The following is a 113,583-nucleotide window of genomic DNA, read 5'->3' on the forward strand; positions in this document are numbered from 1 at the left end:
TGGACCCGGCCGAGCCGGTAGTAGAGCGTCTGCCGGTGGATGCACAGCTGGGCGGCCGCGCGCTGCGGGCTGCCCGCGCAGTCCAGCCACGCCTCGACGGTGCCGGTGAGCACCGGGTCGGCCAGCAGCGCGGCCAGGGCGGGGTCCGGGCCGGGCAGCGCCGCGACCTGGCGCCACGCGCCGAGCTCGGGCCAGGACGCCGCCGGGGCCAGCCGGGGGTCGACGGCGGCGACCCGGGCCGCCGTCCGGGCCTCGTGCCACTGGGCGGGCAGGTCACCGCAGCCGGTCCGGGCGGCGGCGACCCCGGCCGTGCTGCCGGCCGGCAGGTGCCCGAGCGCGGCGCCGCTGAGCGCCCCGGCCGGGCGCGGGTCGCCACCGCCGGGCAGGGGCAGCAGCACCGCCACCTCCGCACCGCCGGCCAGCACCGCGGGCACCGCGCCGGCGCCGGGCGGCGTCCAGCCGGCCGGGAGCCCCGGGGCGGCGGGCAGCAGGGCGACCAGCGTGACCGGCGTGGCCGCGCCGAGCGCGTCGGTGAGCGCCCGCACCGCCCGCGGCGACGGCGGGTCGGTCAGCACGGTGCACAGGGCCGTCGACAGGTCGCCGGTGCCCGGCCGCCCCTCGGCCAGCAGCCGGCCGGCCTCCGCCGCGAGCGCCACGGCCGCGCCGAGCCCGGGGGCGGCGGGGTCGGCGACGTCGGTGCGGCCCTCGTCGAGCAGCCACAGCCAGCCGTACAGCCGGCCTCCGGCCCGGACCGGCAGGCACAACCGGGTGAGGATGCCGGCGGCCGGGTCGGCGGGGACCCGCACCGGGGCGGTCGCCGCGGTGATGCCGTGGCTCTCGAACCAGGCCCGGACCTCGGCGGTGGAGCTGCGGCCGAGGATGGAGCGGGCCCGGACGGTGTCCATCGTCGCGCCGGGGGTGGCCGGTCCGGTGCCGTCGTGGGCGCAGAAGGCCAGCAGGGTGAAGTCGCGGTCCTCCAGCGTCGCCGGGGCGCCGAGCACCGCGGACACCTCGTCCACCAGGTCCTGCAGGTCGTCGCGCACCGGGTCCCCTCCCGTCGTTCAGACGATCGTACGAGGAGCGTGCGGCGATTCCGGACATCTGTCGGTGGTGGACCGCGGTCGCCGTCCCTACCGTTCGGGGCGTGCCCGTCCTGCAGCAGGCCCTGCTCGCCGCCTCCCGCCGTCCCGGGCTGCGCCGGGTGGTCACCGGGACGCCGGTGACCCGCCGCGTGGTCGACCGGTTCGTCGCCGGGGAGACGCTGCCCGAGGCGCTGGACGTCGTCCGCGCGCTGGCCGCCGACGGCATCGCGGTCACCCTGGACCACCTCGGCGAGGACGTCACCGACCGCAGCGAGGCCCGCCGCACCCGGGACGCCTACCTCGCCGCCCTCGACGGGCTCGCGCCGCTGCAGCTGGGCCGGCGCGCCGAGGTGTCGGTGAAGCTGTCGGCCTTCGGCCAGGCGCTGCCGGTCGGCGGGGACGACGTGGCGCTGGAGCTCGTGCGGCCGGTGGTCGAGGCGGCGACGGCGCTGGGCACCACGGTCACCCTGGACATGGAGGACAGCGGCACCGTCGACTCGACGCTGGGCGTGCTGGCCGAGCTGCGCCGCGACCACCCGGGCACCGGCGCCGTCCTGCAGGCGATGCTGCACCGCACCGAGGACGACGCCCGCGCCCTCGCCGTCCCCGGGTCGCGGGTGCGGCTGGTGAAGGGCGCCTACCGCGAGCCGGCCGCCGTCGCGTACCAGGACAAGGCCGACGTGGACGCCGCCTACGCGCGCTGCCTGGAGGTGCTGGTGCGTGGCGGCGGGTACCCGATGGCCGGCACCCACGACCCGGCGATGGTCGAGCGGCTGCTGTCCCTGGTCGCCGAGACCGGCCGCACCCCGGACAGCTACGAGTTCCAGCTGCTCTACGGCATCCGCCCCGACGAGCAGGTCCGGCTGGCCGCCGCCGGGCACACCGTGCGCGCCTACGTGCCCTACGGCGCCGACTGGTACGGCTACTTCATGCGCCGGCTGGCCGAGCGCCCCGCCAACCTGCAGTTCTTCCTCCGCTCCCTCGCCACCCGTTCCTGAAGAAGGACCACCCTTCCCCCCACGACTCGCAGGCTCGCCGCGGGCTCCTGAAGGGTGGCCGCCCCGTAAGTCACAAGAGGAGCACCCCATGGACGCCGTCACCCAGGTCCCCGCGCCGCGCAACGAGACGGTCAAGGACTACGCCCCCGGCTCGCCCGAGCGCGCCGAGCTGCAGCAGCGGCTCACCGAGATCGCCGGCTCGCCGTTCGAGCTGACCGCCACCATCGGCGGGCAGCAGCGGATGCCGTCTGGTCCCTCGTTCGACGTCGTCGCCCCGCACCGGCACGCCCAGGTGCTCGGGACGTCGGCGCACTCGACCGCCGCCGACGCCGGGGCCGCCGTGCGCGCTGCGAAGGAGGCCGCACCGGGCTGGGCGGAGCTCTCCTTCGACGACCGGGCCGCGGTGTTCCTCAAGGCCGCCGACCTGCTGGCCGGGCCGTGGCGGCAGACGCTCAACGCGGCCACCATGCTCGGCCAGAGCAAGACCGCCTACCAGGCCGAGATCGACGCCGCCTGCGAGCTCGTCGACTTCTGGCGCTGGAACGTGCACTTCGCCCGCCAGGTGCTCGCCGAGCAGCCGGTGTCCTCCCCGGGCGTGTGGAACCGGGTCGACCACCGCCCGCTCGAGGGCGTCGTCTACGCGATCACGCCGTTCAACTTCACCGCGATCGCCGGCAACCTGCCCACCGCGCCGGCGCTGATGGGCAACACGGTGGTCTGGAAGCCCTCGCCTACCCAGCAGGTCGCCGCGCACCTGACCATGCGGCTGCTCGAGGCGGCCGGGCTGCCCGCGGGCGTGGTCAACATGCTCCCCGGGGACGGGGTCGCCGTCTCCGACGTCGTGCTGGCCGACCGCGACCTGGCCGGCATCCACTTCACCGGCTCGACCCGGGTCTTCCAGCACCTGTGGCGCACGGTGGGGGAGAACATCTCGTCCTACCGCGGCTACCCGCGGATCGTCGGCGAGACCGGCGGCAAGGACTTCATCGTCGCCCACCCCTCGGCTGACCCGGCCGTGCTGCGGACGGCGATGATCCGCGGCGCGTTCGAGTACCAGGGGCAGAAGTGCTCGGCGGCGTCCCGCGCCTACGTGCCGCGCAGCGTCTGGGCGAAGGTCCGCGACGACCTGGTGGGGATCACCGAGGACATCCCGATGGGCGACGTCACCGACTTCTCGAACTTCATGGGCGCGGTGATCGACGAGCGGTCCTTCGGCCGGCTGTCGAAGGTCCTGGAGGCTGCGCGGGACGACGACGCGCTCAGCGTGATCGCCGGCGGGACGGCGGACGACAGCGAGGGCTTCTTCGTCCGGCCGACCGTCGTCGAGGGCACCGACCCCGGGCACGAGGTGTTCACCACCGAGTACTTCGGCCCGGTGCTGGCCGTGCACGTCTACGACGACGCCGACTACGACACCGTGCTGCGGCAGATGGAGTCGGCGGCACCATACGCCCTCACCGGCTCGGTCATCGCCCAGGACCGGACGGCCATCGCGCACGCCCAGCGCGCCCTGCGCAACGCGGCCGGCAACTTCTACGTCAACGACAAGCCGACCGGCGCCGTCGTCGGCCAGCAGCCCTTCGGCGGCGGACGCGCGTCGGGGACCAACGACAAGGCCGGCGCCGCGCAGAACCTGCTCCGCTGGACGTCGACCCGGTCGATCAAGGAGACCTTCGTCCCCGCCACCGACCACCGCTACCCGCACATGGGCTGACCCCGCCGTCCGCCCGCCGTCCGCCCGTCGCCGTTCCCCCGGGATCAGGTGACCTGGTCGTCGGTGCTCCTGGCTCACCGCAGGACGTGAGCCAGGAGCACGCGCGGTGAGCTCACCTGATCGAACGCCGAGGGGGAGGGCGGCAGGGGAGGGGCGGGCCGGTGCCGGTGCGGACCCGGGTGGAGGCGCAGCGTGACGACGTGCACGTCCGCGCGCACCGCCGGCCGGTCCGAGGCCCCGGCCACCGCCGGAACGGTTGACGGCGGGGCTCCGGGCGGGCGAGCGTGCCCGGCATTCCGGCCTGGCGGGTACCGCCACGGGGGCTGAACGGGCAGGGAGGCGCTGTCGTGGCCGATCGACGTCACGCCCGGGGGTGGCGACGGCGCCGCGCGCGGTGGCCGGAGCTCGGGGCGACCCTGCTGCTGAGCGTGCTGGTGCTCGTGGCCACCGGGCCACCCGCCGGCGCGGCGCCCGCCGAGGACGGCGGGGAGCTGGTCAGCGGGGTCGAGGGGGCCAAGGCCGCGCTGGTGCGGATCGAGGTCTCGGCCATCGCCGACATCGCCCACATCGACCACTCCACCGGTGACGTCAACGTCATGATGGGCGAGTACGAGGTGCCGATCCGCAGCGGCACCGGGGTGTTCACCTCCAAGGACGGCGTCGTCGCGACCACCGGATCCACGCTGCTGGTGACCGAGGACCAGGTCGTCGTGCACGCGGCCAACCGCCTGTTCACCGAGCAGATGGGCACCGCGCTGACCGGCAACGACGGCGACCTCTCCCGCCGCGCGCAGGCCGTGGACCCCTACTGGGCGCCGCACCTGCAGCACTGCTACGAGCGGGTGGAGCACTGCATCCTCTTCTTCCGGCCGGTGTACGAGGTGCTCCCGTACACCGCGGAGCCGACCAGCGCGCCGGCCGAGCTGGTGCACCCGCCGGCGACCGCCGCCGACGTGGGCCTGCTCCGCATCGGCGGCGGCGGAGGCACGCCCACGGCCGAGCTCGCCCCGGCCGGGCAGGCGCTCCCCGGGACGGCGCTCCTCGTCGCCTTCACCCAGCCGCCGGACCCCACCGTCCCACCGAGCACGATGACGGTCGGGGTCGACCCGGGCTCCGGGGCGCTCTCCTCCGAGCAGGACCTCGCCGCCGCGCTGGCCACCGGTGGGACGAGCGGGCCGGTCCTGGACCCCGCCACCGGCCAGGTCGCCGGGCTCGCGGCGACCGTCGACGGGCAGCCGACCGTCGTGCCGACCCAGCGGCTGCGGGAGGTGCTGGACGCTGCCGGCACACCGCCCGAGGGCTCGGCGTTCGACGCGGTGTTCCGGCAGGGCATCGACCACCTGACGAGCGGGCACACCAGCGGGCCCGCGGCCAGCTCCTTCCGCGAGTCGATGACCTACTACGAGTCCGCGCTGGCCGCGCAGTACGTCTCGATGACCGCCGGTGCCGCCGACGAGCCGGCGGACCCGACGGCCGCCGCCGGGCAGGACGACGGCGGGGACGGCGTCCCCTGGCCCTGGCTCGGAGGCGGCGCCGCCGTGGCGCTCCTGCTCCTCGCGCTGGCCCTGCTGGCGCGGCGCCGGCGGGCCGGTCGGTCCGACCCGGACCCGGACTCCGCCGACGGGCTGCCGGTGACCGTCCGGTCCGCACCGCCGGAACCGTCCCCGGACCGGACGCCCACGGTCCGCGCACCACCGGCACCGGTCGGCGCGGTGGCCCGGCCGGCGCCCGGGCCCGGACAGCAGGCGCCCGGAGCGCCGTCCCCGGTGGCCCCGCCGGGTGCCCCCGCCGCCCGTGACCACACCCGGCTGCAGCGCTCACCGGCCCCGCTGCCGACCGCCGGTCAGTCCGCGACCTACTGCTGGCAGTGCGGGGCGGCGGTCCGGGCCGGCGCCCGCTTCTGCGCCGGGTGCGGCTCCCCGGTCGGCTGATGGTGCGCTCGCAGCAGCCCTTCCTCGAGCCGGGGACCGCCTTCGCCGACTACGAGGTGCAGGCGGTGATCGGCCGCGGTGGCATGGGCGTCGTCTACCAGGCCCGCGACGTCCGCCTGGACCGCCGGGTGGCGCTCAAGCTGCTGGCCCCGGAGTTCACCGCGCACGAGAACTTCCGGGCCCGGTTCCTCCGTGAGTCACGGCTGGCCGCCGCCGTCGACCACCCCAACATCATCCCGATCTACGAGGCCGGTGACGCCGACGGCCAGCTGTTCATCGCCATGCGCTACGTGCCCGGTGTCGACCTGCGGCGCGAGCTGGACGAGCGGAGCCGGCTCGAGCGCGCCGAGGCGCTGGCCCTGCTGCAGCAGCTGGCCGACGCCCTCGACGCCGCCCACGAGGCCGGCCTCGTCCACCGCGACGTCAAGCCGGCCAACGTGCTGCTCGCCGACCGGTCCGGACACGGCCGCCGGCACGCGTACCTGACCGACTTCGGCCTCACCCGGCGGTCCGCGTCGATCTCCGGCCTCACCACCACCGGTCACTTCCTGGGCACCCTGGACTACGTCGCGCCGGAGCAGATCCGCGGGGAGACGGTCGACGGCCGGGCCGACGTCTACTCCTTCGCCTGCCTGGCCTACGCCACCCTCGTCGGGCGGCCGCCGTTCGACCAGGAGGACGACGTCGCGCTGATGTGGGCGCACCTCTCGCTGGCGCCGCCCCGGGCGGCCGAGCTGCGGCCGGAGCTGGCCGGGGCCGTCGACGACGCCCTGGCCGCGGGGCTGGCGAAGTCGGCCGCGGACCGCCCGGACAGCTGCGGTGAGCTCGTCGCACTGATGGACGGCAGACGGCAGCCGCGGCCGGCGGCTCCGGCACCGGGCGTCGTCCCGGTGCCGACCACCCGGCTCTCGGTGCCACCACCGGGCACGTCCGCACCGGGCGGCGGGCCGGCCGCCGACGGGTGGTCGCGGCCGGACGAGCCGCTCACCGAGCTGGTGCACGTGCCGGCCGGCGCGACCGCGCGGGGTGGCCGGACGCGCCGCCGCCGGGCCTGGCCGCTGGTCGCCGTCGCCCTCACCGCGGTGGCGGCGGTCCTGGCCGGCTGGCTGCTGTCCCGGGACGGCGAGGAGCCGTGGACGACGTTCGCCGGGGACGGCGTGCCGTACACCCTCGAGGTGCCCGCGGACTGGGAGGTCCACCGCCACGAGGCAGGGGACAGCACCGTCACCGTGCTCTCGCCGACCGACCTCCGGGGCCTGTTCGGCGACGACCCCCAGGGGCCGGTGACGGCTGCGGCCGCCGTCCGGTCCGACCCGCAGGCCGTCGTCGGCGTGGCCGTCTACCACCGGCCCCGCCTGGAGGGGGACTCGGCGGAGGCCCAGCTGCAGGCGTCCCAGGCGCTCCTGCCCGGCCAGGGCGGGCAGCTGCGGCCCGGGACCAGGGTCCGGGCCGGCGACCTCGAGGCGACCGCGATGACCGGCGACCTGGTGCTCGCCGGCGACGTCTCGCTGCAGCTGCGGGTGCTGGTCGTGGACTCGACGCCGCGCCAGCTGCTGGTGTTCTTCGCCCCGCCCGCGGCGGCCACCGAGCTGGCCGACACCGTCGACCGGGTCGCGGCGTCGCTGACCACCCCGGGCTGAGGGTGGGTCGATCACCACCCCAGGGGTCCTGGAGGGAGGAGGCCGGGCGCCGGAGGCTCGTGCCATCGGGGAAACGCCCCGGAGCTCTCCTGAGAGGACGACCGACATGGCCCGCACCGCTCGCACCCTGGTCCGATCCGCCGCCACCGTCACCGGCGCGGTGGCCGCCGTCGCCGGCGTCACGCTGGCCGGCATGCCCGCCGCCAGCGCCTCCACCAGCGCCTCCACCAGCGCCTCCACCAGCGCGGCCCAGCCGTTCTACATGTACGACGTCAACCGCGACGGCTGGATCGACGGGTCCGCGTACGACACCTACGGCAACGGCATCCTGGACACGAACGTGGTCATCGCCAACGGCGCGCTGCTGTGGCTCTACGACAACAACGAGAACGGCCGGCCCGACAACTACGGCTCGGACAACAACGGCGACGGCTACGCCGACCTGTGGGGCTACGACCCGAACGAGGACTTCGTCGTCGACAGCTGGACCTACGACACGGCGGTCTTCTCGTACCGGCCCACGACCTTCGTGGTCAGCGTGACCGTCCTGCTGCAGAGCCAGCCGTACTACTGAGCCGGCCCCGACCCACCCGCCGCCCCGACGCGCACCGCGCGCGTCGGGGCGGACGGCTGTCCGCAGCAGCTCAGAGGTCGCGGTCCCGGACGACGCCGCTCTGCAGGGCGCGTTCCACCAGCCGCAGCCGCTTCTGGTTGTGCGGGAGCTCGCCGACCCCGAACTTGGCGAACAGCGCCCGCAGGTGGGTCTTCACGGCGTCCTCGCTGAGGTAGAGCTCGGCCCCGATCTGCTGGTTGGTCGTCGGCACCGCGTAGGCGCTGCCGTGCTTGAACGGCCGGCACAGCGCGAGCAGCACGGCCCGCTGCGAGTCGGTGAGGGCGCTCAGGGTGGGCACGTCGGCGGCCACCCGGGTCGACTCGTCCCGGCGGGGGCCGTACTCGCGGTAGGCCAGCAGCGTCCCGCCGACCCGGACGGCGTCACCCGCGTGCAGCCGCCGACGGCCGGTGATCCGCTCGCCGTTGAGGTACGTGCCGTTGCGGGACAGGCCGTCGTCGGTGACCGTCCAGGCGCCGCCGATCCACTCGACGACGGCGTGCACCCGGGAGACCTCGGCGTCCCAGGTGAGGGCGACGTCGTTGGCCGGCGCGCGCCCCACGGTGACCCGGGTGACCGTGCCGGTGAGCAGGAACTCCGCGGAGCGGCCCTCGGCGTCGTCGTACCGCAGGAGCGGGCAGCTCGCTGCGTCGCCGGCCACGCCGCACATCATGCGGCCGGGGTCACCGGAACGGCAACGACCGGGGCGGCGTCCGGCCACCGCAGGGGGTGGGGGCAGGCCGCCCAGGGTGGCGCGATGCCCACCCCACGGGTCCTGGAGGGCGGGGCCGGGTCGTCCGACGCTCGTCCTGTCGCACCGCCCGCCACTCCGAAGGGACCCCGTCATGACCCGCTCCCGCTCCACCACCCCCGCCACCGGTCAGCGGCGCACCCTGCACCGCTCCCTCGTCGCCGCCGGGCTCGCCGCGGTCGCCGGCGCCGGCGTCGTCGCGTCGTCGGGGACCGCCCTGGCCGGCGGCGAGCCGGCCACCGGCTCCGCGGCGACGGACCTGGAGAGGTCGATCGTGCAGATCGGCACCGAGTGGACCGGCTACGTGCAGTACCCCACGCGGACCGGGCCGGTCTGGTCCGACGCCGTGCACGTCGAGTTCTCCTGCACCGGCTGGTTCGCCAGCGACGAGGGCCACATCGTCACCGCCGGCCACTGCGTCGACCCGGCGGACCCCCGCATCCGCGAGGCTCTCCTCGAGCAGTTCCTGGCCGAGCGGGGCGCGTCGGACCGGGCGGCGGAGGCCGCCGACTGGCCGGTCGAGGGCCTGGAGTCGGTGCTGCCCGACCGCAGCGCCGTCTGGGCGGTCCAGCCGTTCGAGGTCGAGGGGTCGACCCTGCACGAGGAGACGGTCGTGCAGGTCCTGGACTACCGGTCCTTCGAGGACGGCGACGTGGCGCTGTTGCAGGCCAGCGGGCTGGGGGAGCCGACCCCGCCGCTGGTCGTCGCCGACGAGCTGCCCGCCACCGGTGACCCGGTCACCGCCATCGGCTACCCGGTCAACGTCGGCAGCGTCTCGGACGCCGACCGGCTGCGGCCGTCCTTCAAGAGCGGCACGGTCAGCTCGACCCAGGTGTCGCGGACCGGCGTGCCCGGCATCGAGGTGAACGCGGACCTCTCCGGCGGCATGTCGGGTGGGCCGACCGTGGACGCGGACGGCGCCGTCATCGGCGTCAACAGCTCGACCTTCGTCGACCAGAGCTTCAACTTCGTCACCGACACCGTGGCCCTGGAGAGCTTCCTCGACCAGCAGGGCATCGACCTGCCGGGCGGGACCAGCGGCACCGCGGGGGTGACCGGCTCCGGCCTCGGGGAGATCGGGGAGCTGGCCTCTGCGTCGGCCCCGGCCACCGGGACGGCGGGCGACTGGGCGTTCGCCGCCGGCGGGGCCGCTCTCCTGCTGGGCGCCGGCGGTGCCTACCAGCGGTCGCGGCGGCGCCCGGTCCCGGCGTCCCGGCCGGCGCTGCCCGGCCGCCCGGACGCCACCCGGCTGATCGCCCGGCCCGTGACCGGCCCGGTCACCGGTCCCGTCTCCGGGCCCGTCGCCGGTCGGGTCGTCCGCGGCCGCTGACCGTCCCACCCCGGGGGAGCCCCGGTGCACCGGACTCGGTGCACCGGGGCCCTGCCGCGTGTCCGCCCCTCGCGTCCGGCCGCCGTCCCGCTGCCGTCCCCCGGGATCAGGTCACCTGGTCGTCGGTGCTCCTGGCTCACCGCAGGACGTGAGCCAGGAGCACGCGCGGTGAGCTCACCTGATCAATGCCAGGGAAGCGGGTCAGTCCTGGAGCTGGCGTTCCTCGCGGAGGTCGCGCAGGACGGCGGCCACCGTCTCGTCCAGCGGGCCGTCGCCGGCGATGACGTCGCCGGGCTCGTCCTCGCCCAGCCGCTCCAGGGTGGCCAGCTGGCTGTCCAGCAGGGACGGCGGCATGTAGTGCCCCTTCCGCTGCGCCAGCCGCTCGACCAGCACCTCGCGGGCCACGTCCACGTGGGCGAACCACACCGACGGGTGGCCCTCGCGCAGCAGGTCGCGGTAGCTGCGCTTGAGCGCGGAGCAGGTGATGACCAGCGACGTCCCGGCCGCCTCGTGCTCGCCGACCACCTCGGCGATCCGCCGGAGCCAGGGCCAGCGATCCTCGTCGTCGAGCGGGGTGCCGGCGGCCATCTTGGCCACGTTGGCCTCCGGGTGCAGGTCGTCGCCCTCGATGAACTCCCACCCCAGCTGCCGGGTGAGCTCACGGGCCGCGCTCGTCTTGCCGGAGCCGGAGACCCCCATGACGACGATCGACGTGGTCGCCGGGATGCTGGGCGCAGAGTCCATGCGCTGACCGTAGGGGTCCGCGCGGTGCGAGCGGGGGACAGGTCGTGACGACGGCGCAGCCACGGGCCTCGCTGTGGCGCCTGCCGGCGGTCCGCGCGCTCGCCGCGACCAACCTGCTGGGGTTCCTGAGCTACTCGCTGCTGCTGTCGGCACTGCCGGCCCACGCCGCCTCCCTCGGCTACGGGCTGACCGCGGCCGGCTCGGTCACCACGGTCTTCCTGGTGGTGACCGTGCTGGTGCAGGGCACGGTGCCGGCCCTGGTGCGGCGGTTCGGTCTGGGCCCGGTGCTGTCCGCCGGGTTGCTCACGCTGGGGCTGCCCGCGCCGCTCTACCTCGTCGCCGACGGGCTGCCCGGGCTGCTCGCCGTCTCCGCGGTGCGGGGCACCGGCTTCGCGGTGCTGACCGTGCTCGGCTCGACGATCGCCGCCCAGGCGGTGCCGCCCGAACGGCGCGGGGAGTCGATCGGCATCTACGGGTTGGCGGTCGCCCTGCCCACCCTGGCCGCGGTGCCCGGCGGGGCGGCCCTGACCCTGGCCGGGCGGTTCTCCTGGGTGGCGCTCCTGGCCGCCGGCACGGTCCTGGCGCTCGGCTGCGTGCCCGGGCTGGTGCGGGCGGTCGGGACGACGACCGAGGCGCCCGCCGCAGGAGGCTCCCGTGCGGCGGTGCGGGCCGCTGCAGTGCCCTGCGTGCTCCTGCTGCTGGTCACGCTGGCCGGTGGCGGGCTGGTGACCTTCCTGCCGATCGAGCGGCCCGACGGCTCGCTGGCCGCGGTGGCGCTGCTGCTGTTCGGCCTGGCCACGGCGGCGTCCCGCTGGCGCGCCGGGGTGCTCGTCGACCGGCTCGGCGCCCGGGTGCTGCTGCCCGCTACGCTCGGCGCCGGGGCCGCCGGCCTCGCGCTGGTCGCGCTGGGCCTGCACACCGGCGGGACGGCGGAGCCCGTGCTGGTGCTCGTCGGGGCGCTGGGGCTGGGGGTCGGCTACGGCGCGGTGCAGAACCTCACGCTCGTCCTCGCCTTCGCCCGGGCGGGGGAGGGGCACGCGGCCACGGTGAGCGCGGTGTGGAACGCGTGCTTCGACAGCGGTACCGCGATCGGCGCGCTCGCGGTCGGGGTGGTCGCCGCCTCGCTCGGGCTGCCGTGGACCTACGTGGTCGTCGCCGTCGCGCTGGCCGCCGTCCTGCCCCTGGCGGTCAGCCTGCCGCGCGCGCTCCGGTCAGCGGGCTGACGGCTCGCCCAGCCGCAGCCGGGCCGCCTCGGCCAGCCGGGTCACCGTCCGCACCTCCTCGGCGGCCTCGCGGAGCCAGTCGTGCAGGGCGGCGACGTCGCGGCCGCGGCGGCTGCGGTCGCGCAGCTGACCGAGGAGCACCTGCCGGCTGCTGGCCTGGGCGCGCATGGCGGTCGGCAGGGTCCGGCCGGTGCGCCGCGCCGAGGCGGTGAAGGCGGCGCCCACGAACACCAGCTCGCGGACGTCGGTCAGCCCGGTCAGCAGCGCGTCGGCCTCCTCGGGGCGGCCGGCCTCGAGCAGCTCCAGGTACGCGGTGGCGCGGCGGGCGCCGGTCTCGGCGGGGGACTCGAACGGTGCGGTCACCCCTCCACTGTCCCTCAGCGCCCGCTCCAGCGCGGGGGCCGCTCCGCCGGGAAGGCGGCGAGGCCCGCCCGGCGGTCCTCGCTGAGGTCGGGGGTCGGGCCGACGTCCGGCCGCAGCGGCCGGGACGCGTGGTCCACCAGCCCCCACCGGGAGGCGCCGCCCTCACCGGTCACGTGCTCACCGGGCCCGACGGCACCGGCACCCGCCGGGCACCGCGTAGGTTCGTGCCGTCGCCGCGTCCGCGTGGCGGCGCGGCCCGTCATACAGCGGCGGCCAGCGCGCGGGGCCCCAGCTCGGGGCTCCTGCCGAGGTCCTCACCCCGGTGTCAAACCCGGAGTGTCGCCATGACCGTGCCCGAGAACACGCCGCCTGCTGCCGTCGTCGCGGCGCTGGAGCAGCTGGCGCGGCTGAGCCTGCGCGAGCACACGCTGGAGTCGGTGCTGCAGACCGTCGTCGACCTGGCCGAGCGCGTGCTCCCCGGCGACCTGGGGACGTCGGTCACCCTGGTGGTCGACGGCCGTCCGTCGACCCCGTCGTCCTCCAGCCCCCTGGCCCTGACCCTGGACCGGGAGCAGTACCGCCGCGGCCAGGGACCGTGCCTGCACGCGGCCGTGACCGGTGAGCTCGTGGAGATCGCCGAGACGGCCACGGAGCAGCGGTGGGCCGGCTGGTGCCGGGCCGCCGAGGGCCACGGCGTCGGCAGCTCGCTGTCGGTGCCCCTGTCGATCAGCGAGCGGGTCGCCGCCGGGCTGAACGTGTATTCGCGGGAGACGTACGCCTTCGGCACGCGGGCGCAGTCCGCCGCCCTGCAGTTCGCGCCCTTCGCGTCCGTCGCCGTCGCGAACGTGCACGCCCACCAGGACCTCCAGGCCATGGCCGGGAACCTGCAACTGGCGCTGGGGTCCCGGGCCGTGATCGACCAGGCCAAGGGGATCCTGATCGAGCGGCACCGGCTCACCGCCGACCAGGCCTTCGCGGCGCTCACGGCCGTCTCGATGCGCACGAACACCAAGCTGCGCGACGTCGCCGAGCGCCTCGTGCGCACCGGGGTCATCGACCTCGAGGCACCCGGACCCGGCTGACCCCGCGGCGCCGCCCGGTTGGGGGACGGTGCTGCGGGGCACAGTGGGGAGACGGGCCAGCTGCTCGCCGGCAGGCAGCGGGTTCCAGGCTCGGTGGTCGAGAAGACGGCCACCGGGCTGCCCGACCGCCGGCTCAGCTCCCGTACTGGCAGGCCTCGCACAGCCCGGTGTCGTCGGGCACGTCCTCGACGGCCACCACCCGGACCCAGGCTCCGCAGAGAGCCTGCACCTCGGCGGAGCGCGCGGCGGCGGCCCGCCCGGCGGTGCCCTCCACCGCGTGCAGCGGGCCCACCCGGTCCTCCCGGCCCCCGCCCGTGTCGCCGTCCACACCCGGTCGCCGGACCGCCAGCCCGATCACGTTCGCCACGGCACCAGCCTGCGCCGCCTCGCGGGCGGCGGTGCAGCCGGGTGGTCCGTGCCCGGTCCCGCCGCGGTCCGGAGGGCAGCTCCCCGGTGCCCACCGGGTCCTTCGCGACGTCACGGAGCTCCCGGTTCGTCGCCATCGACGCGCGGCCGGGCCCACCGGGTCAGGCCGGACCGGGACGACGAAGCGGCCCCGTCCCGGGGGACGGAGCCGCTGGTCGATCCTGGTGCGCCATCAGGGACTCGAACCCCGAACCCGCTGATTAAGAGTCAGCTGCTCTGCCAATTGAGCTAATGGCGCGTGTCGTCCGGTGCAGCCGGGCAACAGGGGAGAACTGTACACGTCGACACCGCACCGCCGTCCGCAGGGCCTGCGCGGGACGGTCCGCGCGCGTGCCGGCCGACCGGCCGCCACAGCGTGGACACTGGGGTCGGTGCAGCGTCCGCCGGGAGGGCCCCGGCACGGGCGCGCACGGGTACAGGGGGCAGGTCTTCGTGGGGACACAGCAGGCGCGACGCGTCGCCGCAGTGCTCATCGCCGCATCGCTGGCGCTGCTGGTGGGCTGCACCGGCTCGTCGTCCGACGACGCCGCGGGCGGCACGGGCACGCCGGAGCCGTCGGCGGCGCCGGCCCAGCTGGCGGTGAGCCTGCCCGACGGTGCCGTCGACGTCCCGCCGGCCACGCCGCTGGAGGTCACGGTCACCGGGGGTGAGCTCGCCGACGTCGCGGTCGCCGACGGCGCCGGCACGGACGTGCCCGGCAGCGTCGCGCCCGCCGCGGACGACCCGTCCCGGGCGGTGTGGACGCCGGAGACCCCGCTGGCCTACGCGGCCAGCTACTCGGTCACGGCCACCGCCACCAACGCCGACGACGCCGAGACGACGACCACGTCGGGCTTCACCACGGTCACCCCCGCGGCGCTGTCCACCCCGAGCATCGGCCCGCTCGACGGCACCACCGTCGGCGTGGGCATGCCGCTGCGGGTGTTCTTCGACGACCCGGTCGCCGACAAGGCCGCCGTCGAGAGCCACCTGCTGGTGACCACCTCCACGCCGACCGACGGGGTGTGGAACTGGGTCGGTGACGCCGAGGCGCACTTCCGCCCCTCCACCTACTGGCCGGCCGGCACCCAGGTCACCCTGGACGCCGACCTGTACGGCGTCTCGTTCGGCGAGGGGGTCTGGGGTGAGAAGGACCGCACCGTGTCCTTCACCATCGGCCGCAAGCACGTCTCGGTCGCCGACGCCGCCGCCCACACGCTCACCGTCTACGACGGCGACCAGCTGGTGCAGACCTTCCCGATGAGCGCGGGCAGCAGCGAGAACCCGACCCACAACGGCGCGCACGTCGTGCTGGAGAAGTTCGACGCCATCACGATGGACTCCTCGACCTTCGGGTTGGCGGTCGACGCGCCCGGCGGCTACCGCACGGACGTGCAGTACGCCACCCGCATCTCCAACAACGGCGAGTTCGTGCACGCCGCGCCGTGGTCGCTGGCCTCGCAGGGGTCGGCCAACGTGTCGCACGGCTGCATCAACCTCTCCACCGAGCGGGCCCAGTGGTTCTACGACTTCTCCCAGCCCGGGGACGTCGTCGAGGTCGTCGGCTCGCAGGGCGGCACGCTGTCCGCCGCGGACGGCGACATCTACGACTGGGCGATCCCGTGGGAGGAGTGGAAGGCCGGCAGCGCGCTGAGCTGACCGCCCCGACACACCCTTCAGCGGGGGTCCGGCCCCCGAGGGGGAGCGTGCTCCCGCCCACGGCGTCTACGATCGACCCCAGACGGCTCGCGACCCGGGGCCCTGACCCCTGTGGTCGGCCAGCCCGGGTGCCGCGTCAGCCACCTCCACCAGCGGCCTCTCCGCCAGCACCCCGGTGCCGAGCGATGCCGGACGGCGTTCCCAGGAGAGACGACACACATGAGCATCACCGACGTCGAGGTCGACCCCGCTGCCGCGCAGCTGCCGCAGGTGACCAGCACCGCCGACGTCGTGGGCACCGCAGCCCCGGCGGAGGAGGAGGAGACCACCGAGGTCGCCGAGGCGACCGACGGCGATCCCGCGCAGGCGGCCACCGAGTGGGACGACGACACCGACTCCCTCGCCCTGCAGAAGGCCCGCAAGGACGCCGAGACCACGGCCTCGGCCGACCCGGTCCGCGCCTACCTCAAGCTCATCGGCCGGGTGAAGCTGCTCACCGCCGAGGAGGAGGTCGACCTGGCCCGGCGGATCGAGGCCGGGCTGTACGCCGAGCACAAGCTGCAGGCTGCCGCCGGCGGCGGCGAGGCCGTCCCGGTGGGCGTCCGCCGCGAGCTGCACTGGGTCGCCCGGGACGGCGAGCGCGCCAAGGACCACCTGCTGGAGGCCAACCTCCGGCTGGTCGTGTCGCTGGCCAAGCGCTACACCGGCCGCGGCATGGCCTTCCTGGACCTGATCCAGGAGGGCAACCTGGGCCTGATCCGGGCGGTCGAGAAGTTCGACTACACCAAGGGCTTCAAGTTCTCGACCTACGCGACGTGGTGGATCCGGCAGGCGATCACCCGGGCGATGGCCGACCAGGCCCGCACCATCCGGATCCCGGTGCACATGGTCGAGGTCATCAACAAGCTGCGCCGCATCCAGCGGGAGATGCTCCAGGAGCTCGGGCGGGAGCCCACCCCGGAGGAGCTGGCCAAGGAGCTGGACATCACCCCGGAGAAGGTGCTGGAGATCCAGCAGTACGCCCGGGAGCCGATCAGCCTCGACCAGACCATCGGCGACGAGGGCGACAGCCAGCTCGGTGACTTCATCGAGGACTCCGAGGCCGTCGTCGCCGTCGACGCGATCAGCTTCAGCATGATGCAGGAGCAGCTGTCCGGCGTGCTCCAGACGCTCACCGAGCGCGAGGCCGGCGTCGTCCGGATGCGCTTCGGGCTCAGCGACGGCCAGCCGCGCACGCTGGACGAGATCGGCCGCGTCTACGGGGTCACCCGGGAGCGGATCCGGCAGATCGAGTCCAAGACGATGTCCAAGCTGCGCCACCCCAGCCGCTCCCAGGTGCTGCGCGACTACCTCGACTGAGGAAGGACCCCTCTCCTCCCCACACCTCGCAAGCTCGGCGCGGGCCCCTGGAGAGGGGCCGGGACGAGCGTCGACGGGGCCGTTCCAGCCCGTCGCGTCAGGGCCGAGGAGCGCGCGGCGGGCCGGTGTGGGTGCGGTGGGTGACGATCACCCGACCACAGGTGAGCCCATACCGTGCTGGGCCGGTCGCTGGTCCGGCCGGACGTCACGGTGCGTGAAATCTAACCTCGCCTCCTCGTAGGGTCCCGTCCGCTTCCACCTCCTCCGAGGACGGGCAGGGCGAGATGCGCGACGAACACGGGGTCGACAGGTCAGCTGCCTCCACCGCACCGTTGCGGGTGCTGCTGGTCGAGGACTTCCACCGGCACGACGACTCCTGGGTGCACCCGGGGCTGCACGCGCTGTGGGTCTACCGGTTCGGGCACTGGGGGCTCGACCGCCCGCCGCTGGTCCGCGCGGCCGTGAAGGTGCTGCACCGGCTGGTCAACCGGCTGGTCGTGCAGAACCTCTACGGCACCGAGGTCTGCGACGAGGCCTTCATCGGCCGGCGGGTCCGGCTCGGCCACCACCAGGCCGTCCAGATCCCCGGCTTCAGCGTGATCGGCGACGAGTCGGTCATCCGCAACGGCGTGACGCTCGGGTTCACCGGCACCCGCAGCGCCCGCGAGGACGTACCCCGGCTGGGCCGGCGGGTCGAGGTCGGGGTGGGCGCGTGCCTGCTCGGGCCGATCACCGTGGGCGACGACGCCAAGATCGGGCCGCACGCGATCGTCACCGTCGACGTCCCGGCCGGGGCGACGGCCTTCAGCCCGCCGGCGCGGATCCTGCGGCCGCAGCCGGCCGAGGTCGCGCCGGCCGGTCCGGACGGCGCCGCCGACGCGACCGGTCGCCAGGCCGCGCCGACGGTGGGGGCGGCATGACCACCGACCAGCTGGCGGCCCCGGTCGCGGAGCCCACCGCCGAGGAAGCGGTCGCCGAGGCCCGGGCCCGGGTCTCCCGCCAGCCGGTGCCCGAGCTGCGGGCCTGCCTGGACCTGGCCCGGGCGTACGAGCGGGCCGGTGACCCGGCCCGGGCGGTGCAGTGGGCGTTCGCCGCGATCGACGCCGGGGAGGACCTCGCCGGCTGGATGGCTGCGGCCCGCGTCGTGGACCGCTGCCGGTCGCGGCTGCCGGCCCGCAGCCGGTCGGCGCGGGTGGCCGTGCTCGGCAGCTACACGACCTCCCAGCTGGCGGCGCTGCTCCCGGTGGCCGCCGCCCGGGCCGGCGTCGACGTCGAGGTCTACGAGAGCGGCTACGGGCAGTACCGGCTCGACCTGCTCGACCCGGGCAGCGCCCTGCACGCGTTCGCCCCGGACGTCGTCGTGCTCGCGGTGGACGAGGGCGAGGTGCACCTGCCCCCGCACAGCGACGACCCGGCGGCCGCGGTGGCCCAGGAGCTCGCCCGCTGGACCGGCCTCTGGGACCTGGTGGAGCAGCGGCTGGGCGCCCGGGTCGTGCAGCACACGTTCGCGGTGCCGCCGGAGGAGAGCCTGGGGAACTTCGCCGCGCGGGTCCCCGGCGCGCGCCGGACCATGCTGCACCGGCTCGACGAGCGGCTCGCGGAGGCGGCGGGGGACCGGGTCGGGCTGGTCGACTGCGAGTGGCTCTCCGGGGTGGCCGGCAAGGAGGCGTGGTTCGACGCCCGGTACCGACACCTGGCCAAGCAGGCGGTCGGCCTGGGGTGCGTCCCGCGGCTGGCCCGGCACACCGCCGCCGTCCTGGCCGCCCAGCTGGGGCTCAGCCGCAAGGTTCTGGTGCTCGACCTGGACGGCACGCTGTGGGGCGGCGTCCTCGGCGAGGTGGGGCTGCACGGCATCACCCTGGGCGCCGGCCCGGCGGGCGAGGCGTACAGCGACTTCCAGCGGTACGTGCTCGAGCTCCGGCAGCGGGGCGTCGTCCTGGCGGTGTCGTCGAAGAACGACGAGCCCGACGTCCGCGAGGTCTTCACCCGGCACCCGGACATGCTGGTGCGGCTCGAGGACGTCGCGGTGCTGCTGGCCGGCTGGGGCGACAAGCCCAGCGCGCTGCGGCGGATCGCGGCCACCCTCGGGGTCGGGCTGGACTCGCTGGTCTTCGTCGACGACAACCCGGCCGAGCGCGCGGCCGTGCAGGAGCTGCTCCCCGAGGTCGACGTGGTGCCGCTGCCCGTCGACCCGGCCGGCTACGTCCGGGCGCTGGCCCGCTACCCGTTCTTCGAGCCGGCCGCCCTGACCGCCGAGGACGCCGCGCGCACCGCGCAGTACCGGGCCCGTGCCCAGGCCGCGGAGGAGCAGGCGGCAGCCGGGTCGCTGGAGGAGTTCCTGGCCGGCCTGGGCATGTGCGCCACCGTCGACGTGCTCGGTCCGGCGAACCTGCCGCGGGTGGCCCAGCTGGTCGGCAAGACCAACCAGTTCAACCTCACCGCCCGGCGGCACCCGCCGGACGCCCTCGCGGCGATGGCCACCGACCCGTGCACGGTGTCGCAGGTGGTGCGGCTGCGGGACCGCTTCGCCGACCACGGCGTCGTCGGGGTGCTGCTGGCGACCCACCGGGACGACGTGCTGACCGTGCACACCTGGCTGCTGTCGTGCCGGGTGATCGGCCGCACGCTGGAGGACGAGATGTTCGCCGAGCTGGTCGGCACCGCCGCACGCCGGGGGTGCCGCCGGGTCGTCGGGCTGTACACGCCGACGGCCCGGAACGGCCAGGTGGCTGAGTTGTACGCCCGGCTGGGCTTCACCCGCACCGGCCGGGACGACGGCACCGGGACCACCGTCTGGGAGCTCGGGCTGCCCGCGCACCCGGTCCGGCCCGGGCACGTGGCCGTCGAGGCGCGGCCGGCGGTCCCGGTCGTGGAGCTCGACGCGGCGGCACCCCGGTGAGCGTCGAGGAGCGCGTCCACCAGGTGATCCGCGACGTCCTGGCCGACGACGAGGTGGTGCTCACCGACGCGACCACGGCCGCCGAGGTGGAGGGCTGGGACTCCCTCGCGCACATCAACATCATGTTCGCGCTGGAGTCCGAGTTCGACGTCCAGTTCACCGACGACCAGCTGAGCTCCTTCCGCGACCTCGGCGAACTGCGGCGCTTCCTCGCCGGGGCCGACGCCGACGTCCGCGGGCGGTGAGCGGGACCCCGGCGGCCTGGTGACCGGCGGCGTGGTGACCGGCGGCACGGCGACCGGTGCGGGGGTCGCCGGGCGGCGCGGGGGACCGCTGACCCGGATGGCCGGACGGGCCGGGCTCAACCTGGTCGACCAGGCGCTGTCCGCGCTGACCAACGTGGTGCTGGCGTTCCTGGTCGCCCGGGCGGTGACCGCCGGCGGGTTCGGCGCCTTCGCGGTCGCGTTCCTGGTCTTCAGCCTGCTCATCGGCTTCGAGCGGTCGCTGGTGGGGCAGCCGATGAGCATCCGGTTCAGCGCCGCGGAGGGGGTGCAGCGGCAGCAGGCGGCCAGCGCCGGCATCGCGACCACGGTGGCGGTGACGCTCCTGGCCGGTGCGGTGGTGGCCGTCGCCGGCGTCCTGCTCGGCGGGGTGCTCGGGGTGACGCTGCTGGCGCTGGCGCCCGTGCTGCCGGGGCTGGTGGTGCAGGACGCCTGCCGGCTCGTCTTCTTCGCGCAGCGCCGGCCGCACCTCGCCGTGGTCAACGACGTGGTCTGGGCGGCCGTGCAGTTCCCGGTGATGGGCGTGCTCGCCGCGTCCGGGGTCGACGAGCCGTGGCCCTACGTGCTGGCCTGGGGCGGAGCGGCGACCGTCGCCGCCGCGCTCGGGGTGGTGCAGCTGCACGCCCGGCCGCGGGTGGACCAGGTGGCGCACTGGGTGCGGGCCCACATCGACATCACCGGGTACCTGATGCTCGAGTACGTCATCGGCGCCGGCAGCGCGCAGGGCAGCATCCTGCTCGTCGGCGCCGTGGGCTCGCTGGACGACGTCGGCTCGCTGCGGGCCGCCCAGACGCTGCTCGGGCCGCTCGGCATCGTGACCGCCGCGATCCGCAGCTTCCTGCTGCCCGAGGTGTCCCGGCGCACCGACCTCGCTGCGCGCACCCGGTGGCGGCTGGCTGCCGCGGTGTCCGCCGTGGTGGTGGCCGGGTCGCTGGTCTTCGCCGGGCTGCTGCAGCTCGTCCCGGACGGCCTGGGCACCGAGCTGTTGGGGGACACCTGGCCGGGTGCGAGCAGCGTCCTGCTGCCGTTGTCGCTGGCGTCGGCGGCGGCCGGTGCGTGCATGGGCCCGGCGATCGTCATCTACGCGATGGGGCAGGCGCGGCGGACCTTCCTGCTGCACGCCTTCGAGGCGCCCCTGGTCATCGCCTGCACGGGCGGCGGCGTGCACCTCGGCGGCACGGTCGGCGCCGCCTGGGGCATGGCGCTCAGCATGACCGTGATGGTGCCGCTGTGGGCCTGGCAGCTGCGGGTGCTGCTGACCACCCCCGCCGCCCCGGACGAGCGGCCCCGGGACGGGCGAGGCCCCGGTCAGCGGACTGACCAGGGCCTCGGTGGGGTGAGTGACGGGACTTGAACCCGCGACATCCAGGATCACAACCTGGCGCTCTACCAGCTGAGCTACACCCACCATGCACACCGGGCGGCTGGCGAGAGCCGGCCCGGTGGACGCGCCAACGATACCGGAGGGGGTCAGCCCTCCGACGAGGCCGGGGTCGCGAGGGGTCCCGCGCCGTCCGGGCCGGTCGCCAGCATCGGGGCGAAGGCGGCGACCACGGCGCCGGACGCCGCCTGGGCCTGCGCGTTGTCCGGCCCGGGCGCGGGGACGAACAGGGTCTGCCGGTAGTAGGCCAGCTCCCGGATCGACTCCAGGATGTCGGCCAGCGCGCGGTGCGCCAGGCCCTTCGGCGGCTGGGCGAAGTAGACCCGCGGGAACCAGCGGCGGGCCAGCTCCTTGATCGAGGAGACGTCGATCATCCGGTAGTGCAGGTGGTCGTCGAGCTCGGGCATGTCCCGGGCCAGGAACCCGCGGTCGGTGCCGATCGAGTTCCCGCACAGCGGGGCGGTGCGCCGCTCGGGCACGAACTGCTTGACGTAGGCCAGCACCTGGGCCGAGGCCTCCTCCAGGGTGACCGCGGAGGCACGCACCTCCTCGGTGAGCCCGGAGCGGGCGTGCATCTCGGTGACCACCTCGACCATGCCCGCCAGGTCGGCGTCCTCGGCGTGGATCACCACGTCGAGGCCCGGGTGGAGCACGTTGAGCTGGGAGTCGGTGACCACCACCGCGACCTCGATGAGCTTGTCGGTGGCCAGGTCGAGCCCGGTCATCTCGCAGTCGATCCAGACCAGGTTGTTGGTTGCGCTGTCCGCCACGTCCCGGGACCCTACGCACCGCCGGTCGGCGGCGCTGGGCCGTCCGCCGCCGGCGGGGCGCCGCCGGTCGCAGCGCCCCGCCCGGGCGGACGTCAGGGCCGGTGCGGCGGACGGGCGCCGCGCAGGTGCAGCAGCGGCCGGCGGGGGGGCGCGGTGCCGGCCGCGGGTCCGCGGGCGGGAGGTGGGCGTGGTCGACGGCTCGGGGGCCGCGGGCGTCGTCATGCACCGACCGTGGACCGGCCCCCTTGCCGTGCACTGGCCGTGCGCTGACCGGGCGCTTGCCGCGGAGCTCGTCACCGTCGTCGGGAGCCGTCGCCGAGAGGGCAGACGCGGGCGCGCGCGGCCGGTAACTTCACCGCCCGGCACGGGGAGTCGATCACAGGCAGCGGAGACGGTCATGCGGTTCGGAGTGCTCGGCCCCCTGTCCGTCGTCGACGGGGACCGGGTGGTGGAGCTCGGCCCACCGCAGCAGCGCGCCCTGCTCGCCGCCCTGCTGGTCGACGCCGACCGGGTCGTCGACGTCGGGGTGCTCGTCGACCGGCTGTGGGGCGACCAGCCCACCAGCTCCGGCCTCACGTCGCTGCACGCGTCGATGTCGCGGCTGCGCAAACGGCTGACCCCCGTCGGCGGCCGGTCGCCGATCGTCACCCAGCACCCCGGCTACCGGCTGGTGGTGCCCCGGGCGGACGTCGACGCGCTGCACTTCACCGACCTGGTCGCCGCGGCCCGGCGGCTCACCGCCGGCGGGGCGGTGGCGGAGGCGCGGGAACGGGTCGAGGCCGCGCTGGCCCTGTGGCGGGGCGCCCCCTACGAGGACGTCCGGGCCGAGGTGGTCGGCAACGAGGTGACCCGGCTGCGCGACCAGTGGCTGGCCGCGACCGAGATGGCCGCCGAGCTCGACCTGGCGCTGGGCCGCTGCGCCGAGCTCGCCGAACGGCTGCCCGCCGTCCTCGCCGAGCACCCGCTCCGGGAGGGGCTGGTCGGGACCCTGATGACCGCCCTCTACCGGCTGGGCCGGCAGGCCGAGGCGCTCGACGTCTTCGCCCGCACCCGCGCGGAGCTCGCCGACCAGCTGGGCATCGACCCCTCGCCGGAGCTGCAGCGGGTGCACGGGCTGGTGCTGCGCCAGGACCCGTCGCTCGACCCGGCGCCGCGGCCGCCGGCGCCCGCCGCGCCCCGGCCGACGGTGCCGGACACCCCCCGGCGGCCGGTGCGGGCGCGGGAGGCCATGGTCGGCCGGGACGCCGAGCTCGACCGGTGCGTGGCGGCGCTCACCCGGGCGTTCTCCGGCGTGCCGACCACCACCGCGGTGTACGGGGAGGCCGGCATCGGCAAGACCCGGCTCGCCGAGGAGGTGGCGGCTCGCGCGGCCGCCCTGGGCGCCGACGTGGTCTGGGGCCGGGCGCTGGACCGGGGTGGCAGCCCGGCCTTCTGGCCGTGGGCGCAGGCGCTCACCGGGCTGGCCACCGCCCGCGGGCCCGAGGCGCTGACCAGGGCGCTGGCCGGCCGCGGCGCCGCGGCCGGTGTGCTGCTCCCGCCGCACCTGGCCGCCGCGGCGCATCCGGTCGACGACGTCGCCCCGGAGGCCGCCCGGCTGCGGCTGTTCGACGCGGTGACCGCCGTCCTGGAGGTGCTGGCCGCCGACCGGCCGGTCTGCGTCGTCCTGGAGGACCTGCACTGGGCCGACGGCGAGACCGGGGACCTCACCGAGTACGTGGCGTCCACCGCGCGCGGCGCACCGCTGGCGCTGCTGCTCACCGTGCGGGACCCGACGGAGGGCGAGACCGAGCAGGGGCGCCGGCTGCTCGGGGCGACGTCGCGGCAGCCGGGGGTGGAGCAGGTCCGCCTGCAGGGGCTCGACGTCCCGACCGTCCAGCGGTACGCCTCGGTGCAGCTGGGCCGGGACGTCGACGAGGCGGTGGCCGGCCGCCTGCACGAGCGGACGAACGGGAACCCGTTCTTCATCGCCGAGCTCGTCCGGCTCCTCGCCGACGAGCGGCAGGTGCACGGCCGCGCCCAGGTGGCCGTGCCGACCAGCGTCCGGGCGGTCCTCGAACGCAGGTTCCAGCACCTGGAGCCATCGGTGCGCACGATGCTGTCGGCGGCCGCGGTGATCGGCCGGGTCTTCGACGTCCGGGTGCTCGGCGACGTGCTCGGCACGTCCGCGGCGCACCTCGCCGACGGCCTGGACGCCGCCACCGCGGCCGGGGTGCTGGTGCCCGAGCCCGGCCGGCCGGGCACGTACTCCTTCCAGCACGCGCTGGTGCAGGAGGCGCTGCTCGTGGCCACCGGGCCGATGCGCCGGGCCGCCCTGCACGCCCAGGTCGCCGAGTCGCTGGAGCGGCGGCACCACGGCGACCTCGCCGAGGTGGCCGCGGTGCTCGCCCAGCACCACGTGGCCGCCGGCGCCGTGGGCGACCCGGAGAAGACCGTCACCCTGCTGCTCCTCGCCGCCGACACCGCCCAGCGCCAGTCCGCCCACCGCGAGGCCGAGCGGCTGCTGCGGCTGGCGCTGGAGACGGTCGCGGCCACCCCGGGCACGGCCGCGCTGACCGCGGAGCTCGAGGTGCGGGTGCGGCTGGGCTCGCTGCTGACGATGACGCTGGGCTACAACGCCCCGGAGGTGGTCGTCGAGCGGCGGCGGGCCCGGCAGCTGGCGGCCGAGGTGGGATCGGTCGACCACCTGCTCTCCGCGCTGTGGGGGTCCTGGGGCATCGCGCTGGTGTCCGGTGACCTGGCCGGCGCCGACGAGCTCGCCGAGGAGATGGGCCGGGCCGCGGCGCGGCGGGACGAGCCGACGCTGCTGCTCGCCCACCACCAGGCGCTCGGTCAGGTGCGCTACCACCAGGGCCGGCTGGCCGACGCCGCCGAGCACCTGGAACGGGCCGCGGAGCTGGCCGAGGAGCACGCGGAGCGGGTGCGGCTGGAGATCTTCCTGCAGGACCCGGGGTCGGTGAGCCGGGCGTGGCTGGCCACGGTGCTCGCCCTGATGGGCGAGGTGGCGGCGTCCGACGAGCAGGCGGCCCGGGCGCTGCGGATGGCCGAGGCGCTGGGGCACCGCTACACCGAGGTCTACCTGCGGATCCTCGAGGCGTGGCGGGCCATGTTCCTGCGCCGGGTCGGGGACGCGGTGACGATGGCCGGCGCCGGACTGGCGGTCGCGGAGGCCCAGGGGTTCGACCAGCTGGTCGCGTTCTGCCGCCAGCCGCTGGGCTGGGGGCTGGCGCACCAGGGGGCGCACGCCGAGGGCGTCGCCGAGCTGACCCGGGGGCGGGAGTTCTTCACCGCGCTGGCCGACGGGCACATGTTCAGCCACGTGATGCTCGGCGCCCTCGCCGAGGCCCACGAGCTGGCCGGCGACGACGCGGCGGCCACGGCGATGGCGGGCCGGTCGGTCGCGGAGTCCCGGCGCACCGGGGAGGCGTTCTACCTGCCGGCCGTGCACCTGCTGCGGGCCCGGCTGGCCGCCCGCGCCGGCCGGCCGGCCGAGGCGGTGGCCGAGCTCGAGACGGGGCTGGCGATCGCCCGCGCGCAGCGGGCCGGGCTGCTGGAACGCCGGCTGTCCGCCGAGCTGGCGGGGCTCGCCGCGGCCGGTGCCGACGGGGCGCCCGGTCGACACGCCGGGCAGGCGGCGCGTCCGCCCGGGGAGCCGGGGGTGCAGGGGGCGATGACGTAACGTCGGGCTGGTCCGCCGCCCGAGCCGCAGCGGCGCCGCCGTGGTCGGCGACCCCGCCCCGGGCACCGCCGGACCCGCCGCAGCCGCCGCCCCGTCCCTGGAGACCCGTTGCTGATCCTCACGCCGACGCCGTCGCAGACGGCCGCCGAGCGTGCGCTCTACGCCGAGCTCGCCAGCTGGGACACCGGCAGCGGTGTGCGCGGCGCGGTGATGGCCGCGCTGCCGCTGGTCGAGGGCCCGATGGAGCGGCGGCAGTCCGACGCGGTGCTGTTCGTGCCCGAGGGCGTGGCCGTCGTCCGGGTGGTCGAGGTGGAGCGGCAGACCGGCGTGGTCACCGCGAGCCCGGAGGGTGCCTGGACCATCGGCCCCGGCGACGGACCGGGCGACGTCCTGCAGCTCGACGGCGGCGGCTCCACCCCGCTCGAGGGCCTGATGCGGGCCGGCATGCACGTGGCCGTGACGCTGCGGAAGGCCGGCCTGGAGCCGGGCCGGATCGCCCGGCTCACCGTGCTCACCGGCACCGCGACCGGGCTGCTGCCCGCCGACGGCGACCTCGGCGAGGGCGACCAGGTGGCCCTGGTCGACTCCCGCTCGCTGCTGCTCGGCATCGGCCGGGCCAGCCGGTACGCCGGCACCGACAACCCCCGGCTCTGGACGACGGCCGACGTGCGTGCCGCGGTCGAGGCGCTGGGCGTCGCCGGCCGCAACCCGTCGGTCGAGGAGCTCAACGGCGAGGGGTTCCCGTACTCGCCGTACGTGCTGCGCCGTCCCGACCTGCTCACCCCGGCCGCGCTCAACGCCTCGCCGACCCGCACCACCGCCGCGCCGGCGTCCGGGCTCAGCACCTCCCCGCACCGGGTCTCGCCGGGGGGCCCGCTGGTCGACCCCGCGGCCGCCGCCCGGGTCGCCGCCGCCGCCGTCCAGGCGCAGGAGGAGGCCGAGCGGGCCGCCCCCGCCGCCCCCGCCGCCCCGGCCGCTGCGGTCGCCCACCAGCAGGCTCCCGCACCGGCTCCCGCGCCGGCCCCGGTCACCCGGCAGGCGGCGGTGCCGGTGGAGCTCCGGTCCGGCTCCTCCGGCGACACCCTCGCGCTCACCGGCGAGCCGGCCCCCCGTCCCGCACCCGAGGACACCGGCGGCATCGGCGGCCTCTTCAGCGCCGGCCCGGGCGAGGCGGCGGCACCCCCGCCGCGCGAGCTGCCCCCCGAGCTGCACCCCCGCCCGCTGGTGCACGCCACCCCGCCGCCGGAGCGCGACCCGGAGGCGGGCACCCCGCGCCGGAAGGTCGTGCTGCTGGCCGTCGTCGCGCTGGTGGCCGTGCTGCTCGCGGTGGGCCTGGGCACCTGGATGCTGACCCGCGGCGCCGACGACGACGGAGCCGGCGAGCAGGCCGCGCCGACCACCAGCGCGCCCCCGACCCCGACCGCGCCGGACACCCTCGCCGTCGGGGACACCACGGTGGTCGGCGGCACCACGTTCACCCTGCAGGCGCTGGAGTCCGCCGACACCTGCCAGGGCAACGCCTACAACGCGGTGGCCGACTTCTTCGCCAGCTCCGACTGCACCGGGCTGGAGCGGTCGCTGTGGTCGGCCGACGTCGGCGGCCTGCCCGCCGTCGTCTCGGTCTCCGAGGTGACCATGCCCGACGTCGGCAACGCCCAGGCGCTGCGGGCGCTGGCCGACACCGACGGCAGCGGCAACGTCAACGACCTGCTCCGCGAGGGCGTCCGCTTCCAGGGCGGCCCCGACCGGCTGTCCGGCGCCCAGTACGCCAGCGGGCAGTCCGGCACCACGGTCACCATCGTGGAGACCGCCTGGTCGGCCGACGAGGGCGCCTCCTCGGCGCTGGACGGGCTGGCCAGCACCGCCCTCTCGCTCACCGAGGCCACCGGCTCCGGCTGAGGGAGGTCCCGCCGTCCGCACCCGCGGACCGGGACGGGACCGACGTCAGACGGTCGCGGCCGCGACCGCCATCTCGGCCAGCAGCTGGGCCATCGCCGGGCGGGCGAGCCGCCCGGCGCTGTGCGGGGTGGAGTTGATCAGCCCGAAGACCGCGTGCGCGCGGGCCCGGCAGGCCGCGGTCGGGGTGTCGGGGTGCAGCCGGGCCAGCACCCCGACCCACTCCTCGACGTAGCGCCGCTGCAGCTGGCGCACCCGGCGGGCGTCGGGCTCGCTCAGCGCACCCAGGTCGCGGTCCTGCACGGTGATCAGGGCCGGGTTGTCCAGCGCGAAGTCGACCTGGAAGTCGACCAGCGCGCGCAGCTGGTCGGCGGGGGAGTCGCCGGCCGCGGCGATCCGCTCGGTCGCGCCGGCGAGCAGCCGCTCGCTGATCCGCAGCAGCATCTCGGCGAGCATCGCGTCCTTGCTCGCGAAGTGCCGGTAGATCGCCGGCCCGGTGACGCCGACGGCCGCGCCGACGTCGTCGACGCCCACCGCCCGGGAGCCGCGCTCGGCGAACAGTTGCGCCGCCGCCCGCAGGATCTGCTCCCGGCGGGACGGGTTGGCCGCGTCGCTGTGCAGCGCACTGTCCGGTTGCGAGCTCACCCGCAGAGGTTAACGACCGTTCACGCTGGACCGACAGTGTGAACGGTGGTTAACCTCACCCCGTGGACGCACCGGTGCTCCCCAGCGCCCCGCCGACCGACCCGGCGGGGGCCGCGCGCAACGCCGCTCGGCACAGCGAACTGGTCGCCGAGCTGGCGGGCGAGCTGGCCCGGGTGGCGCTCGGCGGTGGCGAGCGCGCCCGGCAGCGGCACGTGGACCGCGGCAAGCTGCTGCCCCGCGAGCGGGTCGACGCGCTGCTCGACCCGGGCAGCCCCTTCCTGGAGCTCTCGCCGATGGCCGCCCACGGGCTCTACGACGACGAGGCGCCGGCCGCCGGGATCATCACCGGCGTCGGCCGGGTGTCCGGCCGGGAGGTCGTCGTGGTCGCCAACGACGCCACCGTCAAGGGCGGCACCTACTACCCGATGACGGTCAAGAAGCACCTGCGCGCGCAGGAGGTGGCCCTGCAGAACCGGCTGCCCTGCGTCTACCTCGTCGACTCCGGCGGGGCCTTCCTGCCGCTGCAGGACGAGGTCTTCCCCGACCGCGACCACTTCGGCCGGATCTTCTACAACCAGGCCAACCTGTCCAAGGCCGGCATCGCCCAGGTCGCCGCGGTCCTCGGCTCGTGCACCGCCGGCGGCGCCTACGTGCCGGCGATGAGCGACGAGGCGGTGATCGTCCGCGGCCAGGGCACGATCTTCCTGGGCGGCCCGCCGCTGGTGAAGGCCGCGACCGGCGAGGAGGTCACCGCCGAGGACCTCGGCGGCGGCGACCTGCACTCCCGGGTCAGCGGGGTCACCGACCACCTGGCCGAGGACGACGCGCACGCGCTGCAGGTCGTCCGGCAGATCGTCGGCACGCTCGGCCCGCGGGAGACGCGGCCCTGGGACGTCGAGCCGGTCGAGGAGCCGCAGTACCCGGCGGAGAGCCTCTACGACGTCGTCCCGGTCGACACCCGCACGCCCTACGACGTCCGCGAGGTCATCGCCCGGCTGGTCGACGGCAGCCGGTTCGCCGAGTTCAAGCCGCTGTACGGGCCGACGCTGGTCACCGGCTTCGCCCGGCTGCACGGCCACCCGGTCGGGATCATCGCCAACAACGGCGTGCTGTTCAGCGAGTCCGCGCTCAAGGGCGCCCACTTCATCGAGCTGTGCGACCGCCGGAAGATCCCGCTGCTGTTCCTGCAGAACATCTCCGGGTTCATGGTCGGCCGCGACTACGAGGCCGGCGGGATCGCCAAGCACGGCGCCAAGATGGTCACCGCGGTCGCCTGCGCCCGGGTGCCCAAGCTGACCGTCGTCATCGGCGGCTCGTTCGGCGCCGGCAACTACTCGATGTGCGGCCGGGCGTACTCGCCGCGCTTCCTGTTCACCTGGCCCAACGCGCGGATCTCGGTGATGGGCGGGGAGCAGGCGGCCAGCGTGCTGGCGACCGTCCGCCGCGACGGCCTCGAGGCCCGCGGCGAGGACTGGCCGGCCGAGGAGGAGGAGGCGTTCAAGGCGCCGATCCGCGAGCAGTACGAGGAGCAGGGCCACCCGTTCCACGCCACCGCCCGGCTCTGGGACGACGGGGTCATCGACCCGGCCCAGACCCGCACCGTGCTCGGGCTCGCGCTCTCCGCGTGCGCCAACGCCCCCCTGGAGGAGGTCGGCTATGGCGTCTTCCGGATGTGAGCGCGAGCCCCGCGCCGGAGACGACAGGGAGCGAGCATCGCAGGGAGCGCCAGCGACCGAGGAGCGCAACGACCGCGGAGTCGAGCCGCCCCCCGGCTCAGACGCCGGCGATGCGGGGAGCGGTGGGGTCGGCGCCCTCGGGCAGCGTCTCCCGCTTCACGTAGTCCTCGATCTGCTCCACGTCGTGCGCCGAGCGGCGGACGACGGCCAGCAGGTCGCTCATCTTGCTGACCTCCTCGACCTGCTCCTTGATGAACCACTGCATGAACTGGTCGGAGGAGTAGTCGTTCTCCCGCCGGGCGATGCCGATCAGCTCGTTGATCTGCTGGGTGACCCGCTTCTCCTGCTCCAGGGCGAGGGTCACCGGGGCGACGACGTCGTCGAAGGTGGTCACCGGGCCGACGACGCCGGGGATGGACACGCGGGCGTCGGCGTCGAGCAGGTAGCGCACCATCATCATCGCGTGGTTGCGCTCCTCGACCGCCTGGTCGAAGAAGAGCTGCGCCATCTGCGGCATGGTCAGCTCGTCGAAGTAGACGGCGATCGCGATGTACTGGTGGTGCGCCGCGAACTCGTGGCCGATCTGCTGGTTGAGCTTCTCGATGAAGGCATCGGCGGCCATGGGTGCTCCTCGTTGCGGTGGGACGACGTCCTCCGAACGGTAGCGGGCGACACGCCCGGCGCGTGGACGGGTGGGGAAGGCATGGCTAACCTCACCTCGTGGGGAAGCCGGCCAAGATGCCCAAGAAGAAGTGCTGCGTCGACAAGCCGCGGTGCGGACGGTGCCCGTTGCGTGCCCTCGCGGAGGGCACCCTCCCGCCCGGGTACACGGTCAAGAAGCGCCGGCTGGTCAAGGCGGCCTGACCGCACCACCGCCCCCCGCGGGGGGTGCTGACGGTGTTCCGGACCGTCCTGGTGGCCAACCGCGGGGAGATCGCCGTCCGGGTGCTGCGCACCCTGCGGACGATGGGCATCCGCTCGGTCGCCGTGTACAGCGAGGCCGACGCCGGCGCGCTGCACACCCGGCTGGCCGACGTCGCCGTCCCCATCGGGCCGGCGCCGGCCGCGCAGAGCTACCTGTCGGTCGAGCGGGTGCTGGACGCGGCCCGGCGCACCGGTGCGGAGGCGGTGCACCCCGGCTACGGCTTCCTGTCCGAGAACGTCGACTTCGCCCGGGCCTGCGCGGCCGCCGGCATCGTCTTCATCGGCCCGCCGGTCGCGGCCATCGAGGCGATGGGCGACAAGATCCGCGCCAAGCAGACCGTCGCCGCGGCCGGTGTCCCGGTCGTCCCCGGCCGCACCGAGCCGGGCATGGACGACGACGCGGTCGCTCTCGCCGCGGTCGAGATCGGCTTCCCGGTGTTGCTCAAGCCCAGCGCCGGCGGCGGGGGCAAGGGCATGCGGGTGGTGCGCGACCCGGCCGAGCTGCCCGAGCAGATCGCCGGCGCCCGCCGCGAGGCCCGCAGCTCCTTCGGCGACGACACCCTGCTCGTCGAGCGGTACCTGGGCCACTCCCGGCACATCGAGGTGCAGGTGTTCGGCGACACCCACGGCCACGTCGTCCACCTGGGCGAGCGCGAGTGCAGCCTGCAGCGCCGGCACCAGAAGGTGGTCGAGGAGGCACCGTCGCCGTTCCTGGGCCCGGCGACGCGGGCCGCGATGGGCAGCGCCGCCGTCGACGCCGCCCGGGCGGTGGGCTACACCGGCGCCGGCACTGTCGAGTTCATCGTCGACGCCGACAGCCCGCGCGACTTCTTCTTCCTGGAGATGAACACCCGGCTGCAGGTCGAGCACCCGGTCACCGAGTGCATCACCGGGCTGGACCTGGTCGAGCTGCAGCTGCGGGTGGCCGCCGGCGAGCGGCTGCCGATCGAGCAGAGCGACGTCTCCCTCGACGGGCACGCCATCGAGGCGCGGGTGTACGCCGAGGACCCGGCGCGCGGCTTCCTCCCGCAGGCCGGTGAGGTGGTGGGGCTGCTCGAGCCGTACGGCCCCGGCATCCGGGTGGACAGCTCGCTGCGGGTGGGCAGCACCGTGGGCACCGACTACGACCCGATGCTGGCCAAGGTCGTCGCCTGGGGCCCGGACCGGGAGACCGCCCGCGCCCGGCTGGTCACCGCCCTCGGCGACACCGCCGTGCTGGGCGTGGTCACCAACACCACCTTCCTGCGCGACCTGCTCGGCGACCCCGACGTGGTCGCCGGCCGGCTGGACACCGGGCTGATCGAGCGCCGCGGGGCCGCGCTGACGCACGCCGAGCCGCCCCCGCCGCACGTCTACGCCGCCGCGGCGATGGCCCTGCTGCTGGAGGCCGAGCCGGCCGGCGCCGTGGTCGACCCGTGGGACCTGCCCGCGGGCTGGCGGCTCGGCGAGCCGGCCTGGACCGTGCGCCGCCTGCAGTCGCAGCGCGACGAGCCGGTGGAGGTCCGGGTGCGCGGGCGGTCCGGCGCCGCCCAGGTGCGCGTGGGCGGGGGCGAGCCGATGAGCGCGCGGGCCGACCGGGAGGGCGACCTGCTGAGCGTGACGCTGGACGACGTCACGACCCGGTTCACCGTGGTGCACGCCGCCGGCACCGTCTGGCTCGCCGTCGACGGCCACGTCGCCGCCCTGCGCGAGCAGGGGCGGCTGGCGTCCGCGGCCGGTGCGGTGGCCTCCGACGGCGCGGTGACCGCGCCGATGCCCGGCACCGTGACCGTGGTGCAGGTGTCCCTCGGCGACCAGGTGGAGGCGGGGACCCCGCTCCTGGTCGTCGAGGCGATGAAGATGGAGCACGTGCTGACCGCCCCGGTCTCGGGGACGGTCACCGAGCTCCCGGTGACCGCCGGCCACCAGGTCCGGCTGGACGAGCGGGTGGCCGTGGTGACCCCACCGCCGCCCGGCGAGGGGGAGTGACCGTGCTGGACTACCGGCTCGACGAGGAGACCGAGGCGCTGCGGAAGGTGGTCCGCGAGTTCGCCGTCGAGGTGATCGCCCCGCAGATCGGCGGGTTCTACGAACGCGACGAGTTCCCCACCGAGATCGTCCGGCAGATGGGCGAGCTCGGGCTGTTCGGCCTGCCGTTCCCGGAGGAGTACGGCGGCTCGGGCGGGGACTACTTCACCCTCTGCGTGGCGCTGGAGGAGCTGGCCCGGGTGGACAGCTCGGTGGCCATCACGCTGGAGGCCGGCGTCTCGCTGGGGGCCATGCCGATCTTCCGGTTCGGCACGGAGGAGCAGAAGCAGCAGTGGCTGCCCCGGCTGTGCGCCGGTGAGGCGCTGGGCGCCTTCGGGCTGACCGAGGCCGGCGGCGGCTCGGACGCCGGTGCCACGAAGACGACCGCCCGGCTCGAGGGCGACGAGTGGGTGCTCAACGGGTCCAAGGCGTTCATCACCAACGCCGGCACCGGGATGACCGACCTGGTCACCGTCACCGCGGTGACCGGCGCCCGTCCGGACGGCGGCAAGGAGATCTCGGCGATCGTCGTCCCGTCGGGCACGCCCGGGTTCACCGTCGGGAAGCGCTACGCCAAGGTCGGCTGGAACGCCTCGGACACCCGCGAGCTGGCGTTCGACGACGTGCGGGTGCCGGCGGGGAACCTGGTGGGGGAGCGCGGGCGGGGCTACGCCCAGTTCCTGTCGATCCTGGACGAGGGCCGGATCGCGATCTCCGCGCTGGCCGTCGGGCTGGCCCAGGGGTGCGTGGACGAGTCGCTGAAGTACGCGGGGGAGCGGGAGGCGTTCGGGCAGCCGATCGGCCGCAACCAGGCGGTGCAGTTCATGATCGCCGACATGGAGGTGCGGGCCTCCACCGCGCGGCTGGCCTACTACCGGGCCGCGGAGAAGATGCTGCGCGGCGAGCCGTTCAAGCGCGAGGCGTCGATCGCCAAGCTGTACAGCTCGGAGATGGCGGTGGAGAACGCCCGGTACGCCGCCCAGGTGCACGGCGGCTACGGCTTCATGACCGAGTTCCCGGTCGGCCGCTTCTACCGCGACGCGAAGATCCTGGAGATCGGCGAGGGGACCAGCGAGGTGCAGCGGATGCTGATCGCCCGCTCCCTCGGCCTCGGCTGAGCCGGTGAGCAGTTCCGGTCGTCACCGGCGGCGTGTCCGCGCGTGTCGGCGACCGGAACTGCTCACTCGGCGGCTCAGGCGGTGACGTCGATGAGCACCTTGCCGACGGCGCCGTCCTGGACCGCCTGGTGGGCGGCGGCCGTGTCGGCGAGCGGGTGGACGTGCAGCGGCAGGCCGGCGTCCGCGCCGACCCGGACGGCGCCGTCCAGCACGGCGGCGTTGACGTCCTCGACGGCGATCTCCTTGGCCCGGCGCGGCTCGGTGTAGACGAGCACGAACTGCCAGCGGGCGTTGGGGGCCATCTGCGCGCGCACCGGGACGGTCACCTCGGCGCCGCCGTCGTCGGCGTACATCGCGATCGAGCCGTACATGCCGACCACCTGCGCGTCGATCGCGGCGTTGGTGGCGGCGGAGACCTCGACGATCGCGTCGACGCCCTGCGCGGCGATCTTCCGGACCTCGGCGACGACGTCCTGCCGCTTGTAGTCGATGACGTGGTCGGCGCCGGCCTTCGCGGCCAGCTGCGCCTTGTCCGGCCCGCTCACCGTGGCGATGACCGTGGCGTCGGCCCAGCGGGCCAGCTGGATCGCGGCGTTGCCGACGGCGCCGGCCCCGCCCTGGACGAGGACGGTGCGGCCGTCCAGCGTGCCGGGGCCGATCCGGTCGGGGAGGTGCTCGGCGACGGTCAGGCAGCGGTGCGCGGTGAGGAACGGGATGCCGAGGGAGGCGCCGAGCTCGAAGGAGGCGTCCGGGCCGAGGAGCACGGTCTGCCGGGCGGGGACCACGGTGTACTCGGCCGCCGTCCCGTGCGGACGCTGCCAGGCGGCCTCCCAGATCCAGACGCGCTCACCGACGAGCACCGGGTCGACGCCCTCGCCGACGGCGTCGACGGTGCCGGAGCCGTCCTGGTCGGGCACCTGGCCGCCGGGGCCGGGCTGGGCGGTGCTGCGGGACTTCCAGTCGGTCGGGTTGACGCCGGAGAAGGCCAGGCGCACCCGGACCTCGCCGGGTCCCGGGTCGGGGGTGGGGCGGTCGCCGAGCTGCAGGACGTCGGGACCGCCGGGCTGGCTGTAGAAGATGGCTCGCACGAGCCCTTCCTACTCCTGCCTCAGGAGGCCTGACGGCGCAGGCGGCGACGCTCGCGCTCGGAGAGGCCGCCCCAGATGCCGAAGCGCTCGTCGTTGCCGAGGGCGTACTCCAGGCACTCGGTGCGCACGTCGCAGCCGGTGCAGATCTTCTTCGCCTCGCGGGTGGAGCCGCCCTTCTCCGGGAAGAAGGCCTCGGGGTCGGTCTCGGCGCACAGCGCGCGCTCCTGCCAGCCCTGCTCGTCGGCGTCGAAGGCACCGAAGCCACCGAAGCCGGCCAGGCTCGGGTCGAAGACCTCGCCCATGCCCAGCACGTCGGCGCCGTAGGTCATCGGGGCGGCCTCGGCGGCTGCGGCCCGGTAGTCGTCCATCCACGTCACGTCGGCCATGGTCACGATGCGTCCCCCTGCGTCTCGGTTCGGCTGTCGTCACTCGGCGACTGCCGCGGGTCACCGTCGGTGACCTGTTGGGGGAATTACACGGGTGTCGTCCGGGCCGGTCAAATGTCCGCCGTGTTACGCCGAACCCCAGCAGTCACAGCTGTCCCGGACACCTCAGGAGTGTGGACGGGGACCCTCGACGCGCCGGTGGGTGCGGCAGGTGTTGCCGACGGGGGCCGACCGGTTCGTCCAGTTGGGGATGGGCTCCCGGTACCGGATCGGCCGCTGAGAGGGGCTTGTGCCACGCCCGTCCGTGTGCATGCAGCCGGCCGTCGTCCCGCGGTGGACCGGAGCGAGGAGCAGACCGCCCCGGTTCACCGCAGTAGCGTCGCGGGGTGCGCAGACCACGCCGGGCCGAGGTCACCGAGCGGGGGTGGTGGGCGGACACGGCGCTGGCGCTGGGGCACGCCGGCGTCGGGGTGGCCTACGTGGTGCAGGACGACGTGTCGTTCGGCCTGCTGTGGTGCACCCTGGCGATCGGGTGGTCGGTGCGGGCCGTGCTCGACCGGCGGCGCTGGCGGGCCGCCGTCCGAGCGGGCGCACCGGACGGCGGCTGAGCGGTCAGAGGCGGGCGAGCTCGCCGGCGAGCGGGGCCAGCCCCAGCGGGCCGAGGTCCAGCGCGGTGCGGTGCCAGGCCTTGAGGTCGAACTCGGCGCCGCCGCGCAGCTGGGCCTGCTCCCGGCAGGTCAGCCAGACCCGCTCGCCGACCTTGTAGACCGGCGCCTGCCCGGGCCAGCCGAGGTAGCGGTGCAGCTCGTCGACCCGCATCGCGTCCTCCATGTCGACGTGGGTGCGCAGGAAGGCCAGCGCGACGTCGTAGCTCCACCGGTCACCGGTCGCCCGGCCGGCCGGGACCGGCAGGTCCAGGTGCACGCCGATGTCCAGGACGACGCGGGCGGCCCGCAGCTCCTGGGCGTCGAGCATGCCGAGCCGGTCACCCGGGTCGTCGAGGAAGCCCAGCTCGGCCATCAGCCGCTCCGAGTACAGCGCCCAGCCCTCCGCGTGCCCGGAGCACCAGCACAGCAGCCGCTGCCAGCGGTTGAGCAGCGCGGCGTTGTAGACGGTCTGGGCGATCTGCAGGTGGTGGCCGGGCACGCCCTCGTGGAAGACGGTCGTCGTCTCCCGCCAGGTGGTCATGTCGCTGACGCCCTCGGGCAGCGACCACCACATCCGCCCCGGCCGGCTGAAGTCCTCGGTGGGGCCGGTGTAGTAGACGCCCTCGCCGGACGTCGGCGTCAGCCGTCCCTCGATCCGCCGCACCGGGTCGGGGATGGCGAAGTGGACGCCGTCCAGCGCGGCCACCGCCCGGTCGGCGGTCTCCTGCAGCCACGCCTGCAGCGCCTCCCGGCCGCGCACCTGACGGGCCGGGTCGGCGTCCAGCACCGCGACCGCGCCCGCGATGCCCCGCCCCGGGGCGATCGACTCGGCGACCGCCTCCTTCTCCGCCACGATCCGGGCCAGCTCCTCCCAGCCCCAGGCGTAGGTCTCCTCGAGGTCCAGGTCGATGCCGGCGTGGAAGCGGCTCTCCAGCGCGTACCGCTCGCGGCCCACCCCGTCGGCCTCCGGCGCCTGGGGGAGCAGGCCCTGCTCGACCCGGTCGGCGAAGCCGAGCAGCGCACCGGCGGTCTCCTGCGCGGCCCGGGTCAGGTCCCGGCCCAGCCCGGCCGAGCCGGACGGCGCGGCGGCGGTGAACTCGGCGAAGAAGCCCGGCCGCTCCGGCGTACCGGCCCAGCGGCGGGCGATCTGCGCGGTCAGCCGCACCTGCCGGGCCGCGGAGACCCGGCCGTCCCGGGCCGCCTGCTCCAGGCCGACCGCGTAGCCGTCCAGCGCGCCCGGGATCGCGGCGAGCCGGCGGGCGATCGTCGCCCAGTCGTCCTCGGTGGCCGTGGGCATCAGGTCGAAGGTCGAGCGGAACGCCTGCAGCGGGCTGTCGATGGTGTTCAGGTCGGCCTGCGCCCAGCCGGCCTCGTAGCGGGCCAGCTCGGCGCCCAGCCGCTCGAGCATGGCCGCGCGGGCCACCTCGTCGCGCCGGTCGACCGGGTCGGCCCGCTGCGCCGCGGCGATCGTCGTCCGCAGCAGGTCGGCGTGGCCCGCGTGGCCGTCGGGCGTGAGGTCGGGCCAGCGGTCCTCGTGCCCGGGGACGCCGATGTAGGTGGCCACCGCCGGTTGGGAGGCGGCGTAGTCCTCGACGAACCGGTCGGCGAGCTGGTCGAGGTCGGACGGCGGGCGCGCGGGCTCGGTCACCCCGCTCACGCTAGCCGTGGGCGGGGCCTCCGGGTCAGTCGTCGGCGCGGTCCGGCTGCGGCAGCAGGCTGGGCAGGTTGACCACGATCGCCTCCTGGCTGCTGCGGGCGATCACCACCACGGCCTCCTCGGCGTGCGGGTTCTCCTCGCGGTGCGGGGTGTACGGCGGGACGAAGACGTAGTCGCCCGGGCTGGTCTGCAGCCGCACCTCCTCGCCGTGCTCGGCGAAGACGAACACCGGGTGCCCCCGGAGCACGTGGATCGCGGTCTCCGAGTCGCCGTGGTGGTGGTCGCCCGAACCGGTGTGCGGGGCGACGTGCGTCTGGCCCATCCACAGCCGCTGGGCGCCCACGGTCTCCGCGGAGATCGCCTCCCGCCGGGTCATCCCGCTGGTCTGCGCGGTCTCGCCGGACACCTCTGCGGCACGGACGTGCCGCAGCGGCTGGTGCCAGTCGTCGGGGAAGTCCTCGTCGGTCACGGTGGTCCTCCGGTGCTCGGTCCGGCGCCCGCCCGGTCGGTTGCATCACCGCAGCTCATCCGGGGTAGCAGGGCTCCTGTCCGGTCGAGTGTCCTGCAACGGAGGAGGATGTCCATGAGCACGAAGGTCGAGGAGTCGATCGAGGTCGGCGTACCGGTGTCGACGGCCTACAACCAGTGGACGCAGTTCGAGGACTTCCCCCACTTCATGGGCGGGGTCCGGGAGGTCCGCCAGCTCGACGACCAGCGGCTGCACTGGGTCGCCGAGATCGCCGGCGTCCGGCGGGAGTGGGACGCGACGATCCTGGAGCAGGTGCCCGACCAGAAGGTCGCCTGGGCGGCCGTGAGCGGGGCCACCAACGCCGGCGCCGTCCGGTTCACGCCGGCCGGTCCGGGGGCGACCACGGTCTCGCTGACGCTGGAGTACGAGCCCGAGGGCGTCGTCGAGCAGGTCGGCGACAAGCTCGGCGTGGTCGGCCGGCAGGTGCGGTCGGACCTGGAGCGGTTCAAGGCCCTCATCGAGGACGCCGGCTACGAGAGCGGTGCGTGGCGCGGCTCCATCCAGCACGGCGTGGGCGCCGGCACCCCCGGTGTGCAGGACGCGGCGCTGTCGCAGGGCGACAGCGGCAAGGCCGGGATGTCGGCGAAGAGCGTCATCGCCGGGGTGGCCGCGGTCGCTGCCGCCGGAGCTGCGGTGGCCGCCACGCGCGGTGGCTCGGAGTCGGACGCCGCGGACGTCCCGCCGCCCGCCCAGCCCGTCGAGGTGCCGGGCGAGGTCCCGGCCGAGGTGCCCGCCGAGGTGCCGGTGGCCGTCGTCGACCAGCCGCCGCCGGACCAGGTCCGGGACGGCGTGCTGCTCGAGGCGTCGGAGGCCGAGGGGTACGACGCCCCGGGCACGACCGAAGGGGTCGAGACGGCGCACCGGGACGACGGCGACGACCCGATGATCGCGGGCGGCAGCCGCTGAGCTGCGCGGCCGGCCGGGGGCGGACGTCGTCCCCGGCCGGCTGCGGCGGCGGTCAGGCCGCGGGCGGCACCGCGACCGGCGCCGCCGACAGCGGCCCGGTCGGCAGCAGCCGGCGGCGCAGTTCGAAGGCGGGCATCGTGCGGTGCACCAGCGGCCCGATCGCCAGGGCGTAGAGCAGCGTGCCGACGCCGACCGTGCCGCCCAGCAGCCAGCCCACCGCGAGCACCAGCACCTCGATCGTCGTCCGCACGACCCGCACGGAGTGGCCACGGGCGGCGATGCCGGTGGTCAGGCCGTCGCGCGGGCCGGCGCCCAGCCCGGCCCCGATGTAGGCGCCGGTGGCCAGCCCGTTGACCAGCACCCCGGCCAGCAGCAGCGGGATGCGCCACCCGAGCGAGTCGGGCGCCGGCAGCACCGCGAGCGTGGCGTTGATCGACAGCCCGACCAGGACGACGTTGCACAGCGTGCCCAGCCCAGGGCGCCGGTGCAGCGGCAGCCAGAGCAGCAGCACCACCGCGCCCACCAGGATCGAGCCGGTGCCGACCTCGATGCCCAGCACCCCGGCCAGGCCCTGGTCCAGCACGCCCCAGGGCATCTGCCCGAGCCCGGCCTGCAGCATCATCCCGACGCTGGCGCCGTAGACGACGAGGCCGGCGAGCAGCAGGGCCACCCGGGCCGGTCGCCGGTCGGTGGGCATCGGGTCGATCAGGCGCATGGGACCACCCTCGCCGACTTGGCCCTGTCGAGACAGGGCCAAGTCGGCCACGATGGCCCGGTGCACTCCGACCGGCTCGCCGACCTGCTCGCCCCCTGGCTCGTGGGGGGCCGGGCCTACGCCGGGGTGGCCGCCGGGATCCGTGGCCTCGCGCTGGACGGCCGGTTGTCGGTGGGGGCCCGGGTGCCCTCGGAGCGGCAGCTGGCCGCGGCGCTGGGGGTCAGCCGGACGACCGTGACCGCCGCCTACGACGTGCTGCGCAGCGAGGGCTACCTGGCGAGCGCGGCCGGCGCCGGGAGCCGGGTGACCCTCCCGTCGTCGGCGCCGGTCCGCCCGGACGCCGATCCAGGGGAGCCGACCGTCGTCCGCGACCTCACCGTCGCGGCGTCCCCGGCGCCCGCGCAGCTGCTGGACGCCGTCGCTGCGGCCACCGCCGACCTGCGCCCGCTGCTGGCCGGCCACGGGCTGCACCCCTACGGACTGCCCGCGTTGCGCACCGCGGTCGCCGCGCACCTCAGCGGCCGTGGCCTGCCCACCGAGCCGGAGCAGGTGCTGGTGACCAACGGCGCGCTGGCGGCCTGGGACCTGCTGCTGCGCACGGTCACCCGGCCTGGTCAGCGGGCGCTGGTCGAGCAGCCCACCTACCCGGCGGCGCTGGACGCCGTCGCGGCCAACCACCTGCGCCCGGTCGCCCTGCCGGTCGGCGTCGAGGGCTGGGAGCTGCCGGTCGCCGCGGCGCACGTCGCGCTGGTGACCCCGGACGGGCAGAACCCCACCGGCCTGCTGGCCGACGACGCGCAGCGCCGGGCGTTGCTGGCCGCGCTCGACGTCCCGGTGGTGGCCGCGGACGAGACGTTCGCCGAGCTCGTGCTCGACGGAGCGCGGCCGACCCCGCTGGCCGCGCTGGACCGCCGGGTGGTGACCCTCGGGTCGATGAGCAAGGCGTACTGGTCGGGGCTGCGGGTGGGGTGGGTGCGCGCCGACCCGTCGCTGCTGGCCCGGCTGGCCCAGGTGCGCGGCACGGTCGACCTGAGCAGCCCGGTGCTGGAGCAGCTGGTCGCCGTCCGGCTGCTCGCGGTCGCCGACGAGGTGCTGGCCGACCGGGTCGCCTGGCTGACCGCCGCCCGGGACGCGCTGCTGGCCGCGCTGGCGGCCCGGCTGCCCGACTGGCGGGCCGTCCGGCCGCGGGCCGGGTCGATGCTGTGGGTGCTGCTGCCCGGGCAGAGCTCCACCCGGCTGGCCGCCCACGCCCTTGACCTCGGGCTGCGGGTCACGCCGGGGCCGCGGTTCACCGTCGACGGCACCGCGGACCGGTGGCTGCGGCTGCCGCTGAGCGTGCCGCCGGAGCTGGCCGACGAGGTGGCCGCGGTGCTGCAGGCGGCGTGGGAGCGCACCGTGGCCGGCACCGACAGCCGCCGCATCCCCTCCCGCTGGACGGCGTGAGCGGGCTGGCCTTTGATCAGGTCACCTGATCAAAGGCCGTCCTCCCGCATCAACGCTGGTGCAGGAGGACGGCCTCTGGTGCAGGGGGACGACGGGTCAGACCAGCTTGAGGGTGAGCGCCCGGCGGCCGGCGTCGGAGCGGGCGGTCGCCATCCGCTCCTCGCTCGGGGTGCCGTAGTCCGTCGTCCGCTGCCGGGCCGGGCGGCCGATCGCGGCGGCCATGGCCTCCAGCTCGGCGATGGTCTTCAGCGACCCGTTGCCCGAGCCGGCCATCCGGCTGATCGTCTCCTCCATCAGCGTGCCGCCCAGGTCGTTCGCGCCGCCGTCCAGCATCGCCTGGGTGCCGGTGTCGCCGAGCTTGACCCAGGAGGTCTGGATGTTGTCGATCCGGCCGTGCAGCAGCAGCCGGGCGACGGCGTGCACCGCCCGGTTCTCCCGGTTCGTCGGCCCGGGACGCGCGACCCCGGCCAGGTAGATCGGCGCGTTGTGGTGCACGAACGGCAGCAGCACGAACTCGCGGAAGCCGCCGGTCCGGTCCTGCAGCCGGGCCAGCGTGCGCAGGTGGGCGACCCAGTGGGCGGGGGTGTCGACGTGGCCGTACATCATCGTCGAGGTCGTCGGCAGCCCCACCGAGTGCGCCGTCTCGACGATCTCCAGCCACGTGGCGGTCGGCAGCTTGCCCTTGGTGAGCACCCAGCGGACGTCGTCGTCGAGGATCTCCGCCGCCGTGCCGGGCAACGAGTCCAGACCTGCCTCCTTCGCCGCGACCAGGAAGTCGCGGAAGGACAGCCCGGTGCGCGCCGACCCGTTGACGATCTCCATCGGCGAGAACGCGTGCAGGTGGATGTCGGGACGGCGGGCCTTCACCTGGCGCGCCAGGTCGAAGTAGGCGGTGCCGGGCAGGTCGGGGTGGATGCCGCCCTGCATGCAGATCTCGGTCGCGCCGCCGGCCCACGCCTTGTCGACCCGGTCGCCGACCTGGGCCATCGACAGCGTGTAGGCGTCGGCGTCGGTGCGCCGCTGGGCGAAGGCGCAGAAGCGGCAGCCGGTGTAGCAGACGTTGGTGAAGTTGACGTTCCGGTTCACCACGTAGGTGACGTCGTCGCCGTTGACGTCGCGGCGGACGGCGTCGGCCAGTGCCGCGAGCGCCTCGAGGTCCGGCCCGTCGGCGCCCAGCAGCGCCAGGTACTCCGCGTCGCTCAGCCCGGCGGGGTCGGCCTCGGCGTGCCGCAGCGCGGCGTGCACCGCCGGGTCGCCGGCGGCGATCGCGGTGGAGTGCCCGTCGCGGGCGCTCTCGGTGCGCGACCGCAGCTCGGCCCAGTCGCCGTAGACGGCGTCGAAGTCGCTGCGCCGGTCACCGGTGCGGCCGATCGTGTCGACCTCGACGTGCAGCTCGGTGCGGCCGGAGGACGTCCAGGCCTCGTCGGGTTCCTGCCAGGGCAGGCCGACCGGCAGCCGGCCCTCCACGGCGAGCCCGTCGGGTCCGGCGAGTGCGAACACGTGCGGACGCACGCGGGGGTCCAGCCACGGCTCGGGCTGCAGCACAAATCCGGGCTGCGCGGCCAGCCGCTCGCGGAGGGTGAAGCCGGCCTCGGCGCTCAGCGCGGCGAGCTTGTCGATGTTGGGCCAGGGCCGCTCGGGGTTGACGTGGTCGGGGGTCAGCGGGCTGACCCCGCCCCAGTCGTCGACGCCGGCGCGCAGCAGCAGTCCGAGCTCGGTGGAGTCGCTCAGGTTGGGCGGTGCCTGCACGCGGGCGGCCGGGCCGAGCAGCAGCCGGGTGACGGCGACCGCGGCGACGTACTCCTGCAGCTCCAGGTCGTCGTGGGCGGCCATCGCCGTCCGCGGCTTGGCCCGGAAGTTCTGCACGATCACCTCCTGCACGTGCTGGTGCCGCCGCGCCGACGCGCGGATCTCCAGCACGGCATCGACCCGCTCGGCGTAGTCCTCGCCGATGCCCAGCAGCACCCCGGTGGTGAACGGGACCGCGGAGCGGCCGGCGTCCTCCAGCACCCGCAGCCGGATGGCGGGCTCCTTGTCCGGCGAGCCGAAGTGCGGGCCGCCCTTCTCCGACCACAGCCGGGTGGCGGTCGTCTCCAGCATCATGCCCATCGACGCCGCGACCGGCTTGAGCCGCTGGACCTCCTCCCAGCTCAGCACGCCGGGGTTGAGGTGGGGCAGCAGCCCGGTCTCCTCCAGCACCCGGATGGCCATCGCGCGCAGGTAGCCCAGCGTGGAGTCGAACCCGTGCGCCTCCAGCCACTCGGCGGCCACCGGCCAGCGGTCCTCCGGCCGGTCGCCGAGGGTGAACAGCGCCTCCTTGCAGCCCAGCGCGGCGCCGGCGCGGGCGATCTCCAGCACCTCGTCGGGGGACAGGAAGGGGGCCTTGCCCTGCGCGCGCAGCTGACCGGGCGTGGTGACGAACGTGCAGTAGTGGCAGCGGTCCCGGCACAGGTGGGTCAGCGGGATGAACACCTTGCGGCTGTAGGTGACCACGCCCGGCCGGCCGGCGGAGGCCAGCCCGGCGTCGCGCACCCGGGCCGCGGCGGTCAGCAGCCGGTCCAGCGGCTCGCCCTCGGCCAGGCCGCGGGCGTGCAGCAGCGTCTCGGCCTCGGTGGCGTCCAGCGTCACGCCGCGTTCGGCGCGGACCAGGGCACGGCGCAGGGCGGACTCGGACGGGGCGGGCATGGCGGCGCTCATCGCCTCCGACGCTAGTCCCGGCAGATGACAGCCGCGTTCCCCGGGCCGACCGCGGCCGTTGTGCACTCGATGCTGTCTCCCCGCGCCGGAGACCGCATCGAGTGCACAACGGCGGCCCGGGTCAGGGACGGCGGAGCGGGGCCCCGGTGCCGTCGGTCCAGCGGCCGCGCAGCCGCACCAGCGGGTCGCCGTCCGGGGCGAGCACCGGCACGCCCTCGACCGACAGCAGCACCAGCACGTGGCTGCCGGCGTCGACCACCGAGGACACCGTGCAGTCCAGGGCCGCCAGCGCGCCGTCCAGCACGATCGCCCCGCTCGCGGTCGCCCGCCGCCACGGCACCGACTCCAGCAGGTGGCGGGCCGAGGGGCGCCCGGCCGAGGAGAACCGGCTGGCCAGGATGCCGTGGCCGGCGCCCAGCACGTTCACCGCACACGAGCCGACCGCCTGCAGCACCTCGGCCGGGTAGCCCTCGGCGGCGAGGCCGATCGCCACGAGCGGCGGGTCGGCGGAGACGCTCATCAGCGAGGTGACCGTCGTACCCACGTCGTCGATGTCGTCCTGGACGGTCAGCAGCACCACCCCCGCTGCGTAGGAACGCAGGGCGGCGGCGTACTCCGCAGCATCGACAGGCACGGGGGTCAGTCGACCACGCCGACCTGTCGGTCTCCGCCCCCGGTCCGCTCCTCGCTCGCTGGCGCTCGCTGCGATGCTCCCGCCGGCGTCGATCGACCACAATGGCGGCGTGACCACTGCAGAGCAGACCTACGACGTCGTCGTCCTCGGCGCCGGATCGACCGGCGAGAACGTCGCCGACATCGCCGTCCGGGGCGGCCTCAGCACCGTCCTCGTGGAGAGCGAGCTGGTGGGCGGGGAGTGCTCGTACTGGGCCTGCATGCCCAGCAAGACGCTGCTGCGCGGCAGCGAGGCGCTCGCCGCGGCCCGGGCCGTGCAGGGCGCGGCCGCCGCCGTCACCGGCGAGCAGGACGTCGCCGCGACCCTGGCCCGCCGCGACGAGTTCACCCACCACTGGGACGACGAGAGCCAGGTCCAATGGGTCGACGGCGCCGGCATCGCGCTGGTCCGCGGGCACGGCCGGCTGGCGGGGGAGAAGCGGGTCGTCGTCACCCAGGCCGACGGCAGCGAGCTGGTGATCGTCGCCCGGCACGCCGTCGCCGTCTGCACCGGGTCGCGGGCCGCCGTCCCGCCGGTCGACGGGCTGCCCGACGTCGCGCCGTGGACCCCGCGGGAGGCCACCAGCGCCAAGGAGGCCCCGCGCCGGCTGCTGGTGCTCGGCGGCGGCTACGTGGGCTGCGAGATGGCCACCGCGTGGCAGCAGCTGGGCTCCTCGGTGACCCTGCTGCAGCACGGCGACCGGCTGCTGCCGCACCTGGAGCCGGCCGCCGGCCAGGCGGTCGAGGCGTCGCTGCGGGCGCTGGGCGTCGACGTCCAGCTCGGCACCGAGGTGCGCTCGGCCCGGCGCGAGGGCGACGAGGTGGTGCTCGCCTGCTCGCACGACGAGGTGCGTGGCGACGAGGTGCTGGTCGCGGCCGGCCGGCGGGCCAACTCCGACGAGATCGGGCTGGAGACCGTGGGTCTGGAGCCCGGCGGGTACCTCGAGGTCGACGAGTCGCTGCAGGTTCCCGGGCGGTCGTGGCTGTACGCGGTCGGCGACGTCAACGGCCGCCAGCAGCTCACCCACATGGGTAAGTACCAGGCCCGCCAGGCCGGCAACGCGATCGTCGCGCGGGCCCGCGGCGAGCAGCCCGACCTCTCCGACTGGTCGCCGTACGTGGCCACCGCCGACCGGCTGGCCACGCCCAGCGTGGTCTTCACCGACCCGCAGGTCGGCGCGGTCGGGCTGACGTCGGCGCAGGCCGCCGAGCAGGGGCTGCCGCACCGGGTGGTCGAGTTCGCGATCGGCAGCGTGGCCGGCGCCTCGGTCTTCGCCGACGGCTACAGCGGGACGGCGATCGCGGTCGTCGACACCGACCGCGAGGTGCTGCTCGGCGTCACCTTCGTCGGCCCCGGGGTCGCCGAGCTGCTGCACTCGGCGACCATCGCGGTGGTGGGCGAGGTCCCGATCAGCCGGCTCTGGCACGCCGTCCCGTCGTACCCCACGATCAGCGAGGTGTGGCTGCGCCTGCTCGAGACCTACCGGGGCTGAGGCGTGCACGACGGCAAGCGCATCGGCCTGGTGCTGCACCCGGTCCGAGACTGCTCCGGGGCGGCCGCGCGGGTCGCGGCGTGGACCACGACGCACGACGTCGAGCTCGTCGCCGGCGCGGACGACGTCGACCGGCTGTCCCTGCAGGGCGTCACCCCGGTGGACGTCGAGGAGCTGGCCACCAGCGTCGACGGGCTGATCGCGCTCGGCGGTGACGGCACGCTGCTCGGCGCGATGCGGCTGGTCGCGGCCGCCCCGGTGCCGGTCCTCGGGGTGAACTTCGGCCGGCTCGGCTTCCTCACCGAGGTCGAGGCCCGCGAGCTGGACTCCGCGCTGACCGCGATGGCCGAGGGGCGCTCCACCGTCGAGCCGCGCAGCTGCCTGGTCGTCCGCGGCCCGGGCTGGGAGGCGGTCGCCTTCAACGACGTCGTGCTGGCCCGGGTGCCCGGTCAGGGGCAGGTCGAGGGGGTGCTGTCGGTCTCCGGACGCCGTTACGGCCGGTACCGCTGCGACAGCCTCATCGTGTCCACCCCGATGGGCTCGACGGCCTACAACTACGCCGCCGGGGGGCCGGTGATGAGCCCAGGCGCCGAGGGCTTGCTGGTCACCCCGTCGGCCCCGATGAGCGGGATCAGCCGGACGATCATGGTCGGTCCGGTCGAGCCGCTGTCGCTGGAGATCACCGCCGGGCGGCCGGCGATGGAGGTCGACGGCGTCCACTCCGGCCAGTGCGGGCCCGGCGACGTCCTCGAGGTCACCACCCGCCCGGACGCCGGGCTGCTGGTGCGGATCGCCGACTCGCGGGCGGCCGACCGCAGCCGGGTGAAGCTGTCGCTGCTGGACCTGCCGCTGCTGCCCGACGAGCTGGTCGAGCTGGTGCCCGACGAGCTGCGCCCGCCGCCGGCGCCGCAGCCCACCCAGGTCGACTGACCGGGGCTGTCGATCCGGCCGGGGTCCGTTCGTCCAGTGGGTGAGAGCCGGCGACGGGCCGGCTCCCGACCAGAGGAGCACCCGATGACCCAGTACCTGCTCAGCGTCGTCACCCCCGCGGAGGGCGGCGAGCCGCCGACCCCCGACGAGCTCACCGCGATCATGTCCCGGGTCGAGGCGGTGCAGACCCGGGTCCGCCAGGCCGGCGCGTGGGTGTTCGCCGGCGGGCTGGCGGCGCCGTCGTCGGCCACCGTGCTCCGCCCGAAGGGCGACGAGGTCCTGCTGGTGGACGGCCCGTTCGCCGAGGGCAAGGAGTACCTCGGCGGGCTGTCGGTCATCGACGTCGCCGACCTCGACGAGGCGCTGCGCTGGGGCCGGGAGTTCGTCGCGGCCATCGGGCTGCCGATCGAGGTCCGGCCCTTCGAGTGGTGACCGAGCCCGCGGTCGAGCAGGTGTTCCGCGAGCAGTACGCCCGCGCGGTCGCCGTCCTGGTGCGGGTGTTCGGGGACGTCGACGTGGCCGAGGAGGCCGTCGCCGACGCGTTCACCACGGCGGTCCAGCGCTGGCCGGAGGACGGCGTCCCGCCCAGCCCGGCCGGCTGGATCATCACCACCGCCCGGCACCGCGCGATCGACCGGCTGCGCCGCGAGGGCTCCCGCGCCGACCGGTACGCGCAGGCCGCGCTGCTGCACGCCGCGGCGGAGCCGGTCGACCGCGGCCCGGTGGCCGACGACCGGCTCCGCCTGGTGTTCACCTGCTGCCACCCGGCGCTGTCCCCGCCGGCGCAGGTGGCGCTGACCCTGCGGCTGCTCGGCGGGCTGACCACCGCCGAGATCGCGGCGGCGTTCCTGGTGCCCGAACCGACGATGGGCCAGCGGCTGGTGCGGGCCAAGGCGAAGATCCGGGCCGGCCGGATCCCCTACCGCGTGCCGACGGCGGCCGACCTGCCCGCGCGGCTCGGCTCGGTGCTGGCCGTGGTCTACCTGGTCTTCACCGAGGGCCACACCGCCACCGGCGGCGACCAGCTCGCCCGGGCGGACCTCTGCGCGGAGGCGGTCCGCCTGGGCCGGCTGCTGCACGAGCTGATGCCCGACGAGCCGGAGGTGATCGGCCTGCTCGCGCTGATGCTGCTCACCGAGTCCCGCCGGCCGGTCCGCACCACCGCCGACGGTGAGCTGGTGCTGCTGGCCGACCAGGACCGCAGCCGCTGGGACGCGGCACTGGTCGCCGAGGGGCAGGCGCTGGTGCGGGACTGCCTGCGGCGGGCGCAGCCGGGCCCCTACCAGGTGCAGGCGGCGATCGCGGCGGTGCACAGCGACGCCCGCACGGCTGTCGAGACCGACTGGGCGCAGGTCCGGCAGCTCTACGACCTGTTGCTGGAGCTGACGCCGACCCCGGTGGTGGCGCTGCACCGGGCGGTCGCGGTGGCCGAGGTGGAGGGCCCGGCCGCCGGCCTCGCGCTGGTCGACGGGCTCACCCTCCCCGGGCACCTGGTGCACGCCGTCCGCGCCGACCTGCTGCGCCGGCTCGGCCGCCGCGAGGAGGCCGCGGCGGCGTACGCGGCGGCGCTGGAGCGGGTGGGGAACGCCGCCGAGCGGGCGTTCCTGGAGCGCCGGCTCGCGGAGCAGCGGGCCGCCGGGTGATGCCGGTGGTCCCGGGTGTGGGGGAGCCGGCGGCGGGTAGGAGGCTGTGATCCAGATCACGCCGGACGACGCGAGGAGCGACCATGCCCGAGGTACCGCAGCCGGTCACCGACAACACCATCAAGGTGCGCCAGCTGAGCCACTACCAGTTCAGCTGGACCGCGGGGGAGCCCGGCAAGCCCGGGACCTACACCCTGCAGCTCGTCCTCGACCAGGGCGCGTGGGAGGAGGTGCTCACGCTGGACCCCGACGACGCCGACAACCTGCAGGACCTGCTCACCAACACCGGCACCGTGCACTACGACGTCGAGCGGCGCGTGCTGCTGTTCGGCGTCACGCCGGCCGGCAGCTGAGGGAGGACCCCACTGCCCCCCACCGCTCGCGAGCTCGCGGCGGGGCCCTGCAGTGGGGCCATCAGGGGAGCGGGAACGGCTCGTCGCTCGGAGCTGGGAGGTCGCCGGCCACGGTGGCGGTGACGGTCATCGCGTCCAGCGTGGCCCGCCCGCCGAACAGCGACAGGAAGGCGGTGTCGGCGGCGTCCCGGCCGTGGCAGATCCGCACCAGGCTCGAGGTGGGGGCCAGCCGGGTCGCGTCCACGGTGCGCCACACGCCGTCCACGTCGGCCTCGACCACGGCGTGGAAGTCCATCGGCGACAGCCCCGGCGCGTAGACCGCCACCAGCCGGGCCGGCACCTCCAGCGCGCGCAGCAGTGTGACGGTGAGGTGCGCGTAGTCCCGGCACACGCCCTGGCCGAGCAGCAGGGTGTCGACGGCGGTGTCCACCGGGCGGCTCGACCCGGAGGTGTAGACCAGCCGTCGGCCCACCCAGGCCGCGACGGCGGCGACGAGCTCGGACCGCGGCAGCGTCCGGTCGAACTCCGTGCCGGCGTACCCCTCCAGCTGGTCGGACGGGCAGTACCGGCTGGGGCGCACGTACTCGGCCCACTCCGCCGGCGTCACGGTCCGCGGCGGACCGGCGGCGTCGACGTGCGCGGTGTAGGCGATCGTCGTCTCGCCGGCGGCGAGCTGCAGCCGGTGCACCCGGGCGCCCGGGACGGCGAGCTCCTCCGCGGCCACCGGCTGCCCGCCGGGGAGCACGGTCAGCTGCTCGGCGGTGGGTGCGGCCAGCGCGACCTGCAGCAGCGCGGTCGCCGGCACGGGGGAGGAGACGGTGAGCGAGCAGGCGACGTCGGTGCGCATGCCCGGTGAGTCTGCTGGCGGGGTGGCCTGCCCGGCCAGCCCACCGGCCTGTGCGCTCGGCCACGCGCGAGTGGTGCCGCCGCCACTCGAGCCCTGCCCACCGGGGTGGGCAGGGCTCGAGCGTGCCGGACCCCTCGTCCCTGCCGGTGAGCGCGCGTGGTGCAGTAGAGGGCGTGCAACCGGGGAGTGACCGTCGGACGTGGCAGCGCTACATCGCGCTGGGGGACTCCTTCACCGAGGGGCTGAGCGATCCCGCCGCCGCCCCGGAGGAGTTCCGCGGCTGGGCCGACCGGCTCGCCGGGCACCTGGCCGACGCGTCGCCCACCGGGTCGGTCGAGTACGCCAACCTGGCCGTCCGGGGCCGGCTGCTGCCGCAGGTGCTGGCCGAGCAGGTGCCCGTCGCGCTCGCGGCGGGGCCCGACCTGGTCAGCCTGGTGGCCGGCGGCAACGACCTGCTCCGCCCCGGCGCCGACCCCGACGTGCTCGCCGCCGACCTCGAGGCGGCGGTGGTCGCCTTCCGCGAGGCGGGCGCCGACGTGCTGCTGGCCACCGGCGTCGACCCGCGGCAGACGCCGATCATCCGGCGCACCCGGGGCCGGGTCGCGGTGTTCAACGCCCACCTGTGGTCGATCGCCGCCCGGCAGGGCGCCGTCGTCCTGGACCAGTGGGGCGCCTCGTGGATCCAGGACGCGCGGATGTGGGACCCGGGCGACCGGATCCACCTCACCGCCGAGGGGCACCGCCGCACGGCGCTGGCCGCGGCCGCCGCGCTCGGCGTGCCCGTCGGCGGGGACGACACCGACTGGCGGACGCCGCTGGAGCCTGCCCCGCCGCTGCCCCCGCGCGAGGTCCTGGCCCAGGAGTGGGCCTGGGTGCGGGGCTTCGTGCTGCCCTGGATCGGCCGCCGGTTGTCCGGCCGTTCCTCCGGTGACGGGCGGGCTCCCAAGCGACCGCAGCCGGAACCGTTGTGGGCTACCTTGTCGCCTGTGACCCGATCGTGACCTGAGAGCCCATCCGGTTCTGCCACACGGCCCGAATCCCTGTCGTTGCCTCACCCGCTCGACGACTGGGAGTAGTCATGTTCAGCAAGAGCGCCACCCGCAAGAGCTTCGTCGCTGCCGCCGCACTGAGCGCCGTCGTGGGCCTCTCCGCCTGCAGCAGCAACGACACCGCCACCGCTCAGGCCGCCGACGGCTCGAGCTCCAGCGCCTCCTACGGCCGCCCGGCCCCGGCCGCCACGGTGCCCGCCATCCCCGGCGGCACCACGGCCGTCGCCCTGGACGCCGGCTTCACCGACGCGCTGACCCAGCTGGGCCTGACCCCCGGCGTCCTGGGCGGCGCGACGCTGGACGGCGCCACCGGCACCGTCACCTTCCCGATCACCGGCGGCGCGGTCACCCTGTACGACCGTGAGAGCGGCTACCGCCCCTGGGTCCAGGGCACCGTGTTCCACGAGGGCAGCGGCCTGAGCCTGGCCGCCGGCGGCACCACCGTCGAGCTCTCGGACTTCACCATCGACCCGGGCAAGCCGGCCCGGCTCTTCGGCAACGTCTCGGTCAACGGCCAGCTCGCCGTCCCCAGCGCCCCGCTGTTCGACCTCGACGGCAGCACCCTGTCCGCCCCGAGCATGGACGCCGACGGCTCCGCGGTGCTCGACGGCACCACGGTGAAGCTGTCCCCGGAGGCCGCTGAGCTGCTGAACACCACGTTCGGCACCGACGCGCTCGCCGGCGGGTTCGTCATCGGCGCCGCGACCATCACGGTCGAGACGAAGTAGGCACCGAGCCCGCCCAGCGGGCCTGCTCGAGCCGACCGGCGCACCTGCCGGTCGGCTCGAGCCGCGTTCAGGCCCGGTCGCCCACCTGCGGCAGGTCGCCGGTGCTCGGCGGGCCGAGCCGCTGCTGGAAGGACTCCAGCCACGGCCGCAGCCCGGACAGGTCGCTCGGGTCGGCCGCCAGCGAGCGCAGGTCCCCGAGCTCGCCCGCCTTCCGCGGTTCCGGGACGGCGGACTCCGCCACCCCGTTGGCGGCGAGCAGCTCGCGCAGTTCCAGGAAGGCCCGGGAGGGACGGAAGACGGCGGGGTCGAAGTCGGGCGCCGCGGCCGCCGTCGGCCCCTCCGGCTCGTCGTCCACGGTCGGGTCGTCCCCGACCTCGTCGACGGCCTCGTCGGTCTCGTCGTCCGGCTCGTCGTCGGTCTCGTCGTCCTCGTCGGCGGCGTACACCGGCAGGTCGAAGGCCCCCCGGCCGTCGAAGTACGACGGCGACTCGAACGCCACCACCGACGCGTAGGGCAGCTCGGCGCCGGCCGGTGTGCTGACGTCGTCGGGCGCCACCAGGACGTCGGCCGCGGCCGGGAGCTCCCCGGTGACCGCCTCGGTCCCGCCCGTGGTCGCGGTCCCGGTCGTGGGCAGCGTGAACGCGTCCAGCTGCGGCACCGCGGCCGAGCGGAGCGAGGGGCCGGTGTCGGCCTCCGGTCCCCACTCGTCCTCGGTCAGGTCGCCCAGCCCACCGGTCGGGTCGACGGCGGGACCGGGGGCCGGCGCACCGACGTCGGCGGCGTCGATCGGCACGGAGAGCTGGTCGAGCTCCCGGGCCGGCAGCGGTGCGGGGCGGCCGAAGGCGTAGCCCTGGGCCATCGCGCAGCCGTGGTCGAGCAGCCACTTCGCCTGCTCGCCGTCCTCGATGCCCTCGGCGATCACCTGCAGGCCCATGCCCTGGCCGAGCTGGAGCAGGCCCTGCACCAGCGCGGCGGTGGCCGGCTGGGTGACGACGTCGGCCACGAACGACCGGTCGATCTTCACCGTGTGGATGGGCAGCCGGTGCAGCGCGGTGATCGCGGAGTAGCCGGTGCCGAAGTCGTCCAGCGCCAGGGTCACGCCGGTCCCGGTGACGGTGTCCACCGCGTTCAGCGTGGCGTCGGCGGCGAACAGCGCCGTCGACTCGGTGATCTCCAGCTCCAGCCTGTCCGGGGCGAGCCCGGACTCGGCCAGCGCATCGGCGACCAGCTCGCTGAAGCCGGGCTCGGCGAGGTGCCGGGCGGAGATGTTCACGTGCACCCGCAGGTCGGGCGCCCAGCCGGCGGCGTCCCAGCAGGCCTGGTGCAGCACCCACGCACCGAGCCGGGAGGTGAGCCGGTTGTCCTCGGCGGCGGACAGGAACGCGGCCGGCGGCAGCAGGCCCCGGGTCGGGTGCTGCCAGCGGATCAGCGCCTCGTAGCCGAGCAGGTGCTCGTCGGACAGCGCGACGATCGGTTGGTAGAACAGTCGCAGCTCGCCGGCCTCCAGCGCGTGCCGCAGGTCGGTCTCCAGCTGGAGCTGGTCGACGTAGCCCTCGCCCAGCGCCTCGTCGTGCACCTCGATGCGGCCGCGGCCGCCGCTGGCCTTGGCCCGGGCGAGCGCGCTGTGCGCCTGGCGCAGCAGCGCCTCGGGGGCCAGGTCCGAGCCCAGCGTCATGCCGACGCTGGCGGACAGCGTGATCTCCCGGTCGTGCACGTGGAAGGGCTCGTCGAGCACGCCGAGCAGCCGGTCGGCCAGGGTGCGCAGCGCCTCGACGTCCTCGACCTCGTCGGCCAGCACGAGGAACTCGTCGGCCCCGAAGCGGACGGCGGTGTCCTCGACCCGGGTGCTCCAGCGCAGCCGGTCGGCCACCTGGCACAGCAGCTGGTCCCCGCCCTCGTGGCCGAGGGAGTCGTTGACCGCGGTGAACCGGTCCAGGTCCAGGTGCAGCAGGCCGACCAGCGTGCCCCGGCGCCGGGAGGCGGACAGGGCGTGCTGCAGCCGCTCGGACAGCGCGCGGCGGTTGGGCATGCCGGTGAGCGGGTCGGTGAACGCCCGGCGGACCAGGTCCTCCTCCACGCGGCGGCGGTCGGTGACGTCGACCATGGTGAGCACCACGAACTGCGGCTCACCCGTGGTGCGCCGCACCAGGTCCTGCGACTGGTGGACCCAGATGCTCTCGCCGTCCGCGCGGCGCAGCCGGCGCTCGCCGACCACCTCCAGCTGCGGGTCCAGCAGCGGCGTGCCGGGCTGGTGCTCGGCGGCGCGGTCCTCCAGCGGGACGTCGTCGGGGTGGGTGAGCAGGTCCAGGTGCCGGCCGACGAGCTCGGCGGACGTCCGGCCGGTCAGCTCGCACATCGCCGGGTTCACCACGAGCATCCGTCCGCCGGGGTCGACGACGGCCTTGGCGACGGGGGCGGAGAGGAACAGGGCGCGGAACAGCTGGCCCCGGTCGGCCAACAGCACATCGGCCGCGCGCAGCCGCGGCCCGGCAGCGCGGGCGGGCCCGGAGGCGCCCGACGACTCGGGGGCGGAGGTGGTCACCGGACCAGGGTCGCCCATCGGGGGCCCGCAACCCGGGAACCCGGGCCGAGGACATGTGTTCGTGCCGTCACTCCTGGTGACGGGTCGACCCTCCGGTCACACGCTTCTCGTTGTGCCACACCGGACGTGCCGCGCCCATGCCGACGGTGCCGCCTGCCGGCGGGACGCCGGGGCCCGGACGACGTCGCAGCGCGGGCCGTCGGCGGACCCGCGCGCCGGGAAGACCCGGTCGTGACCGAGGAGCTGCACCAGGCGGTCGACCGGGCGGCTGGTGCGGACCAGCCGCAGGCTGCGGCCGGAGGCGACCGCCAGGGCGTGGGCGCTGCTCAGCGCCCGCACGCCGCCGACGTCGCAGAACGTCACCCCGGAGGTGTCCACCTGCCAGCGCGGGGCGGGCCCGGTGGTCAGCACGGAGACGGCGTCGAGCAGGTGGTGGGCGGAGTCCCGGTCGAGCTCACCGGCCACGCGCACCGAGGCGCGGGCCAGGTCGACCGAGACCGACAGCGGAGCGACCTGCTGGGGACCGGTGGGGGAGGACGGGAGGACCACGGAACTCCTGGGGACGGGGGCGGGGGCGGGCGGCCGGTGGCGGGGTGCGCAGCGGGCACCTGCCGGCCACGCGATCGCGTGGACGGGCCGTTGTCCGACCCGGTCCCCGACCGTAGGCGCGGGGCCCGACGACACGCCAGGGCCGCCGGGCGGGGAGCGGCGGCCGGGCGTGTCGTCAGCCGGCGCTCACTCGGCGACGGTCACGCCCGGGGAGAAGGCGACCCAGCCGGCGAAGTCGGTGCCCACCCGGTCGACCGCGGAGGGCTTCAGGTCCGGGTAGCTCCACGCGCCGTCCTTGGTGGTGCCCTCAGGGGTGACGACGTCCCAGTACTGCGCCGCGCCCTTCCACGGGCAGGTGTAGGCGGTCGGGCTCTCGGTGAGCGCACCCGGGCTGATCGCCGACGGCGGGAAGTACCAGTTGCCCTCGATCTTGACGAGGTCGGACTGCGGGGCCTCGGCGACGACGGTCCCGGCCACGGTGGCGCGCATGTGCTGCTCCTCGGTTCGATGGGTGTCCCTCACCACACGCCAACACGGCCGGCCGCCGTCCTCATCCCGTGGGAACAGCCGGGCCCCCCGCCGACGCTGAGCCGGTCAGACCAACGAGAGGTGAGTGCGGTGCAGAAGCGGATCGGGTTCCTGTCCTTCGGGCACTGGCAGCCCATCCCCGGTTCGCAGGTGCGGACCGGGCGGGACGCCCTGGTGCAGAGCGTGGAGCTGGCGGTCGCCGCCGAGGAGCTCGGGCTGGACGGTGCGTACGTGCGGGTGCACCACTTCGCCCGCCAACTCTCCTCGCCGTTCCCGCTGCTGACCGCGATGGCGATGCGCACCAGCCGGATCGAGGTGGGCACCGGCGTCGTCGACATGCGCTACGAGAACCCGCTGTACATGGCCGAGGAGGCCGCGGCCGCCGACCTGCTCAGCGGAGAGCGGCTGCAGCTCGGCGTCAGCCGGGGCTCACCGGAGACCGCGCTGCGCGGCTCGGAGGCGTTCGGCTACGTGCCCGCCGACGGCGACGACGCCACGCTGGCCCGGGAGAAGACGGCGCTGTTCCTGGCCGCGATCAGCGGGACGACGGTCGTGGACGCGGACCCGCGCACGACCGGCGGCCCCGCCGGGCGGCTGGCCGTCCAACCGCAGTCCCCGGGTCTGCGCGAGCGGATCTGGTGGGGCTCGGGCACCCGCAGCACCGCCGTCTGGACCGCGCAGCAGGGGATGAACCTGATGAGCTCGACGCTGCTGGTGGAGGACACCGGGGTGCCCTTCGACCAGCTGCAGGCCGAGCAGATCGCGCTGTACCGGGCGGCCCGGGCCGACGCCGGCTGGGCGCACGAGCCGCGGGTGTCGGTCAGCCGCAGCGTCATGCCGATCACCACGGACCTGGACCGGCAGTACTTCGGGACCGGCCGGGACGGCGGCGACCAGGTCGGCGTCCTCGAGGGGGTGCGGGCCCGGTTCGGCAAGAGCTACGTCGGCGAGCCCGACCAGCTCGCCGAGGACCTGGCCAAGGACGCCGCCGTGCGGGACGCCGACACGCTGCTGCTGACGGTGCCGAACATGCTGGGCGTGGACTACAACGCCCACCTGCTCGAGACCGTCGTCCAGCACGTGGCGCCGGCCATCGGGTGGGTGCCGCCCGCCCTGCGCTGACCGGTCAGCGGGTCGGCATCGACCCGGTGCTGGCCAGCTCCTCGGCCACCTCGAACAGCTTGCGGTTGACGTGGCTGGAGGTCTCGACGAGCACGGCGAAGGCCTGGCTGGCGGTCAGCCGGTGGCGCTCCATCAGGATGCCCTTGGCCTGCCCGATGAGGTCGCGGCGGTCGATGGCCGCCCGCAGGTTGGTCTCCTGCCGGGCGGCCGACAGGGCGACTGCGGCGTGGGCGGCGAAGACGTCACCGACCGCCTCGGACTCGTCGTGGAACGCGTGCGGGGACTCGGCGAAGAGGTTCAGCGCGCCCAGGGTGTTCCCGTCGGTGAACAGCTGGAAGGCCAGCAGGCTGCCGACGCCGACCTGCGCCGCCCGCGCCGCGAACCGTGGCCAGCGGGTCTCGGTCCCGAAGTCGGGCACGAGGACGGTCGTCTGCTCCCGGAGCGAGTCCAGGCAGGGGCCCTCGCCTGTCTCGGTCTGCAGGGCGTCCAGCGCGCTGGCCCGGGCGTCGGTCGCCGCCTGCGAGGAGACCCGCCGTCCGCTGACCAGGCTCACGCTCGCCCAGTCGACGCCGGGCACGCTGCGCACGGCCGCCGCCGTGATCGACGCCAGCGTGGCCGGCACGTCGCCGTGCTCGTGCTGCAGGGTGCGGGCCATCCGCCCCATCACCGCGCCGAGGTCACCGTGGTCGTCCGGGGCGTGGGGCCGTCCGGTCGTCGAGCCCGCTGCTGAGGCCGTCATGCCGCGACGGTAGCCCGCGCGGACGACCCGGTCACGCGCTCGTGCCGACGGTCATCCGGCGAGGAAGCGCCAGGTCCAACCCCCGGCGTCCCGGGTGTACTGCAGCCTTCGGCTGGCCGCGCCGTCCCCGGCCGCCCAGAAGGTCAGCTCCCGGGGCTGCAGCCGGTAGCCGGCCCAGCCGTCGGCCTGCCCCGGTGCGGGGTGGTCCGCCGCCCACCGCTGCACCCGGTCGGCGCGCGGCAGCGCGGCCAGCTCGTCGGTGTTGCACCAGGCCAGCCGGCGCAGGTGGTCCGACCGGGCCGCCCAGGCCGCGGCGAGGGACTCCGCGCTGTCGGGCACCACGTCCCCGCGGACCACGAGCTGCCGGGAGAACCCCTCCCAGAGCACCACCAGGGCCGCCCGCGGGACGGCGGCGAGCTCGGCGACCTTCCGGCTGGTCGCGGAGGTGTGGAACGCGAAGCCCGTCTCGTCGAAGGCGGACAGCAGCACCGTGCGGGCGTCCGGCCAGCCGTCGGTGCCGACCGTGGCCAGGGTGGCGCGGGGCCGGTCCGGGTCGTCGTCGGCGGGCAGCCAGTCGCGGGCCAGCACCAGCGGGTCGGCCGGCGGGGTGCCGTCGGCGTGCAGGTCGAACACCCCGACCGCCGCGCTCACGAGACCGCGCCCTTGGTCGGGCCGTCGTAGTCGGGGTTGAGCTTGCCGGGGTTGAGCAGCCCGCGCGGGTCGGTGGTCCGCGCCGTCTCGAGCGTGCGGCCGAGCTGGAAGTCGACGTTCCACTGGTGCGGGTCGTGCACGCCCACGCCGAGCTCGCCGAGCGCCCGGATGCCGGCGCGGACCTGCTCGGGGCTGCGGTAGACGCCGGCGAGCATGCCGATCGGGCCGCTGTGCCCCATCTCCTGGTGCAGCAGCCCGCCCTCGTAGACCGCGTGCACCTCGTCGACCCGGTCGATCAGCGCGGCGCCGGCGACCTCCAGGTGGAAGTACACGCCCGGCGCGCTCTTCTGCAGCCACTCGATGGGGTGGTTGTAGCTGAGCATGCTCAGCGACAGGGCGGTCTGCGCGCCCTCGCGGACGTCCTCCACCCGGCCGCCGCCGGCCACCACGATCTCGCCGGCCCGCACCACGGTCCGCTCGTCGGCGATCAGCCGCACGCTCGCCCGGCCCTCGGGCAGCGCCGGGTCGGCCGGCAGCGCCGCGGTCATCTCCGGGGTGTCGGCCGACACCAGCCGCGGCGTCGGGTCCAGCGCCGCGAGGTCGCGCAGCACCGCCTGGGCGCTGCGGAAGTCCGGGAAGCTCGCGTACACCCCGCGCCAGTCCTGCAGCGGCTCCAGCCGCACGGTCGCCCGGGCGATGATCCCGGCGGTGCCGTAGTTGTGCACGAACCGCTGCGCCTCCTCGCCCTCGACGTGGACCAGCTCGGGCGACCCGGTGGCGTGCACGACGTCCAGGGCGGCGACGAACCCGGCGTCGTTCGTGCCGTGCACGAGGCTGCCGGTGCCGCCCGACCCGCCGGCCAGGAAGCCGCCGATCGAGGACTGCGCGGTCGAGGGGTACATCCACAGCTGCTGGTCGGTCGCGTGCGCCGCCCGCTCCAGCGTGACCATCGGCGTCCCTGCCTCGGCGGTGACGAACCCCTCGCCCACCTCGACGACGGCCCGCGCGCGCGACAGGTCGAGCACCAGCCCGCCGGCCATCGGGATGCCCTGGCCGTAGTTGCCGGTGCCCTTGCCGCGCGGGGTCACCGGCACCCCGAGCCGGACGGCGGCGGCGACGGCCTCGCCGACCTGCTCGGCGGTGGTGGGGAAGGCGACCAGGTCGGCCAGGCCCAGCGGCAGCAGCTCGCTGATGATCGGGCTCATCCGGCCGCCGTCCACCGAGGCCCGCTCGCGGGCGCGCAGCTCGCTGGTGACGTTGCGGGCGCCCAGCAGCCCGGTCAGCTCCGCCTCCAGCTCGGCGACGGTGGTGGACGTGGGAGGCGAGGCGGAGAGGGTCACGGCCCGATTGGAACGCCCGGCGGTTACGGCCGTGTGACCTCTTCGGGTCATCGGCGTCCCGGGCCGGATCCGTGTGCAGAATCCGGCCGGTGAGCTTCTTCTCCGACGTCGAACGCGACCTCGTCGTCGCCGCCCGCACCGAGCTGGCCGAGGGCGTGCTGGCCCTGGACCTGGTCGCGCACAACGGCAGGGACCTGCCCGCCTGGACCCCCGGCTCGCACGTCGACGTGCTGCTGCGGCCGGGCTGCGAGCGGCAGTACTCGCTGTGCGGCGACACCGCCGACCGGTCCCGCTGGCGGGTCGCGGTGCTGCGCGAGCCGGCCGGTCGCGGCGGCTCGGTGGCGCTGCACGACGACGTCCGGGTGGGGGACCGGCTGCGGGTGCGCGGGCCGCGCAACCACTTCTCCTTCGAGGTGACCCCCGGCACCGCGTACCGGCTGGTCGCCGGCGGCATCGGCATCACCCCGCTGCGTGCGATGGTCGCCGCGGCCGAGGAGGCCGGGGCGGAGTGGACGCTGGACTACGCCGGCCGCTCCCGGCGGGCGATGGCCTTCGCCGACGACCTGGCCGCCGCCCACCCCGGCCGGGTGCGGCTGCACGCCGCCGACGAGGGCGGCCGGCTCGACGTCGCCGCGCTGCTGGCCGAGCCGCGCGCCGACACCGCCGTCTACGTGTGCGGCCCGACCCGGCTCATCGACGCGGTGGAGGCCGCCGCCGTCTCCTGGCCGGCGGCGGCGCTGCACACCGAGCGGTTCGAGGCCAAGGAGTTCGGCGAGCCGGTGTGGCCGGAGCCGTTCGAGGTCGAGCTCGCGCTCTCCGGCGGGGAGGTCACCGTCGCACCGGGGCAGTCGGTGCTCGACGCGGTCGCCGGCGCCGGGGTCGTCGTCCTGTCCTCGTGCCGGGTGGGCACCTGCGGCACCTGCGAGACCGCGGTGCTGGAGGGCGCCGTCGAGCACCGCGACTCGGTGCTCACCCCGGCCGAGCAGGAGGAGGACACCGCGATGATGATCTGCGTCTCCCGCGCCGCCGGCCCCCGCCTCGTCCTCGACCTCTGACCCACCCCGCCCACTCCCACGCGTGGTTTCGCGCGTCTTCCCACGCGTGGTCTCGCGCGTCTTCCCACGCGTGGTTTCGCGCGTCTTCCCACGCGTGGTTTCGCGCGTCTTCCCACGACGGGGGGCGGCGGGCGGGGTCGTCACGCCGGCGAAACGGGCCGGGAACACGGGCGGGTGAGCCTGCCCCGGTGACCGCGCCGGCCTGCCCGAAGACGATGACGCACGGTCCGTGCGGCGGGGTCGCGGCCGACGGGGGCTGCGAGGTCGCCCCCGGACCCTGCGTGTTCCTCGACCGGCCGACGGTGCGCTGGTCCGGCGCCGACGGCCCGGCACCGCGGACGACGGTGCACCCGCTGCTGGCGCTGATGCGGCAGCGGCCGGTCGTGGTCGCCGACCTGCCCGCGGCGCCGCTGTCCCGGGAGTCGCTGGAGCGCAGCGTCGACGTGCTGGCCGGCACCGTGGACGCCGTCCTGCTGGGTGACTCCGGCGGCGCGCGGGTGCAGTTCCCGCCGGCCCACCGGGTCGCGCTGGTGCAGGCCCGCGGCGTGCCGGCCTGGGCCGGGCTGACCTGCCGCGACCGCAACCGGGTGGCCCTGGAGGGCGAGCTCGCGGCGCTGGCCGACGTCGGCGCGGCGGCAGTGCACTGCGTCACCGGCGACCACACGGCCCTCGGCGACCGCCCCGACGCGCAGCCGGTGTTCGACCTGGACTCCACCGAGCTGGCCGCCCGGGCCGCGGCCGCCGGGCTGCTGGTGTCGGTGGCCGAGGCGCCGGCCGGTCCGCCGGTGCAGCGGCGCCCGCACCGGCTGGCCGAGAAGGTCCGGGCCGGCGCGCAGGTCGGCGTCGTCAACCACTGCGGCGGGCCGGAGGTGGTGGCCGAGTTCGTCGCCGCCGCGGTCGCCGCCGGGGCCGACGTCCCGTTCGTGGTGTGCGTGGCCGTCGCGCTGGACGCCGCCTCCGCCGCCGAGCTGCGGCGCTTCCCCGGGCTCGTGCTGCCCGACCGGTACCTCGACGCCGTCGAGACCGCCCGCGACCCGGCCCGCGCCGGGATCTCCGCCGCGGTCTCCCTCGCCGAGGCCCTGCTGTCCATCCCGGGGGTGCGCGGCGTCGACCTGTCCGCCGTGTCCCCGCCGGGGCGTGAACTCACCACGGCCGGTGCGCTGGCCACGATCGGGAGGGCCCTCTCATGAGCCTGCTGCTGCAGTCCGCCACCGACCTGGACGGCCGCCGGGTCGACGTCCGGGTCGACGGGGACGTCGTCGTCGCGGTCGCCCCCGCGCTGCCGGTCCGGCCGGACGACGACGTCCGCGACCTCGCCGGGCACCTGCTGCTGCCGGCGCCCGCCGAGCCGCACGCCCACCTGGACAAGGCGCTGACCAGCCACCGCGCGCCCAACCGGACCGGTGACCTGGCCGGGGCGGTCACCGCGATCCGCGAGATCGCCGCCGACTTCACCCACGCCGACCTCGTCGAGCGGGCCACCCGCGCGGCGCTGGAGTACCTGGCCAACGGCACCACCGCGATCCGCACCCACGCCGACGTCGGCGCCCACTCCGGCACCCGGCACGTGCGGGCGCTGGTCGAGGTCCGGGAGGCGCTGGCCGGGCTGGTCGACGTCCAGGTGGTCGCGCTCGCGTCGTCCCCGTGGACGCCCGAGGAGGCGGTGGACAACGCGCGGCTGCTCGAGGAGGCCGTCGAGATGGGGGTCGACCTGGTCGGCGGGGCGCCGCACATGTGGCCCGACCGCGACGCCGGGCTGCAGCTGTCCTTCGACGCCGCCGTCCGGCACGGCCTGCCGCTGGACCTGCACACCGACGAGACGCTCGACCCCACCGCGCAGGGGCTGCTCGCGCTCGCCCGGCGGGTGCTGGCGACCGGCTTCGACGCCGGCGCCACCGCCAGCCACTGCGTCAGCCTGGGCGTGCACCCGCTGGCGGTCGCCCGGGCGACCGCGGCCGAGGTCGCCCGGGCCGGCGTCGGGGTGGTGGCCCTGCCGCAGACCAACCTCTACCTGCAGGGCCGGGACGTCGACGTCGCCCGGCCGCGCGGGCTCACCGCGGTCCGCACGCTGCTGGACGCCGGGGCGACGCTGGGCGCCGGCGGGGACAACCTGCGCGACCCGTTCAACCCGATGGGCCGGGCCGACGCCTGCGAGGCCGCCTCGCTGCTGGTGACCTCCGGGCACCTGTCCACCCGCGAGGCGTGGACGGCGGTGAGCGCCGGTGCCCGGGCCTGCATGGGCCTGCCGGAGCCGGCGGTCGCGGTGGGCTCGGTGGCCGAGTTCGTGGCGATCGAGGCGGAGAGCCTGGACGCCGCCGTCGCCGGTGCCGGCACCGCCCGGGTCGTCGTCTCGCGCGGCCGGGTCGTCGCCTCGACCCGGGTGTCGCGCGAGGTCAGCGGAGCGCCGGCGGCAGCTGTGGCGCACTCGTGAGGACGGCGCGCGCCGTTCACCGACGGCACACGCGGGCGAAACAGACGACGTCGAAGGTGGGTGCCGTCCGCACCCCGGACCGGTGCCGGCACCGGTCCCCGACCCAGGGAGCTGCCGATGAGCGCACCCGCGCCCACCGTCCCCGCCGCGGCCACCCGCGAGCGCGTGCTGCACTTCCGCGACGTCGCCAAGGCCTTCCCGGACGGCACCGTCGCGCTGGAGGGCGTCGACCTGGACATCCGGCGCGGTGAGTTCGTCACGGTCGTCGGGCCCTCCGGCTGCGGCAAGAGCACCCTGCTGCGGATCGCCTCGGGGCTGTCCCCGGCCACCGGCGGCGACGTCGAGATCGAGGCGGCCCGGATCGGCTACGTCTTCCAGGACGCCACGCTGCTGCCCTGGCGCTCGGTGCTGAAGAACGTGCAGCTGCTCGCCGAGCTGCACGGGATGAGCTCGACGGCGACCAACCAGGCCTCCCGCGACGCCATCGACCTGGTCGGGCTGAACGGCCACGAGAAGAAGCTGCCGCGGGCGCTGTCCGGCGGGATGAAGATGCGCGCCTCGCTGGCCCGGTCGCTCACCCTCGACCCGGACCTGTTCCTCTTCGACGAGCCGTTCGGGGCGCTGGACGAGATCACCCGCGAGCGCCTCAACGACGAGCTGATCCGGCTCTTCCACGCCAAGGGGTTCGGCGCGCTCTTCATCACCCACTCGGTGAGCGAGGCGGTCTACATGTCGACCCGGGTGCTGGTGATGAGCGGCCGGCCCGGCCACATCGTCGACACCTTCGACGTCCCGTTCGGGGCCGACCGGACGCCGGAGCTCCGCTTCACCCCGGAGTTCGCCAAGCTCGCCGGCGAGGTCTCGCACGCCCTCCGGGCGGGTCACTCGTGACCGCCGTCGAGCACCGCCCCGCGAGCACCGAGGAGACCACCGTGAGCGCCACCGTGGAGACCCCGCCGACCGCCGTCGCGGCGGCTCCGGCCCCCGGCGCACCGGTTGCCGGCCGGGGGCGCGGCCGCCGGCGGCTGACCGACGCGCTGCTGCCCGCCGCGGTGCTCCTCGCGCTGATCGGCGTCTGGTACGCGATCACCTACCTGGTGCTCGACCCCACCCGGCGCTTCCTGATGCCGGCGCCGCACACGATCGTCACCGACGCGCTGTTCGACGGCCCGACCATGGAGAAGATCGGCGAGGCCCTCGGCCGGACCATCACGGTCACCTTCGTCGGCCTGCTCATCGCCATCGCGATCGGGATGGTATGGGCCATCGCCATGAGCCAGAGCCGCACGGTGGAGCGCTCGCTGTTCCCCTACGCGGTGGCGCTGCAGTGCGTCCCGATCCTCGCGCTGGTGCCGCTGATCGGCTTCTGGTTCGACTACGGCTTCAGCTCCCGGGTGATCGTCTGCGTGATGATCTCGCTGTTCCCGGTGGTGTCGAACACGCTGTTCGGGCTGCAGTCGGTCGACCGCGGCATGCACGAGCTGTTCGACCTGCACGGCGCCGGCCGGGTCACCCGGCTGGTGAAGCTGCAGCTGCCCGCGGCGATGCCGGCCATCTTCGCCGGCTTCCGCATCTCCGCCGGGCTGTCGGTGGTCGGCGCGATCGTCGGCGACCTCTTCTTCCGCAAGGGCAGCCCGGGCCTCGGGGTGCTGCTGAACAACTTCAGCTCCCGGCTGCAGGGGGCCGAGCTGTTCCTGACGATCATCGTCGCCGCTGCGCTGGGCATCGCCGTCTTCGCGCTGTTCGGCTGGCTCGGCCGGATCGCCGTCGGCCGCTGGTACGACCAGAGCCGCGACGCCGCCTGAGCCCGGCCCGCCGGGCGACCCCTCGTCCCGACGGTCCCGGCGCGGGTCCCGCAGCGACGGTGTGGCCAAGTCGTGATCGACCGCGAGCGCCGTTCACCACGGTCACACGCAGCCGAAACAGTCACCCCAGAAGGTGAGCCCAGTGGCTCTCCGGCCCTCGCAGCGCACTCCCCGGCGCTGCCGCCCAGCCCGCACCACCTCGGGGTCGCGCACCACCCGCGGCCCCGAGCAGCGCCCCGGTCCGGAGGCGCTGTCGGCCATCCCCCAAGGAGTACGCGTGCGCACACCCCGCACCACGATCGGCATCACCCTCTCGGTGGCCGCAGCCCTGGTCCTCACCGCCTGCGGCGGCGACGACGACGCGTCGGCGGCGCCCTCCGGGGACGTCGGCAGCACCGACCTCGCGGCCGCCGGCTGCCCGGACACCGTCGTCGTCCAGACCGACTGGAACCCCGAGGCCGAGCACGGCGGGCTGTACGAGTCACTCGGCGACGACTACGAGATCGACGCCGGCAACAAGGTGGTCAGCGGCACGCTGATCGACGCCGAGGGGGAGAGCACCGGGGTGACGCTGGAGATCCGCGCCGGTGGCCCGGCGATCGGGTTCCAGACGGTGACCTCGCAGCTCTACGCCGACGACTCCATCACCATGGGGTACATCGCCACCGACGAGGCGATCCAGCTGTCGGACAGCCAGCCGACGACCGCCGTCCTGGCGCCGCTGGAGAAGTCACCCACGATGATCATGTGGGACCCGGAGACCTACCCGGACGTCACCGGGATCGCCGACCTCGGTGAGACCGACGCCACCGTCCGGTACTTCGACGGGTCGGCGTACATGGCCTACCTCACCGGCGCCGGGATCCTGAAGCCGGACCAGGTCGACGGCTCCTACGACGGCACCCCGGCCGGCTTCGTCTCCGAGGGCGGCGCGGTAGCGCAGCAGGGCTTCGCCTCGGCCGAGCCCTACATCTACAAGAACGAGGTCGACGCCTGGGGCAAGGACGTCGAGTACGAGCTGGTCTACGACGCCGGCTTCCAGCCCTACCAGTCCTCGATCTCGGTGCGGACCGACGACGTCGAGGGCATGTCCGGCTGCCTGACCGAGCTGGTGCCGCTGATGCAGCAGGCCGACCTGGACTACCTCGAGGACCCGAGCCGGGTGAACGAGATCATCCTGGAGCTGGTCGAGGAGTACGACACCGGCTGGGTGTACACCCAGGGCGTCGCCGACTACTCAGTGGAGACGCAGGCCGAGCTGGGCCTGGTCGGCAACGGTGACGACGACACGCACGGCAACTTCGACACCGCCCGCGTGCAGACGCTGATCGAGCAGACGACGCCGATCTTCACCGAGCAGGGCACCGCGCCGCTGGCGGGCATCACCCCCGACGACCTGGTGACCAACGAGTTCATCGACACCTCCATCGGCCTGAAGTAGCCGCACCCCACCTGCGCCGGCCGTCCCCCCGCGGGGCGGCCGGCGCAGTGCTGTCCCCACCGCGCGGTTTCGCGCGTCTTCCCACGGCGCGGTTTCGCGCGTCTTCCCACGGCTCTCGGGCGCGGGCGGGCCACGCTGGGGACGACGTCCCGGGGCGGCCGGTGGGCGCCCCGGGACGTCGGGGTCAGGCGCCGTCGACCTCGGCGCGCAGCCGGGCCAGCCGCTCGTGCACCTGGGTGACCACCTCGGTCGCCTCCGGGTCGCAGAGCCGCGCGCCCTCGGCGGCCTGCCGCCCGCCGACCCACACCGACTGCAGGTTGCGCAGCGAGCAGGCCAGCACGTAGGTGCCGTAGGCGTCCCAGACCGGGCCGGTGTCCGGGTCGCGCGGGTCGACGACGAGGAAGTCGGCGTACCGACCGACCCGGAGCGTGCCCACGTGGTCGTCGATGCCGAGCACCTCGGCCGAGCCGCGGGTGTGCAGCTCCAGCACGTCGCGGACGGGCAGCGCGGTCGGGTCGCGGTGGGTGGCCCGCACCAGCGCCAGCCCGGTCCGCATGTTGCTGAACGGGTCGCTGACGTCGGTGCAGGACTGGTCGTCCAGGCCCATCCCGACCCGGATGCCCAGTTCCCGGATCCGCGGGATCTGCGCGACCCCGGACGCCAGCCGACCGTTGCTCATCGGCTGCCAGCTCATCCCGCAGCCGGCCTCGGCGGCCACCTGCAGGATCTCCTCGGTGGTCTGGATGAAGTGCCCGAACACCAGGTCCGGCCCCAGCGCGCCGGCCTCGACGTACCAGGCGAACTTCGACCGCTGCAGCTCGACCTCGTGCGCGTTCTCCAGGAAGTGCGGCTGGTTGAGCAGCCCGTGCCGGCGCATGGCGGCGACCTCGAGCTCGGCGGTTTCCCGGTCCGGGCCCCACTGCACTGCACCGCTCACCGCGACCCCCAGGTGCAGGTCCCGGTCGACGGAGGCGGCCAGCGCGACCACGTCGTCCAGCTGGGCCAGCGCCTCCCGCCGCGGCACCCCGCCCTGGCCGAGCATCACGCTGTGCACGTGCCGCAGCCCGGCGTCGGCCTTGGCCCGCAGCTGGGCGTGCTGGCGGTCGGTGTCGGGCAGGCTGGCGGCGAACCGGGAGACGCCGGCGGACACCTTCTCGAAGGCGAGCCCGGCGTCGGTGAAGTCGAAGGCGGTGGTGATGCCGTTGCGGAGGAAGTCCTGGGCCCCGTGCCGGGTCAGCCAGTACATGTCCTCGGTGCCGGCCGGCATCGTGTACCGGGTCATCGCCTCGATCCAGCCGTAGAGCGCCTGGTCCGTGCCCAGCCCGCGGGAGCCGGAGGTGAACAGGTGGCTGTGCGCGGAGACGAAGCCGGGGCCGACCAGCGCCCCGCGGACGTCGAGGACGTGGGCCGGGTCGAGCCCGGCGACCACCGCGGCGGGCGGCTCACCGGGCTCCACGGCGGTCAGCCGGCCGTCGTCCCCGACGGTGAACCAGCCGGTGAACGGGTCGGGACGGTCGGGGTCCAGGGTCAGCAGGACGGCGTTGCGCACGAGGAGTCGGGTCACGGCCGGACGATGCCTGCCCGACGTTGCACCCCCGTGACGATCGCGTCTCCACGTGCCGCCACCGTGCCGCTTCTTGTCGCCTCATGTCGCGTCGCCCCGTCCGGGCTCACCGCGCGTGCTCCTGGCTCACGGTCTGCGGTGAGCCAGGAGCACCGGGGATCAGGTCACCTGATCCCGGGCCCGGGGGCGGTCAGCTCGGGAGCCAGCGGCCGGTGACGAGCTCGGTGTACATCCGGCGCAGCAGCAGGCTGTTGCGATCGGCCTTGGCGTGCGCGTTGAGCCGCGCGGCCAGCGGGAAGGGCGAGGGCAGCCGGTTGAGCAGGTCGGCGTCCTCCTGCTCGACGACGTCGTCGAAGGCGATGATCTCGGCCGCGGGACGGTCGGCCTCGGTGTCGGTGCGCAGCACGGTCTGGATGATCGTGCAGCGCTCGTCGTCGACCGGGGTGATCGCCTTGAGCATCACGTGGCCGAGGCCGTCGGGGTAGGTGATGTGCAGGGCCATGAAGAACGGCAGGTGCACCTGGCTGACCGTCGAGCGCACGGTCGACCCGGTCTCGCCCGGCCGGGCCGCCACCGGCACCTCGCTGCGGGTGACGAACCCGTAGGGGGTGCGCTCGAGCTCGGCCTCGGTGAGCTCGGCGTCGTCCGGGTTGCCGAAGGTGTTCCGGTGCACGAAGGCCACGTGCCCGGGGTCGACGTTGTTCTCCACGAGGTGCATCGCGGTGCAGTCGAAGTCCCACTGCTTCTCCGGCACGACCCGCCAGCCGGCGGCGCCGTACTCCGGGACCTCGGGCAGGTCGGCCAGCGGGCCGCCCTCGTCGTCCCCGGCCAGGCAGACCCAGACCATCCCGTAGCGCTCCTGCGCGCGGACCATGGTCAGCCCGCTCTTGGTGGGGTGCGGCGCGGTGGGGAACTGCGGGATCCGCTGGGTCAGGCCGTCGGCGTCCCACTCCCAGCCGTGGTACGGGCAGACGAGGTGGCAGTCCTTGACCCAGCCCATCGACAGCGGGGCGTCGCGGTGCGCGCAGCGGTTCCACGCCACGCTCACCGGACCGCCGGGCACCGGCCGCCAGAGGACCAGCTCCCGGCCGAGCACCGTGCGCTGCACCGGGCCGTCGGTGACCGCGTCGCTGAAGCAGGCGGCGTACCAGAACCGGCGGAACACCGGGTGCTCGGAGAGCACGAGGTGGTCGGGGCCGTGGTGGGTGGTCTCGCGGGTGGTGGTCGGGTCGGGCTGGGTGAGGGTCATGCGCGGGCCTTCCTGCTCCCGGGCCGCTCGCGCCGTCCGCGCGGCCCTCGGACGCCCGCGAGCGTGCCGCCGGGGTGTGTCGCCACCGTGACGTCGCCGTGACGAGTCTTCTCGCGCTGCTCATCCCGGGGAAACGCAGGCCCGCGACGGTGTCCGGGTGGACGACCTCGCGCAGCGGCTCCGGACGGCACTGGGGGACGACGCCGTCTCCGTCGACCCGGGGGTGCGCCGGACCGCCTCCACCGACTGGGCGCACATGTCGCCGGTGCTCACCGCGCGGCTGCCCGCCGGGCTGGCCGACGTGGTCGCCTTCCCCGCCGACCCGGGGCAGCTCGCCCGGGCGGTCGCCCTCGCCCACGACGCCGGCGTGCCGGTCACCCCGCGCGGCAAGGGCACCGGCAACTACGGGCAGGCCATCCCGCTGCGCGACGGGCTGGTGGTCGACCTGACCCGCGCCCGCCGGGTGCTCGACGTCGGCGCCGGCTGGGTCACCGCCGAGGCCGGGACGCCGTTCGTCACGCTGGAGGCCGCCGCGCGGGCGACCGGCCAGGAGCTGGCGATGTTCCCGTCCACGGTCGGCAGCACGCTGGGCGGCTTCCTCGCCGGCGGCGCGGGCGGCACCGGCTCGATCGAGAACGGCTGGCTGTGGAGCGGGTTCGTCACCGCGCTGGACGTCGTGCCGTGCACCGGCGCGGAGGAGCTGGTGCACCTGGCGGGTCCCGACACCGGTCCGCTGCTGCACGCCTACGGCACCAGCGGGGTCATCGCGACCGCCACCGTGCGGCTGCGCCCGCGCCGGGACTGGACGGCGCTGTTCGCCTCGTTCGACCGCTGGACCGACGCGGTGGCCGCCGGGCTGGCGCTGATGGCGTCCCTGGCGCCGGTGCCGCGGCTGGTGTCGGTCGACGAACCGGGGATCGTCGCCGCACTGCCGGCCGACCCGGGCATCCCGCGCGGCCGGACCAGCCTGCGGGCGATCGTCGACACCGGTGTGCTGACCGCCGCCCGGCAGGCCGTGACGGCGGCCGGCGGCGTGGTGGAGGAGGTGCGCGCCGGGGGAGCGGGGCTGCTGACGTCGCTGTCGTTCAACCACGCCACGCACCGGGTGCAGAAGACGCGGCCCGGCCTGGCGCACCTGCAGGTGGGCGCGCCCGCCCTGGTCGAGCGCGCGGACGAGGTGCGCGCCCTGCTGCCGGGCGCGCTGCTGCACCTGGACGGGCTCGGTGGACCGGACGGGCCGGAGTTCGTCGGCCTGCTGCTCACCCGGTACACCGGCGAGGAGGCGCTCCGCGGGGCGATGGACGCGCTGCGCGGGATCGGCGTCCACGTCAGCGACCCGCACACCTGGGAGCTCGCAGAGCCGCTGGACGACGTCCGCCGTGCCGCCGCACGGTACGACCCGGCCGGCCTGCTCAACCCGGGCAAGCTGCCCGCCGCCGTCCCGGCCCGGCCCGTCGGCTGACCGGTACGTCCGCGTCGGGGGACCCCGGGTCGTGCGCCCCCGGCGTGACGAGTGCGTTACGTCCTGCGCACCCCCGTGGACACGTCGGTGGCGGCCGGGCAGGGTCGGGTTCCTCCCCGTTCGGCCACACTGTCGACGGGTCTGGAGAGGGCACCCCGCATGACCATCCCCGTGATCGACCTGACCCCTGCCCGCACCGGCGCCGACACCACCGACCTGGTCGCCCAGCTGCACACCGCGATGAGCGAGGTCGGCTTCCTCCAGGTCGTCGGCCACGGCGTCGCGCCCGACCTGGTCGCCGCCGCGCACCACTCGATGGACCTGCTCGACCAGCTGCCGGCGGCCGAGCGGCGGGCGCTGATCCGCCCGTCGGTCACCGAGCGCGGCCTCAACGAGCGGGTCGACGACCAGGGCCGGGTGCTCGGCCGGACGTTCAAGTTCCTCCGCTACGACGACCTCGCCGAGGCCGTCGCCGACGGCGGCGTCGCCGGGCACCCGGACTTCTTCGCGCCCAACGTCTGGCCGGCCGGGCTGCCGGTCTTCCGGGAGACCTGGCGCAGCTACCTCGACGAGGCGCGCCGCGTCTGCGACCTGATGATGGGCCTCGTCGCGCAGGCGCTGGGCATGCCGGCCGACCACTTCGACGCCGCCTTCGCGCACTCCCCGACGCTCACCGCGGTCAACTGGTACCCGCCGCAGCCGGTGGACGTCGAGCACGACGCGACGATCCTGCGGCCGCACCCGGACTCCGGCGGGCTGACGGTGCTGCACCAGTCCGGTGACTACGAGGGCCTGGAGGTGCTGCGCCCGGACGGCAGCTGGACCACGGTGCCGATCATCGAGGGCGCGTTCGTCATCAACATCGGGCAGCTGATGAGCCAGTGGACCAACGGCGTCTACCCGGCCACGATCCACCGGGTCGTCGCCGGCCCCACGACGGCGAACAGCCGCCGCTCGATCGCGGTGTTCCACCTGCCCGACCTGGACACCGTGGTCGAGCCGCTGCCCAGCACGGTCGGTGCCGAGGGGCCGCGCTTCGCGCCGGTGAGCGTCCACGACTGGCAGCAGCAGTTCATGGCGCGGTTCGTGCAGGCCGAGAAGTACGCCGAGCCCGCCACCGTCTGAGGAAGGACCCCCCTCCTCCCCACCCCTCGCACGCTCGGGGCGGGCCCCTGGAGGGGGGCCTCAGCGGCGGGCGGCGAGGAGGGTGCGCAGCTCGGAGACGACGTCGGTCTCCGGGCGGCTGACCAGCACCCCGTCCCGGACGACGACCCGGCCGCCGACCACGACGTGCCTCGGACGGCGGCCGGGCGCGGCCCACAGCAGCCCGGCTACGGGGTCGGCCACCCCGGCGTCGGCGACCCCGGTGACGTCCCAGCACACCAGGTCCGCCCGCGCCCCGACCTCGAGCCGGCCGAGGTCGGGCCGCCCCAGCCCGTCCGCGGAGCCACGGGTGGCCCAGCCGAACACCTCGCGCGCGCTCACCGGCCGGCCGGCCAGCGGCGCCACCTGCAGCGCCAGCCGCGCGTCGGCGAGCAGGTGCCCGGCGTCGTTGGAGCCGCCGCCGCTGGTGCCCAGCCCGACCGGGACGCCGGCGTCGGCGAGCGCGGCCATCGGCGCCACGCCCCACCCCATCGGCAGGTCGCAACCCGGGGCATGGGTGGCGCTGACCCCGGCCGCGGCCAGCCGGACGACCTCGGCGTCGGTGACCCCGCACAGGTGCGCCAGCGTGACGTCGGGGGCGAGCCAGCCCCACGCGTCGAGCAGCTCCAGCGGACGCCGGCCGTGGCGCTCGGCGGCGACGACCACGTCGACCTGCTCGTTGGCCTGGGTGCGCCGGCGCAGGCCGTGCGCGGCGGCGACCTCGGCCATCAGCCGGAAGGTCTCCTCGCCGTCGCTGTGCACCCCGGCCGGGCCGACGGCCACCTGCAGCACGCCGTCCGCGGTCACCCCGCCGTGCGGCACCAGCGCCTGCGCGACCGCCGCGGCCGAGGCGGCGGCGGTCGCGGCTTCGTCCCGGGCGCTGCCGCGCACGAACGCCACCCGGGCCCCGAGCTCGCGGGCGGCCGTCGCCGTGGCCGTCGCGATGCCGACCCCGTCGTCGGTCCGCGGCGGCCAGGTGAGGTGGTGGTCGGCGACCGTCGTCACCCCGCACAGCAGCGCCTCGGCCAGCCCGGCCGAAGCGGCGGCGTGCGCCAGCTCGTCGTCCACCCCGACCGCGGCGTAGGCCGCCGCCATCGCCGGCAGCCACTGCGCCATCGGGACGCCGCGGGTGCCCGGCAGCGTGCGGAAGGCGGTCTGCAGGAGGTGGTGGTGGGCGTTGACCAGGCCGGGCGTGACCACGCAGCCGGTCGCGTCGAGGGTCTGGACCGGGTCGGGCACCGCGCCCAGGCCGGCGACCCGGCCGTCGTCGCCGCAGTCGACGTCGACGCCGACCAGCTCCTCCCCGGTACCGGTCCACACGGCCAGGGCACCCGTCACGGTCAGCACGCCGACGACCCTGGCAGCCGCGTGTTCCGCGCGGGTGACGTCTGGAATGCGGTCGTCACGGCGGCGCAACGACCGGCCCCTAGCGTCCGCAGCCGTGACCGCCCGACTCCTCACCGAACTGTCCGCCCCGGCCCTCAACGCCGCCCTCGGACCGGACAGCGTGGTCGTGCTGCCCACCGGGGCGCTGGAGCAGCACGGCCCGCACCTGCCGGTGGCCACCGACCTGATCACCGCGCAGGGCTTCGCCGAGCGGGCCGTCGAGCAGTTCGGCGACGAGCTGGACCTGTGGCTGCTGCCGCCGCTGGCGTACACGAAGTCCAACGAGCACGCGTGGTCGGCGGGCACGTTCTGGCTGTCGGCGGCGACGCTGACCGCGGTGCTGGCCGACATCGCCCGGTGCGTGGCGAAGACCCCGGCCCGGCGGCTGGCGTTCCTCAACGGGCACGGCGGCAACTCCGCGCTCCTGCAGGTCGCCGCCCGCGACATCCGGCTGGAGACGGGGCTGCGCACCTTCACCCTGCACCCGTCGCTGCCGGCCGACCACGGCGGCGAGAGCCCCGCCGACGAGCTCGGCATGGGCATCCACGGCGGCCTGGAGGAGACCTCGCTGCTGCTGCACCTGCGCCCCGACCTGGTCGACATGAGCCAGGCCGACCGCTGGGTGCCCGAGCACCTGGCCGGGTACCAGCACGTGCGGTTCGGCGGCTCGGTGTCCTTCGGCTGGTCCTCGGACGACTTCGGTCCCAGCGGCGTGATCGGCGACGCCCGCGGCGCGACGGCCGCGCGGGGCGAGGAGCGGACCAAGGCGATGGTCGCCCACCTCGGCGAGGCCTTCGCCGAGGTGGCCCGCTTCGACCCGTCCCCGCGATGACCCGGCTCGCCGGCCGGCGGGTCGTGGTCACCGGCGCCGCCCGGGGGATCGGCGCGGAGATCGCCCGCACCTTCGCCGCCGAGGGCGCCCGGCTGGCGCTGCTCGACCGGCTGGACGACGAGGTCGCGCAGGTCGCCGCCGAGGTGGGCGGCCGCGGGTACGCCGTCGACCTGGCCGACGTGGCCGCCACCCGCGAGGTCACCGGGAAGGCGGTGGCCGAGCTGGGCGGGGTCGACGTGCTGGTCAACAACGCCGGGGTGCTGCGGTTCGCGCCGCTGCTGGAGATCGACCCGGCGGAGTGGGACGAGGTGTTCGCCGTCAACACCCGCGCCATGCTGGTGACCACCCAGGTCGCCGTCCGGGCGATGGCCGCCGACCCGGTCGCCGGGGTCCGCAAGATCGTGAACATGGCCAGCATGGGCGGCAAGGCCGGGGGAGCGGGCCAGGCGCACTACGCCGCGTCCAAGGCGGCGGTCATCGCGCTGACCCGGGCGTCGGCCGCCGAGTTCGGCCCGCTGGGCATCACCGTCAACTGCCTCTGCCCGGGCTACGTGCTCACCGAGATGGGCGCGGCCACCCGCACCGCGGACGACGTCGCCGCCTGGTCGGCGCGGTCGCCGCTGGGCAGGCTCGGCGAGCCCCGGGACGTCGCCCGCGCGGCGCTGTTCCTGGCGTCGTCGGACTCCGACTACCTGACCGGCGACGCGATCAACGTGACCGGGGGGATGATCACGCATTGACCGCACGCAACAGCTGGGGCCTGACCGCGGACGCCGTGGACCTGCGCCGGCCGGCGCTGCCCGAGCGGCCGCTCCAGGTCGCGGCCCTGCCGCAGCGGCTCACCCTGGACCTGGCGCGCACCGCGGTCGTCGTCGTGGACGTGCAGAACGACTTCTGCGCCCCGGACGGCTGGCTCGCCTCGATCGGCGTCGACGTCTCGGGTGCCCCGGTGGCGGCGCTGGAGGCGACGCTGCCGCGGCTGCGCGCCGCCGACGTGCCGGTGGTCTGGCTCAACTGGGGCAACCGGCCGGACCGGGCGAACCTGCCGCCCGGCGTCCGGCACGTCTACGACCCCGACGGCGCGAGCACCGGCATCGGCGACCCGCTGCCCAACGGCTCGCGGGTGCTGGAGCTGGGCTCCTGGTCGGCCGCGGTCGTCGACGGGCTCACCGTCGACCCGGGCGACCTGCACGTCGCCAAGTACCGGATGAGCGGCTTCTGGGACACCCCGCTGGACTCCGTGCTGCGCAACCTGCGGGTGGACACCCTGCTGTTCGCCGGGGTCAACGTCGACCAGTGCGTGCTGGCCACGCTCGTCGACGCGGCCTGCCTCGGCTACGACGTCGTCCTGGTCGAGGACCTGTGCGCCACCACCTCCCCGGAGTTCTGCACCCAGGCGACGCTGTACAACGTCCGCCAGTGCTTCGGGTTCACCACCACCGCGGCCGAGCTGCTCGCCGGCCTGCCCGTCTGAGAGAAGGAGCCCCCGTGGCCACCGCCCCCGTCGTCAGGTCCCTCGCCGACATCACCCCGCACCACATCGGCGACAACCGCACCGTGAAGCTCGCCGTGCTCTCCGGCCCGGCCGACGGGTCGGGCACCACCGTCGTGCTGGAGATCTGGGAGCCGGGCGGCTCGCAGCCGGACAACTCGCACGAGGAGTCGACGGAGACCTTCGTCGTGCTCAAGGGGACGGCGCGGGCGCACAGCGACGAGCACGTCGCGGACCTGGGACCGGGTGACGTCATCGTGCTGCCGGCCACGTCGGTGCACCACATCGTCAACTCCTCGGCCACCGAGCGGCTCTACACGATCACCGTGATGGAGAACGACGGCGGCTTCGCCGACCTGGTGCTCACCGGTCCGGAGGCGACCTTGGACGACGCGGACGCCGCCGTGCTGAACGCCGTGCTCGTCCGGGCCTGACGCCGGTGCTCGAGGGACCGCAGGCCGCCGAGGTCGAGCGGGAGGTCCGGGCGGCGGTGGCGCGCTACGAGGCCGCGCTGGCCGCCGACGACCTCGCCGAGCTCGACGCGCTGTTCGCGCCGGGGGAGTCGACGGTGCGCGCGGACCCGGCCGGCGTGGTGGTCTCGCACGCGGCGATCAGCGACTACCGCCGCGGCCGGGGCGGCGCCCCCGCCCGCGAGATCACCGCCCTGCACGTGCGGGTGCACGCCCCCGGCGTCGCGACCGCGCTGGCCGAGACGCTGCGCCCGGACGGCACCCGCGGCCTGCAGACGCAGGTGTGGGAGCGGGGCGCGGCGGGCTGGCAGGTGCGGGTCGCGCACGTCAGCTCGACCCCGCCGCCGGACGGCGCCGACCCCGGCCTGTCCCGCAGCGACCCGGCCACCTGGCGGGTGACCGGCTCTCCGCTGGTCGCCCCGACGGGCACCGGGCCGCTGGACGGCGTCCGGCTGGCGGTCAAGGACCTGGTCAGCGTCGCTGGGCAGCAGGTCGGGGCGGGCAACCCGGTGGTGCTCGCCGAGTCGCTGCCCGCGGCCGCGCACGCCCCGGTGCTCGCCCGGTTGCTGGCGGCCGGCGCCCAGGTCCGCGGCATCGCCCGCACCGACGAGCTGGCGTACAGCCTGTCGGGCACGAACGTCCACCACGGCAGCCCGGCCAACCCCTGGGGCGCCGGACTGGTGGTCGGCGGCTCCACCAACGGCCCGGCCAGCGCGGTCGCCCGCAGCAGCGCCGACGTGGGGCTGGGCACCGACACCGCCGGCTCCATCCGGGTGCCGGCGTCCTACTGCGGCCTGCACGGGTTGCGGCCCACCCACGGCGCCGTCCCCCTGACGGGCGTGCTGCCGCTGGCGGCCAGTTTCGACACCCTCGGCTGGCTGACCCGGGACGCCGGCCTGCTGCACCGGGTCGCCGGGGTGCTGCTGCCCGACGCCGCGCCGGTCACCTCGCTGCTGCTGGCCGAGGACCTGCTCGCGCTGGCCGACCCGCCGGTCGTCGCGGCGCTGGCCCGGGCCGCCGCGGAGCTGTCCGCCGCAACCGGGCTGCCGCTGAGCACGCAGGAGTGGACGACGCCGGAGGAACGGGAGCGCTGGTTCACCGCGTTCCGCACCGTGCAGGGCGCCGAGGCCTGGGCCGCGCACGGGGCGTGGATCACCGCGCACCCCGGCGTGCTCGGACCGGGAGTCGCGCAGCGGTTCGCCGACGGCGCCGCGGTGACCGCCGACGCCCTGGCCGCCGCCCGCGAGGTGGTCGCCGGAGGGCGGGCGGCGCTGGCCGGCCGGCTGCCGGCGGGGGGCGCGGTCCTGATGCCGGCCGCCAGCTCGACCGCGCCGCCGATCGCCGCCGACCCGGCCCGGAAGGCGGAGTACCGGGCGGCGACGCTCCGGCTCACCTGCCTGGCCGGGGTCGGCGGGCTGCCGGTGGCCGTGGCCCCGGCAGCGCTGGTCGACGGACTGCCGGTAGGACTGGCGGCGGTGGGCGCGGCCGGGTCCGACACGGCGCTGACCGCGCTGCTGGCCGGCTGGGACCGCCGGCTCACCCCGCCGGCGTGAGACCGGTGCGGCGGCTCAGCGCCGGGCCGCGACCGCGCGGGCGCTGGGCGGGGTCAGCCCGCGGGAGGTGAAGAAGCTGTCCCCGAGCTTGCCCGGGTTGAGCAGCCCGTACGGGTCGCAGGAGGTCTTCAGCGCGACCACCTGGGCGGTGTCGCCGACGAAGCCACCCTCCTCCACCACGTAGCTGTGCGGGTTGAGCACCGTCATGCCGAGGCCGCGGCAGAACGCGATCAGCTCCTCCAGCGCGGCCTCGTGGTCGGGCAGCCCGACCAGCGGGGTGATGCCGAGCGGCCGGGTGGTGCCGGCGGAGACGGCGAACTCGATGTGCTGGAGGAACACCCCGGGGTAGCGGCTGCGGAGCGCGGCCACCTGGGCCAGGAAGGCGGCCCGCTCGCCGGCGTACTCGCACTGCAGCCAGGACGACGCCGGCTCGGCCTTGCGCGCCCACAGGATGGTGTGGCTGAACGGGAACTGGCTGATGTGCGGCTTGGCCGCCCAGTCGACGGTGCGCCCGCCGGCCGCCGTCACCAGGTCCCGCAGGTCCTCGACCCGGTCGCTGTCCACCCAGACCAGGGCGACGTCCTCACCCGGCTCGAACAGGGCGGTGATCGGCGTCAGCATCGCCGCCCCGACCGCCTCGTGCACCGAGCACAACCGCACGTGCACGTCGCCGGAGACCAGGTCGTGCGCGAAGCCGGCCAGGGTCGGGAAGTCGCGGAAGGCCACCACCAGCGGCGTGTAGTCGCGGGCCGGGACCAGCCGCAGCTCGACCCGGGTCAGCACGCCGATGGTGCCGTAGGTGTGCAGCACCGGCCGGACGTCGTCGCCCTCCAGCCGGACGGTGCGCGGCTGCTCCTCGACGGTCAGCAGCTCGACGGCCAGCACGTTGCCGTCCCACAGGTCGCCGTGGGCGGCGCCGCCCAGCCCGCCCGACCCGCCGGAGACGAAGCCCGCGGCGGTGGAGATCCGGTAGGTGCTCGGCATGATCGCGAGCTCCTGCCCGGTGGCCCGGGCAGCGTCCTCGGTGTCCTTGAGCACGGTGCCGGGCAGCACGCTGATCCGCCCCGGGGCCACCTCGAGGACCCCCGCGACGTCCCGGACGTCGACGACGACCCCGCGCTGCAGCGGCAGCGACTGCCCGTAGTTGCCGGTGCCCGCGCCGCGCAGGGTGACGGGGACGCGCAGCTCCGCCGCGGTGGCCACGCAGGCGGCGAGCTCGGTGACCGAGCGGGGCCGCAGCACGGCGTCGACCGTGGTGTCGGCCAGCGCGTTCTCCAGCACGGGGGAGTACCAGGAGAAGTCGCGCAGCCAGGCGCTGGCCGCCGGACCGCCCGGGATGACCCGGTCCGCGCCGAGCAGGTCGGTGAACTCGCTGACGGTCATGTCGTCCTCAGACCAGGTCGGGGGAGTCGGGGGCGTAGGCGATGAGCTGCAGCCGTGCGCCGGAGGGCTCCTGGACGAGCGAGCTGCGGGCCTTGGCGGCGGCGAGGTCGAACGGCGGCCGCAGCTCGGTGCAGCCGGCCGCGACCAGGACGGCGTGTGCGGCGTCGACGTCGGGCACCCGGTAGGCGACGTGGTCGAGCTCGCCCCGCCGCTCGTCGACCTCCATCAGCTCGAGCTTCGTGCCGGCCGGGTCGGCGAGCACCGCGATCCGGCGGCCGGTGACGACGTGGGTGCCCCAGCGCAGCACCCGGTGCCCGACCACCCCGACCAGGAAGGCGACCCGGCCGTCGATGTCGGGCTCCTCGGTGCCGACGTGGTCCAGCACGCCGTCGATCGCGGTCATGCCGGCACCCTGACGTCGCCCGGTCTCCGCCGTGGGTCGGCGCCGTTACGTTCCGGCGCGGACGGCCGGGCCGGGGGAGCCCCGACCCGGCCGTCGCGTCGCGGTGTCAGTCGGCGGGGCCGGCGGCCAGCGTCACCGTCGCGGTGTGCGCCTGGCCGGTGCCGTCGGTCCAGCCCACGGCCACCCGGTCGCCGGGCTCGTACGCGCCGAGGGCGGTGCCCACGTCCTCCGCCGCCGTGACCGTCGTCCCGCCGACGCTGGTGACGACGTCGCCGGCGGTCAGCCCCGCGGTCGCGGCCGGGCCGCCGTCCACGACGCCGGCGACCGTGGCGCCGCCGGTGCCGGCGAGCAGCGAGATGCCGAGGAAGGCCGGGTACCCCTGGTGGACGGTCCCGTCGTCGACGCCGCTGGTGATCCGGTCGGCGATGGACAGCGCGGTCGCGATCGGGATGGCGTAGGCCCGCCCACCGGTGCTCGCGGCGGCGGTGTCCATCCCGACGACCTCGCCCTCGGCGTCGTACAGCGGGCCGCCGGAGTCGCCGGCCTCGACGTCGGCGGCGATGCCGATCAGCCCGGTCAGCTGCTCGGCGTCCGAGCCGCTCTCGTCGGTGGCGGTGATCGACTGGTCCAGCGCGGTGACCGTGCCCGGGGCCGCGGCGGTGCCGGCCTCGTCCCCGGCGTTCCCGACCGCGGTGACCGCGTCGCCGACCGCGGCACCCTCCTGGTCCACCTGGACGGTGTCCAGCCCGCCGGCGTCGGCCAGCTGCAGGACGGCGACGTCGTCGGTCGGGTCGGTGCCGACGACGGTGGCCCGGTAGCTCTGCCCGGTGGACAGCACGGTCACGGTGATGCTCGTGGCGCCCTCGACGACGTGGTTGTTGGTGAGCACCTCGCCGTCGGCGCTGAGCACCATGCCGGTACCGGCGGCCTCGCCGCCCGCGTAGCCGAGCACGGTGGTGACGTCGACGACGCCGACGAGCTGGTCGGCGGTCGCCTGACCGGCGGCGGGGACCGCGCTGGGCTGCCCGGTCCCGCCGGCCGCCGGCCGGCCTGCCTCCCAGGTCCAGCCGTCCCGCCCACCGAGGACGAGAGCCGGGTCCGAGGTGGCCGGTGCGGCGATCGACCGGGCGACGGTGCCGGTGCTGCCGGTGGCGGTGGAGACGCCGAACACCGCGCTCGCCGCGACGCCGGCCGTCGCGAGCGCCGCGATGGCCACCGTCCGGGTGCGCCGGGTCGAGGTCGGGGGAGCGGGGGCTGCTGCTGTCTCGGTCACGGGACCCAGTGGAGTCCCGGAGCGAGTGAGGACCCTGTGCGGCCGCTGCGAGGTCGCTGCGGACGGCGGGCGGGACCCCGATCGGGTGAACCGCGCCCGCTGGCGCTCCAGTGGCGCCCCGGATCAGCCGACGTGAGCTGACAGGCACCACGAGCAGGGGGACGCGATGAGCGAGTGGCAGGGACCCTTCACCGGCATGGAGGCACTGCTGGAGGGGTGCGTGTACGTCGGCGTGGTGGCCGGCGTCGTCGCGACCGTGGCGGGCTGGGTGCTGCACCGCAGGTCCGTCCGCGGGCGCCGGCTCCGCTAGACCCGTTTCTCGGCCGACCCCGCCGGGAGGTCGCCGTTCACGCGTCCCCGACCAGCTCCTCCGGCACGGGGAGCCCGGCGAGCTCGAGCAGCCGTTGCACCGTCTCCTCGACGAAGACGTCCTCGGGGTCGGCGTCCTCGTCGTCGGGGGCGAGCAGCGCGGCGACGTCCCGCCAGTCGACGTCGGTGCCGGTGGCCAGCTGCGCCCAGCGGGCGAACCCGCGGGCCTCGACGTCGTTGTCGACCGGTGCGCTCGCCGCCGGGTCCTCGAAGTAGACGCGGGGCTGGTAGCCGAGGTAGCAGCGGCCGGTCGCGTCGGGGGCGGGGCGGTAGTCGAGGGTCGCGATGTCGCTGTCGTGGATCGTGACGGTCAGCGCGGGCTCGGCCGGCTCGGCGCTGGTCCACGCGCCGCCGCCGTAGGTGAACGTGCCGAACATGCCCATGGCGGAGCAGGTTATCGAGGGGCCGCCGGGGTCAGCCGGCCTGCAGGGAGCCGACCTCCGCGACGTCGTGCGACGCCCCGCCCTCGCACGTCCACCAGCCCGAGCACGCGCCCAGCTGCCGGTGGTGGTCCGGGCAGCGCGGCCACTCCACGCCGTGGTCCCGCAGCGCCGCGGTGACCTCGCCCGCGACGACCTCGTCCGCGTCGGCGTCCAGGCCGGCGTCCCGCTCCGCCGGGGTAGCGCCGGCCGGCACGAACCACTCCTCGTCCTCGACCTCGGCGTCCAGGACGACGCGGCCGGTGACGGTGCCGTCGGTGACGGTCAGCAGGTGGGCGGCGTCGACGGAGCAGCGCCACGGCCGGCCGGTGGTCCGCCGCAGGTCGGCCTGCACCCGCGCGGCGGCCGCCGACAGCCGATCGAGTTCCCGGTCCACCGCCGCAGGCTACGGCGGCCAGAGCGCGCCCGGCAGGGATCGAACCTGCGACCAAGTGCTTAGAAGGCACCTGCTCTGTCCACTGAGCTACGGGCGCTCGCGGCGCAGATCATCGCACCACAGCAGCCGGTGTCCGGGCAGCATGGCCGACGGCGGGCCGACGCCCGCGGGCGGAGGTGTGCGGTGGTGGAGTCCTCGGCGGCGTCCGGTTCCTGGGCCGACGGCGACCGGTACGAGGCCTACGTCGGCCGGTGGAGCCGGCCGGTGGCCCGGCGGTTCGTGAGCGACCTCGGGGTGCCGCCGGGACGGCGCTGGCTCGACGTCGGCTGCGGCACCGGCGTGCTGAGCGCGACCGTGCTCGACCTCGCCGCACCAGCCTCGGTCCACGGCGTCGACCGGTCGGCGGAGTTCGTCGCGCACGCCGCCGCCCACGTCGTAGACCCCCGCGTCACCTTCGGCACCGGCGACGCGCTGACCCTGCCGGTCGACGACGCCGCGGTCGACGTGGTCGTCTCCGGGCTGGTGCTCAACTTCCTGCCCGGCCACCCCGCCGCGGTCGCAGAGTGGCGCCGCGCCGTGGCGCCGGGCGGGCTCGTCGCCGCCTACGTCTGGGACTACGCCGGCGGCATGCAGCTGATGCGGCTGTTCTGGGACGCCGCCGCCCGGGTGACGCTCGCCGCCGGGTCGCTGGACGAGGGCGCGCGGTTCCCGGTGTGCGCGCCCGGACCGCTGGCCGACCTCTTCACCGGCGCCGGCCTGCGCGAGGTCGCCACCGGCTCGGTCGAGGTCCCGACGGTCTTCGCCGACTTCGACGACTTCTGGACGCCGTTCCTCGGCGGCACCGGCCACGCACCGGCCTACGTCGCGACGCTCCCCGGCCGCGACCGGACGGCGTTGCGGGAGGCGCTGCGGGCCGACCTCCCCGTGCGGGACGACGGCTCCATCGCACTGACCGCCCGGGCGTGGACCGTCCGCGGCCGGGTGCCGGGCTGAGCCGTAGCGCGTCGCGACGCCGGGCGGGCGCCGTCGTCCACAGCCGGGGTCGCCCTCCACAGCTGCGCCCGGTGACTTCTCCGCGCCCCCGCCGCGACCGAGGGTGGGTGCACGCCGGCAGCGAGCCGGGGCCTACCTCCTGAGGAGCACCGTGAACGAAACGAACGTCACCGTGATCGGCAACATCGTCACCTCCCCGCAGCGCCACCGGCTGCCCAGCGGGGACAGCGTCACCAACTTCCGGATGGCCTCGACCTCGCGCCGGTTCGACCGGGAGACGCAGGCCTGGGCCGACCACCGCACCTTCTTCGTCGACGTCGAGTGCTGGGACGAGTTGGCCGGCAACGTCTCGCACACGCTGAGCAAGGGCGACCCGGTGCTGGTACGCGGCGAGCTCTACACGCACTCGTGGGACGGCGAGCAGGGCCGGCGCAGCCGCCCCCAGGTCCGGGCGGCGCACGTCGGACCGGACCTGGCGCGGGGCGTCGCCGAGTACCGCCGCACGGCCCGGGTCGCCGTCCCGGCCGACCCGGGCGGCATCGCCGAGGCCGCCGAGGCACCCGGCGACGACGTGCCGCCGCCCGGGGACCCGTACGCCGAGCGGTCCACGGACTACTTCGAGGGGGACGCGGCGTTGCACCAGGCAGACTCCGACCAGCCCGGCGACCGCGAGGCGGTGCCGGTACCGACCTGACCCGCCCGGACTGGGAGGATCGGAGTCGAGAACGCAGGGGGCGGGGCCGGTGCCGTCGCAACGGCCGCCCTGCCCCGTCCCCGCTCGCGACCTGACGGAAGGCTCCGACCCACAGTGGCCCAGTACATCTACTCCATGGTCCGTGCGCGCAAGGCGCACGGCGACAAGGTGATCCTCGACGACGTCACCCTGGCGTTCCTCCCGGGCGCCAAGATCGGCGTCGTCGGCCCCAACGGTGCCGGCAAGTCGACGGTCCTCAAGATCATGGCCGGGATGGAGACCGCCTCCAACGGCGACACGGTGCTGGCCCCCGACGCCACCGTCGGCATGCTCCAGCAGGAGCCGCCGCTGAACGAGGACCTCGACGTGCGGGGCAACGTCGAGGAGGCGGTCAAGGACCTCCGCGCGGCGCTGACCCGCTTCGAGGAGGTCAGTGCCGCCATGGGCGAGCCCGACGCCGACTTCGACAAGCTGCTCACCGAGCAGGGCGAGCTGATGGAGGTCATCGAGAACGCCGACGGCTGGGAGCTCGACGCTCGCATCGAGCAGGCCATGGACGCGCTCCGCTGCCCGCCCGGCGACGCCGACGTGAAGGTCCTCTCCGGTGGTGAGCGCCGCCGCGTCGCGCTGTGCAAGCTGCTGCTCGAGGCCCCGGACCTGCTGCTGCTCGACGAGCCCACCAACCACCTCGACGCCGAGAGCGTCGCGTGGCTGGAGGCGCACCTGGAGAAGTACGCCGGCACCGTCGTCGCCGTCACCCACGACCGGTACTTCCTCGACAACGTCGCGCAGTGGATCCTCGAGCTCGACCGCGGCCGCGCTTACCCCTACGAGGGCAACTACTCCACCTACCTGGAGACCAAGGCCACCCGCCTGAAGGTCGAGGGGGCCAAGGACGCCAAGCGCGCCAAGCGGCTCCGGGACGAGCTCGAGTGGGTGCGGTCGGGCGCCAAGGCCCGCCAGGCCAAGAGCAAGGCCCGCCTCGCCCGCTACGAGGAGATGGCGGCGGAGGCCGACAAGTTCCGCAAGCTGGACTTCGAGGAGATCCAGATCCCGCCGGGCCCGCGGCTGGGCAGCATCGTCATCGAGACCAAGCACCTCACCAAGGGCTTCGGCGACCGGGTCCTCATCGACGACCTGTCCTTCACGCTGCCCCGCAACGGCATCGTCGGGGTCGTCGGCCCCAACGGCGTCGGCAAGACCACGCTGTTCAAGATGCTGGTCGACCAGGACAAGCCCGACGGCGGCGAGGTGAAGGTCGGCGAGACCGTGCAGATCAGCTACGTCGAGCAGAACCGCAGCGGCATCGACCCGAACAAGTCGCTGTGGGAGGTCGTCTCCGACGGGCTGGACCACATCAAGGTCGGCAACGTGGAGATGCCCTCGCGGGCCTATGTCTCCGCATTCGGGTTCAAGGGCCCGGACCAGCAGAAGAAGGCCGGCGTGCTCTCCGGTGGAGAGCGCAACCGCCTGAACCTCGCCCTGACCCTCAAGCAGGGCGGCAACCTGCTGCTGCTCGACGAGCCGACCAACGACCTGGACACCGAGACGCTGACCAGCCTCGAGGGCGCGCTGCTGGAGTTCCCCGGCTGCGCCGTGGTGGTCAGCCACGACCGGTGGTTCCTCGACCGGGTGGCGACGCACATCCTGGCCTACGAGGGCGACTCGAAGTGGTTCTGGTTCGAGGGCAACTTCGACGACTACGAGAAGAACAAGGTCGAGCGGCTCGGCATCGACGCCACCCGGCCGCACCGGGCGACCTACCGGAAGCTCAGCCGCAACTGAGGAAGGACCCCCTCGCCCCCCTCCGCTCGCACGCTCGCGGCGGGGCCCTGCGAGGGGGCCGGCGGGGCCGACGGACCCTCGCCGCTGGCCGGTCTGGAGCGGAATGCTCCGGGCCGGCCGGTGGTGTGTCAGGGGGTGAACCGGCGGACGAAGCGGCGCTGGCCCGGGGTCTCCACCGCCCGCGGCCGGTAGTGCTCGCGCACGAAGGCCACCGCACGGTCGGCCGGGACGCCGTCCAGCACCGCCAGGCAGGCCAGCGCCGTCCCGGTCCGGCCGGTGCCGCCGTGGCAGGCCAGCTCCACCCGCTCCTCCGCCGAGCGCTGGCACACCTCGCGCAGCGCCGAGCGCAGCTCCGCCGGGTCGGCGGGCAGCCGGAAGTCCGGCCAGCGCACCCAGCGCTCCGCCCACGGCACCGGCTCGGGCCGGCGGCCCAGCAGGTAGACGCCGAACTCCGGCAGCGGACCGGCCGGCAGCGGCGCACCCCGGCCGCGCCCGCGCACCCGCCGTCCCGAGGGCAGCGTCAGCACCCCCGGCGCGGACGGGTCCCAGAGCTCGCCCATGCCCGCAGGGTAGGACCGCGTGCTGCCGCCCCGGGCCGGGTAGGGCAGGGTGACCGCCGTGAGGCACACCGTCGCGGTCCCGATGCGCTGGTCGGACATGGACGCCTACCAGCACATCAACAACGTGGCCTTCCTCGGCTACTTCGAGATGGCTCGCGTCGACCTGTTCTTCGACCAGCCCACCCACGACGAGAAGACCGGCCTGCGCCGCGGCATCGTCGTCGCCACGCACGAGATCGCCTACAAGCGCTCGGTCGTCTACGACGCGGAGCCGCTGGAGGTGCAGATCTGGGTGTCGGGCATCCGGGCCGCCGCCTTCACCTGCCACTACGAGCTCTTCGACCACGGGGAGCTGGCCGTCACCGGCAGCACCCTGCTCGTGCCGGTCGACTTCGCGCTGAACCGGCCGCGCCGGCTCACCCCGGAGGAGAAGGTCTTCCTGGACAAGTACCTGGACGACGCCCCCGCCTGACCCCGCCCGCATGGGAAGACGCGCGAACCCACGCGTGGGAAGACGCGCGAACCCGCGCGTGGGAAGACGCGCGAACCCACGCGTGGGAAGGCGCGCGAACCCGCGCGTGGGAAGGCGCGCGAAACCGTGTGGGGAGCGCGCGAAACCGCGTGTGGGAAGGCGCGCGAAACCGCGTGTGGGAAGACGCGCGAAACCGCGTGTGGGAAGACGCGCGAAACCGCGTGGGGGTTCAGTCGGGGAGGGCGACGATGCGGGGCACCGGGCGGTCGGCGCCCACCGGGGCGCCGCGGCCAGCCGCCTCTGCGTCGTCCACCAGCCGGACGGCGTCGCCCTCGGCGACCACCGCCCCGCCGAACACCGCGGCGTTGACGCCACCGCGGCGCACCATCGCCTTCACCAGCCGCGCCCCGGTGAGCCGCTCCAGGTGCGCACACGGCGGGCAGCGCTTCATACCGAACAGCAGCGCGTCGCCCACGGCGAACCACCGGCCCACCAGCGAGGGCAGGTCGACCCCCGTGGTGACCAGGTTGCGGCGGGTGTCGCCGGTCCTGAGCGGCACGCCGACCTCGGCGGCCACCGCCGCGACGTCCTCCCGGTCGACGAGCGTCAGCTGCTTCTCCAGGTCCGGGTACTGCGCCCAGGTGCCGCCGCCCAGGGCGTACCGGTCGCCCTCCAGCCCCCGGCCGGCCAGCAGCCGGGCGGTGGGTACCCGCTCCATCGGCGCCGCCGCGGTCCGGGTGCGCCAGATCTCCAGCAGGGTCACGGGACCTCCAGGGTGGGGCGGCGCCGGCGGCGCGGCGGGGGGACGTCGTCGGCGCCCCGGGCGTCCAGCGCCTCGCTGACGTCGTGGGCCATCTGCAGCACCTGCACCAGCAGCGGGGCGACCGTCGTCCGCAGCGCGCGCAGGCCCCGCGGCGAACCGCCGCGGGCGGCCTGGGCGGCCCGGATCCGCTCGGTGCGCTCGAGCAGCACCGGGATGAACCGCAGCGCCATGGTGATCGCCAGGCCGACCCGCGCCGGGCGGACGCCGACCAGCCGCAGCGGGGCGCACAACCGCTCCACGACCGCCACCATCTCGGCGACCCGGGTCGTCGCGGTCACCACCGCCGCCGCCAGCACCAGCGTCAGCAGCCGGAGCGCGACGTGCGAGCCGGTGCGCAGGTCGCTGGTCAGCGCGTGCACCACCAGCAGCGCGAGCAGCCACCACCGGACGGCGCGGGCCTGCCGGGCCAGCACGGCCACCGGCAGCCGGGCCACGAGCAGCCCCACGGCGAGCACCCCGGCCAGCGCCGCGCCGGCCGCGGTCAGCGTCGGCAGCGCGAACAGCACGACGGCCAGGGCCGCCAGGCACAGCAGCTTGACCCCGGCCGGCAGCCGGTGCACCACGCTGCTCCGCGGCACGTAGAGGGCGAGGGTCACCGGTCGGCCATCAGGCTGCGGTAGGCGGCCACGGCCGTCCGCGGGTCGGCGTCCTCGACCACCCGGCCGGAGTCGACCACCAGCACCCGGTCGAAGCCGTCGAGCAGGTCGAGCTGGTGGGTCACCACCACCACCTGCTGCTCCAGGCCGGTGATGAGCTCGGCGATCCGGCGCGCGTTCACCAGGTCCAGCAGGGTCGTCGGCTCGTCGAAGACGATCCGGGCCGGCCGCATCACCAGCACCCCGGCGATCGCCAGCAGCTGCTTCTGCCCGCCCGACAGCAGGTGCGCCGGGTGGTCGGCGTGCCCGGCCAGCCCGTACCGGTCGAGCACCTCGGCCACCCGCACGGCCCGCTCCTCGGCCGGCACGCCCTGGTTCTCCAGCCCGTAGCCGACGTCCTCGGCGACGGTGGGGTGCACGATCTGCGCGTCCGGGTCCTGGAACACGAAGCCCACCCGGCGGCGGACCGCCCGCACCTGGGTGCTGGTGTCCAGCCCGTCGACGAGCACCCGCCCGGCCGTGGGCACCACCAGCCCGTTGAGCAGCCGCGCGAAGGTGCTCTTCCCCGACCCGTTGGCGCCGACGACGCCGACCCGGCCCTCGGTCAGGGTGAGGTCGATCCCGTCGAGCACGACCCGGTCGCCGTAGCGGTGCCCCACGCCGTGCAGCTCGATGCCGCGGCCGGGGTCGGCGACGTCAGCTCCGGCGGCGACCGCCCCGGGACGACGGAACCTCACCGGGCGCCGACGGCCCGCCGCGGACGCTCGATCACCGGGTAGCTGCGCCGCACCACGTCGGCGATGGTCGCCGCGGCGAAGGCCTTGACCAGGTCGCCGGGGACGAAGACGGCGGCGCCGCTCCACAGCGCCGTGTCCCACGGCAGGCCGGCGACCACCTTCAGCACGGGCACGCCGACCGCGTAGACCACCACGATCCCGCCGAGCACGTTGGCCAGCATGCCGACGGCGACGTTGTACCGGTCCCAGGTGCGCTCGGTGAGCCAGCCGACGACGGCGGCGGCCAGCGGCCAGCTGTAGAGGTAGCCCGCCGACGCCCCGGCGAAGGGCGCCAGGCCCCCGGCGCCGCTGGCCAGCAGGGGCAGCCCGATCGCGACGAGCACGAGGAACAGCAGGACGGCGAGGAACCCGCGCCGGGCGCCCAGCACGCTGCCGGCGAGCATGACGCCCAGCGTCTGCGCCGTGATGGGCACCGGGCCGACGTTGACGGCGGGCAGGGTGCCCAGCACCGCGATGATCGCGGCGAAGAGGGCGACGTACGCGAGGTCACGGGTCTTCACGGCGGCTCCTCCACAGGCAGCGGGCAGGGCTCCGGCGCCCTCGCGGAAGGTACCGGAGGCGGCGAGCGCCCGGTCGCCGCGGTCGCCCACCCGGTCGTCCGGGTGCTCGCAGTCGGTGGCTGGCCGCTCACCTGCAGGTACACCGGCCGGTTTGCTGGTGCCGCCCGACCCGTGTTGTGTGGAGGTCCTGAGCCCCTCGGCGAAGGCGGAAACAAGGCATGGCAACCGGGTGGTGGGCATCGCTGTGGTCGTGGACGCGACCCCTGCCGCAGCACGACTCCCCGGAGTCCGGGCAGCGGCCGGACCGGGTGCCCGACGGCTCCCGGCTCGCGCTGCCGCCCGGTGCCGACGCCCTCCCCGCCGACGACGATGTGGTCCAGCACCCGGCCGCGGCCGGTGCGTCGCACGACGGGACGGCTCCGCCGCCCCGGGTCCCCGTGCAGCCCGAGGCGCCCGGTCCGGCCGATCGACCCGGGTCACCCGACCCGGTGCGCAGCACCCCGCTGCGTCCCCCACCGAGAACGACAGGAGCCCCACCCGTGGCACAACTCGACAACGTCATCGCCGACCTGCTCGCGATCGACGGCGCCAGCGGCGCCGCCATCGTCGACATCGACAGCGGCATGGCCCTCGCGGCCGGCGGCACCCCCGGGTTCGACCTCAACGTCGCAGCGGCCGGCAACTCCAACGTGGTGCGTGCCAAGCTCCGCACGATCTCGGACCTGGAGCTCAAGGACGAGATCGAGGACATCCTGATCACGCTGCAGGGCCAGTACCACCTGATCAACGTGCTCAAGGGCTCGGGCAACTCCGGCCTGTTCATCTACCTGGTGCTCAACCGGGTGACGGCGAACCTGGCGCTGGCCCGGCACAAGCTGCGCGCCGTCGCCGGGGGCGTCGCGGTCTGACCGACGACCCCGCTGCCGTGACGGCAGCAGGGGCGCCCGCGGTGCGCCGGGCCGGCACCTCCCGTGGACGGGGGTCGGGGGAGGTGTCGGCCCGCGCGGCGTCGCGGGACCGACGGGCGCCGGCGGGGCAGGACCCTGCGGCGCCGGGTCAGGCGGCGCTGGGGGCGCTGGTGGCCTCGGCGATCCGGTCCCGGACGGCGTCCAGCGACGGGCCGCTGGTGTCGATCCACCGGTCCACCCGGCCGCCGGAGACGATCCCGACCCGGTCGCAGCACTCGGCCAGCTCGTCGGGGTCCACCGACACGACGACGACCGACGTCCCGCGCTCGGTGGCGTCGTCCAGCATCCGGCGCACCTGCTGCCGGGCGAGGACGTCGAGACCGCGGGTGGGCTCGTGCAGCACCACGACGTCCTCGGCGGACGTGGCCATCCACCGGGCGAGCGCCAGCTTGTGCTGGTCGCCGCCGGACAGCGCGCCGAAGACGGTGCGGATGCTCAGCGTCTTGACGTCCATCCGGTGCACGGTGCGGATGACCCCGCGGAGGGTGGCGATCTCCTTGCGCATGTCGCTCACCGCGCCCCAACGCTCCTGGGTGAGCGTGCGGGCGATGGTCTCGCCGGGGTCGACGCCGTAGGCGTCCTCGTCCGGGCGGTAGGCGGGCAGCCGCAGCGAGCCGTCGCCCAGTGACCGCGGCTCGCCGTGCAGCAGGAGCTCGTCGGTGATGGCCGGCAGCTCGCCGGACAGCGCGTCGGCGATCTGGCCGACGCCGGAGGAGCGGTGCCCGGTCAGCCCGATCACCTCGCCCCGCCGGACGGAGAGGTCCACGCCCTGGACGGCGCCGGGCACCCGCAGGTTGCGGACCTCCAGCACCACCTCCGCGGCCCGGGCCGGCTGCGCCCCGGCGGTGGCCGGCACCGCCGGACGGGCCTTCGGCGGGGCGGGCACCACGCGGGGCGTGGGCAGCACCGGCTCGCCCACGGTCTCGGCGGCCAGCCGCACCGGGTCCATCGCCTCGGCCGGGGTGTCCAGGGCGATGCGGCCGTCGCGCAGCACCAGCACCCGGTCGACCACCGCCAGCATCTCCGGCAGCCGGTGGCTGATGTAGAGCACGCCGCGGCCCTGCCGGCTGAGCCGTGCGGTGACCGCGTGCAGCCCGGTGACCTCGACCGGCAGCAGCGCGGCCGACACCTCGTCCAGCACCACCAGCCGGGTGTCCTCGGCGAGCACCCGGGCGATCTCGACCACGCCGTGCACGAAGTGCGGCAGCTCGCCGACCAGGGTGTCCGGGTCGACGTCGAACGCGACCTCGTTGAGCAGCACCTGGGCCTGCCGGGCCAGCTCCGCCTGCGGCCGGCCGGCCTGTGGCGTCCCGCGGAACACCGCCTGCGCGACGGTCAGGCCCGGGTCGATCCGGACCAGCTGCTCGACCACGCCGACGCCGAGGTGCCGGGCGTCGGCAGCCGACAGGGGGGCGTAGGGGTGGCCCTGCAGGGTCATCGCGCCGGAGTCGGCCGCGGTGATGCCGGCGAGGATGTCGCCGAGGGTCGACTTGCCGGCGCCGTTGGTCCCGACGAGCCCCACTACCTCGCCCTCGTCGAGGCTGAAGGAGACGTCACGCAGGACCCGGCGGGCCCCGAAGGACTTCGTCAGGGCTTCGACCTGCAGCAGCGTCATGGGCGGGCGAACCTCCGTCGAGAGGGTCCCCGACTCGGGTCGGCGGACAGTGGTCCCAGCGTCCCCCGCGACGCTGTGTAACTACGGCGATGCTACCTGCCGCGGGGGAGTCCGCCTCCCGAGAGGCGGTCTGCGGACGGTGGGGACGGCAGTGGTCAGGCGGCCAGCCAGACGGCGCCGTCCACCGGCACCTGCCCGTCGGAGACCGGGTCGCTGGCCAGCAGCACCTGCCCCTCCGGCAGCGGCACCGGGGCGCCGGACAGGTTGAGCAGGCAGACCAGCCCGCCGGGGCGGCGGAACACCAGGCACCCGTCGGGCGCCGGCAGCCACTCGAGACCGTCGCCGTCGAAGGCCGGGGAGCTGCGCCGCAGGCGGAGGGCGTCCCGGTACAGCGACAGCATCGAGCCGGGGTCGCCGGCCTGCGCCTCGGCGGAGAGCGGGCCCCAGCCGGCCGGCATGGGCAGCCAGGTGCCGGCGGTGGTGGAGAACCCGTAGGGCGGCTGGTCACCCGACCACGGCACCGGGACCCGGCAGCCGTCCCGGCCGCGCTCGGTGTGCCCGGAGCGCTCCCAGATCGGGTCCTGCAGCACCTCGTCGGGCAGGTCGACGTCGGGCATGCCGAGCTCGTCGCCGTTGTAGACGTAGGCGACCCCGGGCAGGGCCAGCTGCAGCAGCGCCGCGGCCCGCGCCCGCCGGGTGCCCACCTCGCCGCCGCCGTAGCGGGTGACGTGCCGCGGCCGGTCGTGGTTGGACAGCACCCAGCAGGCCGGGGCCGGGGTCGAGGCCACCGTGGCCAGCGAGTGCTCCACCGCCGTCCGCAGCTCGGCCGGGTCCCACTCGGCGGTCAGCAGCCGGAAGTTGAAGGCCAGGTGCAGCTCGTCGTCCCGGAGGTACTGGGCCAGCCGCTCGTCGTCGAAGACCCACACCTCGCCGACCGCCATCCGGTCGGGGTACTGGTCGAGCACCGCGCGCACCCGCCGGTGCAGCAGGTGCACCTGGTCCTGGTCGAAGCGCAGGTCGCCCGGGCCGTCGTCGGCGAACAGCCCGGTGTCCTCGACCGGGACCATGTCCGGCAGGCCGGCCGGCTTGGCCATGCCGTGCGCGACGTCGATCCGGAAGCCGTCCACTCCCCGGTCCAGCCAGAAGTGCAGCGTCTCCTCGAGGTCGGCGACGACCTCGGGGTTCGTGTAGTCCAGGTCCGGCTGCTCGGGTGCGAACAGGTGCAGGTACCACTGCCCGTCGGCGACCCGGGTCCAGGCCGGTCCGCCGAACACCGAGGGCCAGTTGTTCGGCGGCTCGCTGCCGTCCGGTCCGCGCCCGTCCCGGAACAGGTAGCGGCCCCGCGCCGGCGAGCCCGGCGGGGACGCCAGCGCCTCCTGGAACCACTCGTGGTCGTGCGAGCTGTGGTTGGGGACCAGGTCGATGGTCACCCGGATGCCCAGCGCGTGGGCGTCGGCGAGCAGCGCGTCGAAGCCTGGCAGGTCGCCGAAGACCGGCTCGACGCCGCGGGGGTCGGCGACGTCGTAGCCGTGGTCGGCCATCGGGGAGGGGTAGAACGGCGTGATCCACAGCGCGTCGACACCCAGGTCGGACAGGTAGGGCAGCCGGGACCGGATGCCGGCCAGGTCACCGACGCCGTCACCGGTCTCGTCGGCGAAGCTCCGGACGTAGACCTGGTAGAAGACGGCGTCCCGCCACCAGGTGGCGCTCGCGGCGGGCAGGGTGGTCGGGTGCTGGCTCAGCGGAGGCTCCCTGGGCGGTGGGTCGGCGCGGGGTCAGTGGGCTCCGAGCGTGCCGCCGGCCTCGTCGGGCCAACGGTTCTGCATGCTGCGGGCCGCCATCTCCAGGTAACCCCACAACGTCGCGTCCTGCTCGGCGGGCAGCTCCAGGGAGTCGACCGCGGCCCGCATGTGGGTCAGCCAGGCGTCCCGGGCCAGGTCGTCGATCGCGAAGGGCGCGTGCCGCATCCGCAGCCGGGGGTGGCCGCGCTGCTCGGAGTAGGTCCGCGGACCGCCCCAGTACTGCTCCAGGAACATCAGCAGCCGGGTCTCCGCGCCGGCCCAGTCGTCGGCCGGGTACATCGGCCGGAGCACCGGGTCCTCGCGCACCCCGGCGTAGAAGCGCGCGACGAGGGCGCGGAACGTCGGTTCGCCACCGATCTCGTCGTAGAAGGTGCGCGCCGACGGCAGCGACTGGCTCATGCCACCGATCGTCCCTCAGCCCGGGACACCGGGGCCACGTGGGCAGGATCTCCTCCGCCGGCGGCGGCGACCGGGAGCGGCGCCCGGCGCAGCGCGACCAGCGGACCGACCACGGCGAGCAGGCCCAGGGCGCCGCAGAGGGCGACCACCGTCGCCGGCCGGAGCACCTCCGCGCCCAGCCCGGCCAGGACGACGCCGAGCCCCTGCACGCCGGCGAGACCGGCGCCGGCGACCCCGAACGCCCGCCCCCGGTAGGCGCTGGGCACCGCCTGCACGAACGCGACGTTGAGCGGGATGCTGCAGGCGCCGCCGATGCCGGCCAGGAACAGCAGGACGAGCACCGCGGCGTAGGCGGCGGTGCCGCGGTCGAGCACCAACGGCACCAGCCCGGCCAGCAGCACCCCGACCAGCGACAGCGCCAGCAGCGGGGCGAGCAGCCGGTCGCGGACGTGCGGCGGGCAGAACCGGCCGATGACCAGGCCGCCCACCGCGGTGCCGGCCGGGTTCGCGGCCAGCAGCAGCCCGGTGGCGGCGAGCGTGCCCTGGACCTGCAGCGCCAGCGGCGTGGCGATGCCCTCCGGGGCGTTCACGAACAGCGCGGCCACCCAGGTCAGGCCGACGATGGCGCGCAGCCGGGGCGCGGCCGCGATGAGCCGCACGCCGCTGCGGGTGGCCGCCCACAGCGAGCCGTCGATCCCGTCGCCCGCGTCGGGCACCGGCGCCGGCCGGGCGCGCAGCCGCACCGCGAGCCACACCGCGGACACCGCGAACGTGGCCGCGTTGATCAGCAGCGCGACCGAGGGGGAGAAGCTGACCAGCAGCGCACCGCCGACCACGAACCCGAACAGCTGGGAGACCTGCGCGGTGATGCCGGTGAGCGCGGTGGCCACGGCGTACCGGTCCCCGTGCAGGACGTCGGCCATCAGCGCCGACCGGGCGGCCTCGAACGGTGGTGCGCACAACGAGACGGCCAGCAGCAGACCCAGCAGCACCGGCATCGGCACGCCCGGCACCGCCATCAGCGCCACGAGCAGGGCGCGGGTGACGTCGCTGGCGATGAGCACCCGGTGCCGGGGGAACCGGTCGGCCAGCGAGGCCAGCACCGGGCCGCCCAGCAGCCAGGGCAGGTAGCTGATGGCGAAGGTGACCGCGGACAGCAGGGCCGAGTTCGTCCGCTGGTAGACCAGGACGGTCAGCGCCACCCGGGCCAGCTCGTCGCCGACCGTGGACAGCAGGTAGGAACCGAAGAGCGGGCGGAACTCGCGGACCGAGAAGACCTCGCTGAACGTGGCCGGGCGGCCGGACGACGCGCGTCGTCCGGCTGGGTGGCCGCTCAGGACGGACCCGCGCAGACAGCGGCGCGGGGGCGGGGACGGCTGCGCAGCCGGTGGCGCCGCGCGAGACCGGACGGTCTCGTGATCACCGCCTGTGCGCAGTTCATGGCGGGGAGTGTTGCACCTGGAGTGGGTGCCGGTCGACCACCCCTGGTGCCGCGACGCGTGGTGTCCACCCTTCCCTGGTGTCCGGCGGCCCCGGGCAAACGCCCCGGTCAGGGCGTCGTCGCTCCCCGTGACGGGCCGCCGGGGCCGTCCTCACGCGGCCGGTGGGGTCAGCCCGGTGTGCGCCGCCAGGAAGGCCAGCTGGTCGGCGGCCAGCCCGACGGTGCGGCTCACCGCCCGCGCGCCGTGGCCCACCGACAGCTCGCGGCGCAGCACGATCGGCGCCTCGGCGCTGGTGGCGTGCTGGAGCGCCGCGGCCAGCTTGCGGGCGTGCAGCGGGTCGACCCGGGTGTCGGACTCGAACGTCGTGAACAGCACCGCCGGGTAGCCGGTCCCCTCGACCACCCGGTGGTAGGGCGAGTAGCCCAGCAGCCAGCCGAGCTCGGTCGGATCGGCCGCCGTGCCGTACTCGTCGTTCCAGGTGCGCCCCAGGCCGAACAGCTCGTACCGGACCATGTCCAGCAGCGGCGCGCTGCACACCACGGCGGCGACGAGGTCGGGGTGCTGGGTGGTCATCGCGCCGACGAGCAGCCCGCCGTTGGAGCCGCCCATCACCGCCAGCTGGGCCGGCGTCGTCCAGCCCCCGGCGACCAGGTGCCCGGCCGCGGCGGCGAAGTCGTCGAACACGTTCTGCTTGCGCTCGCGCATGCCGGCCCGGTGCCACTCCTCGCCGTGCTCGGAGCCGCCCCGCAGGTTGGCCACCACCCACACCCCGCCGGCGGCGACCCAGGCCAGCGCCTGGGCGCTGTAGGCGGGCGTGAGGGAGACGTTGAAGCCGCCGTAGCCGTAGAGCACGGTCGGCCGCGGGGTGTCCGGCGTGCCGGTCCCGGAGAGCACGAACAGGTGGACCGGCGTCCCGTCGGGCGAGGTCGCGTGCGTCTCCAGCACCTGCAGGGCCGGGACGGCGCCGGCGACGGGGGCCTGCTCGTGGGAGGTGAGCGCGGCCGGGTCGGCGGTGTCCCAGCGCAGCACCGAGGGCGGGGTCGCGTAGTCGGTGAACCCGACCCAGGCCGTCGTCCCGCCCTCCGGCGGCGCGCTCACCCCGGACACGCTGCCGGGCCGCAGGTCGGTCACCTGGGCCAGCCGGCCGGAGCCGTCCGCCGCCCACAGCGAGAGCCGGTCGGTGGCGTCGACGGCGTGCACGGCGAGCACCTGCACGCCGCCGTCCGGGCCGTCGACCAGGGCGAGGTCGGAGAGCACGCCGTCGGGCTGCTGCGGGACGACCTCCTGCCACGCCGACGGCGCCCAGGTGGCCGGGTCGGCCGGGTCGGCCACCACCAGCCGGCTGCGGGGGGCGTCCCGGTCGGTGTGCAGCCACAGCCGGCCGTCGCGCGGCACCCAGGCGGTGAGCTGGGCGTCCACCCCGACCTGCAGCTCGCGGAGGACGCCGTCCCCGGCCAGGTCGGCCAGCCAGACGTCGTCCCGCGGGGCGGTGCCCACGGACGCGGAGACGACCAGCCAGCGGCCGTCGGCGCTGGTGCGGGCGCCGAAGTAGGTGGCCGCGTCGCTGCCCTCGCCGTGGACCAGGACGTCGGCGTCCGGGTCGCTGCCCACCCGGTGGCGCCACACCCGGCGGTGGAACTGCTGCTCGCCGGCCGGCACCAGCTCCGGCGCGAGCCGCCGGACGTAGAACAGCTCCTCCCCGCCCGGCAGCCAGGCGACGGGGGAGTAGCGGCAGCGGTCGACCGGGCCCTCGAGCAGCTCACCGGTGCCCACGTCCAGCACGAACAGCTGCGACTCCTCGTCGCCACCGACCGACACCTGGTAGGCCAGCCGGTCGCCCTCCCACGACGGCGACCAGGCGTCCAGCGTGGTGGTGCCGGCCGGGTCCAGCGCCATCGGGTCGACGAGCACCCGCACGGTGCCGTCGGGCTCGGTCACCCGCAGCACCGCGTGCTCCTGGCCGGGGTCGCGGCGGGTCGAGAAGGCCCGGCCGTGGCGCCACACCGGCAGGCCGACCGCGCCGGACCGGACGAGCTCGGTCAGCTGCGCGGCGAAGGCGGGCCGGCCCGGCAGGCCGGCGAGCAGCCCGGCGGCGAGGTCGTCCTGCGCGGCGGCCCAGGCCGCCGTCCGGGGGTCGTCGGCGTCCTCCAGCCACCGGTAGGGGTCGGCGACCGAGTGGCCGTGCAGGTCCTCGACCAGGTCCAGGCGGGGGGCTTCGGGGTAGCGCACGGACCGACCGTATCCGTGGGCACCGACCGGTCGACGTCCCGTACCACACGGCGACAGTGCAGGATGAGGGTGCCTGTGGGCTGTCGAAGCCGTCGGTGGCCACGGGCAGTCGGAGGTGTCCCGTGTCGATCACCGCACTCGGGTCGTCGTCCGCGCCGGCCCACGCCAGCGCCCGCCACGACCTCTCGCTCGCCCCTGCGCCTGCCCCGGCGACGGTCATGACCGGGGCGACCCTGCTGCTCAACGCCACCTACGAGCCGTTGTGCGTGGTCTCCAGCCGCCGCGCGATCGTGCTCGTCCTGGCCGCCAAGGCCGAGGCCGTCGACGTCACCGACGCCGAGGTGCACGCCGAGCGGCTCACCCTGGCCGTGCCGATCGTGGTCCGGCTGACCCGGTACGTCCGGGTGCCCTACCCGGTCACCGTCCCGCTGTCCCGCCGCGCCGTCTTCACCCGGGACGGGTCCACCTGCGTGTACTGCGGCGGGTCGGCGACGAGCATCGACCACGTGGTGCCGCGCAGCCGCGGCGGCACCCACACCTGGGACAACGTGGTGGCGGCCTGTCGGCGGTGCAACCACACCAAGGCCGACCGGTCGCTGGCCGAGATGGGCTGGTCGCTCCCGCACCCGCCCGGTGCGCCCAGCGGCGCGGCCTGGCGGCTGCTGGGGCACCGCACGGTCGACCCGCGGTGGCGGGAGTGGCTGGGCATGCCCGAGTCCGTCAGCGCCTGAGGCGGCCCCGTGACCGGCGACCCGGCGCCTGACGTCCGGCGCCTCTGGGCGCTGGCCGAGCCGTTCCACGCGCTGACCTACTTCGCCGACGAGGCGCGGGTGGCCTTCGGCGCCGCCGGCCTGCACGGGTTCTGGGCGGGTTACTTCGCCGGGCGGGCCGCGCCGCTGGGCGCCGTCGGGCTGGCGGTGGTGACGGCGACCTTCGCCTCCTTCGCGCCGGCGTTCGTGGCCCGGCGGGTCCCGGGCATCTGGACGACGACCTCGCCGGAGCAGGCGCTGGCCGCCCGGCTGGCCGGGGTCGACGCCGCCGTGCAGCGGGCGCTGCCCGGCTGGGCCGGCTCGGCGGACGCGGCCGAGGCGGCCGCGCTGGCCCGGCGGGCGGCGGAGGCGGTCGACCTGCCGGGGCGGCCGCTGGCCGCGGCGAACGCGACGCTGCCGGAGCCGGACCGGCCGCACCTGGCGCTGTGGCAGGCGCTGACGACGCTGCGGGAGCACCGCGGCGACGGCCACCTGGCGACGCTGCTGCAGCGCGACCTGCTGGGGCTGCCCGCCCTGGTGCTCGCCGCGGCGGCCGGCGTGAGCGACGCGGAGTGGCTGCAGCGGGCCCGCGGCTGGTCGCCGGCGGAATGGACGGTGGCCGCCGACGCGCTGACCGCCCGCGGCCTGCTCGCCGGGGGAGCGCTCACCGCCGACGGGATCGCCGTCCGGGCGGCCGTGGAGGACGACACCGACCGGCTGGCGCGCGGACCGTGGGCGGCGCTCGGCGCCGCCGGCTGCGACCGCCTGGCCGAGCTGCTGGTACCGGTGCGGCACGCCGTCGTGGCGATCGGCGACTGGCCGGCCCACAACCCGATCGGCGTCCCCGAGCCGCCGTCCTGACTCAGGTGACCCGGCGGCGCGCGGTCGGGTAGCCGTGGTGCGCGCCCTCGGCGAGCACCGTGCGGAGCCGGTCCATCGCGTCCCAGACGTCGACGAACCGGGTGTACAGCGGCGCCGGGCCGAGCCGCAGCCGGTCCGGCGTCCGGAAGTCGGGGACGACGCCGCGGTCGACCAGCGCCTGGGTCAGCTGCCAGGCCTGCGGGTGGGCGAGGCTGACGTGCGACCCCCGTCGGGCGGCCTCCCGCGGTGAGGCGACGGTCACGCCGTCTCCGGCCAGCCACGCGTCGGCCAGCGCGACCAGCAGGCCGGTCAGCGCCTGGCCCTTGGCGGCCAGCCGCCCGATGCCGGCCTCCGCGGTCAGCCGGGCGCCGACCTCGACGGCGGCCATGGCGACCACCGGGGGAGTGCCGACGGCGAACCGGTCCACGCCGTCGGCCGGGTCGTACGCCGTGCCCATGTCGAACTGGTCGCGCTGGCCGAACCAGCCCCAGATCGGCTGGCGCAGCTGCTCCTGCAGCTCCTGCCGCACGTAGAGGAACGCCGGCGCCCCCGGGCCGCCGTTGAGGTACTTGTAGGTGCAGCCGACGGCCAGGTCGGCGCCGGCCGCGGTGAGGTCGGCGGGCACCGCGCCCGCCGCGTGGCTGAGGTCCCACAGGACGAGAGCGCCGGCGTCCCGGGCCAGCCGGGTCACCTCGGCGAGGTCGACCAGCGCACCGGAGCGGTAGGCGACCTGGGACAGCACCACCACGGCGACCCGCTCGTCCAGCGCCGCGGTCAGCACGTCGAGGTCGAGGCCGGTGTCGATGTGCGCGTCCACCTCGCGGACCGTCATGCCGCGCGCCTGGGCGACCCCGGCGACGATGTACCGGTCGGTCGGGAAGTCGTCAGCGCAGCAGACCAGCACGTCGCGGCCCGGGCGGGCGTCGGCGCCGGCGACCAGCAGCTTGTAGAGGTCGACGCTCGTCGTGTCGGCGACCAGCACCTCGCCGGGGCGGGCGCCCAGCACGCCGGCGGCCAGCACGTCGCCGATCCGGCGGGACTGCTCGACCCAGCTGCTCCAGGAGCCGACCAGCCCGCGACCCCACTCCTCCTCGACCACCCGGGCGACCGCGGCCGGCGTCTCCACCGGCAGCCGGCCCAGCGAGTTGCCGTCCATGTACAGCAGGCCGTCGTCCACCCCGGCGAAGCGGGAGCGGAAGCCGGCCAGCGGGTCGGCGTCGTCGAGGGCGGCGGCCGCAGCGCGGGAGAGGTCCACGGCGCCATGCTCTCGCAGCCGCTAGCGTCCCCGGCCGTGACCTCCTCGACCGGCACCCAGCTGCACGACCTGACCGCGCTCGAGCAGGCCTCGGCCGTGCGGGCACGCCAGGTGAGCCCGACAGAGCTGGTCGAGCACGCGCTGAGCCGGATCGAGGCGCTGGACCCAGGGATCGGCGCCTTCATCACCGTCACCGCCGACCGGGCGCGGGCAGCCGCCGCGCGGGCCGACCAGGCGGTCGTGGGAGGCGCCGAGCTGCCGCCGCTGCACGGCGTCCCGACCGCGATCAAGGACCTGAACAACACCGCCGGCGTGCGGACGACGTTCGGCTCGCGGGTGCTCGCCGAGTTCGTGCCCGACGTGGACGACGCCGTGGTCACCGCCCTGGCCGCCGCTGGGACCATCAGCCTGGGCAAGACCAACACCCCCGAGTTCGGCTTCCCCTGCTACACCGACAACGACCTGGTCGGCCCCGCCCGCTGCCCCTGGGACACCTCCCTGCTGGCCGGTGGCTCCAGCGGAGGCGCGGCCGCCGCGGTCGCCGCCGGGCTGCTGCCCTTCGCCCAGGGCTCTGACGGCGGCGGGTCGATCCGCATCCCGGCCGGCATCAACGGCCTGTTCGGCATCAAGCCCAGCCGTGGCCGGGTGAGCAACGGCCCCTACGCCTCGGAGGCGACCGCGCTCGGGGTCCAGGGGCCGCTGGCGCGCACCGTGCGGGACGCCGCCGCGATGCTGGACGCGATGGCCGGACCGGTGACCGGCGACCCGTTCTGGGCGGCGCCGCTGCCGGCCGGCGAGACGTTCCTCGGCCACGCCGACCGCACGCCGGGCACGCTCCGGATCGGCCGCTACCTGGACCCCGGCATGCCCGGCGCGGAGCTGGACCCGGAGGTGCTGGCGGCCTACGAGGACGCCTCGGCCCTGCTGGCCGGGCTCGGCCACGAGGTCGAGGACCTGCCCGCCGGGCCGCCCACCGAGGCGATCTTCCCGTCGTTCGAGGTGGTGTGGGCGCTGTCGGCCACCACGCTGCCGGTGCCGGAGGCCGCGGTGCCGCACCTGCGGCCGCTCACCCGCTTCCTGCGCGAGCGGGGGCTGGCGCTGTCGGCCCGGGACGCCATGGAGGCGATGTTCACGCTGCGGCTGTTCGCCCGCCGGTTCATCCAGGCGACCAGCGGCTACGACGTCCTGCTCGCCCCGATCTGCACGACGACGCCGCGGCCGGTCGGCTGGTTCGGCGACGACGGCCCCGAGGACTTCGAGCGGCAGAAGCGCTACGCCGCCTTCCCGGCCGTCTACAACGTCACCGGGCAGCCCGCGGTCAGCGTCCCGCTGTGGTGGACGGCGTCCGGGCTGCCCGTCGGCACCATGCTGGTCGGGCGTCCGGCCGACGAGGCCACGCTCATCTCGCTGTCCGCGCAGCTGGAGGCGGCCCGCCCCTGGGCACACCGCCACCCCGGCGTCTGGTGACCTGCCGGGCCGCGGCACCGACGTCCCGGTAGATTGCCGCCATGTCCGTGATCGAGACCGTGCTCATCTACGGCGTCATCCCGCTGGTGGTGTTCCTGCTCTTCGCGGCGGTGACGATCCTCCCCGGCCGTGGCCAGCAGCGGACCAAGTACCGCCCCGGCCAGCCCTGGACGGCGGCGCCGGTCTGGTGGGAGCCGCACCCGGACACCTCGGCGGGTGCGAGCCACGGCTCGGACCACGGCGACGACCACGCCGCCCCGCGGCTGGGCGCGACCGCCGCGGCGCTGGCCATCGGCCAGCGCCCGCACGAGCCGCACGCCGCCGACGCCCCCCGCCGGACCGCCGCCGGCGGCGCCCGCGGGACCTGGTGACGGCGCCGTGAGCACCGCGTACTCCGACTCCTCCTCCGCCCCGTCGTCCTCCGGAGGCCCTGCCCCGATGAGCCAGCAGCTCGACACCCGCGGGACGTCGACCTCCGACACCTCCGGTTCGGTCGTCGACGAGTCCGGCAACGGCCCGTTCAGCTACCAGGACCTGGCGCGGCTGGACGAGGCGCTGACCATGTCCTCCCGCGAGACCGGCCTGCGCTTCACCGTCTACATCGGCGAGCTGGCCGCGGACACCCGGGCCGCCGCCGAGGAGCTGCACGCCCGCTCCGGCGGGGACACCGCCAACAGCGTGCTCGTGGCGCTCTCGCCGGGGCAGCGGGTGCTGGAGATCGTCACCGGCGCCACCGCCGCCCGCCGGCTGCCCGACCGGGCCTGCGCGCTGGCGGTGCTGTCGATGACCAGCCGGCTCGGCTCCGGCGACCTGGTCGGCGCGATCGTGAACGGGCTGCGGCAGATGTCCGACGCCGCCGGCCACCCGTCCCGCCGCACGCACTGACGAACCGGCGAGGCCCCGTCACCCACCGGGTGACGGGGGGCCTCGCTGCGTCCGCGCTCGCCCGGGTCGGCGGGCTGGCTTTGGATCAGGTCACCTGATCAAAGGCCGTCCTCCCGCACCAACGCTGGTGCGGGAGGACGGCTTTCGATCAGGGGACCTGATCGAAGTCCGGAGAACCGGTCAGCCGGCGGCGGCGTCCCGCTTGCGGGCCCACAGCGCGCGGGCGACGCCGTCGCGGCCCTCGCTGACCAGCCGGCGCAGCGGTGCCGGGACGTCGTCGGCGGCCAGCCAGGCGTCGGCCGCGGCGAGCGTGCTCTCGTCGATCACCTTCGGGAACAGGTACTCGACGGCGTTCTTGGCGATCTCGCCCGGACGCCGCTCCCACATGCCGCCGATGTCGGCGAAGTACCGCTCCACGTAGGGCGCGGTCAGCTGCTGCTGGGCGGGGTGCCAGAAGCCGGCGACCATCGCCTCGTGCACGGCGTTCGGGATCGACTCGTCGGTGAACGCCCGCTCCCAGGTCTCGGCCTTGGACTCCGCCGTGGGTCGCAGCGCCCGGGCGGTCGCGGCGCGGCGGGCACCGGTCGCGGTGGCGTCCCGCTCGGACTCCGCGTCGATCTCGGCGTCCCCGGCCGCCCCGACGGCCACCAGGCCGTGCAGGAACGCCCAGCGGGCGTCGGTGTCGACGGTCAGGCCCTCGACGGTGAACGAGCCGTCGAGCAGGCCGCGCAGCGCGGCGACGTGCTCGTCGGTGCGCGAGGCGGCGGCCAGCGTGCGGGACCACTGCAGCTGCGCGTCGCTGCCGGGCTCCGCGGTCTGCAGCGCGGCCAGCGCCTTGTCGCCCAGCTGCGCCCAGCCGGTCGGCGCCCAGGCCGGGTCGGCGTAGGCGGCCAGCGCCGACTGCACCCGGGCCAGCAGCGACTGGACGACGCTGATCTCGGTCTCGGCGTCGACGCCGGTGAGCACCAGCTGCACCCACTCGCGGGCCGGCAGCTCGCCGTCGCGGGTCATGTCCCAGGCCGCGGACCAGCACAGCGCCCGGGGGAGGGAGTCGGGGAGCGCGCCGATCCGGGTGCGCAGCGTGGCCAGCGAGCGCTCGTCGAGCCGCAGCTTGGCGTAGGTCAGGTCGTCGTCGTTGACCAGGACGAGAGCTGCAGAGGGGTGGCCGACCAGCTCGGCGACCTCGGTGCGCGCACCGTCGACGTCCAGCTCGACCCGGTGCGAGCGGGTCAGCCCGTCGGGGCCGTCGGTGTACAGGCCGACCGCCAGCCGGTGCCGGCGGAGCACCGGGTGCGCGGCGACGGCGGTCTGCTCGATCGCGAAGGAGCTGTACCGGCCGTCGTCGTCCAGGGAGTACACCGGGCGCAGGGTGTTGACCTGGCTGGTCTGCAGCCACTGCGCCGACCAGTCGGACAGGTCGCGGCCCGAGGCCGCGGACAGCTCGCCGAGCAGGTCGTCGAGGGTGGTGTTGCCGTACTCGTGCTTGCGGAAGTAACGCTGCACGCCGGCCAGGAACGCGTCCTGCCCGACGTAGGCGACCAGCTGCTTGAGCACCGAGGCGCCCTTGGCGTAGGTGATGCCGTCGAAGTTCACCTCGACCGCGGCGACGTCGACCATGTCCGCGGCGATCGGGTGGGTCGAGGGCAGCTGGTCCTGCGCGTAGGCCCAGGACTTCTCGGTGTTGGCGAACGTCGTCCAGGCCGTCGTGTACTCGGTCGCCTCGGACTGGCACAGCGTGGAGATGTAGGTGGCGAAGGACTCGTTGAGCCACAGGTCGTCCCACCAGCGCATGGTCACCAGGTCGCCGAACCACATGTGCGCCAGCTCGTGCAGGATCGTCTCCGCACGCCGCTCGTACCGCGCCCGGCTGGTCTTGGACCGGAAGACGTAGTCCTCCAGGAAGGTGACCGCCCCGGCGTTCTCCATCGCCCCGGCGTTGAACTCGGGCACGAAGAGCTGGTCGTACTTGTCGAACGGGTACGGGTAGTCGAAGACCCGGTGGTAGAAGTCGAAGCCGGCCTTGGTGACGGCGAAGATCTCGTCCGGGTCCAGGTACCGGGCCAGCGACGCCCGGCAGTAGATGCCCAGCGGGATGCCGTCGTGCAGGTCGGTGACCCGCGCGTACGGGCCGGCGACCAGGGCGACCAGGTAGGTGGAGATCCGCTTGGTCGGGGTGAAGTGCACCAGCTGCGACCCGGCCTCGCCGGCCTCGATCGTGCGGTCGCCGGTGTTGCTGACGACCTGCCAGTCGAACGGCGCGGTGACGTGCACGGTGAACGTCGCCTTGAGGTCGGGCTGGTCGAAGCAGGCGAACATCCGCTTGGCCTCGGCCGGCTCGAAGTGCGTGTACAGGTAGACCTGCTCGTCCTCCGGGTCGACGAACCGGTGCAGGCCCTCGCCGGTGCGTGAGTACCGGCAGTCGGCGTCGACCACGAGCTCGTTGGTCGCGGCCAGCTCGGGCAGGACCAGGCCGCCCTCCTCGGTGTAGCCGCTCACGTCCAGCTCGACGCCGTTCAACGTGGCGGAGCGGACCCGCTCGGCGACCAGGTCGACGAAGGTCGAGGCGCCCGGCGTCCGGGCGGTGAAGCTGATGGTGGTGACCGAGCGGAACGTCTCCACGCCGGGATGCCCCTGGCCGTCGGTCACGTCCAGGAAGAGGTCGTAGCTGGAGACGGCCAGCAGCGCGGCGCGTGCCGCGGCGTCGTCACGGGTCAGGTTGGGGACTGCCACGGCACGGAGCTTCCCATGCGGGTGCGACGCCCCTGCCGCGGTGTGCCCCGCAGCCGCCGTGGGAACAACCGGACGGCGGCCGGACTTGCTGGCCCCAGACGACCCGGGCCGCGCCCGATCGGCCCGCCCGGCAGCACCGACGACACCCGAGGAGCACCCATGACCGAGGCAGTGCAGAGCGCCCCCACGAAGGCCCGCGTCGACTTCTGGTTCGACCCGCTGTGTCCCTGGGCCTGGCTCACCAGCCGCTGGGTCCTGGAGGCCGCCAAGGTCCGCGACATCGACCTGCACTGGCACGTCATGTCGCTGTCGGTGCTCAACCGCGGCCGCGAGCTGCCCGAGGAGTACCGCGAGATGATGGCCCAGGCCATCGGCCCGGTGCGGGTGGCGATCGCGGCGGCGCAGCAGCACGGCGACGGCGTCCTCGGCGACCTCTACACCGCGATGGGCACGTTGCGCCACCACGAGGACGTCGAGCTGCCCGACCTCATCGCGCCGGCGCTGGAGCGGGTCGGCCTGCCGGCCGAGCTGGCCGAGGCCGCCGGCTCCACCGAGTACGACGAGGCGCTGGAGGCCAGCCACCACGCGGGCATGGACCCCGTCGGCGACGACGTCGGCACCCCGGTCATGCACATCGACGGGGTGGCCTTCTTCGGCCCGGTGATCAGCAAGGTGCCCACCGGTGAGGACGCCGGCAAGGCCTTCGACGGCGCCGTCCTGCTGGCCAACCTGCCGGACTTCTGGGAGCTCAAGCGCACCCGCACCGCGGGCCCGGACATGTCCTCGGTCCCGGCCGACGCCCTGGAGCTGACCGGCAGCCGATGACCTCCGCCGCGAAGACGGCCGTCTCCGCGGCCTGAGACGGGACGAAGACGGCCATCTCCGTGGGGGCGGGAGGAGTGCGGCATCCTGACCGGGTGCCGCACCCCGTCCGCCAGCGGATCTTCATCACCGGCGCCAGCGCCGGCCTCGGCCAGGGCATGGCCCGCGCCTTCGCCGCCCGCGGCCGCGACCTCGCGCTGGTCGCCCGGCGGGTGGACCGCCTCGCGGAGCTGCGGGCCGAGCTGCTGGCCCGGCACCCCGGCGTCCGGGTCGTGGTCGGTGCCCTGGACGTCGACGACCCGGCGGCGGTCGCGGACGTCGTCCCGCGGCTGGCCGCCGAGCTCGGCGGCATCGACCGGTTCATCGCCAACGCCGGCCTCGGCAAGGGCGCCCCGGTCGGCAGCGGCGACCCGCGGCCGAACCGGCAGGTGCTGGTCACCAACGTGCTGGGCACCCACGCGAGCTGCGAGGCGGCGGTCGCGCTGTTCCGCGCCCAGGGCGCCGGCCACCTCGTCGTGGTGTCCTCCGTCGCCGGCGTGCGCGGCATGGGCGGCACCCGCACCGCCTACGCGACGTCCAAGGCCGCGGACGCCGTCCTCGCCGAGGGCATCCGCGCCGACCTGCTGGGCGACCGCAGGACCCGGTCGATCGCGGTGACGACGGTGCACCCCGGGTTCATCGAGACCGACATCAACGTCGGCCGCCGAGGCCCGTTCACCGTCGACCTGCAGACCGGCGTCGACGCGCTCGTCGCGGCGATCGAGCGCGAGCCGGTGCGGGCCTACGTGCCGGAGTGGCCGTGGCGCCCGGTGGCCGGGCTGCTGCGGGTGCTGCCGCTGCCGCTGGTCCGCCGGCTGGCGTAGCGGGTCGGGGAGCGGGTCAGGAGCGGGTCAGAGCCGGGTCCGGGCGATGGCCCGGGTCCGCCCGTCGAACGGCGGGTCGGCGGCCGGGTCGGTCAGCCACCGGGCCAGCCCGACCAGCTCGTCGCGCTGGGCCGCGACGAACGCGGCGTCCACCACCGCGCCGTGCCCCGGCACGACCGGACCACGGGCGAGGGCCAGCAGCTCGGTCAGCGTGCCCGCCCACTCCAGCGGGAAGGCGTCCTCCATCGCCGGCGGCGAGCCCTCCTCGACCAGGTCGCCGGCGAAGAGGACGTCGTCCACGGCGACGACGAGGTCGGCACCGGTGTGCCCGCGGCCCAGGTGCCGCAGCGCGACCGGGCGGCCACCGACGTCGAGCGTGATGGCGTCGTCCACCAGCCGGTCGGGCAGGTCCAGCGGGGTGGTCGCCACCAGCTCGGCGACGAGCTCGGCAGCCGGGTCGCCCTCGGCGAGCAGCGCCGCGACGACGTCGGCCCGCTGCTGGTCGGCGGTCGCGGCCAGCTCGGCGGCGCAGCCCCGGTGCGCCCACACGTCGGCCGGCCGGAAGGCGGCGTTGCCGAAGCAGTGGTCGTAGTGGGCGTGGGTGTTCACCACCGACCACGGGTGCGGGGTCACGGAGCGGACCGCCTCGGCCAGCGCCCGGCCCTCGCCCAGGTGCGACCGGGTGTCCACCACCAGGCACGCCCCGTCGCCGACGACCAGCCCGCAGTTGAGGTCCAGCTCGCGGTGCCGCCGGACGAACACCCGGTCGCCGACCTCCTGCCAGCCCGCGGTCACCAGCAGATCCGCATCGGCCGGCCGCGGGAGTCCGTCGTCCCGTCGCCCACGCGGTCCGCGGTGCCGGCGGCCAGCCGCTGCGCCGACCACGCCGCGGCGCAGGCGTCCAGCGCGTCGACCGCCGGGACGCCGGCCGGGGCGTCGGCGAGCGCGTCCTCGACGTCCATCACCGCGCGCAGCGCCCGCAGCCGCTGCACCGTGCCGCGGGCGGTGCCCTTGCGGTCGGTGACGCCGCCCAGCCCGCAGCGGAAGGCGAGCTTTGGGTGCACCTCCACCACCCGGTCGACCGGTGGCTCGCCGAGGGCGTCGTCCAGGTCCCGGATGGCCGCGGCCAGCATGAACGTCTGCGCGGACGGCGCCCGCCCGCCGGCCGCCGCGCGGCTCAGCGCCCGCGCCTCGGCGTGGTCGGCGGCGGCGAGGACGGCGCGCACGGGAGCGGGGAAGACCGAGCTCGCGGCCCCGGTGGACCGCAGCAGCTGACGGGCGGCGACGTCGCATGCCCGGACGCCGTCCTCGGACAGCCCGATCGGCATGTCGATGCCGATGACCGTGACGTCCGGGAGCGCCAGCACCGCCGCGACGTCGGGGAGCGCCAGCAGCTGCACGGTGCGGCCGTCCAGCCGCGCGCCGACCCACGCCCCGCGCCAGCCGTCCACCCCGAGCACCGCCACCGGGCCAGCCTGCCACCTGACAGGATCGGGGCATGCGCGTCTTCCTCGGCACCGACCACGCCGGTCTCGAACTGAAGTCCCACCTGCTGCAGGTGCTCGCCGACGAGGGCTTCGAGCCCGTCGACTGCGGCGCGTTCAGCTACGACGCGGAGGACGACTACCCGCCGTTCTGCTTCGAGGTGGGGGAGCGGGTGGTCACCGAGCCCGGCACGTTGGGCGTGGTCATCGGCGGTTCGGGCAACGGCGAGCAGATCGCGGCGAACAAGGTCCCCGGCGTCCGCGCCGCGCTCGTCTGGAACACCGACACCGCCCGGCTGGCCCGCCAGCACAACGACGCGAACGTGGTCTCCGTCGGCGGCCGGCAGCACAGCGTGGAGGAGGCGACCGCGCTGGTGCTGACGTTCCTGCGGGAGCCGTTCAGCGGCGAGGCCCGGCACGTCCGGCGGATCGGCCTGCTCTCGGACTACGAGCGCGACCGCCACCGCCCGGCCGGCGGGCTGCCCACCACCACCCCGTGACCGCATGACCGGCGACGACCTGCGGGCCGCCGACGCGGCGGTGCAGGAGCTGCTGTCCCGGGTGCCGGACGGCGGTGCCGCGGTGCCGCTGCTGGCCACCGACGTCACCGGCGTCGCCCACCACGTCACCTCGTGCCTGACCTGGTACGCGGCCGACCTGGTCGCCGGCCCGGTCGAGGTGAGCGCCTTCGACCTGGTCCGCCGTCCCGACGTCGAGCTGGCCGAGATGCGCCGTCAGCTGGGCGCCGCCGCCGAGGTGCTGGCCCGGGTGGTCGACGCCGCCGGACCCGACGAGCGGGGAGCGCACAGCTGGGGGCTGGCCGACGCCTCTGGGTTCGCCGGGATGGGCTGCGCGGAGATGCTGCTGCACACCTGGGACGTCGCCGAGGGCCGGGAGCTGACGTGGGCACCGCCCGCCGCGCTGGCCGACACGGTCCTGGCCCGGCTGTTCCCCTGGGCGCCGGCCGACGGCGACCCGTGGGCGGCGCTGCTGTGGGCCACCGGCCGCGGGGAGCTGCCCGGCCGCGAGCCGCTGACCTCCTGGCGCTGGCACTGCGCCCCGCTGTCCGAGTGGGACGGCACCCAGCCGGCCTGAGCGCCGCGTGCTGCCGGACTTCGATCAGGTCCCCTGATCGAAGTCCGTCCTCCCGCACCGACGTTGCTGCGGGAGGACGGCTCTTGATCAGGGGACCTGATCCAAGACCGGCGCCACCCCGACCACGCAGGACGGCGTCAGAACTGGTCGGGGCACCACGGGGCGACCGGCCAGCGGAACGCGGTCGCCGCCTGGGTGACCGCACCCGGGCTGATCTCGGTGACCCGGCCGGCGCCCTGCAGCGCGGCGAGCGACTCCCCGCCCAGGTACACCGCTGACAGCGCCTCCACGTCCATGACCAGGTCGGGGTCGCGGTCGGTGCGGTCGCAGAACGCGCCGGCCGGGTGCCCCCACACGTGCCAGCGCCCGTCGTTCCAGTCGCAGAACCGATCGCGCACCTCGACCACCATGTCCAGCCGGGCCGGGTAGCGGCGGGCGGACAGAGCGGCGCCGACGTCGACCAGCCGCACCCAGAGCGCGTCGACCGGCCGGGAGTGCCAGGCCCGCGGGTCGGCCAGCAGGTGCCGCACCGGGTCGTCGGCGGAGGCGTTCGGCGCCTCCACGGTCTGCACCAGGTCGTGGCCGACGAGGTACTGCCAGAGCGCGGCGTAGGCGGCCGGGGTCAGCGCCCGGACGTCCTCGACGGTCAGCGTGCCCTCCGGGTCGTTGGTGGCGCTCCACGCGGCCCGCAGCCGGTAGGTCGCGTAGCCGGTGACGGTGCCGTCGGCCTCGGTGTGCAGCACGTGCTGGCGCGGCGGGCCGCCGCGACTGAGCTCGGGGGAGTCGTGCAGCCGCCGGTCCCACCACCGCTCGTCCCGCGCCATGTTGCCGGGCACGAACCGCCGCACCTGCTCGTGCAGCGCCTGCGCCGCCGGCTGGAAGGCCGCCCGCTCGACCAGCCGGACGGTGCCGCTGCCCACGTCGGCGTCCGGCCGGAGCCGCAGCCGGGCGGCCTCGCCGGTCCAGCCGCCGCGCCAGGTGGCCGGCGCGAACCCGTAGCGGCCGTAGATCGCGCCCTCCGCCGCCCACAGCGCGGCGACCGGTTCCCGGCCGGCCGCGTGCACCTCGTCGAGCTGGCGCCGCATGATCGCGGTGAGCAGGCCGCGCCGGCGGTGGGTGGGGGAGACGGTCACCCAGGTGACGCCCGCCGTGGGCACCACCGCCCCGGGCACGGTCATCTCCAGGCTGTACAGCCCGGCGGTCGCGGCGACCCGGTCGCCGTCGAAGAGCGCGAGCGAGCGGTCCAGCTCGGCGACCGGCGACGGCTCGTCGGCGTAGGGGCCGCTCAGCTCCTCGCCGAAGGTGGTCATCATCGACGTGGTGAACAGCGGCCACTCGGCGGCGGTGATCGGACGGAACTGGTCGGCGGGATCGGTCACGGTGGCTGTCTACCGGTCCGGGGTGACGGTCCGCCAACCAGTTCCCCCGCTCAGTGGCTCGCCGCGGGGAGCCGGTCCAGCCAGCGCGGCAGCCACCAGGTGCGCTCGCCCAGCAGCGCCATGGTCGCCGGCAGCAGCACGCCGCGGACCAGGGTGGCGTCGATCAGCACCGCGACCGCCAGCCCGACCCCGAGCTGCTTGAACTCCAGCATCGACAGCGTCGCGAATATGCTGAAGACCGCGACCATCACGACCGCCGCGCTGGTCACCACCCCCGCCGAGCGGGTGACGCCGGTGGTGATCGCCAGGTCCATCGGCATCCCGGAGCTGGCCGCCTCGCGGACCCGGGACACCACGAACACGTGGTAGTCCATCGACAGCCCGAACAGCACCACGAACAGGAACAGCGGCAGCCAGGACACGATCGCCCCGGTCGAGGTGAAGCCGAGCAGGCCCTCGGCCCAGGTCGACTGGAAGACCAGCACCAGGACGCCGTAGGCCGCGCCCACCGACAGCAGGGTGAGCCCCGCGGCGATCAGCGCCACGGCCATCGACCGGAAGGCGACGGTGAGCACGACGACGGTCAGCGCCAGCACGAAGCCGATGACGACGGGCAGCCGGTCGGACATGGTGCTGCCGAAGTCCAGGCTCCCCGCGGTGTCGCCGGTCACGGCGGCGGTGACGCCGGGCAGGGCGCCCACGGTCCCGGGCACCAGGTCCGCCCGCAGGTGCTCCAGCGCCGCGATCGACCCGTCGCTGCCGGCGTCCCCGGACCCGGCGATGCCGACCCGGGCGACGGTGCCCGCCGGGTTGACCTCGAGCTCGCCGGCCGCGGCCGGGTCGGGCAGCGCAGCGGTGAGCTCGGCGACGGCCGACCGGACGGCCGGGACGTCGAGCGCCGCGCCGTCGGCGCGCCACAGCACGACCTGGTCGGTGCTGCCCTCCTGCGGGTAGGCCTCGGCGATCGCGTCGTAGGCCCGGACGACCTCGCTGTCCCGGCTCAGCGCGTCGATGCCGGGCATCGCGGTCTGCATGCCGATCGCCGGCACGGCGACGGCCAGCAGCACGCCGCTGCCCACGGCCAGCGACAGCCCGGGACGGGCCACCACCCGGCGGACGACGGCGCCCCAGACCCGGCTGTCGTCGGAGCGGCCGACCAGCCGGCCCAGCAGCGGCACCCGCGGCCGCTCGATGGCCCGGCCGAGCAGCGCCAGCGTCGCGGGGAGCACGGTCAGCGAACCGACCACCGACACGACGACGACCAGGATCGTGCCGGTCGCGAAGGAGGTGAAGACGGCGTTGCCGGCCAGGTACATGCCCGACATCGCCACCGCGACGGCGATGCCCGAGGTGAGCACCGCGCGCCCGGAGGTCGCCGCGGCCACCTCGACGGCCAGCCCGGTGCCCGCGCCGTGCCGCCGTTCCTCGCGGACCCGGCGGACGTAGAACAGCGCGTAGTCCACGCCGACGGCCATGCCGATCAGCAGGACGACGCTGGAGGTGCTCTCGTCGATCGGCCGGAGCTGGGAGACCAGCGAGACCAGCCCGAGCGCGCCGCCCACGGCGGTGGCGCCCAGCAGCAGCGGCACCCCGGCGGCGAACAGCGCGCCGAAGGCGACCAGCAGCACGACCAGGGTCACCGGCAGGCTGAGCAGCTCCGCGCGCTGGAAGTCCTCGTCCAGCTGGTCGCCGACCACCTCGTTGATCGAGCTGCCGCCGGACTCGGTCACCCACAGGTCCGGGTGGTCGGCCTGCACCCCGGCGACCGCGTCGAGCACCGGCCCGACCGCCTCCTCGCCGGCCTCCCACGCCGCGCTGCCGGTCGCGTCGCCGACGTCCAGCGTCACCGGCACCAGCAGCGCCGTCCCGTCGAGGGAGGGCACCAGGTCGCCCACCTCGGCGACCTCGTCGAGGCTGCGGACGGCGGCGGCCACGGCATTGGCCGCGGCGGTCCCCTCCGGCCCGATCGCCGACCCGTCGCGGGTCTGCACCATGACCTGCTCGGTGGGCGGGTCCGGGAAGCCGGCGTCGTCCAGCACGACGTCGGCCCGGCCGGACTCGCCGCTGCCGCTCTCCGCCCCGGTCAGGGTCCGGGTGCCGGTCGCGCTGCCGACCACCACGGCCAGGACGACGGCGACCAGCCACAGCCCGACCACGGTCCAGCGGTGGGTGGCGCTCCAGCGGGCGACGGCGACCACCGCCCCGGTCGGCCGGCGGGGTGGGCTCTCGGGCGGTGCGGTCAACACGGGGACGCTCACGGCGGGGGCCTCTCGGGCTCGGGCACCGCCGGTGCGGCGGCGCTGCACCGAGGCTCTCGGTCCGCGGCCGGGGTGTCGTTGCCGCTGCCACCCCACCCGGGTTCGGGCTGTCCCGACCCCGCGGCTGTCGTCAGCCCGACCCGTCAGGGGCCCGACGTCACCCCGTCGGCGGCCAGGGTGAGGTCGCCGCAGGTCACCTGGTGGGCTGCCTCGAGCTGGGCGGCGGGGGCGTCCTCGGTGGTCCGGCTGGTGCCGTTGGCCGCTCGCGGCCCGTCGAGCCGGACCACGGTGCTGGTGACCGAGGAGCCGTCGGCCAGCAGGCCGGCCAGGTCGCGGACGCCGTCGCCGTCGACGTCCGCGCAGCCGACCCCGGTGCCGTGGCCGGTGAAGCCCAGGTCGAAGGCGTACTGCTGCCCCCGGGCGTCCAGCACCGGCACGAGCGAGCAGTCGCTGACCGCGTACAGCAGCACCTGGCGGCCGTCGTCGGCGAAGACCACCAGCTCGCCGTCGCCGGT

Annotated in this window: 107 protein-coding genes and 3 tRNA genes (2 of these 110 cut by a window edge); 59 read left to right on the top strand and 51 right to left on the bottom strand. The window is 75.5% G+C overall.

Going from position 1 to position 113,583, the window contains the following annotated elements:
* On the bottom strand, positions 1–1,043 hold the 5' portion of the coding sequence (locus HL054_RS02620; protein WP_369137149.1) for a PucR family transcriptional regulator. It extends 142 nt beyond the left edge of the window; only the first 1,043 of its 1,185 coding nucleotides appear in the window; the start codon lies at positions 1,041–1,043; its stop codon lies off the left edge, out of view.
* Positions 1,044–1,144: 101 nt separating this feature from the next.
* On the opposite strand from HL054_RS02620, the gene HL054_RS02625 reads away from it, so the two are divergent.
* From HL054_RS02625 to HL054_RS02645, 5 genes are all read left to right on the top strand, one after another.
* Positions 1,145–2,080 (top strand): proline dehydrogenase family protein, encoded by a 936-nt coding sequence (locus tag HL054_RS02625; protein ID WP_369137150.1) that lies wholly within the window; start codon positions 1,145–1,147, stop codon positions 2,078–2,080.
* A gap of 88 nt (positions 2,081–2,168) precedes the next feature.
* Positions 2,169–3,794 (top strand): L-glutamate gamma-semialdehyde dehydrogenase, encoded by a 1,626-nt coding sequence (pruA, locus tag HL054_RS02630; RefSeq protein ID WP_369137152.1) that lies wholly within the window; start codon positions 2,169–2,171, stop codon positions 3,792–3,794.
* 347 nt (positions 3,795–4,141) lie between these two features.
* Positions 4,142–5,725 (top strand): zinc ribbon domain-containing protein, encoded by a 1,584-nt coding sequence (locus HL054_RS02635; RefSeq protein WP_369137153.1) that lies wholly within the window; start codon positions 4,142–4,144, stop codon positions 5,723–5,725.
* The gene (locus HL054_RS02640) at positions 5,725–7,365 is read left to right on the top strand and encodes a serine/threonine-protein kinase (protein WP_369137154.1); all 1,641 of its coding nucleotides are present in this window, start codon (positions 5,725–5,727) and stop codon (positions 7,363–7,365) included. Before HL054_RS02635 ends, HL054_RS02640 begins: the two co-directional genes overlap by 1 nt.
* Positions 7,366–7,471: 106 nt before the next feature.
* Positions 7,472–7,939, top strand: coding sequence for a hypothetical protein (locus HL054_RS02645; RefSeq protein ID WP_369137155.1), 468 nt, complete (start codon positions 7,472–7,474; stop codon positions 7,937–7,939).
* Between the two features lie 70 nt (positions 7,940–8,009).
* Here the strand turns inward: HL054_RS02645 and HL054_RS02650 are convergent, their stop codons facing one another.
* Positions 8,010–8,636: an FHA domain-containing protein gene (locus HL054_RS02650; RefSeq protein ID WP_369137156.1), complete on the bottom strand. Its 627-nt coding sequence runs from the start codon at positions 8,634–8,636 to the stop codon at positions 8,010–8,012.
* Between the two features lie 184 nt (positions 8,637–8,820).
* Between HL054_RS02650 and HL054_RS02655 the strand changes: the two genes are divergently transcribed.
* On the top strand, positions 8,821–10,056 hold the full coding sequence (locus tag HL054_RS02655) for a S1 family peptidase (RefSeq protein WP_369137157.1): 1,236 nt from the start codon (positions 8,821–8,823) through the stop codon (positions 10,054–10,056).
* Between the two features lie 201 nt (positions 10,057–10,257).
* On the opposite strand, the gene HL054_RS02660 is transcribed toward HL054_RS02655, so the two are convergent.
* Positions 10,258–10,800: a gluconokinase gene (locus HL054_RS02660; RefSeq protein ID WP_369137158.1), complete on the bottom strand. Its 543-nt coding sequence runs from the start codon at positions 10,798–10,800 to the stop codon at positions 10,258–10,260.
* A gap of 44 nt (positions 10,801–10,844) precedes the next feature.
* Between HL054_RS02660 and HL054_RS02665 the strand changes: the two genes are divergently transcribed.
* Complete coding sequence (locus HL054_RS02665) at positions 10,845–12,023, top strand: MFS transporter (protein ID WP_369137159.1); 1,179 nt, start codon at positions 10,845–10,847, stop codon at positions 12,021–12,023.
* On the opposite strand, the gene HL054_RS02670 is transcribed toward HL054_RS02665, so the two are convergent.
* The gene (locus HL054_RS02670) at positions 12,012–12,386 is read right to left on the bottom strand and encodes a hypothetical protein (protein WP_369137160.1); all 375 of its coding nucleotides are present in this window, start codon (positions 12,384–12,386) and stop codon (positions 12,012–12,014) included. The two genes, HL054_RS02665 and HL054_RS02670, sit on opposite strands and share 12 nt — an antisense overlap.
* Positions 12,387–12,400: 14 nt before the next feature.
* The gene (locus HL054_RS02675) at positions 12,401–12,559 is read right to left on the bottom strand and encodes a hypothetical protein (RefSeq protein ID WP_369137161.1); all 159 of its coding nucleotides are present in this window, start codon (positions 12,557–12,559) and stop codon (positions 12,401–12,403) included.
* 171 nt (positions 12,560–12,730) lie between these two features.
* On the opposite strand from HL054_RS02675, the gene HL054_RS02680 reads away from it, so the two are divergent.
* Entirely contained in the window at positions 12,731–13,468 is a 738-nt protein-coding gene (locus tag HL054_RS02680; RefSeq protein WP_369137162.1) for an ANTAR domain-containing protein, read from the top strand.
* A gap of 133 nt (positions 13,469–13,601) precedes the next feature.
* On the opposite strand, the gene HL054_RS02685 is transcribed toward HL054_RS02680, so the two are convergent.
* On the bottom strand, positions 13,602–13,835 hold the full coding sequence (locus tag HL054_RS02685) for a hypothetical protein (protein WP_369137163.1): 234 nt from the start codon (positions 13,833–13,835) through the stop codon (positions 13,602–13,604).
* Positions 13,836–14,056: 221 nt separating this feature from the next.
* Positions 14,057–14,132: transfer RNA gene (locus HL054_RS02690), tRNA-Lys, on the bottom strand.
* 194 nt (positions 14,133–14,326) lie between these two features.
* Here HL054_RS02690 and HL054_RS02695 point away from each other — a divergent pair.
* The 6 genes from HL054_RS02695 (at position 14,327) to HL054_RS02720 (ending at position 21,425) form a co-directional block, all read left to right on the top strand.
* Complete coding sequence (locus HL054_RS02695) at positions 14,327–15,532, top strand: L,D-transpeptidase (RefSeq protein ID WP_369137164.1); 1,206 nt, start codon at positions 14,327–14,329, stop codon at positions 15,530–15,532.
* A gap of 219 nt (positions 15,533–15,751) precedes the next feature.
* Complete coding sequence (locus tag HL054_RS02700) at positions 15,752–16,891, top strand: RNA polymerase sigma factor (protein ID WP_369137166.1); 1,140 nt, start codon at positions 15,752–15,754, stop codon at positions 16,889–16,891.
* Between the two features lie 284 nt (positions 16,892–17,175).
* Positions 17,176–17,811, top strand: a complete 636-nt coding sequence (locus HL054_RS02705) for a serine O-acetyltransferase (RefSeq protein WP_369137167.1) — start codon at positions 17,176–17,178, stop codon at positions 17,809–17,811.
* Positions 17,808–19,790 (top strand): HAD-IIIC family phosphatase, encoded by a 1,983-nt coding sequence (locus HL054_RS02710; protein WP_369137168.1) that lies wholly within the window; start codon positions 17,808–17,810, stop codon positions 19,788–19,790. Before HL054_RS02705 ends, HL054_RS02710 begins: the two co-directional genes overlap by 4 nt.
* On the top strand, positions 19,787–20,035 hold the full coding sequence (locus HL054_RS02715) for an acyl carrier protein (RefSeq protein WP_369137169.1): 249 nt from the start codon (positions 19,787–19,789) through the stop codon (positions 20,033–20,035). Before HL054_RS02710 ends, HL054_RS02715 begins: the two co-directional genes overlap by 4 nt.
* 19 nt (positions 20,036–20,054) lie before the next feature.
* Positions 20,055–21,425: a hypothetical protein gene (locus tag HL054_RS02720; RefSeq protein ID WP_369137170.1), complete on the top strand. Its 1,371-nt coding sequence runs from the start codon at positions 20,055–20,057 to the stop codon at positions 21,423–21,425.
* On the opposite strand, the gene HL054_RS02725 is transcribed toward HL054_RS02720, so the two are convergent.
* A tRNA-His gene (locus tag HL054_RS02725) sits at positions 21,404–21,479 on the bottom strand. The genes HL054_RS02720 and HL054_RS02725 overlap by 22 nt on opposite strands.
* Positions 21,480–21,541: 62 nt before the next feature.
* The gene (gene orn, locus HL054_RS02730) at positions 21,542–22,222 is read right to left on the bottom strand and encodes an oligoribonuclease (protein WP_369137171.1); all 681 of its coding nucleotides are present in this window, start codon (positions 22,220–22,222) and stop codon (positions 21,542–21,544) included.
* Between the two features lie 397 nt (positions 22,223–22,619).
* Between orn and HL054_RS02735 the strand changes: the two genes are divergently transcribed.
* Entirely contained in the window at positions 22,620–25,898 is a 3,279-nt protein-coding gene (locus HL054_RS02735; protein ID WP_369137172.1) for an ATP-binding protein, read from the top strand.
* Between the two features lie 108 nt (positions 25,899–26,006).
* Entirely contained in the window at positions 26,007–27,797 is a 1,791-nt protein-coding gene (locus HL054_RS02740; protein ID WP_369137173.1) for a hypothetical protein, read from the top strand.
* 45 nt (positions 27,798–27,842) lie between these two features.
* Here the strand turns inward: HL054_RS02740 and HL054_RS02745 are convergent, their stop codons facing one another.
* Positions 27,843–28,439 carry an SACE_7040 family transcriptional regulator gene (locus HL054_RS02745; protein ID WP_369137174.1) on the bottom strand — a complete coding sequence of 199 codons (597 nt, stop codon included), beginning with the start codon at positions 28,437–28,439 and terminating at the stop codon, positions 27,843–27,845.
* A gap of 62 nt (positions 28,440–28,501) precedes the next feature.
* On the opposite strand from HL054_RS02745, the gene HL054_RS02750 reads away from it, so the two are divergent.
* Positions 28,502–30,115, top strand: coding sequence for a carboxyl transferase domain-containing protein (locus tag HL054_RS02750; RefSeq protein ID WP_369137175.1), 1,614 nt, complete (start codon positions 28,502–28,504; stop codon positions 30,113–30,115).
* Between the two features lie 97 nt (positions 30,116–30,212).
* On the opposite strand, the gene HL054_RS02755 is transcribed toward HL054_RS02750, so the two are convergent.
* The gene (locus HL054_RS02755) at positions 30,213–30,737 is read right to left on the bottom strand and encodes a ferritin (protein WP_369137176.1); all 525 of its coding nucleotides are present in this window, start codon (positions 30,735–30,737) and stop codon (positions 30,213–30,215) included.
* A gap of 98 nt (positions 30,738–30,835) precedes the next feature.
* Here HL054_RS02755 and HL054_RS02760 point away from each other — a divergent pair, with 98 nt between their 5' ends.
* From HL054_RS02760 to HL054_RS02770, 3 genes are read left to right on the top strand one after another with little or no spacing between them, the layout of a single operon-like run.
* Positions 30,836–30,979, top strand: a complete 144-nt coding sequence (locus HL054_RS02760; protein ID WP_369137177.1) for a hypothetical protein — start codon at positions 30,836–30,838, stop codon at positions 30,977–30,979.
* Positions 30,980–31,012: 33 nt separating this feature from the next.
* Positions 31,013–33,007: an acetyl/propionyl/methylcrotonyl-CoA carboxylase subunit alpha gene (locus tag HL054_RS02765; protein ID WP_369137178.1), complete on the top strand. Its 1,995-nt coding sequence runs from the start codon at positions 31,013–31,015 to the stop codon at positions 33,005–33,007.
* Positions 33,004–34,164, top strand: a complete 1,161-nt coding sequence (locus HL054_RS02770) for an acyl-CoA dehydrogenase family protein (protein ID WP_369137179.1) — start codon at positions 33,004–33,006, stop codon at positions 34,162–34,164. The genes HL054_RS02765 and HL054_RS02770 overlap by 4 nt, the downstream gene beginning before the upstream one ends.
* 74 nt (positions 34,165–34,238) lie before the next feature.
* Here HL054_RS02770 and HL054_RS02775 read toward each other — a convergent pair whose 3' ends face one another.
* Together HL054_RS02775 and HL054_RS02780 are read right to left on the bottom strand one after the other, a co-directional pair.
* Complete coding sequence (locus tag HL054_RS02775; protein ID WP_369137180.1) at positions 34,239–35,252, bottom strand: NADPH:quinone reductase; 1,014 nt, start codon at positions 35,250–35,252, stop codon at positions 34,239–34,241.
* A gap of 20 nt (positions 35,253–35,272) precedes the next feature.
* Positions 35,273–35,530 carry a WhiB family transcriptional regulator gene (locus tag HL054_RS02780; protein WP_440347922.1) on the bottom strand — a complete coding sequence of 86 codons (258 nt, stop codon included), beginning with the start codon at positions 35,528–35,530 and terminating at the stop codon, positions 35,273–35,275.
* Positions 35,531–36,024: 494 nt separating this feature from the next.
* Here HL054_RS02780 and HL054_RS02785 point away from each other — a divergent pair, with 494 nt between their 5' ends.
* A complete protein-coding gene (locus HL054_RS02785) occupies positions 36,025–36,246 on the top strand; it encodes a hypothetical protein (protein WP_369137181.1) in 222 nt (73 codons plus the stop codon).
* Between the two features lie 4 nt (positions 36,247–36,250).
* Here the strand turns inward: HL054_RS02785 and HL054_RS02790 are convergent, their stop codons facing one another.
* Together HL054_RS02790 and HL054_RS02795 are read right to left on the bottom strand one after the other, a co-directional pair.
* Positions 36,251–37,933, bottom strand: coding sequence for a DUF885 domain-containing protein (locus HL054_RS02790; protein WP_369137183.1), 1,683 nt, complete (start codon positions 37,931–37,933; stop codon positions 36,251–36,253).
* A 34-nt stretch (positions 37,934–37,967) separates the two neighbouring features.
* Positions 37,968–38,411 carry a cupin domain-containing protein gene (locus HL054_RS02795; RefSeq protein WP_369137184.1) on the bottom strand — a complete coding sequence of 148 codons (444 nt, stop codon included), beginning with the start codon at positions 38,409–38,411 and terminating at the stop codon, positions 37,968–37,970.
* Between the two features lie 114 nt (positions 38,412–38,525).
* Here HL054_RS02795 and HL054_RS02800 point away from each other — a divergent pair, with 114 nt between their 5' ends.
* Positions 38,526–39,377 (top strand): SRPBCC family protein, encoded by an 852-nt coding sequence (locus HL054_RS02800; protein ID WP_369137185.1) that lies wholly within the window; start codon positions 38,526–38,528, stop codon positions 39,375–39,377.
* Between the two features lie 52 nt (positions 39,378–39,429).
* Here HL054_RS02800 and yczE read toward each other — a convergent pair whose 3' ends face one another.
* Positions 39,430–40,092, bottom strand: a complete 663-nt coding sequence (gene yczE, locus HL054_RS02805) for a membrane protein YczE (protein WP_369137186.1) — start codon at positions 40,090–40,092, stop codon at positions 39,430–39,432.
* A gap of 60 nt (positions 40,093–40,152) precedes the next feature.
* Here yczE and yczR point away from each other — a divergent pair, with 60 nt between their 5' ends.
* Entirely contained in the window at positions 40,153–41,535 is a 1,383-nt protein-coding gene (yczR, locus tag HL054_RS02810) for a MocR-like transcription factor YczR (protein ID WP_369137187.1), read from the top strand.
* 96 nt (positions 41,536–41,631) lie between these two features.
* Here yczR and HL054_RS02815 read toward each other — a convergent pair whose 3' ends face one another.
* Positions 41,632–44,232 (bottom strand): bifunctional FO biosynthesis protein CofGH, encoded by a 2,601-nt coding sequence (locus tag HL054_RS02815; RefSeq protein ID WP_369137188.1) that lies wholly within the window; start codon positions 44,230–44,232, stop codon positions 41,632–41,634.
* A gap of 121 nt (positions 44,233–44,353) precedes the next feature.
* A complete protein-coding gene (locus tag HL054_RS02820; RefSeq protein WP_369137189.1) occupies positions 44,354–44,866 on the bottom strand; it encodes a flavin reductase family protein in 513 nt (170 codons plus the stop codon).
* A gap of 109 nt (positions 44,867–44,975) precedes the next feature.
* Here HL054_RS02820 and HL054_RS02825 point away from each other — a divergent pair, with 109 nt between their 5' ends.
* The 5 genes from HL054_RS02825 (at position 44,976) to HL054_RS02845 (ending at position 49,323) form a co-directional block, all read left to right on the top strand.
* A complete protein-coding gene (locus HL054_RS02825) occupies positions 44,976–46,397 on the top strand; it encodes a dihydrolipoyl dehydrogenase family protein (protein ID WP_369137190.1) in 1,422 nt (473 codons plus the stop codon).
* Positions 46,398–46,400: 3 nt separating this feature from the next.
* A complete protein-coding gene (locus HL054_RS02830; RefSeq protein WP_369137191.1) occupies positions 46,401–47,327 on the top strand; it encodes an NAD(+)/NADH kinase in 927 nt (308 codons plus the stop codon).
* An 84-nt stretch (positions 47,328–47,411) separates the two neighbouring features.
* Complete coding sequence (locus tag HL054_RS02835) at positions 47,412–47,759, top strand: YciI family protein (RefSeq protein WP_369137192.1); 348 nt, start codon at positions 47,412–47,414, stop codon at positions 47,757–47,759.
* The gene (locus tag HL054_RS02840; RefSeq protein WP_369137193.1) at positions 47,756–48,970 is read left to right on the top strand and encodes an RNA polymerase sigma factor; all 1,215 of its coding nucleotides are present in this window, start codon (positions 47,756–47,758) and stop codon (positions 48,968–48,970) included. Before HL054_RS02835 ends, HL054_RS02840 begins: the two co-directional genes overlap by 4 nt.
* Positions 48,971–49,053: 83 nt before the next feature.
* Positions 49,054–49,323, top strand: coding sequence for a hypothetical protein (locus HL054_RS02845; RefSeq protein ID WP_110552142.1), 270 nt, complete (start codon positions 49,054–49,056; stop codon positions 49,321–49,323).
* A 61-nt stretch (positions 49,324–49,384) separates the two neighbouring features.
* On the opposite strand, the gene HL054_RS02850 is transcribed toward HL054_RS02845, so the two are convergent.
* Complete coding sequence (locus tag HL054_RS02850; protein WP_369137195.1) at positions 49,385–50,170, bottom strand: transglutaminase-like domain-containing protein; 786 nt, start codon at positions 50,168–50,170, stop codon at positions 49,385–49,387.
* A gap of 173 nt (positions 50,171–50,343) precedes the next feature.
* Between HL054_RS02850 and HL054_RS02855 the strand changes: the two genes are divergently transcribed.
* On the top strand, positions 50,344–51,171 hold the full coding sequence (locus HL054_RS02855; protein ID WP_369137197.1) for an SGNH/GDSL hydrolase family protein: 828 nt from the start codon (positions 50,344–50,346) through the stop codon (positions 51,169–51,171).
* A gap of 77 nt (positions 51,172–51,248) precedes the next feature.
* Complete coding sequence (locus HL054_RS02860) at positions 51,249–51,947, top strand: hypothetical protein (RefSeq protein WP_369137198.1); 699 nt, start codon at positions 51,249–51,251, stop codon at positions 51,945–51,947.
* Between the two features lie 67 nt (positions 51,948–52,014).
* On the opposite strand, the gene HL054_RS02865 is transcribed toward HL054_RS02860, so the two are convergent.
* The 3 genes from HL054_RS02865 to HL054_RS02875 form a co-directional block, all read right to left on the bottom strand.
* Positions 52,015–54,489 carry a putative bifunctional diguanylate cyclase/phosphodiesterase gene (locus HL054_RS02865; protein ID WP_369137199.1) on the bottom strand — a complete coding sequence of 825 codons (2,475 nt, stop codon included), beginning with the start codon at positions 54,487–54,489 and terminating at the stop codon, positions 52,015–52,017.
* A 96-nt stretch (positions 54,490–54,585) separates the two neighbouring features.
* Positions 54,586–55,038, bottom strand: a complete 453-nt coding sequence (locus HL054_RS02870; protein ID WP_369137200.1) for an STAS domain-containing protein — start codon at positions 55,036–55,038, stop codon at positions 54,586–54,588.
* Between the two features lie 186 nt (positions 55,039–55,224).
* Complete coding sequence (locus HL054_RS02875) at positions 55,225–55,527, bottom strand: DUF427 domain-containing protein (protein WP_369137201.1); 303 nt, start codon at positions 55,525–55,527, stop codon at positions 55,225–55,227.
* A gap of 129 nt (positions 55,528–55,656) precedes the next feature.
* On the opposite strand from HL054_RS02875, the gene HL054_RS02880 reads away from it, so the two are divergent.
* Complete coding sequence (locus tag HL054_RS02880; RefSeq protein ID WP_369137202.1) at positions 55,657–56,688, top strand: LLM class flavin-dependent oxidoreductase; 1,032 nt, start codon at positions 55,657–55,659, stop codon at positions 56,686–56,688.
* A 4-nt stretch (positions 56,689–56,692) separates the two neighbouring features.
* On the opposite strand, the gene HL054_RS02885 is transcribed toward HL054_RS02880, so the two are convergent.
* Genes HL054_RS02885 through HL054_RS02895 form a run of 3 tightly spaced genes read right to left on the bottom strand, consistent with a single transcriptional unit; the run spans position 56,693 to position 59,418 of the window.
* The gene (locus HL054_RS02885; protein WP_369137203.1) at positions 56,693–57,427 is read right to left on the bottom strand and encodes a GAF and ANTAR domain-containing protein; all 735 of its coding nucleotides are present in this window, start codon (positions 57,425–57,427) and stop codon (positions 56,693–56,695) included.
* A 51-nt stretch (positions 57,428–57,478) separates the two neighbouring features.
* A complete protein-coding gene (locus tag HL054_RS02890; RefSeq protein WP_369137205.1) occupies positions 57,479–58,078 on the bottom strand; it encodes a pyridoxine/pyridoxamine 5'-phosphate oxidase in 600 nt (199 codons plus the stop codon).
* Complete coding sequence (locus HL054_RS02895; RefSeq protein WP_369137206.1) at positions 58,075–59,418, bottom strand: FAD-binding oxidoreductase; 1,344 nt, start codon at positions 59,416–59,418, stop codon at positions 58,075–58,077. The genes HL054_RS02890 and HL054_RS02895 overlap by 4 nt, the downstream gene beginning before the upstream one ends.
* Positions 59,419–59,507: 89 nt before the next feature.
* Between HL054_RS02895 and HL054_RS02900 the strand changes: the two genes are divergently transcribed.
* From HL054_RS02900 to HL054_RS02925, 6 genes are all read left to right on the top strand, one after another.
* A complete protein-coding gene (locus HL054_RS02900; protein ID WP_369137207.1) occupies positions 59,508–60,473 on the top strand; it encodes a PDR/VanB family oxidoreductase in 966 nt (321 codons plus the stop codon).
* Positions 60,474–60,661: 188 nt separating this feature from the next.
* Positions 60,662–61,663: a methylenetetrahydrofolate reductase gene (locus HL054_RS02905; RefSeq protein WP_369137208.1), complete on the top strand. Its 1,002-nt coding sequence runs from the start codon at positions 60,662–60,664 to the stop codon at positions 61,661–61,663.
* Positions 61,660–62,904 (top strand): amidohydrolase family protein, encoded by a 1,245-nt coding sequence (locus HL054_RS02910; RefSeq protein WP_369137210.1) that lies wholly within the window; start codon positions 61,660–61,662, stop codon positions 62,902–62,904. Before HL054_RS02905 ends, HL054_RS02910 begins: the two co-directional genes overlap by 4 nt.
* Positions 62,905–63,021: 117 nt before the next feature.
* Positions 63,022–63,795 carry an ABC transporter ATP-binding protein gene (locus tag HL054_RS02915; protein ID WP_369137211.1) on the top strand — a complete coding sequence of 258 codons (774 nt, stop codon included), beginning with the start codon at positions 63,022–63,024 and terminating at the stop codon, positions 63,793–63,795.
* Positions 63,796–63,836: 41 nt separating this feature from the next.
* Positions 63,837–64,709, top strand: coding sequence for an ABC transporter permease (locus tag HL054_RS02920; protein ID WP_369137213.1), 873 nt, complete (start codon positions 63,837–63,839; stop codon positions 64,707–64,709).
* Between the two features lie 277 nt (positions 64,710–64,986).
* On the top strand, positions 64,987–66,150 hold the full coding sequence (locus HL054_RS02925; RefSeq protein ID WP_369137214.1) for an ABC transporter substrate-binding protein: 1,164 nt from the start codon (positions 64,987–64,989) through the stop codon (positions 66,148–66,150).
* A gap of 184 nt (positions 66,151–66,334) precedes the next feature.
* Here HL054_RS02925 and HL054_RS02930 read toward each other — a convergent pair whose 3' ends face one another.
* Both HL054_RS02930 and HL054_RS02935 read right to left on the bottom strand, forming a co-directional pair.
* Positions 66,335–67,714 (bottom strand): amidohydrolase family protein, encoded by a 1,380-nt coding sequence (locus tag HL054_RS02930; RefSeq protein WP_369137215.1) that lies wholly within the window; start codon positions 67,712–67,714, stop codon positions 66,335–66,337.
* Positions 67,715–67,904: 190 nt separating this feature from the next.
* Positions 67,905–68,963, bottom strand: coding sequence for a Rieske 2Fe-2S domain-containing protein (locus HL054_RS02935; protein ID WP_369137216.1), 1,059 nt, complete (start codon positions 68,961–68,963; stop codon positions 67,905–67,907).
* A gap of 157 nt (positions 68,964–69,120) precedes the next feature.
* Between HL054_RS02935 and HL054_RS02940 the strand changes: the two genes are divergently transcribed.
* Positions 69,121–70,425: an FAD-binding oxidoreductase gene (locus HL054_RS02940; RefSeq protein WP_369137217.1), complete on the top strand. Its 1,305-nt coding sequence runs from the start codon at positions 69,121–69,123 to the stop codon at positions 70,423–70,425.
* Positions 70,426–70,584: 159 nt separating this feature from the next.
* Entirely contained in the window at positions 70,585–71,550 is a 966-nt protein-coding gene (locus HL054_RS02945; protein ID WP_369137218.1) for an isopenicillin N synthase family dioxygenase, read from the top strand.
* 60 nt (positions 71,551–71,610) lie between these two features.
* Here the strand turns inward: HL054_RS02945 and HL054_RS02950 are convergent, their stop codons facing one another.
* The gene (locus tag HL054_RS02950; RefSeq protein WP_369137219.1) at positions 71,611–72,915 is read right to left on the bottom strand and encodes an amidohydrolase family protein; all 1,305 of its coding nucleotides are present in this window, start codon (positions 72,913–72,915) and stop codon (positions 71,611–71,613) included.
* A 94-nt stretch (positions 72,916–73,009) separates the two neighbouring features.
* Between HL054_RS02950 and HL054_RS02955 the strand changes: the two genes are divergently transcribed.
* From HL054_RS02955 to HL054_RS02975, 5 genes are read left to right on the top strand one after another with little or no spacing between them, the layout of a single operon-like run.
* The gene (locus HL054_RS02955; RefSeq protein ID WP_369137221.1) at positions 73,010–73,786 is read left to right on the top strand and encodes a creatininase family protein; all 777 of its coding nucleotides are present in this window, start codon (positions 73,010–73,012) and stop codon (positions 73,784–73,786) included.
* Positions 73,783–74,526, top strand: a complete 744-nt coding sequence (locus tag HL054_RS02960) for an SDR family NAD(P)-dependent oxidoreductase (protein WP_369137222.1) — start codon at positions 73,783–73,785, stop codon at positions 74,524–74,526. The genes HL054_RS02955 and HL054_RS02960 overlap by 4 nt, the downstream gene beginning before the upstream one ends.
* Positions 74,523–75,260 (top strand): cysteine hydrolase family protein, encoded by a 738-nt coding sequence (locus HL054_RS02965; protein ID WP_369137223.1) that lies wholly within the window; start codon positions 74,523–74,525, stop codon positions 75,258–75,260. The genes HL054_RS02960 and HL054_RS02965 overlap by 4 nt, the downstream gene beginning before the upstream one ends.
* A 14-nt stretch (positions 75,261–75,274) precedes the next feature.
* Positions 75,275–75,712 (top strand): cupin domain-containing protein, encoded by a 438-nt coding sequence (locus HL054_RS02970; RefSeq protein WP_369137224.1) that lies wholly within the window; start codon positions 75,275–75,277, stop codon positions 75,710–75,712.
* A 5-nt stretch (positions 75,713–75,717) separates the two neighbouring features.
* A complete protein-coding gene (locus HL054_RS02975; RefSeq protein WP_369137225.1) occupies positions 75,718–77,301 on the top strand; it encodes an AtzH-like domain-containing protein in 1,584 nt (527 codons plus the stop codon).
* A gap of 15 nt (positions 77,302–77,316) precedes the next feature.
* On the opposite strand, the gene HL054_RS02980 is transcribed toward HL054_RS02975, so the two are convergent.
* The 3 genes from HL054_RS02980 to HL054_RS02990 all read right to left on the bottom strand — a co-directional run bounded on the left by HL054_RS02980 (position 77,317) and on the right by HL054_RS02990 (position 80,360).
* Positions 77,317–78,684: an FAD-binding oxidoreductase gene (locus tag HL054_RS02980; RefSeq protein ID WP_369137226.1), complete on the bottom strand. Its 1,368-nt coding sequence runs from the start codon at positions 78,682–78,684 to the stop codon at positions 77,317–77,319.
* Positions 78,685–78,691: 7 nt separating this feature from the next.
* Complete coding sequence (locus HL054_RS02985; RefSeq protein WP_369137227.1) at positions 78,692–79,087, bottom strand: VOC family protein; 396 nt, start codon at positions 79,085–79,087, stop codon at positions 78,692–78,694.
* A 106-nt stretch (positions 79,088–79,193) separates the two neighbouring features.
* On the bottom strand, positions 79,194–80,360 hold the full coding sequence (locus HL054_RS02990; protein ID WP_369137228.1) for a S1C family serine protease: 1,167 nt from the start codon (positions 80,358–80,360) through the stop codon (positions 79,194–79,196).
* 166 nt (positions 80,361–80,526) lie between these two features.
* Here HL054_RS02990 and HL054_RS02995 point away from each other — a divergent pair, with 166 nt between their 5' ends.
* Positions 80,527–80,670 (top strand): hypothetical protein, encoded by a 144-nt coding sequence (locus HL054_RS02995; RefSeq protein ID WP_369137229.1) that lies wholly within the window; start codon positions 80,527–80,529, stop codon positions 80,668–80,670.
* 37 nt (positions 80,671–80,707) lie between these two features.
* On the opposite strand, the gene HL054_RS03000 is transcribed toward HL054_RS02995, so the two are convergent.
* From HL054_RS03000 to HL054_RS03010, 3 genes are all read right to left on the bottom strand, one after another.
* Positions 80,708–81,112 (bottom strand): hypothetical protein, encoded by a 405-nt coding sequence (locus HL054_RS03000; RefSeq protein WP_369137230.1) that lies wholly within the window; start codon positions 81,110–81,112, stop codon positions 80,708–80,710.
* A 31-nt stretch (positions 81,113–81,143) separates the two neighbouring features.
* Positions 81,144–81,545, bottom strand: coding sequence for a hypothetical protein (locus HL054_RS03005; RefSeq protein ID WP_369137231.1), 402 nt, complete (start codon positions 81,543–81,545; stop codon positions 81,144–81,146).
* 24 nt (positions 81,546–81,569) lie between these two features.
* A tRNA-Arg gene (locus HL054_RS03010) sits at positions 81,570–81,642 on the bottom strand.
* 89 nt (positions 81,643–81,731) lie between these two features.
* On the opposite strand from HL054_RS03010, the gene HL054_RS03015 reads away from it, so the two are divergent.
* From HL054_RS03015 to ettA, 3 genes are all read left to right on the top strand, one after another.
* On the top strand, positions 81,732–82,538 hold the full coding sequence (locus HL054_RS03015) for a class I SAM-dependent methyltransferase (protein WP_369137232.1): 807 nt from the start codon (positions 81,732–81,734) through the stop codon (positions 82,536–82,538).
* Positions 82,539–82,689: 151 nt separating this feature from the next.
* The gene (locus tag HL054_RS03020) at positions 82,690–83,232 is read left to right on the top strand and encodes a single-stranded DNA-binding protein (RefSeq protein WP_369137233.1); all 543 of its coding nucleotides are present in this window, start codon (positions 82,690–82,692) and stop codon (positions 83,230–83,232) included.
* 114 nt (positions 83,233–83,346) lie between these two features.
* Positions 83,347–85,017: an energy-dependent translational throttle protein EttA gene (gene ettA / locus HL054_RS03025; RefSeq protein WP_369137234.1), complete on the top strand. Its 1,671-nt coding sequence runs from the start codon at positions 83,347–83,349 to the stop codon at positions 85,015–85,017.
* A 128-nt stretch (positions 85,018–85,145) separates the two neighbouring features.
* Here ettA and HL054_RS03030 read toward each other — a convergent pair whose 3' ends face one another.
* Positions 85,146–85,577, bottom strand: a complete 432-nt coding sequence (locus tag HL054_RS03030) for a protein-tyrosine phosphatase family protein (protein WP_369137236.1) — start codon at positions 85,575–85,577, stop codon at positions 85,146–85,148.
* A 58-nt stretch (positions 85,578–85,635) separates the two neighbouring features.
* Between HL054_RS03030 and HL054_RS03035 the strand changes: the two genes are divergently transcribed.
* Complete coding sequence (locus HL054_RS03035; protein ID WP_369137237.1) at positions 85,636–86,049, top strand: acyl-CoA thioesterase; 414 nt, start codon at positions 85,636–85,638, stop codon at positions 86,047–86,049.
* A 229-nt stretch (positions 86,050–86,278) separates the two neighbouring features.
* Here HL054_RS03035 and HL054_RS03040 read toward each other — a convergent pair whose 3' ends face one another.
* Genes HL054_RS03040 through HL054_RS03055 form a run of 4 tightly spaced genes read right to left on the bottom strand, consistent with a single transcriptional unit; the run spans position 86,279 to position 88,765 of the window.
* Positions 86,279–86,812: an MOSC domain-containing protein gene (locus HL054_RS03040; protein ID WP_369137238.1), complete on the bottom strand. Its 534-nt coding sequence runs from the start codon at positions 86,810–86,812 to the stop codon at positions 86,279–86,281.
* On the bottom strand, positions 86,809–87,468 hold the full coding sequence (locus tag HL054_RS03045; RefSeq protein WP_369137239.1) for an energy-coupling factor transporter transmembrane component T family protein: 660 nt from the start codon (positions 87,466–87,468) through the stop codon (positions 86,809–86,811). The genes HL054_RS03040 and HL054_RS03045 overlap by 4 nt, the downstream gene beginning before the upstream one ends.
* Positions 87,465–88,205: an energy-coupling factor ABC transporter ATP-binding protein gene (locus HL054_RS03050; protein ID WP_369137241.1), complete on the bottom strand. Its 741-nt coding sequence runs from the start codon at positions 88,203–88,205 to the stop codon at positions 87,465–87,467. The genes HL054_RS03045 and HL054_RS03050 overlap by 4 nt, the downstream gene beginning before the upstream one ends.
* The gene (locus HL054_RS03055; protein WP_369137242.1) at positions 88,202–88,765 is read right to left on the bottom strand and encodes a biotin transporter BioY; all 564 of its coding nucleotides are present in this window, start codon (positions 88,763–88,765) and stop codon (positions 88,202–88,204) included. The genes HL054_RS03050 and HL054_RS03055 overlap by 4 nt, the downstream gene beginning before the upstream one ends.
* Before the next feature lie 539 nt (positions 88,766–89,304).
* Between HL054_RS03055 and HL054_RS03060 the strand changes: the two genes are divergently transcribed.
* Positions 89,305–89,673, top strand: a complete 369-nt coding sequence (locus tag HL054_RS03060; RefSeq protein ID WP_369137244.1) for a hypothetical protein — start codon at positions 89,305–89,307, stop codon at positions 89,671–89,673.
* 148 nt (positions 89,674–89,821) lie between these two features.
* Here the strand turns inward: HL054_RS03060 and HL054_RS03065 are convergent, their stop codons facing one another.
* The 5 genes from HL054_RS03065 to HL054_RS03085 all read right to left on the bottom strand — a co-directional run bounded on the left by HL054_RS03065 (position 89,822) and on the right by HL054_RS03085 (position 97,220).
* On the bottom strand, positions 89,822–91,348 hold the full coding sequence (locus HL054_RS03065; protein ID WP_369137245.1) for an ATP-binding cassette domain-containing protein: 1,527 nt from the start codon (positions 91,346–91,348) through the stop codon (positions 89,822–89,824).
* 155 nt (positions 91,349–91,503) lie between these two features.
* Positions 91,504–93,090 carry a glycoside hydrolase family 13 protein gene (locus HL054_RS03070; protein ID WP_369137966.1) on the bottom strand — a complete coding sequence of 529 codons (1,587 nt, stop codon included), beginning with the start codon at positions 93,088–93,090 and terminating at the stop codon, positions 91,504–91,506.
* Between the two features lie 33 nt (positions 93,091–93,123).
* On the bottom strand, positions 93,124–93,549 hold the full coding sequence (locus HL054_RS03075; protein ID WP_369137247.1) for a globin: 426 nt from the start codon (positions 93,547–93,549) through the stop codon (positions 93,124–93,126).
* The gene (locus HL054_RS03080; RefSeq protein WP_369137967.1) at positions 93,546–94,901 is read right to left on the bottom strand and encodes an MFS transporter; all 1,356 of its coding nucleotides are present in this window, start codon (positions 94,899–94,901) and stop codon (positions 93,546–93,548) included. The genes HL054_RS03075 and HL054_RS03080 overlap by 4 nt, the downstream gene beginning before the upstream one ends.
* Positions 94,902–95,141: 240 nt before the next feature.
* Positions 95,142–97,220 carry a prolyl oligopeptidase family serine peptidase gene (locus HL054_RS03085; RefSeq protein ID WP_369137248.1) on the bottom strand — a complete coding sequence of 693 codons (2,079 nt, stop codon included), beginning with the start codon at positions 97,218–97,220 and terminating at the stop codon, positions 95,142–95,144.
* Between the two features lie 122 nt (positions 97,221–97,342).
* On the opposite strand from HL054_RS03085, the gene HL054_RS03090 reads away from it, so the two are divergent.
* Entirely contained in the window at positions 97,343–97,951 is a 609-nt protein-coding gene (locus HL054_RS03090) for an HNH endonuclease (protein WP_440347910.1), read from the top strand.
* A 9-nt stretch (positions 97,952–97,960) separates the two neighbouring features.
* Positions 97,961–98,830, top strand: coding sequence for an SCO6745 family protein (locus tag HL054_RS03095; protein WP_369137249.1), 870 nt, complete (start codon positions 97,961–97,963; stop codon positions 98,828–98,830).
* 1 nt (position 98,831) lies between these two features.
* Here HL054_RS03095 and kynU read toward each other — a convergent pair whose 3' ends face one another.
* Positions 98,832–100,085 carry a kynureninase gene (gene kynU, locus HL054_RS03100; RefSeq protein ID WP_369137250.1) on the bottom strand — a complete coding sequence of 418 codons (1,254 nt, stop codon included), beginning with the start codon at positions 100,083–100,085 and terminating at the stop codon, positions 98,832–98,834.
* 36 nt (positions 100,086–100,121) lie between these two features.
* Here kynU and HL054_RS03105 point away from each other — a divergent pair, with 36 nt between their 5' ends.
* From HL054_RS03105 to HL054_RS03115, 3 genes are all read left to right on the top strand, one after another.
* Complete coding sequence (locus HL054_RS03105) at positions 100,122–101,552, top strand: amidase (protein WP_369137251.1); 1,431 nt, start codon at positions 100,122–100,124, stop codon at positions 101,550–101,552.
* A 41-nt stretch (positions 101,553–101,593) separates the two neighbouring features.
* On the top strand, positions 101,594–101,923 hold the full coding sequence (ctaJ, locus tag HL054_RS03110; RefSeq protein WP_369137252.1) for an aa3-type cytochrome oxidase subunit CtaJ: 330 nt from the start codon (positions 101,594–101,596) through the stop codon (positions 101,921–101,923).
* Between the two features lie 67 nt (positions 101,924–101,990).
* Positions 101,991–102,437: a DUF5130 family protein gene (locus tag HL054_RS03115; protein ID WP_369137254.1), complete on the top strand. Its 447-nt coding sequence runs from the start codon at positions 101,991–101,993 to the stop codon at positions 102,435–102,437.
* Between the two features lie 180 nt (positions 102,438–102,617).
* On the opposite strand, the gene pepN is transcribed toward HL054_RS03115, so the two are convergent.
* Positions 102,618–105,167 carry an aminopeptidase N gene (gene pepN, locus HL054_RS03120; protein ID WP_369137255.1) on the bottom strand — a complete coding sequence of 850 codons (2,550 nt, stop codon included), beginning with the start codon at positions 105,165–105,167 and terminating at the stop codon, positions 102,618–102,620.
* A 159-nt stretch (positions 105,168–105,326) separates the two neighbouring features.
* Between pepN and HL054_RS03125 the strand changes: the two genes are divergently transcribed.
* Together HL054_RS03125 and HL054_RS03130 are read left to right on the top strand one after the other, a co-directional pair.
* Entirely contained in the window at positions 105,327–105,992 is a 666-nt protein-coding gene (locus HL054_RS03125; protein WP_369137256.1) for a mycothiol-dependent nitroreductase Rv2466c family protein, read from the top strand.
* 92 nt (positions 105,993–106,084) lie between these two features.
* Positions 106,085–106,852, top strand: coding sequence for an SDR family oxidoreductase (locus HL054_RS03130; protein WP_369137258.1), 768 nt, complete (start codon positions 106,085–106,087; stop codon positions 106,850–106,852).
* A 27-nt stretch (positions 106,853–106,879) separates the two neighbouring features.
* On the opposite strand, the gene HL054_RS03135 is transcribed toward HL054_RS03130, so the two are convergent.
* Together HL054_RS03135 and HL054_RS03140 are read right to left on the bottom strand one after the other, a co-directional pair.
* Positions 106,880–107,647: an MBL fold metallo-hydrolase gene (locus HL054_RS03135; RefSeq protein ID WP_369137260.1), complete on the bottom strand. Its 768-nt coding sequence runs from the start codon at positions 107,645–107,647 to the stop codon at positions 106,880–106,882.
* The gene (locus HL054_RS03140) at positions 107,644–108,318 is read right to left on the bottom strand and encodes a DUF429 domain-containing protein (RefSeq protein WP_369137261.1); all 675 of its coding nucleotides are present in this window, start codon (positions 108,316–108,318) and stop codon (positions 107,644–107,646) included. The genes HL054_RS03135 and HL054_RS03140 overlap by 4 nt, the downstream gene beginning before the upstream one ends.
* Positions 108,319–108,350: 32 nt before the next feature.
* On the opposite strand from HL054_RS03140, the gene HL054_RS03145 reads away from it, so the two are divergent.
* Both HL054_RS03145 and HL054_RS03150 read left to right on the top strand, forming a co-directional pair.
* On the top strand, positions 108,351–108,836 hold the full coding sequence (locus HL054_RS03145) for a ribose-5-phosphate isomerase (RefSeq protein WP_369137262.1): 486 nt from the start codon (positions 108,351–108,353) through the stop codon (positions 108,834–108,836).
* Positions 108,837–108,840: 4 nt separating this feature from the next.
* Complete coding sequence (locus HL054_RS03150; protein WP_369137263.1) at positions 108,841–109,431, top strand: hypothetical protein; 591 nt, start codon at positions 108,841–108,843, stop codon at positions 109,429–109,431.
* Positions 109,432–109,568: 137 nt separating this feature from the next.
* On the opposite strand, the gene HL054_RS03155 is transcribed toward HL054_RS03150, so the two are convergent.
* The 3 genes from HL054_RS03155 to HL054_RS03165 form a co-directional block, all read right to left on the bottom strand.
* The gene (locus tag HL054_RS03155) at positions 109,569–110,810 is read right to left on the bottom strand and encodes a GNAT family N-acetyltransferase (protein WP_369137264.1); all 1,242 of its coding nucleotides are present in this window, start codon (positions 110,808–110,810) and stop codon (positions 109,569–109,571) included.
* Positions 110,811–110,860: 50 nt separating this feature from the next.
* Positions 110,861–113,053, bottom strand: a complete 2,193-nt coding sequence (locus HL054_RS03160; protein WP_369137265.1) for an MMPL family transporter — start codon at positions 113,051–113,053, stop codon at positions 110,861–110,863.
* Between the two features lie 158 nt (positions 113,054–113,211).
* Positions 113,212–113,583 carry the 3' portion of a hypothetical protein gene (locus HL054_RS03165; protein WP_369137266.1) on the bottom strand. It continues 369 nt past the right edge of the window, so the window shows 372 of its 741 coding nt (coding positions 370–741); its start codon lies off the right edge, out of view — the gene reads right to left on this strand; its stop codon occupies positions 113,212–113,214.

This window comes from Modestobacter versicolor (assembly GCF_041028285.1).
In the GTDB taxonomy this organism is placed as follows: Bacteria; Actinomycetota; Actinomycetes; order Mycobacteriales; family Geodermatophilaceae; genus Modestobacter; species Modestobacter versicolor_A.

What these genes read in the sequence shown, in the direction of transcription:
- pruA (WP_369137152.1), top strand. Translation starts at nt 2,169, where the DNA reads ATGGACGCCGTCACCCAGGTCCCCGCGCCGCGCAACGAGACGGTCAAG.
- HL054_RS02640 (WP_369137154.1), top strand. Translation starts at nt 5,725, where the DNA reads ATGGTGCGCTCGCAGCAGCCCTTCCTCGAGCCGGGGACCGCCTTCGCC.
- HL054_RS02645 (WP_369137155.1), top strand. Translation starts at nt 7,472, where the DNA reads ATGGCCCGCACCGCTCGCACCCTGGTCCGATCCGCCGCCACCGTCACC.
- HL054_RS02655 (WP_369137157.1), top strand. Translation starts at nt 8,821, where the DNA reads ATGACCCGCTCCCGCTCCACCACCCCCGCCACCGGTCAGCGGCGCACC.
- HL054_RS02660 (WP_369137158.1), bottom strand. Translation starts at nt 10,800, where the DNA reads ATGGACTCTGCGCCCAGCATCCCGGCGACCACGTCGATCGTCGTCATG.
- HL054_RS02680 (WP_369137162.1), top strand. Translation starts at nt 12,731, where the DNA reads ATGACCGTGCCCGAGAACACGCCGCCTGCTGCCGTCGTCGCGGCGCTG.
- HL054_RS02700 (WP_369137166.1), top strand. Translation starts at nt 15,752, where the DNA reads ATGAGCATCACCGACGTCGAGGTCGACCCCGCTGCCGCGCAGCTGCCG.
- HL054_RS02705 (WP_369137167.1), top strand. Translation starts at nt 17,176, where the DNA reads ATGCGCGACGAACACGGGGTCGACAGGTCAGCTGCCTCCACCGCACCG.
- HL054_RS02710 (WP_369137168.1), top strand. Translation starts at nt 17,808, where the DNA reads ATGACCACCGACCAGCTGGCGGCCCCGGTCGCGGAGCCCACCGCCGAG.
- HL054_RS02735 (WP_369137172.1), top strand. Translation starts at nt 22,620, where the DNA reads ATGCGGTTCGGAGTGCTCGGCCCCCTGTCCGTCGTCGACGGGGACCGG.
- HL054_RS02755 (WP_369137176.1), bottom strand. Translation starts at nt 30,737, where the DNA reads ATGGCCGCCGATGCCTTCATCGAGAAGCTCAACCAGCAGATCGGCCAC.
- HL054_RS02800 (WP_369137185.1), top strand. Translation starts at nt 38,526, where the DNA reads ATGAGCACGAAGGTCGAGGAGTCGATCGAGGTCGGCGTACCGGTGTCG.
- yczE (WP_369137186.1), bottom strand. Translation starts at nt 40,092, where the DNA reads ATGCGCCTGATCGACCCGATGCCCACCGACCGGCGACCGGCCCGGGTG.
- HL054_RS02815 (WP_369137188.1), bottom strand. Translation starts at nt 44,232, where the DNA reads ATGAGCGCCGCCATGCCCGCCCCGTCCGAGTCCGCCCTGCGCCGTGCC.
- HL054_RS02835 (WP_369137192.1), top strand. Translation starts at nt 47,412, where the DNA reads ATGACCCAGTACCTGCTCAGCGTCGTCACCCCCGCGGAGGGCGGCGAG.
- HL054_RS02845 (WP_110552142.1), top strand. Translation starts at nt 49,054, where the DNA reads ATGCCCGAGGTACCGCAGCCGGTCACCGACAACACCATCAAGGTGCGC.
- HL054_RS02850 (WP_369137195.1), bottom strand. Translation starts at nt 50,170, where the DNA reads ATGCGCACCGACGTCGCCTGCTCGCTCACCGTCTCCTCCCCCGTGCCG.
- HL054_RS02860 (WP_369137198.1), top strand. Translation starts at nt 51,249, where the DNA reads ATGTTCAGCAAGAGCGCCACCCGCAAGAGCTTCGTCGCTGCCGCCGCA.
- HL054_RS02875 (WP_369137201.1), bottom strand. Translation starts at nt 55,527, where the DNA reads ATGCGCGCCACCGTGGCCGGGACCGTCGTCGCCGAGGCCCCGCAGTCC.
- HL054_RS02885 (WP_369137203.1), bottom strand. Translation starts at nt 57,427, where the DNA reads ATGACGGCCTCAGCAGCGGGCTCGACGACCGGACGGCCCCACGCCCCG.
- HL054_RS02910 (WP_369137210.1), top strand. Translation starts at nt 61,660, where the DNA reads ATGAGCCTGCTGCTGCAGTCCGCCACCGACCTGGACGGCCGCCGGGTC.
- HL054_RS02915 (WP_369137211.1), top strand. Translation starts at nt 63,022, where the DNA reads ATGAGCGCACCCGCGCCCACCGTCCCCGCCGCGGCCACCCGCGAGCGC.
- HL054_RS02935 (WP_369137216.1), bottom strand. Translation starts at nt 68,963, where the DNA reads ATGACCCTCACCCAGCCCGACCCGACCACCACCCGCGAGACCACCCAC.
- HL054_RS02945 (WP_369137218.1), top strand. Translation starts at nt 70,585, where the DNA reads ATGACCATCCCCGTGATCGACCTGACCCCTGCCCGCACCGGCGCCGAC.
- HL054_RS02960 (WP_369137222.1), top strand. Translation starts at nt 73,783, where the DNA reads ATGACCCGGCTCGCCGGCCGGCGGGTCGTGGTCACCGGCGCCGCCCGG.
- HL054_RS02980 (WP_369137226.1), bottom strand. Translation starts at nt 78,684, where the DNA reads ATGACCGTCAGCGAGTTCACCGACCTGCTCGGCGCGGACCGGGTCATC.
- HL054_RS02985 (WP_369137227.1), bottom strand. Translation starts at nt 79,087, where the DNA reads ATGACCGCGATCGACGGCGTGCTGGACCACGTCGGCACCGAGGAGCCC.
- HL054_RS02995 (WP_369137229.1), top strand. Translation starts at nt 80,527, where the DNA reads ATGAGCGAGTGGCAGGGACCCTTCACCGGCATGGAGGCACTGCTGGAG.
- HL054_RS03000 (WP_369137230.1), bottom strand. Translation starts at nt 81,112, where the DNA reads ATGGGCATGTTCGGCACGTTCACCTACGGCGGCGGCGCGTGGACCAGC.
- HL054_RS03030 (WP_369137236.1), bottom strand. Translation starts at nt 85,577, where the DNA reads ATGGGCGAGCTCTGGGACCCGTCCGCGCCGGGGGTGCTGACGCTGCCC.
- HL054_RS03065 (WP_369137245.1), bottom strand. Translation starts at nt 91,348, where the DNA reads ATGACGCTGCTGCAGGTCGAAGCCCTGACGAAGTCCTTCGGGGCCCGC.
- HL054_RS03075 (WP_369137247.1), bottom strand. Translation starts at nt 93,549, where the DNA reads ATGAGCCAGTCGCTGCCGTCGGCGCGCACCTTCTACGACGAGATCGGT.
- ctaJ (WP_369137252.1), top strand. Translation starts at nt 101,594, where the DNA reads ATGTCCGTGATCGAGACCGTGCTCATCTACGGCGTCATCCCGCTGGTG.
- HL054_RS03115 (WP_369137254.1), top strand. Translation starts at nt 101,991, where the DNA reads ATGAGCCAGCAGCTCGACACCCGCGGGACGTCGACCTCCGACACCTCC.
- HL054_RS03125 (WP_369137256.1), top strand. Translation starts at nt 105,327, where the DNA reads ATGACCGAGGCAGTGCAGAGCGCCCCCACGAAGGCCCGCGTCGACTTC.
- HL054_RS03145 (WP_369137262.1), top strand. Translation starts at nt 108,351, where the DNA reads ATGCGCGTCTTCCTCGGCACCGACCACGCCGGTCTCGAACTGAAGTCC.
- HL054_RS03150 (WP_369137263.1), top strand. Translation starts at nt 108,841, where the DNA reads ATGACCGGCGACGACCTGCGGGCCGCCGACGCGGCGGTGCAGGAGCTG.